Source organism: Aeromonas sp. s3 (assembly GCF_040907805.1).
Lineage (GTDB): Bacteria > Pseudomonadota > Gammaproteobacteria > Enterobacterales > Aeromonadaceae > Aeromonas > Aeromonas dhakensis.
The window spans coordinates 1-112,766 of record NZ_JBFOCQ010000006.1 but is presented as its reverse complement, the minus strand read 5'-3'; the positions used below and the strand labels follow the sequence as shown (position 1 = coordinate 112,766).

Genomic DNA, 112,766 nt, shown 5'->3' with positions numbered 1-112,766 from the left:
GCGACAGCCGAGCAGCACCCGGCCGCCCGGGTTGTAACGAAACGCGTTGGTGAGGAAGTTTTGCAGCACCCGCCGCAACAGGCGCACGTCGCTGTAGACCGCGAGGCTGCTCTCCACCACCGAGAACTGGATCTCCCCTGCCTGGGCCAGCACCCCGAACTCCGCCTTGAGGTTGTCGAACACGTCGCGCAGGGCGAAATCCAGTTTCTTGGCCTTGAACTTGCCCGCCTCGAGGCGCGAGATGTCGAGCAGATCGGTGATGAGATCCTCGGTCGCCCCCAACGCATCGTCGATATGGCGGGCGATGCGGGCCGGCTCGTCCGCCGGCGGCAGCATCTCCAGCAGGGAGGAGGTGAACAGCTTGGCGGCGTTGAGGGGCTGGGTCAGATCGTGGCTCACCGCCGCCAGGAAGCGGCTCTTGGAGTGGTTGGCCCGCTCCACCTGCTGGTTCACCAGCAGCAATTGGCGGTTGAGCTCGGAGAGTTCGTGGGTGCGCTCGGCTACCCGCGCCTCCAGGTGTTCGTTGGCCTCGCGCAGCACCCGCTCGGCGTCGCGAAACGGGGTTATGTCGGTGAAGGTCATCACGAAGCCGCCCGCCGGCATGGGGTTGCCCTGCATCTCGATCACCCGGCCATCGGGGCGCTCGCGGGCCGAGATGTGCTGGCTGCCGCGCTGCATGAAGGCGACCCGCCGCGCCACCTGGGCCTCCACATCGCCGGGGCCGCACAGCCCCTGCTGGGCGTTGTAGCGAATGATCTCCTCGATGGGGCGGCCCACCTGGATGAGGCCGGGGGGATAGTGGAACTGCTCGATGTAACGCCGGTTCCAGGCCACCAGTTTCAGCTCCCTGTCCACCACCGAGATCCCCTGCCCCATGTGTTCGATGGCCCCCTGCAGCAGGCCGCGGTTGAAGCGAAACACGTCGGAGGCCTCGTCTACTATGGTGGCGATCTCTTCCAATTGCATGTTGCGCCCCTGCAGGGCCGAGGCCAGCACCAGCCGCGCGGACGAGGTGCCGAACACCCCGGCCAGCAGCCGCTCGGTGTGGGCGATGAGCTCGGCGGAGGCCTGCATCTGGGGCGCCAGGGTGCCGCCCCGCTCGCCTGCGAAGCGGCCGAAGGCGCGCTTGACCCGGCTCGAGCCGACGAAGCGGGCCGCCAGCATCTCCAGCTCCTTGACCGAAACCCGCGCCTGATAGAGCGCCGTGGTGTCGCGGCTCGGCTTGCCGACGAAGTTGGCCGCCTGCAGCCGCTCGCTCACCGCCGGACGGGAGAGCAGGGAGCCCGCCACATAGCCGACCAGGTTGAGCAACAGGCTCAGAAAGATGCACCAGGCCCCCAGGCTCAGATCGCGCACCGCGGGCCAGTCGGGCGGCGCCAGCAGGGTCGCCAGCGGCGAGCCGGCCAGCAGGCCGCTCTCCGCCAGCAGGGTGGCGAACCAGAGGCTCACCCCGAGGGCGAGGCCGAGATAGACCCCCTTGCGGTTGCCGTGCCGCCAGTAGAGGCCGAGCAGCAGGGCCGGCGCGAACTGGGCCACGGCACCGAACGACAGGTAGCCGATGCGTGACAGGCTGGTGAGATCCCCAAGCCAGAGGTAGAGCCCCCAGGCCGCCAGCAGGATCAGCAGGATGGCGCCGCGGCGCACCTGCAGCAGCAGGCGGACCAGCCGCTCGTCCCGCCCCTGCTGCCAGAAGCGGCGCAGCAGCACCGGCAGCACCAGATCGTTGCTGACCATGATGGCCAGCGCTATGGTGCAGACGATCACCATGCCGGTGGCCGCCGAGGTGCCGCCGAGAAACGCCAGCAGCGCCATGCCGTCGAACCCGAGCGACATGGGGAGGCTGATCACATAGGTATCCGAGGCCATGCCGGCCCCCACCCACTGCTTGCCAGCCAGCGCCAGCGGCCAGATGAAGAGCCCCATCATGAACAGGTAGAGCGGGAACAACCAGCGCGCCCAGTGCAGATCCTGGCCCTGATTGTTCTCCACCACGGTCACGTGAAACTGGCGCGGCAGGCAGATGACGGCGCACATGGCCACCAGGGTGTAGATGGCGAGCTCCAGCAGGCTGCCCGGCGTTACCGCCACCACCGCATCGAGAAAATCGCTGGCCACCAGGGTGCGGGCCTGGCTCGGCTTGCTGAGGATGAGCCAGAGCGCGAAGCTCCCCACCGCCATGAAGGCGAGCAGCTTGACCACGGATTCGAAGGCGATGGCCACCACCATGCCGCGGTGGTGCTCGGTGGCATCCAGGTGGCGGGTGCCAAACAAGATGCTGAACAGAGCCAGCAGCAGGGCCACCCCGAGGGCCAGCCCGGCGGTATTGCCGGTGGGGCCGGCAGGCACCGGGTTGGCCATCAGCAGATCCAGCCCGGTGACGATGGCTTTCAGTTGCAACACCAGGTACGGCAGTATGCCCATGATGGCGATCAGCGCGATCACCATGGCCAGGCGCTGGGATTTGCCGTAACGGGCGGCGATGAAGTCGGCGATGGAGGTGATGTGTTCGCGCTTGGCCACCAGGATGAGGCGGGCCAGCAGTCGCCAGCCGAACAGGAACACCAGCATGGGCCCCAGGTAGATGGGCACCGGCGACCAGGGCGACTCGCTGGCCTGGCCCACGGTGCCGAAGAAGGTCCAGGAGGTGCAGTAGACCGCCAGCGACAGGCTGTAGAGCAGGGGCTGGCCCTGCAGGCGACGCCGTTTGTTCTTGTCCGCCACGTAGGCGATCAGAAACAGCAGCCCCAGGTAGGAGAGCGACAATCCGATCAGCAACCATCCCTGGTGCATCTGTAACCTCTTGTCCGTGTTGAAGATTCAAGCGCAGCAGCAGCCAGTCTAGAGAGCTGCCCGGAAAATGTCATCTCCTTATTGCGACGAGAATTTATCGTTTTTCAATAAAAAACGGTTGAATAAATATCGAAAAACGATAAACATCTGTCTGTGTTTATTGAGAAACGATAACTCGGCGCTACGCGTGGCCCACCCTTTCACTCAAAGAGGTAAGCGATGAAACACAACAAGCTCGAACGCATGAGCAGCCTGATCGAATGGATCCTGCTGGCTACCCTGCTGGCCACCCCCGTCCTGACGGTCATGGGGGTCTGGTCACACCTGATCGGCGGCAGCGACTACCTGCAGCAGGAGCTGCAAGAAGCGCTGAATGTGGAAGAGAGTTCGGTGCTCGGCAAGGTGCCCCTGACCACGGAATCGCTCCCGCAGGCCAGCACCCAGCCCACCGTTGCCGACTATCCCCTCACTTTGGGGACCCGCCTGCTGGGCACCCTGGTGATGCTGCTGCCGGATCTGGTGTTCATGCTGATGCTGTGGCAGCTGCTCCAGCTGTTTCGCGGCTATCGGCAGGCCATGCTGTTCACCTTCAGCCAGATCCGTCGCTACCAATGGATCGGCCTGCTGCTCTGCGTCAGCTTCGTCACCAAGATAGGCACGACGCCGCTGCTGGACATAGTGCTCACCCTGCCGGGACCCGAGCTGCACGGCAAGATCAACATCAGCTCGTCGGACTTTCAGCTGCTGCTGGCCGGTCTGATCGTCTCGGCACTGGCCCTGGTGATGCGCGAGGCCAAACTGCTGGCCGATGAACAACAACTGACGGTGTGAGGATCCCATGCCCATCATCATCCGACTCGATGCCCTGCTGGCCGAACGCAAGATGACCGCCCGCGAGCTGGCCCTGCGGGTCAACATCACAGAGGCCAACCTCTCCATCCTGAAAAACGGCCATGCCAAGGCGGTTCGCTTCTCCACCCTGGAGGCGATCTGCCGCGAACTGGGCTGCCAGCCCGGGGATCTGCTGGCCTTCGAGGAGGAGCGTTGATCCCCTATGAGTCGCCATCTCACCCTGTGTGCCCTGTGGTTGCTGCCGCTGTGGGCCTGCGCCGCCGATGACACCAGCGGCCCCCGCTACCACATTGAGCAGGGCAGCCGTGCCAATGAGTTGCAGGTACGCCTCACGATGCAGGGCAATCCCCCTTTTACCCTGCTCCCCCCTCGTCAGTTGCCGGGCAGCACCGCGCCGGTTTCACCCAAGCTGGTCTGTCTTGCAGACAGCCAGCCGGTGGCCCTCAACCAGCCCTTCTCCTGCCAAGAGGTCGGCTGGCAGGTAACCCTCACTCCGGCGCCAGCCCTGGGGGCCGATGCCTCGGCCCAGGCATCGCTGCTGTTTGCCCCCAATCGGTGGCTATTGACCGAATGGGGCAATCTGGTGCGCCAGCGAGGGAGTCACCGAGGGGAAGTCTGTCTGCCGGATGGCAGTTGCCAGCCGCTGCCGGACCTCAACCAGCCGCCGCTGATCCTGCCATTTGGTCTGGCCACACTGCCCGTCACCGAACGGGATCCCAGGCTGCTGCTCAGCCATGACGAGACGGCCAATCAGCTCGATATGCCTGCCCTGCAGCAACAATTGAACGAGATCATCGACTATCTCGCCTTCCAGCTCGATGTCACCCCGCCCACTCACCCGTGGCGGCTGGTGTGGCTGGGGCGGGATGTGGCGACCCGCTCCCTCGGCGGCGCCGCCGGGGATCAGGTGTTTGTCGCCAACTACCCCACCAGGGATGGCAAACCGACGCCACAGGCGCCACTGCGTCTGCTGCGCACCTCCGCCCACGAGGCGGTGCACATCCTCAGCACCGCGCCACAGCCCACCTGGGTCAACGAGAGCCTTGCCGAGTACCTTGCCATCAAGGCGCTGCGCCGCTTTCGGCTGCATCAGGTCACGGCGGTCAACGAGCTGGCCGAACGGGGCAAGCAGTTGCCCCATGGCGAGAGCGGCCTCTATCGGGCGGCCCGCGAGGTGATGGCAGGGGATCGATCCTATTACCCGCTCTTTTACGTCAAGGGGAGCGCCTTCTGGGAAACCCTGGACAGGGAGCTGCAGCACAATGACGCCACCCTGGCCCGGCTGCTGCCCCAGCTGGGCTGGCTGCCGGATGGTCGCTTTGATACCGCATCCAATGAGCTGCTTGCTGGCACCATAGGCTCGGATACCTGGCGCCGCCTGAGCCGCCACTATCTTGGCGAAGCGCGGTAACGCCGCACGCCGCAACGAAAAAGGGAGAGCCATGGCTCTCCCTTTTGCTGCGTGATGATTCAGACGGGTCGGTATCAGACCGGGACATGCCCCTGCCCAGACGGCGCAGCTGGGCGCAGGCGCAGCACGAACACCGGCAGTACCACCAGCACCATCAGGAAGAAGATGCTGCCTCCCAGCGGTTCGTAGAGCAGACCGCACAGGGTCATCAGGGCGGCCACCGTCATGCCGAGCCCCAGCGCCGCATAGAGCGCCTGGGTCGGGATCAGCTGCTCGGCCGGCAGCTGGCGGGTCATGAAGCGCACGGCGCCGAGGTGGCTGACGCAGAAGGTAACCGCATGCAGCAGCTGGCCCGCCACCAGCACCAGGATCTCGGTGGAGGCTCCAAGCAGGATCCAGCGCACCACGCAGCCCAGCGCCCCCACCAGAAACAGAGTCTGGGCGCCGAAGCGGTTGAGGAAGCGCTTGTCGGCGGCGAACATGCCGATCTCCGCCACCACCCCCAGCGCCCACAGATAGCCGATGGTGGTGCCGCTGTAGCCCGCCGCCTTCCAGTGAATGGCGCTGAAGCCGTAGTAGGCGGCGTGACTGCCCTGCAGCAGGGCCGAGATCAGCAGGAAGCGGCGCACCTGGGGAGACTTGAGGGTATCGAGCAGGGAGGCCTTAGCCCGCTCGCCCTGAATGTCCCGCGGCGCCGGGTGCAGCGGCAGCCAGCTGAGCAGCAGCATCAGCAGCAGCCCGGCCACCATGGTGTGCAGCACCCACTCGCTGCCAAAATTCCCCACCAGGGCCCCCACCAGGGTCGAGGCGACGATGAAGGCAAAGGAGCCGCACAGGCGCACCTTGCCGTAGTCGAGGTGCGCCTGCACCACCATGCGGGTGGCCAGCGCCTCCCCCACCGGCATCAGGGTCGGGTAGATGAAGTTCGCCACCAGGGTCAGTCCCACCAGCCACCAGAGGTTGTGGCTGAGATAAAAGCCGAGGAAGGCCAGCAGACTGAGCAGGCAGAGCAGGCGGGTGACCGGCAGCAGGTGCCCCGCCCCCTTGATCTGCCCCATCACCATCAGGTTGCCGGCAAAGCGGATCGCCATGCCGGCACCGAGCAGCAGGCCTATCATCTCGGCGCTCACCCCGATCCCCTCCAGCCAGAGCGACCAGAACGGCAGATAGGCACCATAGACAAAGTAGAAAGCACCAAAAAACAGGGCTAACCAGAAGAAGGCGGGCATAGGTCCTCGGCAAGGGGGAAGATGGGGCACAAATGATAACCGATTTGCCGGTGGGGATCCTGCGATCCCGGGTGGGAAGCCACGCAGATAATAATGAAAAACATCAATAAAATTGAACTATTGGCGCAAGACCGGTGTCTATCGAGTAACACCTCCTCCTGGTTAGTGTTGCAATCCTTCCACCCGCCACCGGCGGGTTTCTTTTTGGCCGTTCGCTTGCGCCATGAAAAAGGGGCCCGCAGGCCCCTTGTCGTGATGGGTATTCATCAGAACACGTACTTGACCCGTGCACTCAGGTTGCGGCCCGGCTCGGTCTTGTTGCTGGTGCTGGCACTGGCGCTCTGCCCCGTGATGCTCTCGTAGTTGACGTACTCCTTGTCAAACAGGTTGAAGACGCCCACGTTGAACTGCAGGTCCTGCACCGGCTTGAACTGGGCGTAGATGTCCACCACGCCCCAGCCCGCGCTCTTGATGTTGTCGTTGCCCTTGGCATCCTTGCCCACCTTGCTCATGTCGTCGGCAAAGCGCAGGGCGGTGTTGATGTTCCAGTTGGGCTGCTCCAGTCGTACCCCCAGGGTCCCCTTGAGCGGGCTCAGGCTGTTGATGTAGTTGCCGTCGCCATCCTTGCCCTCGATGTAGGAAAGGTTGCCCCAGACGTTGACCAGATCGTTCAGCCAGTAGTCCGCCTTGGCCTCGGCCCCCTTGGTGGTGGCCTTGTCCAGGTTCTGGTACTGGTAGACGGCGGTGCGCCCTTCGGTGCTCACCTGGCCCAGCTCGATGAAGTCGTCGTACTTGTTGTAGAAGGTGGCCACTTCATAGCTGAAGCCGCCGGCGCTGCCGCGCACCCCCAGATCGATGCCGTCGCTGCTCTCGGGTTTGAGGTTGGTGTTGGGCTCGATGCGATAGCCGTACGCCTGATGGTTCAGGGTGGAGAAGGCGTTGTCATACATGGGGGTCTTGTAGCCGTGGCTGTACTGGGCGAACAGGTTGGCCGCCTCGTGCGCCTTGAATACCAGCCCCAGCTTGGGCGAGAACTCCCCTTCGGAGAAACGTTTGAGGTTCTCGCCCGTGTAGGCGGGATCCTGATCCGGGTTCATCCGGTAGTAGTCATAGCGGGCCCCCGGCGTCAGCACCCAGCGCTCGCCAAACTTCAGCTCGTCAAACGCCCACAGGGCGCCGTGCTCTGTGGTGGTGGAGGGGAAGCTCAGCTCGCTGTAGCCTTCAAAATCCCCCGGCACGGTCGGCGCCTTGAAGCGGGTCCGTTCGTTGTCGGTGTGCTCATACTCCAGGCCCCAGGCCAGCCGCTGACTATCCAGCGCCTTGCTGAACTTCACCTGGGCGCCCAGGCTCTTCTGCTCGAAACCGTTGTGATCCAGCGAGTTCTTGGTCACATAGGGGTTGGTCGGCCGCACCGGGTATTTGGATGAGGCGTACTGATCCATGGTCTGCTTGGTGCGGGCGTAGTAGATCTTGCTGTCGATGCGATCGACCCAGGGCGCCTGCAGGGCGATGCCGTGATCCAGCACCAGCGACAGGTTGTCGGTATCCTTGTCGGTGATCGGCTGGTTGAAGACAGAGCCGGCCTTGGTGAGGTCGACCGCGTCGGGGTCCTGACCCTCGGTAAAGTAGTCGACGGTCAGCTTGAGGAACTGGCTATCGCTCAGGTTCCACTGGCTCTTGAACAGCAGCGCCTGACTGACGATGTCGAACTCGTTCTTGTCGCTGTCGTAGTTCTGGGTCACCCCGCCGTCACGCCAGGTGTAGCGCAGCAGGTTTTCCAGCTCGCCGGTACGCAGGGCACCGGTAAAGCCCGCCATCTTCTGGTGGCTGCTGGAGGCATAACCGGAGGTGGCGTCCAGATAGCTGTCGCGCCCCTTGAGGAAATCCGCCGCATCCTTGGTGGTGATGGCGATGACGCCGCCCAGCGCATCGGAGCCGTAGGCGGCCGAGGCCGGCCCCTTGACCACCTCGACCTGCTTGATCATGTCGGTGTCGAAATAGCTCTGGCCCACGCCGCCGTTCTTGTAGGCGTCGTTCTCGCGCACGCCGTCGCGCACTATCTTGACCCGGTTCTCGCCCATGCCGCGAATGATGAAGGTCTGGGCATCGCCGGCACCGCCGAGGGCGGTGACGCCCGGCTCGTAACGGAACAGGTCGGCGACGTTGCTCACCACCTGCTCTTCAATCTGTTCGGCGGTAATGACCGAGATGGGACCGGAGACATCTTCCAGTTTCTGCTCCATCCGGGAGCCACTGACCACCATGACGTCATCTGCTTTCTTGTCCACCGCGAAAACCGGGGAAGCGAGGCCGGCCGCCACGGCAAGGGCGACCAGCGATAGGGTGTTGTTATGGGCCACTGCAAATCCTTATTGAGAACTGTTATCAAACAGCAGGCATCTTACTCACCTCTCAACAAAGATCAATAATAAACGGAATCATTCTCATTTTCTTTTGTCATAATTAGGTTCTACACTACGCCCCTCTGTTTTCCCGCCCGCCATGCTGCCATTGTATGGTGCAGGTACCTCATCGCTGCGAGACACCCATGACCCGACTTCTGCCCCTGCTCACCCTGCCCCTGCTGCTGGCCGCCTGTGCCACGACGGCCCCCGTCAACGATGCCGGCACCCTCTATCACTATCAGCTCAAGGCCACCCAGGGGGATGCGCTGACCCTGGAGCAGGCCCTGACCCGGGTGGCGGATGCCGACATAGTGCTGGTGGGCGAGCTGCACACCCACCCGGCGGTGCACCTGCTGCAGGCCAGAATGCTGGCGGGTCTGGCCGACACGGCGCAGGCAGACGGCCGCCCCCTGGTGCTCTCCATGGAGCAGTTCAGCCGCGCCGATCAGCCGGTGCTGGATGCCTACCTCGCCGGTCGCATCGGCGAGGCCGCCCTCATTCGCGACGGCAACGCCTGGCCCAACTACCCGAGCGACTATCGCCCGCTGGTGGAGTTCGCCAAGGCGCACCACCTGCCGATCATCGCCGCCAATGCCCCCAAACCGCTGGTGAGCTGTGTCGGCCAGGAGGGGCCAGCCTGGCTGGATCAGCTGCCCGCCAGCCGTCGCAGCCAGCTGGCCCGCACCCTCACCCTCGGCGATGACCCCTATCGCCAGAAATTCATGGCCTCGCTCCATCATGGGGATGCCGACGGCAACGCCCGCCGCTTTGCCGCCCAGACCAGCTGGGACGACACCATGGCCGAGAGCATGGTGGATTACCTACGCAGCCACCCGGGCCGGCGCATCATGCACATCGCCGGCAACTTCCACGTGGAGGGGGGACTGGGGCTGGCTAGCCGCATCGCCAGCCGCAACCCGGCCCTCAAGGTGGCGCTGGTCGTGCCTGAGCTGACGGCGCCGCAAGCGGGCAAGGAGCAAGCAGCGGCAGCCGGCCGGGTGGCCGACGTGCGGGTCGGCATCGCCCCCCTGCCGGAACGCTGGCTAAATGCCGATGAAATGAAGCAAGATATGGGCGCACTGCATCAATCCCGCAGTCGTGACTGCAGCCAGTGGCTGCAACCCTGACAAACAATTGCCCAAGGATTTCATATGGATGTGTTACTGGTCATCGACATGCAACAGGGGCTGTTCACTCAGCCTCGCCATCAGGACGCCCAGGTCATCGCCAATATCAATCGATTGGCCGAGCGCGTGCGGGCAGAACAGGGTCGTGTCATCTATGTGCAGCACGATGCCCCTGGTTCCGAAGTGGATCCCGCCAGTCCTGGCTGGCAGCTGCACGCCGATCTCGCCCCAGAGGGGCATGACAGCCGGGTGCGCAAGACCGCCTGCGACAGCTTTCTCGACACCGAGCTCGGTTTTCTGCTGGCGGAGCAGCCGGTAGACAGGCTGCTCGTCTGTGGCTGTGCCACCGATTTTTGCGTCGACACCACATTGCGCAGCGCCGCCGCCCGCGGTTTCGAGGTGGTGGCGGTGACCGACGCCCACACCACGGCGGACCGGCCCCACCTGAGCGCGGAGCAGATCATCGAGCACCATCACTGGATGTGGCGTCACCTCAGCCTGCCAAAAGGCAGAAGCGTGACCCTGCTCACGACGGATGAGCTGCTCGGCGCCACCCAACCCGAGCCGGCATGTTAATCTGCCCGCTTTGAAGCGATCACCCGATTGGAGTCTTGTGTGCGTCTACTCTCTGCCGTTGCCTTCACGCTGCTGTTACCGGCAATCACCGCCTGCTCCGGCTTGCCGGGGCGCCAGCCGGATGGCCCGGCCCCCCTGTTCAGGACCCACATCAACGAGGAGGGGAGCAAGCGCTTCACCTTCGAGGCCGCCCCGCTCGATACCCTGCCCACCCGCCTGCAGAACGATGACGGCAGCAGGCTGAGCAGGAACAAGAGCCTGCTGGAGCGGCGCGAAGCGCTGCAGGATGCCCAGCTCACCCAGGCGCTGGCCGAGCGCAAATATTGCCGCGAAGGCTACATAGTGCTCAGCCAGACTTCCTGGAAGATCCGGGGGGAATGCAACGAGACCGCCACCCGGGCCGACCGCGACGCCTTTCCCAACAAGGCCTCCTGGCAGGATTGAGGGAAAACCGTCCATAAAAAAACGGGCAGCCCCAGGGCTGCCCGTTTTGTCATCCTGGCGATCCGTGCGGATCAGACCGGCGCGTCGGCCGAGCTGGTCAGCTCGGCGCCATTGTCGATGCGCTTGTGCCCTTCCACCAGGTGGACGAAGTCCACCAGTTCGTCACCGGAGACCCGGAACGCCTGGCCGAAGCCCTTGACGAACAGCCCCTGCTCGGGCTTGAGACGAAACAGCACGAAATCCTTGAGGTTGGAGAGCCCTTTGACTATCTCGCCAAAGCGCCCTTCCAGCGCCGCCACGGCCTTCTCCCAACGCACGTCGTCGCGGGCCACCACTTCGGCCAGCGCATCGAAGGTGAGGCGTTTGCGGGCAAACAGCTCGCGGGCCCCGTTCTCGTCCTCGATCAGCATCAGCGACACCTTGGGCACCTGTTGCAGGTTGCGGGCGTGGCGGGCGATCTCGGAGATGAGCACATAGTAGCCATCTTCCTGCAGCACGAAGGGGGCATAGCTGGCATTGGGGTTGCCTTCACTGTCCACCGTCGCCAGCTGCAGGGTGCGGCAACCGTCGCGAAACTCGCGGATCTCCGGTTGCAGGCGGTTCTGCAGACGCTCCTGACGTTCACTCATGCTTTGACTTCCTCTTGATACTGGTGGCGCAGGGCCATGAAGCGTTCCACCTGGGCCGGCAGCAGCTGACGCTGCTCGTCACGCCCCAGATAGACCTTGAAAATGCAGCGACCGCTGTGGCCGAAGAACTGGAAGGAGTGTCCCTCCTTGCCCATGAACAGCTTGCTGACCAGGGCAATACCGACCACGTTGTCGAGCTTGAGGTGGCCGTGCATCTCGCCGTCACGCCCCATCAGGTTGTAGTAGCCACGGGCGCTCTTGCCGCGGGGGAAGGGGGCCTTCACCTCGAAGATGGAGCCGTCGGATTCGACGATGGTGGTCACCTGGCCCCAGTCGGCCAGATCCGCCAGCAGGGCTTCTGCCTGCTCGGCGGGCACCAGGGTAACCAGCTCGGCCGGCAGGTGGCGCACCACCTCCCATTCGCTGACGGCCAGCTCGGCGGCGATGGTGGACGGGTGAGCGCCGGGATCTTGTGCCAGCAGCCCATGAATGCGTTGTGCAATGCTCATCGGTTCTCCCTTGGGATGCCTGCGGCATCCCTGTTCTGTCATGGCGGATACTGTAATGAAGGCCCCAAACCAATGCAATTGATAATCGCTTTCATTCTCAGTGCATTTTTTTCGACGGCTTGATATTCTCGGCGGCAATCCCACTTCATTCACCCTTCGGAGGTTAGCATGGGCCGTCGTTTTGCCCTCGCACTCAGCCTGCTCGGCTGCTCAGCCCTGTCCCTGCCCACTCTGGCGCAGGAACGTATCGTCAGCATAGGCCCGGCCACCACTGAACTCATTCTGGCTCTCGGGGGCGAGCAGAGCCTCATCGCCACCGACATCAGCAGCCCGGAGCCGAAGAACCTGCCGCGGGTTGGCTATCACCGCGCCCTCGCCGCCGAAGGGATCCTGAGCCTGGCGCCGACCCGGCTGGTCGGCAGCGACGAGATGGGACCGCCGCCCGCCCTGGAGCAGCTGCGCCGGGCCGGGGTCGCGGTGGACGTACTGCCCACCGCCCCCACCCTCGCCAACCTCAATCAACGCATCGATACCCTGGCCGCCCTGCTCAAGGACCCGGCCGCCGGCACCCGCCTGAAGGCCGAGATCCAGGCCCAGAGCGAGCAGCTGGCCGCTCAGGCCAAGCAGAACAAGCCGCTCAAGGTGGTCTTCCTGCTGCTGCACAAGGGCCAGCCCACCAGCATCGCCGGCGGCAACACCACCGCCAGCGCCCTGCTCACCCTGGCCGGTGGCGTCAACCCGGTGGCCCAGCTGCAAGACTACAAGCCCGTCTCCACCGAATCCCTGATCGAGCTGCAGCCCGATCTGGTGCTGGTGAGCGGCCGCGACTGGCAGCAGTATCAGGATCCTGAAACCGTGCTGAGCCAGGTGCCCGCCCTTTCCGCCACCCCGGCCGGCAAGAACAGGGCCATCCACGCCATCGACGGCCACGCCCTGCAAGGGGGGCTCAGCCTCACCTCGCTGCAGCAGGCCAGCCAGATCGCCAAGTGGATCAAGCTGGGTTCATGATGCGTCTGCCACTGCCCTGGCTGCTGTGCCTCACCGGCGGCGCACTGGCGCTGCTGCTGGTCGGATCCTTGGCCACCGGCCCCATGGCCCTCTCTTTTGGCGAGAGCCTGCGTGCCCTGTTCGCCGGCCAAGGGAGCGGAATTGAGGCCCACAAGCTGCTGATCGTGCAGGAGATCCGCCTGCCGCGCACCCTGCTTTGCATCGCAGTGGGGGGGATTCTCGGCCTCTGCGGCGCCGTGATGCAGGGGCTGTTTCGCAACCCCCTGGCCGACCCCGGCATCATCGGGGTCTCCGGCGGGGCGGCGCTCGGCGCGGCGCTGGCCATCGTGCTGCTGGCCCCCCTCGGCCAGCAGTGGCAGAGCCTGCTCGGCATCGGCCTGCTGCCCCTGCTCGCCTTTCTCGGCGGCGCGCTGACCACCACCCTCGTCTATCTGCTCGGCACCCGGGAGGGGGGCACCTCGGTCACCGTCATGCTGCTGGCCGGGGTGGCCGTCACTGCGCTGTCCGGCGCCGTGATCGGCCTGCTCACCTATCTCGCCGACGATCAGATGCTGCGCAACCTGAGCCTGTGGCAGATGGGGTCGCTGGCGGCGGGCAAGCCGGTGGACGTGGCGCTGGCGCTGCTGACCCTGGTTGCCCTGCTCATTCTGTTCATGCGCGATGCCAACCCCCTCAACGCCCTGCTGCTGGGTGAAGGGGAGGCCCGCCACCTCGGCATCCAGGTACAGTCCCTCAAGCGGCGGCTGATCCTGTTCACCGCCGCCGGGGTCGGCGTGGCGGTGGCAGTGGCCGGCATGATAGGTTTCGTCGGTCTGGTGGTGCCGCACCTGGTGCGGCTGCTGGCTGGCCCCAACCATGTCCGGCTGCTGCCGCTCTCCGCCCTGCTCGGGGCCGCCCTGCTGCTGGGCGCCGACATACTGGCCCGCACCCTGCTGGCACCGGCCGAGATGCCGGTCGGCATTATCACCGCCCTGCTGGGCGCCCCCTTCTTCATCTGGCTGCTGGTCAAGGGCCGCCGCACCCTTTAACCGGAGGACTCATCTTGTCAGCTTCATCGACCCTGCTGCACTGTCGCCAGCTCAGCCTCAGCCGGGGCGGCCGCCCCATCCTGGACAGGCTCGACCTCAGCCTGCAGGCGGGCAGCCTCACCGCCCTGCTCGGCCCCAACGGCGCCGGCAAGAGCTCGCTGCTCAAGTGCCTCACCGGCGAGCTGGAACATGAGGGGGAGATAGATCTGTTTGGCCGGGAGCGGCGGGAGTGGGCCGGCAACGAGCTGGCCCACCGTGTCGGCGTGTTGCCGCAGAGCTCGTCCCTGAATTTCCCCTTCCTGTGCGAAGAGGTGGTGGCCATGGGCCGACTGCCCCACAGCGAGCCGGCCAGCCGGCGCGACGAGATAGTGCGGGCCGCCATGACCCATGCCGGGGTGGATCATCTGGCCGGCCGCCTCTATCCCGGCCTCTCCGGCGGGGAACGCCAGCGGGTGCAGTTCGCCCGGGTGCTGGCCCAGATCTGGCAGGCCCCGGAGGAGCCGCAACAAGCGCGGCTGCTGCTGCTCGACGAGCCCACCTCGGCGCTCGATCTCAAGTACCAACACCAGCTGCTCACCATGGCCCGCGCCCTCGCCGCCCGCCATACCGCCGTGCTGGTGGTGTTGCACGACCTCAATCTGGCGGCCCGTTACGCCGACCGGCTGGTGATGCTGGAGCAGGGCAGAGTGATGGCCGACGGCACCCCGCGCGAGGTGCTGACGCCTGATCTCATCGACCGGCTCTACGACTACCCGGCCCGGGTGATCACAGACCCGCAGGGGATGTATACCGTCGTCCTGTAGGGCGATTTCTCGCTCATACTGCAAGGGTGTCAATCACGGATGCTTGCCCCATGCCTGCTCGTCTGCTGTTGCTCTGGCTCCTCTCCCCTCTCTGCGTTGCCGCCCCCCTGCGTCTGGTCGTCCAGGAGTTTGCTCCCTACAGCTTCATGGGCAGTGACAACCAGCCGACCGGCGCCATGGTGGACATGGTGAAAGAGGCGTGCAGCTACTGGCCTGAGGGGTGCCAGATCACGCTGCGCCCCAATCTGCGGGCCAGAAAAGAGCTGGATCTGGGGGAAGTGGACGGCATGTTTCCGCTCGCCTGGAGCGATGCCAGGGCAAAGACGCTGAGCTACTCGGTACCGCTGTGCAAGGCGAGCTGGGGCATCTTTGCCCACGTCGATGAAATTGACGCGCCGCTGACTCTGGCTCGCCTTGGTCACGCACGGATCGGGGTGACCAGAGGCTCCTTCAGCGAGACCTTGCTGCGCCAGCTGGACGACACCCTGCACCAGCAGGGGATCCCCCCGATGCAGCTGGAACTCAACGTCAACGATGATTATGCGAATCTGCTCAAGATAGAGCGGCAGGGGCGCTACAACCTCTACTTCTCCAACCTGGATGTGGCCCTCTATCGACTCAACCTCAGTGGCGCCTCGAAGATCAGGCTATGGCAGAAGAGTCACGAGGCGAACTACTACATCGCCTTCAACCGCCAACGCATGAGCGAGGCGCAGCTGGCAGCCTTCAACCAGATCCTGATCCGGCTGGAAGCCCAGGGCAATCTGCTGCGGCACAGGGTGCACTGGGGCCTCTCCTCACCGCTGCCCGATCATCGGCTGCACACCCTTTTTCCACCCGGTTCACAGAGGCCTCACGCCAACTGATAGCGACCCGGCTTGTGGTTGAGTGTCAACACCAGGTTACAGATGATGGCCGCCACCACGGAGAGGGCCAGGATCCAGGGCTGCACCACGAAGAAGGAGGCGATGACGATGGTGCAATCCAGCCCCATTTGCAGCTTGCCGGCGCGGATGCCGAAGCGATCCTGGATAAACAGCGCCAGGATGTTGAAGCCGCCCAGGCTCGATTTGTGGCGAAACATGATGAGCAGCCCCATGCCGATCAGGGTGCCACCGATGAGCGCCGCGTAGACCGGCTCAATCTTGCCTATCTGCAGCACGGCATTGAGGTGATCCGTCATGAAGGAGACGGTCGCCACCGAGACGAAGGTGTTGAGGGTGAAGCGCGGCCCCATCCTGAGCCAGGCCAGGGCATAGAAGGGCAGATTCATGCCGAAGAACAGCAGGCCGAAGCTCAGCCCGGTCACCTGCTGCAGCAGCAGTGCCAGCCCGGCGGTACCGCCGGTGAGCAGGCCCACCTGATGAAACAGAAAGATGCCGAGAGAGACGAAGCCGGCGGCGGTCAGCAGGGCGATGATGTCTTCATAGAGGGGGTGCGCAGTACGAGCGGACTGCGCCGAGACGGGGGTGTTGTCCATAACCGGTATCCAATAGCGAAGTAAAAGAGTGTCTGTTGCCCGCAAGGCGGGCGCGAGCCCTGTCCACAGGGCTTCGTTATGGGATTCAGTCTATTTTTTGCGACCATGATCACAATAGTCACCGCCCACGCCCCGTTTTGGTGCCTGTCATTCTCCATTGACAGCCGCTGCACCAAGATGCAGCATGCCGCGCCTGAGCCGCCCCCACCTTGACGAAAAGGGCGGTTTGCCATGGCACAGACGCGCCGGCTCTGCTACAACGCGCGCAGCCCCAACTCCAGCACCACCATCAGGAACCCCATGATCTGCACAGGACCCCAGCCATGAAGTATCTGGTCACCGGCGCCGCCGGTTTTATCGGTTTTCACGTCGCCAGACGGCTGTGCGAGGCGGGTCATCAGGTGGTGGGGCTGGACAACCTCAACGACTACTACGAGGTGAGCCTCAAAGAGGCTCGTCTGGCGATGCTGACCCCCTTCCCCCACTTTCGCTTCGTAGAGGGCGAGCTGGCGGACCGGGCCGGCATGGCCGTCCTGTTTGCCGAGGGGCAGTTCGAGCGGGTGATCCACCTGGGCGCCCAGGCGGGGGTGCGCCACTCGCTGGAAAACCCCTTTGCCTACAGCGAGAGCAACCTCACCGGCATGCTGACGGTGCTGGAGGGGTGCCGCCAGCACGACATCCAGCATCTGATCTACGCCTCCTCCAGCTCGGTTTACGGCATGGGCGAACAGCTGCCGTTCAGTGCCGATCAGCAGGTGGACCACCCGGTCTCCCTCTATGCCGCCACCAAGAAGAGCGGCGAGCTGATGGCCCACGCCTACTCGGCGCTCTACGGCCTGCCCACCACAGGGCTGCGCTTCTTCACCGTCTACGGCCCCTGGGGCCGGCCCGACATGGCCATCGCCAGGTTCACCCGCGCCATCCTGGCGGGCGAGCCCATCGACGTCTACAACCAGGGCGATCTCAGCCGCGACTTCACCTTCATCGACGACATCGTCGAGGGGATCCTCGCCGTCGCCGAGCTGCCACCCCGCCCCAACCCTCACTGGCACGCCGGCGAGCAGAGCCCGGCCGAGAGCGCCGCCCCCTACCGCATCCTCAACATCGGTCATGGCCAGCCGGTGCGGCTACTCGACTTCATCGAGGCGCTGGAACAGGCACTGGACAAGCCCGCCATCAAGCGGATGCTGCCGATGCAGGCGGGCGACATGCACGCCACCTGGGCCGACAGCGAGCCCCTTCACACCCTCACCGGCCTGCGCCCCGCCACCTCCATCGAGGAAGGGGTCGCCGCGTTCGTGCGCTGGTATCTCGACTACTACCAGCCCGCCCGCTGAGATGGAGTAGCCATCCCGACCAGACACTGGGTGCGCCCTGCCACGGCCGGCTGAAAATTGTTTGATGAGTTAATGGAATGGCGCCGCACCACCTCCCCCCTTAGGATGGGGATGTGAGGCGGATGGCGGTTTGCCGGGCACCGGCTGGGGTATACTGGCCGCACTTGGTGCCACACGGGCACGCATCCGCCCCCTCACCATGATGAGAAGGAGTCACCTCATGATCCGTATTCTGCTGTTGCTGGGCGCCGCCCTGTCTGCCTACGGACTGCAACAGAGCCATACCCTGATGCCGCTGCTGAGCCTGCTCGGCCTGCTCTCACTCTGGGTGGCGAGCGAAATTCGCCTGATGTATCGCCAGCTGCCCGCCGCCGAGCCGGACGAGCAGCCCTATCACCTCGACGTCTGAGGGGGCCAGGGACAACTGATTTAGCCACCTCTTTATCGCCACCGGCCACCTGGATGCACGGCCAGCCCCTGCTAGGACTGCATCGGTCATTGGTTCCATATCGTTTTGATCTCTGGATACCCGGATCAATAACAACAGGATCCACTGGATTAATGGCAGAACGGGCCATGTTCCCCTATATCTTCTGTACCCCAACAGGAGAGAATCCATGTCGAGCCTCAGCGAAAACAGGCTGTTTTTGCTGCTTTTTTTATCGCTGTTGCTGGCCGGCACCGGGCAGGCAGCGGCGCAAAGCAGGGATTTCAGACAGGCGCCCAAGGCGCTCAGCGCACTGAAGCAAGGCCAGCAGGCACAGAGTCAGGGCAACCTGACCCAGGCCATCCACTTCTACTGCGCCGCCGCCACCACGGGTAACCCGGAAGGGTATTTTCGCATCGGCCGCCTGCTCGCCACCGGCCCGGGCTCGGTTCGCAACCCCCGCATGGCCAACGCCTACCTGGCCATGGCGATCCGCCTTGGCAACCAGCAGGCCGCCCGCTACTACAACAGCCGGGTCGGCAATGCCGTGATGGGGGATCAGTGCGGCAGCGGCGTCGGTGGATCCGGCGGTTACTTCGCCGCCATCCCCACCACCCCCTTCAATCTGGAGGCCTATCTGGCCCGCCAGTCGCCCGCCAAGCAGAAGCTGGCCACCATGCTGCGCCACGCTGCCAAGCGCCACCGCATCGACGAGCGGCTGGTGCTGGCCATCGCCATCGCCGAATCCAACCTCGACAGCCGCGCCGTCTCCCCCAAGAATGCCCAGGGGCTGATGCAGCTCATTCCCGAGACCCAGCAGCGCTTCGGGGTGACCCGCCCCTTCGATCCGGAGCAGAACATCAAGGGCGGCGTGGCCTATCTCAAGTGGCTGCACACCCATTTCGATGGCAACTGGACCCTGATGTCGGCAGCCTACAACGCCGGCGAAAAATCGGTGGAGCAGTATGGCGGCATCCCCCCCTATCAGGAGACCCAGCAATATGTGCGGCGGGTACTCTACTTCGCCGGCCACAAGCAGCCCTGAACCCGGCTCCCTGCTGGCCCGCTATTGATAAAAATCACACCCGAATTTGCGCAACCGTTTGCCTTTCGATAGGATCCGGCGCTTTCTCGCACGTTTTACAGGTAATCCATGAATTTCATCAAACGCTGCTCGCGCCTGCTCACCCTGCTTGCCCTCTGCTCCTCCGCCGTCGTGGCGGCCAATCCGGCCCCCATCCTGATCCAGGGGGCAATGGACGTCGAAGTCGAGACCCTGGTGGCCGCCCTCAAGGAGAAGCAGGAGCTGACCGTGGGCACCTGGACCTACTGGCAGGGCACCCTCTCGGGTTATCCGGTGGTCGTCTCCCGCACCGAGGTGGGACTGGCCAATGCCGCCGCGGCCACCACCCTCGCCATGGAGCGCTTCCGGCCGCGCCTCGTCATCAACCAGGGCACGGCGGGCGGCCACGATCCGGCGCTGCACCGGGGTGACATCGTCATCGGCACCAGGAGCTTCAACATGGGAGCCTATCGCAGTGAGCTGACCCCCGCCGAGCAGGGCGTCGATCCGAGCAGATGGCACAACTTCGAGGTCACCATGCGCCTGCGCGACAACGGAAAGCTGGTGGAGCACGCCTCCTTTGCCGGCGATCCCGAGCTGGTTGGTCGCGCCCTCGGCATGGCTGACCGTTATCGGCACGGTCGGGTGGTCCCCGGCATCATAGGCACCGCCGACGAGTGGAACCGCCAGGTCGCCCGCATCAACTGGCTGCATCAGACCTACAACACGGCAGCAGAAGAGATGGAGACCTCCTCCTCCGCCCTGGTAGCCGAGGCCTACAAGGTCCCCTTCGTCGGCATCCGGGTGCTCTCCAACAGCGATCTGCACGGCGAGGAGTTCGATCCGCAGACCGCCATCCACTGCCAGCAGTTCGTCATCGATTACGCAAAAGCGCTCATCAACGGCTTCAACAAAGCCTGACATGCCAGAGAGGCCGCCACTATGGCGGCCTCTCTGCTTGGTAATCCCTATCAGGCAGGACTTGCCCCACGGTTTCTCCCGCAGCCGATATCAACTCCCCGGACATGCCCTGCGCCCATAGTGGCGGTAGTAGCCCACCAGATTGCTGACCAGAAACAGCCCCTCCATCAGCGCCGCCACAGGCGACCCCACCAGCAGGTTGTTGACCAGCCAGCAGAGGGTGCCCAGCAGCATCCAGCGCCGCAGCAGGCGATCATCCGGGCAAAACGCAGCCCGGGTCTGCAGCAGACTGGCCAGCAACCCCAGCAGGACGAGCGGCCCCTGATAGGTGGCGAGCACCGCGAGGCAGGACAACCCCATAAAGAGCCACATCAAGAGGCGGCGTGTGGCCAGCATGCTGACCACGAAGCGCAGACTCGCCAGCCAGAGCAGCAGGGCGGCCGACCACTGTCCCAGCAGCGCAAAATGGGCGCCATTGAGGGCGCAGGAGAGCGCCAGGCAGGCCAGAATGGCCCGGCGCGCCCGCAGCTGAAACGACAGCAGATCCAGCAGCAGCGCCAGGCTCACCACCAGTTGTGACCACAAAAACAGCGACATCATCCCCACTCCAGGCTTGTTCGAGGGGCCCAGCATGGCGGGGATGGGCGAGGCGCGGCATTAACCCGTGTTAATGCGCCGGCGGATCCGCGACAGGGTGACCGGGCTGATGCCGATATAGTTGGCGAGCTGCACCTGGGTGAGCCGCGCCGACCAGTGGGGGAAGGTGCGGCAGAGCTCCCGGTAGCGCTCTTCGGGGGAGTGGAGCAGCAAGAAGGCCTCCTTGCGCTCCTTGTAACACAGCTGTTGGCGCAGCAGGGCCATGCAAACCGGTTGCCAGGCGGGCTCGTCCAGCAGGGCGAGCGGCACCCGCACCAGTTGCAGCGCCGTGACGGCCTCCAGCTGGTAGCGGGCAGGCGACCCGGTGAGCCAGCTGTCGTAGAGCAGGCAGAGCTCCCCTTCGAAGTAGAACTCCTTGCAGCGCTCCTGCCCGCCCCGGGCGTAGTGGCAGGCACGGGTGATGCCCCGCTCGATATAGAAGGCCGACTCCTGCATCGCCCCCTGGGCCAGCAGCGGCTGACCCGGCTGCAAGGTCAAACGGGGCAGGCGGCCGGCAAGCGGCTCGCCGATGGCGGGTGCCAACCCCATGGCGGCGAGGGTGGCCGCCAGAGGCGGGGCAGAGGGCTGGCTGGTCATGCAAACTCCGGGGCAAACTGGGCCTTCATCATGCCAAGTTTGGCGGCCCGTTGCAGCAGGCTGTGATGGCCCCGGCAAAGGGGATCGCCGGCCGGGTACCACCTTTGCCCCCCCTCGCCCATTGGTTTACAATCGACGGGTTTTTTGGAACCCGGTTGGCGACCCGCCGACCTGGCCCCACCACGACATCAGTCTGTTAGTGCCAAGACATTAACCTGCTGAAAAGGAAGAGAATTAGCCAATGGCTCAATTTATTTACACCATGAACAGGGTCGGCAAGGTAGTGCCGCCCAAGCGTCATATTCTCAAGAACATCTCCCTCTCCTTCTTCCCGGGCGCCAAGATCGGTGTGTTGGGTCTGAACGGCGCCGGTAAATCGACCCTGCTGCGCATCATGGCAGGGCTAGATACCGAGATCGAAGGGGAAGCCCGTCCGCAGCCCGGCATCAAGATCGGCTACCTGCCGCAGGAGCCCAAGCTGGATCCGGAGCAGACCGTACGCGAAGCGGTCGAAGAGGCGGTCGGCGAGGTGAAGCGCGCCATGGCCCGGCTGGACGAGGTCTATGCGGCCTACGCCGACCCGGATGCGGATTTCGACAAGCTGGCCCGCGAACAGGGCGAGCTGGAAGCCATCATCCAGGCCCAGGGTGGCCACAACATGGAAAACCAGCTGGAGCGCGCGGCCGATGCCCTGCGCCTGCCGGCCTGGGATGCCAAGATCAAGCACCTCTCCGGTGGTGAGCGCCGCCGTGTGGCGCTGTGCCGCCTGCTGCTGGAAAAGCCGGACATGCTGCTCTTGGACGAACCGACCAACCACCTGGACGCCGAGTCCGTGGCCTGGCTGGAGCGCTTCCTGCACGACTACGAGGGCACCGTCGTTGCCATCACTCACGACCGTTACTTCCTCGACAACGTGGCCGGCTGGATCCTGGAGCTGGACCGCGGCGAGGGTATCCCGTGGGAGGGCAACTACTCCTCCTGGCTGGAGCAAAAAGATGCCCGTCTGGCGCAGGAAGCCAGCACGGAAGCGGCGCGTCGCAAGTCCATCGAGAAAGAGCTGGAGTGGGTTCGCCAGAACCCGAAAGGCCGTCAGGCCAAATCCAAAGCCCGTATGGCCCGCTTCGAAGAGCTCAACACCAACGACTACCAGAAGCGCAACGAGACCAACGAGCTGTTCATTCCGCCCGGACCGCGCCTCGGCGACAAGGTGGTGGAAGTAGCCAACCTGCGCAAATCCTACGGTGACCGGGTGCTGATCGACGATCTGTCGTTTGCCATTCCGAAGGGGGCCATCGTCGGCATCATAGGCCCGAACGGTGCCGGTAAATCGACCCTGTTCCGCATGATGTCGGGTCAGGAGCAGCCGGATTCAGGCGCCATCACCCTGGGCGAAACCGTGGTGCTGGCCTCTGTCGATCAGTTCCGCGACAGCATGGACGACAAGAAGACGGTGTTCGAGGAAGTCGCCGACGGCCAGGACATCCTGCGCATCGGCAACTACGAGTTCCCGAGCCGCGCCTACATCGGCCGCTTCAACTTCAAGGGTGCCGATCAGCAGAAGCGGGTCGGCGAGCTCTCCGGTGGTGAACGCGGCCGTCTGCACCTGGCCAAGCTGCTGCAGACCGGCGGCAACGTGCTGCTGCTGGATGAACCGACCAACGATCTGGACATCGAAACCCTGCGCGCCCTCGAGAACGCCCTGCTGGAGTTCCCGGGCTGCGCCATGGTCATCTCCCACGACCGCTGGTTCCTCGACCGCATCGCCACCCACATCCTGGACTACCAGGACGAGGGCAAGATCGAATTCTTCGAAGGCAACTTCACCGAATACGAAGAGTGGAAGAAGAAGACCTACGGCGCCGAGGCGGTCCAGCCGCACAGAGCCAAGTACAAGCGCATCGCCAAGTAAACCGGCAAATGCGACAAGGGGAGCCCAGGCTCCCCTTTCTTGTGCCCGATGGCTTACAATCCAAGACGGATACCTTTTATGCATGGATGTAGCAAGATGACGACCCAGCCCACCACAGAGAAGAAACTGACCATCCAGATCCGGGTTGAACCGGGCTGCCTCGGGCCGGACGGCAAGGCGCACATCGAGACCTTCTGTGCCGCCGCCGCCAGGATCTTCGCCGCCGTGGAGCCGGAGCTGGTGAACTGGACCCTGCTGCCCCGCTATGACAAGCAATTGCCGGAGCAGGAGTTCTTCATCGACGGCCGCAAACTGAGCGAGGAGCAGGCCAGCCTCTTCCTGCGCCGCCTGGGGCGGGAACTGGGAGAGGTGCAGGACAAGCTCGACTCCGTGCTGGCCCAGCTGGTGGAGCGTTACTTCAAGACCCTCTGACCCGATCCCAGCCCCTCAAAAGGTTCTCCAGCGAGAACCTTTTTTATTTTCGGCGGGGAAAACGTTTGAATTTTTGCTCTATTCATTGATCCGCCTCGCAGATCCGGGGTTTGTAAACGGCGCCGCCTGTGTAAAAATGTGCGCGCTGTCACGGTATCAGGACGAGTCTGGTTGTTTAACCACCAGAAAGCGGGCGTCACTCCCCCATGGAGGATGCCCCTCTCCTGCTGCTTATTTCACGTCACCTATTGGAATCCAACATGAATCAACCACACCAGGCCCCCGCACAGGCCGCCGGGCAAGGATTGCTTGAGCGTCTGTTTGCCCTGAAGGGCCATGGCACCAACGCCCGCACCGAAGTGATCGCCGGCATCACCACCTTCCTGACCATGGTCTACATCGTCTTCGTCAACCCGCAGATCCTCTCTGCGGCGGGCATGGACACCCAGGCCGTGTTCGTTACCACCTGCCTTATCGCCGGCATCGGCAGCATCCTGATGGGCCTGTTGGCCAACCTGCCCATCGCGCTGGCACCGGCCATGGGCCTCAATGCCTTCTTCGCCTTCGTGGTGGTGGCCGGCATGGGCTACTCCTGGCAAGTGGGCATGGGCACCATCTTCTGGGGCGCCATGGGCCTGCTGATCCTCACCCTGTTGCGGGTGCGCTACTGGCTCATCGCCAATATTCCGCTCACCCTGCGGGTCGGCATCACCGCCGGCATTGGCCTGCTGATCGCCCTGCTCGGCCTGCACAACGCCGGCATCGTGGTGGCCAGCCCCGCGACCATGGTGACCGTGGGCAACCTCACCTCCCTGCCCTGCCTGCTGGGGCTGCTCGGCTTCTTCCTGATCTGCATCTTCTCCGCCCGCGGCGTCCACTCCGCCGTGCTGATCGCCATCGTGGTGACCACCACCCTGGGCTGGCTGTTTGGCGACGTCACCTTCAAGGGCTTCGTCTCCATGCCTCCCAGCATAGAGCCGGTGTTCGGCCAGCTGGATCTGATGGGGTCGCTCGACATCAGCCTGGCCGGGATCATCTTCTCCTTCATGCTGGTCAACCTGTTCGACTCCTCCGGCACCCTGATCGGCGTCACCAACCGCGCCAAGCTGGCCGATGACAAGGGGCACTTCCCGCGCATGAAGCAGGCCCTGCTGGTGGATAGCGCCAGCTCCGTCGGCGGCGCCTTCATGGGCACCTCCTCGGTCACCGCCTTCATCGAGAGCAGCTCAGGCGTTGCCGTCGGCGGCCGTACCGGTCTGACCGCCATCGTGGTCGGCCTGCTGTTCCTGCTGGCCATCTTCTTCTCCCCGGTCGCAGCCATGGTGCCGGCGTATGCGGCGGCAGGGGCCCTCATCTACGTGGGCGTGCTGATGTGCTCCGAGCTGACCCGGGTGAAGTGGGAAGACCTGACCGAAGCGGTACCAGCCTTCATGACCGCCGTCATGATGCCGTTCAGCTTCTCCATCACCGAGGGGATCGCCGTGGGCTTCATCTCCTACTGCGTGATGAAGGCGGGTACCGGCCGCTGGCGCGAGATCAACCCCTGCGTGCTGGTGGTGGCCCTGCTGTTCGTACTCAAGTTTGTCTGGGTCGACAGCCACTAAGCCGCGACGCACAAATACTGCGCAAACAAAAATGCCCGTCAGCGACGGGCATTTTTTTATGGCTGATGAAGGGGCGCTCAGCGAATGCCGCGCGCCTCGCGGATCCACTCCCAAGCCTGCTGGATCTCCTGGGTCTTCTCCTTGGCCATCTCCATCATCTCGGGCGGCAAGCCCTTGGCGGCCAGCTTGTCCGGGTGATGTTTGCTCATCTCCTTACGGTAGGCGCGCTTGATCTCCTGATCGCTGTCGCTCTCGCTCACCCCCAACAGCTGATAGGCATCCTTGAGCCTGTCACGGGAGGGGGCCTCCTGCCGATACTGCTGACCACCCTGCCCGCCATTCTGATACTGACCGCCGTGGGCCCGGTTGAAGAAGTTCATCTGCGCCTCGGCCATCGCCAGGATGCGGGCCAGCTCGATACGGCTGAAGCCCAGCTCGTCGGCGATGGTGTGCAGGATGGCACGCTCGCTGGCCTCGACCTTGCCATCGGCGAAGGCGGCCTGCAGCTGTACCTCGAGGAAGAAGCGCAGGATATCGCGCTGGCCCTGGCTGGCCTGGCGAAACTCGGCCAGGGTCTCCCGCAGCGGGAAGTCCGCCTCCTTGCCCTGGCGGAACGACTCCTGAGCGCGAGCCCGCTGCTCCCCTGCCAGCCGCATCCGGTCCATCAGGTTGGAGGCGACCCGGATCTCCTGCTCGGTCACCTGGCCGCTCGCCTTGGCGATGTGGCCCATGACGGCGAAGGTGGCGTGGAAGAAGACCGCCTGTTGTTGCTGGGTGGGGGCGCGGCGAAAATTCAAGCCCATGCCCCGATCGAAGCGGTGGCCGATCCAGAGGCCAAGCAGGGCACCAAAGATGTTGCCGAGCAGAAAACCGAAGAAGGCGCCAAGCACCTTACCCCAAATACGCATGGTTCAAGACCTCGTGAAATTAATGAGTGCGTCCTTGCAACTGATCGTCCAGCTCGTGCAGCCGCTGGGCCGTCCCTATGTCGCGCCACTCGCCGGCCAGCAGGCTGCCGCCCACCCTGCCTTGCGCCATCCACCCCCGCAGCAGGGGCGCCAGCTTGCGTGCCCCCGCCGCCAATCCGGTAAAGGCGGCGGGATGATAGAGCCCGACGCCACTGAAGGTCAGCGCCGGTGTATCAACCACCTTGCCCGCCTGCAGCGCAAAATCCCCCGCCGGATGCTGCGGCGGGTTGGGCACCAGCCAGAGGTGAGCCAGCTGGTCGCCAAGGGGCTGGCTCACCAGGGTGCGATAGTCCAGGTCGAGCCAGGTATCGCCGTTGATCACCAGAAAAGGATCGCTGCCCAGCAGCGGCAGCGCCTGTACGATGCCGCCGGCGGTCTCCAGCGCGCTCTCCTCGGCCGACCAGTGGATGGAGACCCCGAACGCACGGCCATCGCCGAGCGCCTCCACCAGCTTGTGACCAAGCCAGGCGTGATTGATGACCAGGTCGGTCACACCGGCCGCCTTGAGTTTTTCGATATGGTGCACGATGAGCGGCCTGCCCCCCACCGCCAGCAGTGGCTTGGGCAGGCTGTCGGTGAGCGGGCGCATCCGCTCGCCGCGACCGGCGGCCAGGATCATCGCCTTCATGACGCCACTCCGCTGCGGGCCAGCCCGGGCAGCACCACCTGCTCCAGCCACTGGCCGAAGCGGGCCAGCACCGGATAGGCGACGCCATGGCTGCGGCAGACATCCACCACGTAGCCCAGGGTGCGGGGAATGTCCTTGAGGTAGCCGGACTTGCCGTCACGGTGGTAGAGCCGGGTGAAGATGCCCGCCGCCTTGAGGTGGCGCTGCATGCCGGTGAGGTCAGCGGCGCGACGAAACGCGGCGTAATCAAGCCCGCCGAGCAGCTTGGCCTGCTGCAAAGTGTCGAAGCCGAGTCGCATGCCCTGCTCGATCACCGCGTCCGGCCAGCGCACGTAGCAGTCTTTCAGCAGGGAGACCAGGTCATAGCTGAGCGGGCCGATGACCATGTCCTGGAAGTCGATGACCGCCAGCTCGCTGTCGGCCGGGGTCTCACCGCCGCACACCATCAGGTTGCGGCTGTGAAAATCACGGTGCATCACCCCCTGCGGCTGGGTCAGGTTGTTCTCGGTGAGGCAGGCGAAGGTCTCATCGAGCAGCTGCTGCTCTTCATCGCTCAGGGTCAGTTGCAGATGGTGACCCAGCAGCCACTCGGGGAAGATGCTGTTCTCCCGCGCCATAAAGGCGGAATCAAAAGGCTCCAGGTCCAGCTCAACGGCGCCGAGACGGGGCAGCAGCGCGATGGCCTTGCCGTACCAGGCCTGCACATTGTCTGCGTTCAGGCAGCCGATAAGCTGGGTATCCCCCAGATCGGTCACCGCCAGCAGCCCCTGCTCGTAGTCCACCGCCCGCACCTCGGGGGCCAGCAGGCCGCCGGCGTGCAGGGCCGAAGCATTGCGGACAAACTCATGATTCTTTTCGGTTTTAGGGTTGGCATCCACCCAGATCAGGCCACCGCCACGGTGGTAGCGGCGAAAACTGGCGTCACCGGAAATGAGAGTCAACTGAAGGCTGGCATCACCGGAAATCCGGCGCGCCCAGTGCAGCAAGAGGGAATCGCGATCGTGCATAAGTCGGGGACCAAATTGGAAAGCAGCACTTGGCTGTTAGCCCTGGCCGCAATAATGCTTTATCATTGCCGGCTAACATAAAGCAATGACATGCAATGTCAACTCGATGAATCCTGTCGTAAAATGCATGTCTTGAATCAGCCGTAGCTACCACGGATTGCGCGAGTCTTTCACATGACAAAACGGACACTGGGATACTCCTATCCCATCGCCCTGACCATCAGCCTTGTTCCTGCCCTGACCCCTGCCATCGTGCAGGCAGCGCCGCTGACGCCGCCTCCCGCCACCGGGATCCTGGACGGGCTCTGCTATGACTATGTCCCCAAAATTGAAAAACTGGCGCCCGGCACCGACGCCAATGCCCAGCCCGTGGAGGTGGATGCCGATCGCCTCGAAGCCAAGCAGGGCGGCACCGCCGTCTATCAGGGCGACGTCAAGGTGCGCCAGGGCGTGCGCAAGTTCGATTCCGACTACGCCGAGCTCGATCAGAAGAGCCGGGACGTCATCGCCATCGGCAACATCTATTACAACGACGGCCAGATCACGGTCACCAGCGACAAGACCCTGAAATCCAACCTGGATACCAAAAATTCCGAGCTGGAAGAGGGCAAGTATCAGGTGCATGGCTCGCCGGTGCGCGGCTCCGCCGACCGGGTCACCATGACCAACAACAACCAGAACATCACCCTGGAAGGGGCCCAGTACACCACCTGCCCACCGGGCCAGGAAGTGTGGACCCTGAAGGCGGGCAGCATCGACATCGATCAGACCGAGGTGTTCGGGGAGGCCTGGAACGCCAGCCTCTGGCTCTACGACTATCCGGTGTTCTACTTCCCGTACATCAACTTCCCCATCAAGGATGAGCGCAAGACGGGCCTGCTCTACCCGGGTTACACCCAGAGCTCCAAGAACGGCATGGACATCACCCAGCCGTTCTACTGGAACATAGCCCCCAACTACGATGCCACCATCACCTCCCGCTTCATGGACAGACGAGGCCTGATGGAGCAGGTGCAGTTCCGCTACATGCCGGATCCGGCCCACGTGGGCAGCCTCTACTTCGAGAACCTGGCCAACGACAAGCAGTACGACGAGACCCCGAGCCTCAACCAGGCCATGTCCGACGGTCACCGTTACCTGCTCAACGCCAACCACACCTCGCTGTTTGCCGACAACGCCATGCGGGTGTCGCTCGACTACACCAAGGTGCGGGATCGGGATTACAACTACTTCAACGACTTCTCCCCCAAGGTGGGTACCCAGGTCGAGAACCAGTTGCAGCAGTCCCTGATGGCCGGTTACTTCCAGCCCAACTGGAACATCAACACCGAGGTGCGCACCTACCAGATCCTGCTGGCCAGCGCCCAGCAGCCCCACGAGCTGATGCCGCGCATCGACCACAACTACTACCAGCAGGGCAGCTGGTACGATCTGGCCTGGAACACCGAGATCACCAAGTTCGGCTACAACAATGCCCAGGCCATCGCCCAGAACCAGGGCGGCGCCTACACCGGCACCCGGGTCTACACGGCCCCGACCCTGACCATGCCGCTGATCAACGAGGCAGGCTACTACCTCGACAGCCAGTACAAGCTGATGTACACCCGTTACGATCAGGAAGTGCCGGACAACATGAGCCAGACCTTCGTCAGCCGCTTCACCCCTGCAGGGGCCAACGGGGTTACGCTGGACGAAGGGATCATCACCCGCACCCTGCCGTCGTTCCGCCTCAAGGGCGGCATGACCTTCGAGCGCAACCAGAACTGGTTCGGCGGCGATGCCAACCAGACCCTGGAGCCGGAGTTCCAGTACCTCTATGTGCCCTACAAGGATCAGGACAACATAGGCATCTATGACTCCACCACCATGCGCCAGGACTACTACAGCCTGTTCAGCGACCGCCGCTATGCCGGCCTGGATCGCATCAGCGACTCCAACAGGATCTCCATCGGCCTCACCAGCCGGGTATATGATGAGGTCGGCGATGAACGAATTCGGCTGGCCGTTGCCCAAGCTTTCGATTTCGTTGCGCCCAGGGTCAAGCTCTATCCCAGCGAGACCCTGACCACCAACACCCGCTCCCCGCTCTCCTTCGAGGGGGATGCCAAGATCAACGAGCAGTGGTTTGCCCATGCCGGCGCGCAATATGATATGGACCAGAGCCGGCTCAGCTCCTCCAACAGCGCCCTCGAATATCGCCACGAGAAGCTGATCAGCCAGTTGAACCACCGTTTCGTGCGCGACGCCAACTACGATCTCGAAAACCGGGGACAGGTCACCGACCTCAACCAGATCGGCCTGCTGTTGACCACGCCGCTCAACGATCAGTGGCACCTGTACGGGGGTTACTACCAGGAGCTCAACCAGAGCGTGAAGTCTGATCGCAAGGTGGGCCTGAAGTACGACTCCTGCTGCTGGAGCATCAACTTCAACCTGGAGTGGGTCAACACTCCGGACAACGTGACCCTGCGTCCGACCTCGGAGCGCAGCCTGGGCATTCAGTTTGAAATGAAAGGATTGGGTAGCGTGGGTACCGGCTCCAAGGGCACCTCCCTTGACACCGAAGCACTGCCTTACATTCGTCCGTTTAACCTGCGAGACCAATAAGCGGTCTGGCAAACGCCTTGAGAGATGGATATGAAGAAGACGTTGATTTCCCTGCTGACTGCAGGCCTGTTCGGAGCCATGAGCCAGGGTGCCTTCGCCGCCCCCGAGCTGATGGACAAGGTGCTTGCCGTGGTCAACAAGGACGTGGTGCTGGCCAGCCAGCAGGAGGCCCTGGTCCAGAAGGTCAAGATCTCCGCCCAGGAAAACGGCCAGTCCCTGCCCGATGACGCTACCTTGCGCAAACAGGCGCTGGACCGCCTGATCCAGGAGAGCCTGCAGTTGCAGCTGGCCGAGCGCCAGGGCCTCAAGATCAGCGATACCCAGCTGGAGCAGGCCATCCAGAGCATCGCCGCCGACAACAAGATGACCCTGGATCAGCTGCGTGCCCAGCTGGATCGCGAGGGGCTGACCTATGCCCAGTATCGGGAAGAGGTGCGCCGCGAGATCCTGATGAACGAGGTGCGCCGCAACCAGGTGCGCCGCCGCATCAACATCTCCGAGCAGGAGGTGAAGCAGGTGGTGGATATCCTGGCCAAGCAGGGTCAGCAGCAACAGCAGTACCATGTCGGCCACATCCAGGTTGCCCTGCCGGACAACCCAAGCGCCGAGCAGCTCAACGCCGCCAAGAGCAAGATTGAACGCATCCTGGCCGCCCTCAAGCAGGGCGCCGACTTCCGCAAGATGGCCATTGCCGAGAGCAGCGGACCCAAGGCGCTGGAAGGGGGTGACTGGGGCTGGATGAGCCCGCAAGAGATGCCGACCCTGATGGCCGAAGCGGTGCAGGGTGCCAAGAAGGGCGACATCGTCGGCCCGCTGCGCTCCGGTGCCGGTCTGCACATCATCAAGGTGTTCGACAGCAAGGGCCAGCAGCAGGTGGTGCAGACCGAAGTGCGCGCCCGCCACATCCTGATCAAGCCCTCCATCATCCTGAGCGAAGAGAAAGCCAAGGGGATGCTGGACGGCATCCTGCACGACATCAAGAGCGGCAAGGCGAGCTTCGCCAGCCTGGCAGAGAAGTACTCCGAGGATCCGGGCTCCGCGGTGCAGGGTGGCGAACTGGGCTGGTCCGATCCCAACGTCTACGTGCCCGAGTTCCGCGACATGGTCAACCGCCTGCAACCGGGCCAGATCAGCGAACCCTTCCGCACTACCCACGGCTGGCACATCGTCCAGCTGGAAGAGCGCCGCAGCCAGGATGCCACCACCAAGGCCCAGGAGCAGCGCGCCTATCAGCTGATCTACAACCGCCGCTTCACCGAAGAGTCCCAGGCCTGGCTGGACGAGCTGCGTGACGAAGCCTACATCCAGATCGAAGGCGCCGGCAGCTAATGACCTGTCGTCGCCTCGCCATTACCCCGGGTGAACCGGCCGGGATCGGCCCGGATCTGGTGCTGCAGATTGCCCAGCAGGATTGGCCGCACCAGCTGGTGGTGATCGCCGATCCGGCGCTGCTGCGCGAACGGGCCGCCCTGCTTGGGCTGCCCGTCGAGCTGCTGCCCTATGATGCCGGTCAGCCGGCACAACCGCAGCGGGCGGGCACCCTGACCGTCTGCCCGGTTCCCCTCGGCGCCGCCGTGATACCGGGCAAGCTGGACGAGGGCAATGGCGCCTACGTGCTGGCCACCCTGCAACGCGCCTGCGACGGCAACATGAGCGGCGAGTTTGCCGCCGTGGTGACCGGGCCGGTGCACAAGGGGATCATCAACCAGGCTGGCGTCTCGTTCAGCGGTCACACCGAGTTCTTCGCCCAGCAATCCAACACCGCCGACGTGGTGATGCTGCTGGCGACCGAAGGGCTGCGGGTCGCGCTGGCGACCACCCACATTCCGCTGGCCTATGTGGCGATGGCCATCACCGAGGATCGCCTCGGCAAGGTGATCCGCATCCTGGATGCGGATCTCAAAGCCAAGTTTGGCATCGCCAAGCCCCGCATTTACGTCTGCGGCCTCAACCCCCACGCCGGGGAAGGCGGCCACCTCGGCCGTGAAGAAATTGATGTGATCGAACCCGCCCTGGCCGGCCTGCGCCAGGAGGGGATCGATCTGGTCGGCCCGCTGCCGGCCGATACCCTGTTCCAGGAGAAATACCTCAAGGATGCGGATGCGGTACTCGCCATGTACCACGACCAGGGGCTGCCCGTGCTCAAATACAAGGGCTTCGGCAGTTCGGTCAATATCACCCTTGGACTCCCTTTCATCCGCACTTCGGTGGATCACGGCACCGCACTGGATCTGGCAGGCAAGGGCCTGGCCGACTCCGGCAGCCTGATCACCGCGATCAACCACGCCATCAAGATGGTAGAGAAAAAAAGATATGAGCAGTAAGGTGCACATGGGCCACACGGCCCGTAAGCGTTTCGGTCAGAACTTCTTGCACGATCGCTACGTGATCGACCAGATCGTGGCCGCCATCAATCCACAGCCGGGTCAGAACCTGGTGGAGATAGGCCCGGGTCTGGCCGCGCTGACCGAGCCGGTCGCCGCCCAGATGGACAAGATGACCGTGGTCGAGCTGGACCGGGATCTGGCGGCGCGCCTGCGCGAGCACCCGACCCTGAAGGACAAGCTCACCGTCATCGAAGCCGATGCCATGCGTTTCGACTTCAGCACCCTAATGGGGGAAGGCAAGGGGCCGCTGCGCATCTTCGGCAACCTGCCCTACAACATCTCCACCCCGCTTATCTTCCACCTGTGCGAGTTCGCCGATCGGGTAGAAGACATGCACTTCATGCTGCAAAAGGAAGTGGTGCTGCGTCTGGCCGCCGGCCCGGGCAGCAAGGCCTACGGCCGGCTGAGCGTGATGACCCAGTACTACTGCCAGGTAGTGCCTGTGCTGGAAGTGGGCCCTGGTGCCTTCAAGCCGGCGCCCAAGGTGGATTCTGCCGTGGTCCGTCTGATCCCGCACAAGAACCCGACTATTGTCGCGAAAGACATTCGTTGCCTGAACCGGGTCTGCACCGAGGGCTTCGGCCAGCGTCGCAAGACCATTCGCAACAGCTTCTCCAACTTCATCACGGACGCCCAGCTGACCGAACTTGGCATCGATGGCAACCTGCGCCCGGAGAACCTCTCCCTCGAGCAGTTCGTCATGATCGCCAACTGGCTGGCGGATCAGCCAAAGGCCTGATCCCGTGGCAACCCCGCACATCCTGGTCCGCCCATACCCCTCGTATGTGGCGGACAGCAAAGACCCTTACCAGTTCCACTATCTCATCGAGATCGAGAACCTGGGGCCCGGCCCGGCGCAACTGCTGCGCCGGCGCTGGCTCATCACAGATGCCAATGGCAAGATGCTGGAAGTTGAAGGCCCCGGCGTGGTCGGCGAGCAGCCGGTCATCGCCCCCGGCGAGACCTTCCGCTATCAGAGCGGCGTGCCGCTGGCCACCCCGCTCGGCGTGATGGAAGGGAGTTATACCCTGCAAGACGAGTCGGGGCAGCAATTCGAGGTGCCTATCGCACCCTTTACGCTGGCCGTCCCCCACATTATCAACTGAGGTTTCATGGCGAACTGTTTTGTTGGCGATATCCAGGGCTGTTACGACGACTTGCGCCGTCTGCTGGATCTGGCCGAGTTCGATCCCGCTAACGACGTACTCTGGCTGTGCGGCGATCTGGTCGCCCGCGGCCCGGACTCCCTCAACACCCTGCGCTTCGTCAAAGGGCTGGGCAACCGTGCCGTCACCGTGCTCGGCAACCACGACCTGCACCTGCTGGCAGTCGCCGATGGGGTCGCCCCGCTCAAGAAGAAAGACAGACTGCAGGAGCTGATGGACGCCCCGGATCGGGACGAGCTGCTGGAGTGGCTGCGCCACCGCCCGCTGCTGGCGGAGCACCCCGACCTGCCCATCATGATGGTGCATGCCGGCATCTCCCCGGCGTGGGACGCCCGCACCGCCCGCAACTGTGCCCGCGAGGTGGAAAGCCTGCTGCGCGGTGATCAGTACCAGTGGCTGCTGCACAACATGTATGGCGATCAGCCCGATGGCTGGCAGGACGATCTGGTCGGGATCGAACGTTATCGCTACATCATCAACACCTTCACCCGGATGCGCTTCTGCTATTTCGACGGCCGGCTCGACTTCAAATGCAAGAAGGGCCCCACCGAGTCGACCCCGGGCCTGCGCCCCTGGTTCGAGCAGCGCGAACACCATGTGGACGACCCCATTCTGGTGTTCGGCCACTGGGCGGCCCTGATGGGCAACACCGGCAAGCAGGATATCAAGGCGCTCGACACCGGTTGCGTCTGGGGCAACAGCCTCACCCTGTGGCGTTATGAAGATGATGCCCTGATCGCGACCCCCTGCCCTACCTACGCCAAGTAATGGTGAGGCGAGCGTCTGGACAATAAGAGCCTCACCCTGTGGTGCCATGAAGATGATGCGCTGACCGCCACTCACAGTCCCGCCAACGCCGGGTAGGCTGCAAAACAAAACGGGCCCGGCATTGCCGGGCCCGTTTTTTATGGTGCACAGCTCACCCTAGAGCTTGCGTCCCAGTCGTTTCTCGATCTGCTGTCGCTCCCACTCGGGGCCGAACAGCTTGAAGGGCTGGAACAGGTTGATGGCATGGGAGATCAGCCCCAGCCCCCAGCCCAGTGCCGGCCACCAGGCCCAGATATAACCAGGGTTGCTCAGGTAGTTGATGACAAACAGCCCGCATATTACCAGCAGGTAGCTGGCGATGTGGTAATAGAAGCCCTTGAGCCCCTCCACATAGCGCATGGCGGCCCGCTCCTCTACCGATACCCGGATCTGATCCCGTTCCATCGTGTCACTCCCTCTCATTTCATGCTCCTGTTGGCTTGTACCGTCAAGTTGCGCCACCTCGAGCTCAAAGACGGCGGCCAGGGCCTTGAGGGATTCCAGTCCGGGCTGCTGACCCTGCTCGATCCGCTGAATGGTGCGAACGCTCAGGCCGGTAAAGGCGGCCAACTGCTCCTGTGACCAGCCCCGCTGCAATCTCAACTTCCTGACGATCATCTCGAACTCCTTGTGGTTGATTGACGGGGCCAGCATAGGGGCCGGAGGGTGGCATGCGACACGACAGCAGCCTGACACCAACCTGACTTTCCTTTTAATTCAGTGCATTAGATAAAATAGAGAGAGCAGAAATCCCATCAGTCCTCCCCACAACGCCCCCTCTCGATGACCTGACAGCAGGGCGACAGAGGCGCTTCTAGCAAGATAGCGCCCTGCTCTTCGGGGAGTCGAGCTTATAGCGCCTGCATCAGCTCGGCGGCAATTTCAAAGGAGCGCAGCCGCGCCTGATGATCGACGATGGGACCGTTGAACATCAGCTCGTCGGCCCGGGTTTCCGCCAGCAGCGCCTTGAGGCCGTGGCGTACCTGATCCGGGTTGCCCACCAGCGAGCGGGCCAGGGTCTGCTCCATCGCCACCAGCTCGCGCTCGGACCACTCCTCGCTCAGTTCGACGACGGGCGCCGGCAACTTGCCCGCGTTGCCGCGATGCAGGCGCAGGAACTGCTGCTGCAGGGTAGTGAACTGGAAGCGCGCCTCCCGCTCGCTGTCGGCGGCGATCATGTTGATGCAGACCACCGCATGGGGCTTGGGCCAGCGGGCGGAGGGGCGATACTGGGAGCGGTAAATTTCCAGCGCCTGCAGCAGCATGGCGGGGGCGAAGTGGGAGGCAAAGCCGAACGGCAGCCCCATGGCCGCCGCCAACTGGGCGCTGTAGAGGCTGGACCCCAGCAGCCAGATGGGCAGATGCAGCCCCTGGCCCGGCACCGCCTGCACCGCCCCCACCTCGTCGCCAAAGTAGTCCATCAGCTCGCGCACATCCGCCGGGAAGTCATCCACCTCGCCGCTGCGCTGGCGTCTGAGCGCCCGCATGGTGCGCTGATCGGTGCCCGGCGCGCGGCCAAGGCCGAGATCGATGCGATCCGGATAGAGTGACGCCAAGGTGCCGAACTGCTCGGCAATGACCAGCGGCGAGTGGTTCGGCAGCATGATGCCGCCGGCGCCGATGCGCAGGGTATTGGTGCCGCCGGCCAGGTGACCGATCAGCACAGAGGTGGCGGCGCTGGCGATGCCCGGCATGTTGTGGTGCTCGGCCAGCCAGTAGCGGTTGTAACCCCAGCGCTCGGCATGACGGGCCAGATCCAGCGAGCGGCGAAACGATTCGGCCGGCTGGGAGCCTTCGGCCACGGGCACCAGATCGAGCACGGAATAGGGGATGGCAGACATGGGTCACTCCATTGATTCACAGACCAGTAACAAGGGGGGGCAATGTAGCACGGGATACCTGAATGAATCACCTGATCGGCCGGCAAAATTGACGGTCACGGGTTCCGGGAGCACCAGCAGGGGGAGTTTCTCTCTGTCACATCCCGATCTCTCTGAATGGGTTATTGTGTTTATTGTCATCCTGCAGGCACACTGCAGGTTGATCGTCTCTGCAATCGCCCGTGTGACAAGGATGTGTCCATGACAACTGCCAGGCCAGGTCGTAAACCCTTCTATGTGCATATCGCCACCCTCTTCATCCTGCTGTTCACCCTGCTCGGCAGCGCCCTCATCGCCTTGCAGTTCCAGCAAGGGGCCCGCCAGGGGCTGGAGCACGAGCGACAGAACTTTCTGCAGTATCGCCAGCAGCTGGCCCTCGCCCTGCAACTGAACGAGCGGCCGGCCCGCATGTCGCTCAGCCTGCTGCGCAGCGGCCAGCTGGCGGCCATGACCAACCTGACCGACCGTCTGGCCTACCTGCCGCAACTGGTGGAGGTGCTGGCCAACAGCCCCAGCTATGGGGCCGTCTATGCCGGCTACGAGGATGGCGACTTCTTTCTGGTGCGCAAACTGACCGAACGGGCCAAGACCCAGCTAGGGGGCGTGCCGGCCGCCAGCAGCCTGCTGGTGCAGAGCCTCAGCCAGGGCAAGGGGGAGTTTCTCTATTTCGATCAGCGGCTGAGCCTGCTCGAGCGGCGCCCCATGCCGAACTACCGCTACGATCCCCGCAGCCGCGACTGGTACAAGCAGGCCCGCTGGCGAGCGGGGATCGCCACCACCAACCCCTACCTCTTCTTCACCACCAAGGAGCCAGGCATGACGCTGGCGGTGGAGAGCGACGACAGACGCGCCGTGATCGGGCTCGACACCAGCGTCGAGGGGTTGTCAGCCCTGATCGGCAAGCTGCAGCTGCCTGCCCAGAGCCAGGTGATCCTGTTCGATGAGTACGCCACCCTGCTGGCCGCCGATCCCAGGCACCTGCCCAGCTTCGAGCAGCTGAGCCAGCTGCCCATGCTGGCCAGCCTGCCCCACCCGGCCCTGGCGGACCTGCAACAACGGATCATCAGCCAGCCCACCTTGCTGAGCGACCCGGCCGAGCTCAACCTGACTGCCGCCGATGGCAGCGACTGGCTGGTCAACCTCTCCCCCCTCGGGAGCGACTCCCCCTTCCATATCGCCCTGCTGGTGTCGGCCGACCTGCTCTATCAGCAGGCCAGAGACGAGGCCCTGGTCAATCTGGGCTGGGCGCTGGCGGGCCTGCTGCTGCTGCTGCCGGTGATCTGGCTGGTCTCGCGGCGTACCGCCACCCCGCTGCTGGCGCTCACCAAGGAGGCGGAGCGGATCCAGCACTTCGATTTTGGCGAGAGCCGGGTCCCCGAGTCTTCCATCCGCGAGATCGACGATCTGGCCCATACCATGTCAGGCATGCGGCTGACTCTCGGCAACTTCATGAACATGGGACGGGCGCTGGCGGCCGAACACCGCTTCGACTCCCTGCTCAGCCGCATCCTGCACGAAACCATCGCCGCGGTGCAGGCCGAAGGGGGTTGTCTCTACCTGGCTCAGGAGCAGGGTATGGTGGCGGTACAGGCGCTATGGCGCAAAGCGCCGCTGCCGGCCGGGCAGATCCGCTGGCAGCAGGCCCTGTTTGGCGAGCTGGCCAGGGGCGAGCGGATCAGCCTCGCCATCGACCAGCAGGGCTGGCAGCAACATCTGGCCGACTGGGGCCCCTTCCCCGGCCCCTGCCAGCTGGTGGCCGAACCCCTGCGCAACCATCGCCAGGAGCTGATCGGCTGCCTGCTGCTGATCCTGCCAGACTGCTCGGCCCGTGAGCTGGCCTCGCGCATCAGTCTGATCGAGGCACTGGCGGGCACCTCGGCCTCGGCCATCGAGAATCAGCGCTTGCTGGAGGAGCAGAAGCAGTTGCTGGAGTCCTTCATCGAGCTGATGGCCGGCGCGATCGACGCCAAGAGCCCCTACACAGGTGGCCACTGCCAGCGGGTGCCGGAGCTGACCCGAATGCTGACCGAAGCCGCCTGTGCCCAGCAGCAGGGACCGTTCGCCGAGTTCCGGCTCAACGAGGAGGAGTGGGAGGCCATCCATATCGCCAGCTGGCTGCACGACTGCGGCAAGGTGACCACCCCCGAGTTCGTGGTGGACAAGGCCACCAAGCTGGAGACCCTGTACGATCGGATCCACGAGATCCGTACCCGCTTCGAGGTGCTCAAGCGCGACGGCTACATAGAGGCGCTGGCGGCCCGCCTGCCGGCGTCGGAGCGGGAAGCGGCCAGGGCTGCGGTGGCGCCGCTCTGGAGCACCCTGGACGAGGAGTTCGCCTTCATTGCCGAGTGCAACCTGGGCGGTGAATGGATGGCACCGGAGAAGCTGACCAGGCTGGATGCCATCGCCAGCCGCACCTGGCTGCGCACCCTGGACGATCGGCTCGGCATCAGCCGGGAGGAGCTCAAGCTGCGCCAGGGGGAGCCGGCCGCACCGCTGCCCTGCGTCGAGCCCCTGCTGGCGGACAAGGCCGCCCACCTCATCCCCCGCCCCGTCCACGATCAGCTGGACGAGCGCAACCCCTGGGGCTTCAAGGTGCGGGTGCCCACTCACCTCTACAACCGCGGCGAGCGCTACAACCTCGCCATCGGCCGCGGCACCCTCACCGAGGAGGAGCGCTACAAGATCAACGAGCACATCATCCAGACCATTCGCATGCTCGAACGCCTCCCCTTCCCCCGCCATCTACGCAGCGTGCCCGAGATTGCCGGCGGCCATCACGAGCGGATGGACGGCAAGGGCTACCCGCGCCAGCTGCTGGGCAGCCAGATGAGCATCCCCGCCCGCATCATGGCCATCGCCGACATCTTCGAGGCGCTGACCGCCAGCGATCGCCCCTACAAATCGGGCAAGACGGTCTCCCAGTCGCTGGCCATCATGCAGAGCATGGTGCGAGAGCAGCACATCGATCCCACCCTGTTTGCCCTGTTCGTCAGCAGCGGCATCTGGCGCGATTACGCCGGGAGATTCCTCGCCCCCGAACAGCTGGATCAGGTGGATGAAAACGCCCTGCTGGCCGGGCTGGCCTAGGGCCGGGTCATATTTTCTTACATTTGCGGGCTGGCCTGAACGCCCCCGGCTGGTTATAACGGTGCCCCTATAGCGAAGGGGGAGCAATAGACTCCCCCTCACTCTTTGTCACACCACACTGTTCAGGTTATCTATGTCAAAACATCTCATCATGCTGGGCGCGCTGACGCTCTCCGGCTGCTCCCTGTTGTCTCCCCCCGCCCCCACCGTCACCCCGGTGCACCTGGCCGATGCCAGCCAGCGCGGCTTCTACATCGAGTGCAGCAACATGACGGCCTGCTTCCAGCAGGCCAACCAGACCTGCCCGCAGGGCTACCAGGAGACGGATCGCCGTCAGCAGACCCTCTACAGCACCCAGTACACGGCAGGCAGCTATGACGACGAGAAGAAGGTCTACAAGGCTGGCAAACCCTATCGCATGGCCAACACGGTGCACTCTCTGACCATCCAGTGTCCGGTCGATATGGGCATCACGCCGCGCTGATCCGCGCTTTGCGGCCGGCACGAGGCAGCTGGCCCCGGCCGGCCGCTAGCCACCCTTTTCTTGTTTCATCGAGCACCACTCTCTTATGTCACCCCGAATGTTCCTGCTGGGCAGCCTCTTGCTGTCCGGCTGCGCCCTGCTGCCGGCGCCCGCCACCGTCACCGAACTCGCCTCCGCCAATCCCGCACTGCAACGCTTCCAGATCGAGTGCGCCGCACTGGAGGAGTGCCAGCAGCAGGCGACGCTGAGCTGCCCGCTCGGCTATCAGGAGACCGATCGCCGCCAGCGCACCTTCACTTCCCATCAGATGAGCATGGGGGCCGCCGATCCGATGACGGGGTTTCGCCCAAGCTTCCCCCAAAGCAGCACCTTCACCACCCATACCCTGCTGGTGCAGTGCCCCCGCAAGCCGGCACAGCCCCACCCGCTGGGACGCTGACAAAAAAGGGCCCGCAGGCCCTTTTTTCCGATGTCGCCACGCTCAGCTCAGCGCATCGCCTCGGCGTGCTGGCGGGCCAGCTCGTCGCTCATCAGTTCCCGCATCCTGAATTTTTGCAGCTTGCCGGTTACCGTCATGGGGTACTCCTCCACGAAACGGATGTATCTTGGCACTTTGAAGTAGGCGATGCGGGCCGACAAGAACTGCTTCAGCTCCTCCTCGCTGGCCTCCTGGCGGGGCCTGAGCTTGACCCAGGCACACACCTCCTCGCCATAGCGCTCGCTGTCGACCCCGAACACGGCTGCATCCTGCACCGCCGGATGATCGTAGAGCCGCTCCTCGATCTCGCGCGGGTAGATGTTCTCGCCACCGCGAATGATCAGCTCCTTGCTGCGTCCGACGATCCGCACATAGCCCTCTTCATCCATGATGCCGATGTCCCCCGAGTGCAGCCACCCTTCCTCATCTATGGTATCCGCCGTCTTGACCGGATCCTGCCAGTACCCCTGCATCACCCCGTTGCTGCGACAGCAGATCTCGCCCCGCTCGCCGATGGCCACTATCTCTCCGCTGGGGTCGACCAGCTTGATCTCGGTGTGACCGATGGCGCGGCCGACCGTGGTGACCCGCTTGTCCAGCGGCGCATCGATGGCGGTCATGTGATTGATGGGACTGCACTCGGTCTGGCCGTAGGCGATGGTCACCTCGGTCATGTGCATCAGGGTCTGCACCTTGCGCATCAAGGGCTCGGGGCAGATGGCACCGGCCATGATACCGGTGCGCAGAGAGGAGAGATCGAACTGGTCAAACTCCGCCAGCTCCAGCTCGGCGATGAACATGGTCGGCACCCCGTGCAGGGCGGTGCAGCGCTCCTCGCTCACCATCCGCAGGGTGGCCGCCGGATCGAAAGCTTCGGCCGGAAACAGGGCGCAGGCCCCCACGCTGATGCAGACCAGATTGCCGAGCACCATGCCGAAACAGTGGTAGAGCGGCACCGGGATGCAGAGCCGATCCTGCTCGCTGAACGCCATGCCTTGCGCCACCTGGCGGCCGTTGTTGAGGATGTTGCTGTGACTGAGGGTAGCCCCCTTGGGGTTGCCCGTGGTGCCCGAAGTGAACTGGATATTGATGGCGTCATCGGGTTTGAGGGTGGCGGCCACTCGGGCCAGCCAGGCCGGATCTTGCCGGTCGCCCAGTGCCAGCACCTCGGGGAAGTTGAGCATGCCGGCGCTTTGCTCCTCCCCGAGCCGGATCACCATCTCCAGGCTCGGCAGCCGGGATGATGTCAGGCGGCCTGGCGGACAGCTCGCCAGCTCGGGGGCCAGCTCCCCCAGCATGGCGAGGTAGTCGCAGCCCTTGAACGCGCTGGCGCAGATGAGGGCCCGACAGCCCACGTTGTTGATGGCAAAGGCGAGCTCGTAGCTGCGGTAGGCGGGGTTGATGCAGACCATGATGGCCCCGATGCGGGCCGTAGCGAATTGCACCAGACACCACTCGATGTTGTTGGGCGACCAGATGCCGACCCGATCCCCTGGCCGGATCCCGAACGCCAGCAGGCCCAGCGCCAGCCGGTCTATCTGGGTCAGGTATTCCCGGTAGTTCCAGCGGATCTGCTGGTGGCGCACCACCACGGCGGGCCGCTCGGGGAAACGTTCCGCCACCTCTTGCAGGTAGGCGCCTATGGTCTGGTGAAGCAGCGGCTGATCGCAAGGACCGGCCCGGTAGCTGAGCAGTGAGGTCATGGGGTGACTCCTGGCCACATAGGTTGGAATTGCCTACTGCTCGGCTGGCGTGTTTTTCAGCTTGTTACATTAATGTAAAATTAGGCCTTGTAAAAGACTCACTTTGGTCTAATAACGGCCATAAAAAAACGGCCAACCGAAGTTGACCGTTTACAGACGCGGGGCAGATCAGAACAGCAGGTGCGCCACCCCGGCGATGACCGGCAGGGTGATCAGGGTGCGCAGCAGGAAGATCACGAACAGCTCCCACAGCTTGACCGGGATCTTGCTGCCCAGCAGCAGGGCGCCCACTTCCGACATGTAGATGAGCTGGGTGACCGACATGGCGGCGATCACGAAGCGGGTCATCTCGCTCTCGATGGTGGAGGCCAGCACCGCCGGGATGAACATGTCGGCGAAGCCCACCATGATGGTCTTGGAAGCGGCTTCAGCCTCCGGCAGTTGCAGCAGCTCCAGCAAGGGAACGAAGGGGGCCCCCAGCCAGTTGAAGATGGGGGTGTGCTCGGCCAGCATCAGGGCACAGGTGCCCACCGCCATCACCACCGGCAGCACGCCAAACACCATGTCCAGGGCATTCTTCACCCCTTCCCGCGCCACGGCGCCGAGATCCGTCATGCTGTCGGCCTTGGTCAGGGCCCGCTCATAGCCATAGCTCAGCACGCTGTGCTGATGGGGGATCGCCTCCTGCTTGCGGCACAGGGGAGTACCGTCGCTGTAGACATCCTTCTTCCAGGAGAGCGGCGGCAGGCGCGGCACCACGATGGCGGCCACCACCCCGGCCAGGCAGACGGTCAGGTAGAAGGGCACGAACATGTGCTCCAGCTTCACCTGGGAGATCACCACCAGGCAGAAGGTGATGGATACGGCAGAGAAGGTGGTGCCGATGACGGCGGCTTCCCGCTGGGTGTAGAACTTGCCTTCGTACTGTTTGCTGGTGAGCAGGATGCCGACGCTACCATCCCCGAGCCAGGAGGCGAAGCAGTCCACCGCAGAGCGGCCCGGCAGGCGGAACACGGGGCGCATGATGCGGGTCATCATGGTGCCGACGAACTCCAGCAGACCGAAATCGAGCAGCAGCGGCAGCAGCAGGCCGGCGAAGATGAAGACAGAGAACAGCACCGGCAGCAGATCGTGCAGCACCAGGCCACCGGTTGCCCCGGAACGCAGCACCTCGGGACCGGCCTCGAAGAAGGTCAGCAGCACGAAGATGCCGCCAAGCACCCGTACGCAGGCCCAGAAGGGTGAGACGTTGAACAGGCTGTTGAGGAAGGGGCGCTTCACCAGGATCGCCGGCTTGAACAACCAGGCGATCAGAGTCATCAGCATGGTGGTGGTGATGATGGCGCTGACCATGGCCACCAGATAGTCGGCAAACACCCTCTGTACCAGCTTCGCCAGTACGGCTACCGGGATGGTGACGTTGCCGTCATAGAGAACGGGAGTCATGAACAGCAGGATCCCGATGAGTGACGGGACCAGGAACATCAGCACGTTGCGACGGGTATTGAGCGCAGGTGCTTGCAGAGTCTTTTCCAGCATGGTTTACAGCCTTAATGTTACTTTTCCTTAGCCAGGCGAACCTGCATACCCATGCCCTCACCCGACAAAACGGGCGCAAGAATACTCCAAAAAAATGCACAAACAAGCTTTTAATGGATCATTTCAAGCATAAATATTTTTACAGGCAAACCTTCCATAAGAATGTACCCAAACAGATGCGCATATCAATTCATTACAAATGGTTAGCACATTGTTTCGTTAAGGTTACATTCAGGAGCGCAGTATAATCAGTTGCGGTTGGCAGGCAATAAGTGACATAAGAAATATATCTATATGGTGATCCAGTCGATCCCCATAAAAAAACCGGAGCCTGGCAAGGCTCCGGTTTTTCAGCGGCGGGTGGCTGCACTGCGCTCACCCGCAGGATGAGGGTCAGTCACGCACGTAGATGACTTCCACGCCATCATCGTCTTCGTCGTCCCAGTCATCGTCGTCCAGCGACTCGTCAAACGCCTTGGAGGCAGCCAGCGCATCCGCTTCGGCCTTGGCCAGCTGGTTCTTGTGGTAGTCATCCCACTTGAACTCCACCTTCTCGATGGCTTCCTTGGCATCTTCTGCCAGCTGACGGGGCATGGTATCCAGCAGATCCAGGATGTCGTAGCAGACCTTCTTGGTCCCTTCCTTGCTGATGGCGGTGATGGCGTAAACCGGCCCTTCGTGGTTCAGGGCGGCCTTCACGCGCTCCATCACTTCACCTGCCTCTTCTTCCAGGATCAGGTCCATCTTGTTGAACACCAGCCAGCGTGGTTTGCTCGCCAGCTCCGGGCTGTACTTCTCCAGCTCGCGGACGATGGTAACGGCATTCTCGGCAGGATCGGAGCCATCCACCGGGCAGATATCCACCAGATGGACCAGCACGCGGCAGCGCTCGAGGTGCTTGAGGAAGCGGATACCGAGGCCGGCTCCTTCGGCTGCACCCTCGATCAGGCCCGGAATGTCGGCAATGACGAAGGAGCGGGAGTTCTCGCCACGCACCACGCCCAGGTTCGGCACCAGCGTGGTGAAGGGGTAGTCGGCCACTTTCGGACGGGCCGCAGAGACGGCGCGGATGAAGGTGGACTTGCCGGCGTTGGGCAGGCCCAGCATGCCGACGTCGGCCAGCAACAGCAGTTCCAGCTTCAGGGTACGTACTTCACCCGGGGTGCCGTTGCTCTTCTGGCGCGGCGCACGGTTGACCGAACTCTTGAAGCGGGTGTTGCCAAGACCGTGGAAACCGCCCTTGGCGACCAGCAGCTTCTGCTCGTGGTGGGTCAGATCCCCCAGCAGTTCGCCGGTATCTTCATCGGTCGCACGAGTACCGACCGGCACGCGCAGGATCTTGTCCTTGCCGCGACGACCGGTACAGTTGGCGCTCTGGCCATTCTCGCCACGCTCGGCGGCGTGGAAACGCTCGAAACGGTAGTCGATCAGGGTGTTCAGGTTTTCATCGGCAACCAGATACACGTCGCCACCGTCACCGCCGTCACCGCCGTCCGGGCCGCCGTTCGGAATGTACTTCTCCCGGCGAAAGCTCACACAACCGTTACCACCGTCACCGGCATCGACTCGAATCTGGACTTCATCAACAAACTTCATAGGTAACCGTCACCTTAATTCGAAAAACCGATACGCCATTATAGTGGTACAGACCCCTGCGGGCGATACGCATCTTGCCAGTCGCCCCTTCAGAGCCAGGGTCGGCTGCGTGCCGTTTTTTCGTCAACTACATCAGAAAAACAAAAGCCCCGCCTGTTGGCGGGGCTTCGGATCCTTGCGGTCCGTAATTACTCAGCAACGATGCTTACGTACTTACGGTTCAGCGGACCTTTGACTTCGAACTGCACCTTGCCGTTCGCGGTAGCGAACAGGGTGTGGTCCTTGCCCAGACCAACGTTCTCACCAGCGTGGAACTTGGTGCCGCGCTGACGAACGATGATGCTGCCAGCCAGAACTGTTTCGCCGCCGAAACGCTTCACGCCCAGGCGTTTAGCTTCTGAATCGCGGCCGTTGCGGGATGAACCGCCAGCTTTTTTGTGTGCCATCTATCGTACTCCTCTAATTAAGCGCTGATGCCAGTGATTTTGACTTCAGTGAACCACTGACGGTGGCCCGCTTGCTTACGGTGGTGCTTACGACGACGGAACTTGACGATAGTCACTTTCTCGCCACGGCCGTGAGCCACAACTTCAGCTACAACCTTGCCACCTTCAACGAAAGGAGCACCTACTTTAAAAGTGTCGCCTGCAGCAACCATCAGCACTTCGTTGAAGTCGATGGTAGCGCCAGTCTCAACGTTCAGCTTTTCCAGACGAACGATTTGACCTTCGGCCACACGGTGTTGTTTTCCGCCGCTTTGGAATACCGCGTACATTTGATTAACTCCGTAAAGGCGTGTCTTTTGCTCAAGGCCAGACACGCGCAAAAACCTATAACAATGGGCGGGCATTCTACGCAAATCGATTTGCTCAGGCAAGGCCAATTTAGCAAAAAGTTTATTTTGTGCGCATATCTGCCGCCGTGAATAAACGCTTAACTGTAACCCATTGTGAAATCGTGTAGAATCCCCGCCATTGCTAAAATCGCAGTCATCACTGCCGTCACGTTACGAGACTTATGGACCAACAGACTATCCGTGCGCTCTGTGCCGCCGACATGACGGCGGTCAATGAACTGATCCTGGCGCGACTCCAGTCCGATGTCAGCCTGATCAACCAGCTGGGTTTCTATATTGTCAGTGCAGGCGGGAAACGGATGCGCCCCATGCTGACCGTCATGGCCGCCCGCGCACTGGGATATGAGGGTGAGGATCACCTGAAACTGGCTGCCATCATCGAATTCATTCACACTTCCACCCTGCTGCACGACGACGTGGTCGACGAATCCGACCTGCGCCGCGGCCGGGAGACCGCCAACGCCATGTTTGGCAACGCCGCCAGCGTGCTGGTGGGTGACTACCTCTACAGCCGCTCCTTCCAGATGATGAGCGAGCTCTCCAACCTGCGGGTGATGGAGATCCTTTCCGAGGCCACCAACACCATCGCCGAAGGGGAAGTGCTGCAGCTGATGAACTGCAACGACCCGGATACCACCGAAGAGAGCTACATGACGGTCATCTATTGCAAGACCGCCAAGCTGTTCGAAGCCGCCACCCGTCTCGCCGCCGTGCTGACCCATCAGCACGCGCCGGTCGAACAGGCGATGACCGACTACGGCAAGTATCTGGGCACCGCCTTCCAGATCATCGACGACGTGATGGACTACTGCTCCCAGAGCGACGAGATGGGCAAGAACGTGGGCGACGATCTGGCCGAAGGCAAGCCGACCCTGCCGTTGTTGCGTGCCATGGAAGTGGGTAGCCCGGAAGAGCGCCAGCTGGTGCGCGACGCCATCGAGCACCGCAACGGCATGGAGCACCTCGACCGGATCCTGGCCATCCTCGACCGTACCGGCGCGCTGGAGTACTCCCGCATGCGGGCCCGGGAAGAGGCCGACAAGGCCATCGCGGCCCTCGCCATCCTGCCGGACTCCCGGCACAAGCAGGCACTGGAAACCCTGGCCCACATGGCAGTGCAGCGCAGCGCCTGATGCCAGCCCGTGGACAAAAAAGAGGCCAGAGGGCCTCTTTTTTATTGTCTGCACTCACTGTGCCACTGTCGTTTCAACGCAGTAGTTAGCGGGCCAGCGCCCACAAGATAACGGCCCCGGCCACCACCAGACAGCCGCCGATGCGGCGCAACTGCTCGGCCGGCTGATCGCTCAGCAGCCGCAACATCTGCTGCCAGGCGCGCGGCATCAAGAGCGGCCCCAACCCTTCGAACAGCAGCAGCAATCCCAGCCCCATCAGGATGGATGTCAGCATACAACCTCCTTTCTCGCCTGAATGCGCCTCAACCACAGCGCTTCACACACAGCCACCCGCTGCCAGCCAATGACCGGCAAACAAAAGGGCCTGAATCATCAGGCCCTTGGGTCAAATCACGACGTGCTTACTGCTTGCTGCCGTGCGGCGACTTGAGGTAGCGGAAGAACTCGCTGTCCGGCTTGAGGACCATCAGGTCATTGCCACCGGCGAAGCTCTTGCGATAAGCCTCCATGCTGCGCACGAAGCTGAAAAACTCGGGGTCTTTCTTGTAGCTGTCGGCATAGATCTTGGCGGCCTCGGCATCCCCTTCACCACGCAGCTGACGAGCATTACTCTCGGCATCGGCGATCATGACGGTCACCTTGCGGTCGATGTCGGCACGCAGGATCTCGGCCTGTTCGCGGCCCTGGGAGCGATGCTCACGGGCTACCGCGGTCCGCTCGGCACGCATCCGCTGATAGATGGAGCTGGAGACTTCCACCGGCAGGTTGATCTGCTTGATACGCACATCCACCACCTTGATGCCGAGCTCGGAGGAGCGCGCCATCTTCATCAGAGCATCTTCCATCACGGTACTGCGCTCGCCAGAGACGATGTCCTTGATGGTGCGGTTACCGATCTCGGAACGCAGACCGTTGTTGATCTTGCGCTTGAGCAGGTCTTCGGCCTGGATCTTGTTCCCACCGCCGGTCGCCAGGTAGTACTTGGAGAAGTCCTCGATCTTCCACTTCACGTAGGAGTCGATGATGAGGTCCTTCTTCTCGGAGGTGACGAAACGATCCGCCTGCCCTTCCAGGGTCTGGATACGGGCATCCATCTTGCGAACCTGGTCGATGAGCGGCACCTTGAAGTGCAGGCCCGGCTCGTACAGACGCGGCTCGCCGGATTCAACCCGCTTCACCTTGCCGAACTGCACCACGATTCCCTTCTGGCCTTCATCGACGATGAAGACCGAAGAGAAGCAGACCATGGCGGCCACAGCGATGACACCAATAGCTAGCTTTTTCATCTATCAGTTTCTCCCTGAGCTGAAACGGTCGCCGCTGCGCAGCGGGGTCGGCGTGGAGTTGGCCCCTTCGTTGGACGGCGGGGTCTGTTCTACCACCGGCGCACCTGCCGGACGAGCCGGTTGCACCGCATTGGCCTTGCCGGAGAGCTTGTCGAGCGGCAGGTAGATCATGCTGTTGTTGCCAGCCGGCATGTCGACCACCACCTTGTTGGCCTGCTGATAGAGCTCTTCCATGGTTTCCAGGTAGATACGATCACGGGTCAACTCGGGCGCAGCCTGATACTGGGGCAGCAGTTCGTTGAAGCGAGCGACTTCACCCTTGGCCTTCAGCACGATCTGGGACTTGTAGGCTTCTGCTTCCTGCTCCAGGCGCTTGACCTGACCGCGGGCCTTCGGCTCCACTTCACGGGCATAGGCTTCGGCTTCACGAATGAAACGCTGTTCATCTTCCTGGGCGGAGATGGCGTCATCGAACGCATCCTTCACCTCTTCCGGCGGACGCGCCGGCAGGAAGTTGACGTCGACGATCTGCAGACCCATGTGATAGGGCTCGATGATGCTGTCGATCACCTGCCAGGTCTCCTGACGCACCTTCTCACGACCCGTGGTCAGCACGTCGTCCATCCGGGTGTGACCCACCACGTAGCGCAGGGCGCTGTCGGTCGCCTGGCTCAGACTCTCGTCGGCGTTGGTGACGCTGAACAGGTACTGCTCTGGATCGACCACACGATACTGCACGTCCATCTCGACCCGTACCACGTTCTCGTCCTGGGTCAGCATGAAGCCGGAGGCCGGCAGGGAACGGACCGACTCCACGTCCACCGGGATCACCCGGTCAATGAAGGTCGGTTTCCAGCGCAGGCCCGGATCCACGTTGTGGGAGTACTCGCCAAAGCGCAGCACCACGCCACGCTCGGCTTCGCGAATGGTATAGAAGCCGCTGACGACCCACACCACTACCGCCACCACCAGCGCGATGGAGAGGCCGAACTTGCCGACGTCACCACCACCCGATTTACCGCCACCCAGCAGACCACCAAAACGGCGGCTTACCTTGCGCAGCATCTCGTCCAGATCAGGGGGTCCCTGATTCTTGCCGTTGTTCCCCCAGGGGTCACGGTCTTTGCCGTTATTACCAGGCTCATTCCAAGCCATCAGCGTCTCCATTAATACATGCGGATGGATATCATCTCTATCGGGCCATCAACCGTTGATGAAGCCAGCAAACATTCATCTCATCGACGAATCAATGCCTGATAAAGCGTTGTAAACTCTCACCTTCTTGTTTCACGAGGCGGTTCCAGTCAGCCAGTTGCAGGCGGACTTCCAACACAAAATCCCCCTCCTCGCTGAAACCTTCCTGCTCGATGCCCTTGAGGCGATAGAGCGCACTGCGCAATCTGGCGGCCGAAGGGGGCAACTGCAGAGTGTGGTGCACCATGGAGCCGGCCAGCAGCTCGGTCAGGGCAACAAACAGATCGTCACACCCCTCGCCGGTCTGGGCAGACAGCCAGACCCGCACCGGGCGCCCCTCTTCGTCCCGCTCCAGCCCGACCGGGTGTTCACCCAGCTTGTCGATCTTGTTGCAGATCATCAGCTGGGGCCGGTCATCGGCTTCGATCTCGGCCAGCACCTGCTGCACCGATTCGATATTCTCCTGCATCTGCTCGTCGGCACAGTCCACCACGTGCAGCAGCAGATCCGCTTCGCGGGTCTCCTGCAGCGTCGCCTTGAAGGCCGCGACCAGATCATGGGGCAAGTGTCGAATAAATCCAACTGTATCCGCCAGAATCACATCACCCACATCCCGGATCACCAATTTGCGCAGGGTCGGATCCAGGGTTGCGAACAATTGGTCGGCAGCATACACGCTGGCAGCTGTAAGTTGGTTGAACAAAGTGGACTTTCCGGCGTTGGTGTAACCCACCAGAGAAACGGTCGGCACCTCGTTGCGGTTGCGGGCACGACGTCCCTGTTCCCGCTGCTTGGCCACCTTGTCGAGCCGGCGTAAAATCGCCTTGATGCGTTCACGCAACAGGCGGCGGTCGGTTTCCAGCTGGGTTTCACCCGGGCCGCGCAGGCCGATCCCCCCCTTCTGACGTTCAAGGTGGGTCCAGCCTCGCACTAGGCGAGTAGAGAGATGGCGCAACTGGGCCAGTTCGACCTGCAACTTGCCTTCGTGAGTACGGGCACGCTGAGCGAAGATATCGAGGATCAGGCCGGTCCTGTCCACTACCCGGCACTGGAACAGACGCTCCAGGTTGCGCTCCTGGGCAGGGGTCAGGGCATGGTTGAAGATGACGACGTCGGCGTCCAGCATCTGGACCTGGGACGCGATCTCTTCAGCCTTGCCGCTGCCGACAAAAAATTTGGCGCTGGGCGCACTGCGGCTGGTGGTGATCACCCCCAGCGCATTGACCCCGGCCGAGCTCACCAGCATCTTGAGCTCTTCCAGATCCTCCCGCTCACCCTCATCACTGAAGTTGACATGTACCAGAACGGCCTGTTCGCCGGCTTCATAACGGTCAAACAAGCGCTTGCTCCTTGACAGGAATCATGATGAATCTGGGTTGACGAGTCGCCTCGTCCCGGGATATCACGCCTCGGCTTCACCCTGCTCTTCGCCAGCCGTGCCCTGGGCGTGCTGGTGATGGTTGACGGCACGGGCCGGCACCACGGTGGAAATGGCGTGCTTGTAAACCATCTGGCTCACGGTGTTCTTCAGCAAAATGACAAACTGGTCAAACGATTCGATCTGACCCTGCAGCTTGATGCCGTTCACCAAATAGATAGAAACAGGAATCCGCTCACGGCGCAGCGCATTCAAAAACGGGTCTTGGAGAGATTGCCCCTTAGCCATCTTCTTTTCCTTATAGTTTGTTGTTTTTAAACACCGGATATCAATATAACAACCTGATTATACAGGAGTGTCAAGCCACTCCGGCACGGGCGACGACCCTTGCCAGATTGCCAGACTCACCAGATTCCAACCAGGTCACATCAGACCAACCGCGCAACCAGGTCATTTGACGCTTGGCCAACTGGCGGGTGGCAACAATTCCGCGATAGCGCATCTCATCATACTCCACTTCCCCCGCCAGGTAGTCCCACATTTGGCGGTATCCCACGCAGCGGATGGAGGGAAGATCCGGGGTGAGATCACCCCGTTGGTAGAGGCCCCTGACCTCCTGTTCAAAGCCGCCCTGCAGCATCTTGTCAAAGCGCAGCTCGATGCGCTGGTGCAGCACGGCGCGATCGCTCGGTGCGATGGCAAACTGCAGCACCCGGTAGGGCAGCCCTTCCCCCTGCACCTGGGTCAGCTCGGTGAGGGTCTTGCCGCTGATGCGGTAGACCTCGAGCGCCCGGCTGAGCCGTTGCGGGTCATTGGGATGGATGCGGGCCCCGGCCACCGGGTCGATGCGCACCAGTTCATCGTGCAGCGCCTGCCAGCCAAGGCGGGCGGCCTCCTCCTCGATGCCGGCCCGAATGACGGGGTCGGCAGAGGGCAACGGAGAGAGTCCCTCCAGCAGCGCCTTGAAATAGAGCATGGTGCCGCCCACCAGCAGCGGAATGCGGCCGCGCTCGGCGATCTCTTTCATCTCCCGCAGCGCATCACGGCAAAAATCGGCCGCCGAATAGCTCATGGCGGGATCCAGTATGTCGATCAGCCGGTGCGGCGCCTGCGCCAGTTCGGCCGGCGTAGGCTTGGCGGTGCCGATATCCATGCCGCGATAGATGAGCGCGGAATCCACGCTGATGATGTCGCAGGGCAGCGCCTGGCACAGTTCGATGGCGAGATCCGTCTTGCCGGAGGCCGTCGGCCCCATCAGAAAAATTGCAGTCGGCAAGTCAGCCACGTGAAAAACTCCCCTTGCATGGTCGCCACCCCTTGGCGGCGCACCTGCAAAAAACTGGTTTATGGATTCAAGAGGGCATTTCCCTCAATGGCCATCGGCGAACTCGGCCAGCACGCTCGCCAGCGACAGCTGGCGCACCATGCGAACGTCTGCCAGTTGGTCACTGAAATCGGCAACAAGTTCCGTCAGCAAGCGGTTGGCCGTGGCAAAATCATATACTTTTTCGCGACTTATCCCCTGCTCCACCAGCCATTGGCATAGTACTTCAGCCTGCTGGCCAGCATCACTGTCAGATCCGCTCTCGATCAGTTGCAGCAATTCGGGTAATAAGCGCACCAGATCGGTCTGGCGCAGCAGCGCCGGCACCCGAGTCAGGATCATGGTGTCGCGCCCACCGCTTTTCAACTCCAGCCCCATCCGTTTGAGCAAACGCTCCTGCGTCTCCACCAGCGCGACCAGGTTTTTCGGCAACTTGAAGGAGACCGGCAACAGCAGCGGCTGGGCCGCCAGCCCCTGACCCCAGGTTTCCAGCAGCCAGTGGCGCAGCAGCAGGCGCTCGGCCCGTACCAGCGACAGCAGGGCCAGCCGGTTGTCTCGCTCCAGCAGCAGATAGGCCTGCTCCACCAGGGTCAAGGCCCGCCACGCCCCCGCCTTGGCGGCCACGGCGGCGGCAACAGGCGCGGTTTCAGCCTCTGCCAGCGGCGTGCCCTGCACCGTCGGCAGGGTGGTGAGCAGGGCTCCCATGCCGCGCATCGCCTCCCGGCTGGGGGGCTCGGGCGGCTGGTAGTTGCCCGCTCTCCCTGCACCACTTCCTTCCCGCACTTCCCGGGCCGGGGCCCGGTAGTTGTGCTCGGCGCCATACCACTCGGCTCTGGGCGCCTGGCCCGGATACTCGATGGGGGCACTGACCGGCAGCTCGACCAGGGTCTCTGCCAGAGGCTGGTCGCTCTCGTCGCTTGCCGCCCCTGGCTGGCGCAGGGCGGTAAAGAGCGCCTGGAAGATGAAGTCGTGAATGAGGCGCGCCTGATGAAAACGCACCTCGTGCTTGGCCGGATGGACGTTGACGTCCACCTGACGCGGATCCAGCTCGATGTAGAGCACGTAGGCCGCGAAGCGGTCGGCCGGCAGCAGCTCGTCATAGGCCTGGCGAATGGCGTGATTGATGAGCTTGTCGCGCATCATGCGGCCGTTGACATAGGTGTATTGCAGATCGTTCTGCGGTCTGGCGCCGGCGGGCGTGGCCAGCCAGCCCCACAGCCGCACGTCGCTGTGCTCGCTCTCCACCGCCAGCGCGTGATGCATGAAGGGAGAGCCGCACACCGCGGCGAGCCGGCGCTCCTGCTCCGCCACCGTGTTGGCGGCCTTGTACTGGCGCACCACCTTGCCGTTGTGGCGCAGGATCAGGGTGACGTCGAAGCGGGAGAGCGCGATGCGGCGCACCAGCTCGTCGATGTGGGCAAACTCGGTCTTTTCGCTGCGCATGAACTTGCGCCGGGCCGGGGTGTTGAAGAAGAGGTCCACCACCTCCACCGTGGTGCCCACCGGGTGGGCCGCCGGCTTGACGGTGACGCTCATCTCGCGCCCTTCGGCCTGGGCCTGCCAGGCTTCGGACTGCTCCGCCGTGCGGGAGGTAAAGGTGAGACGGGAGACAGAACTGATGGAGGCGAGCGCCTCGCCGCGAAACCCCAGGCTGTTGATCCCTTCCAGATCGTCGAGAGTCGCCACCTTGGAGGTGGCGTGGCGCGACAGCGCCAGCACCAGCTCATCCTTGGCGACGCCACCGCCATTGTCGCGAATGCGAATGAGCTTGGCACCGCCCTTGTCGATGTCGATCTCGACCCGGTCGGCGCCGGCATCCAGGCTGTTTTCCACCAGCTCCTTGACCACGGAGGAGGGCCGCTCCACCACCTCACCGGCAGCAATCTGGTTGGCCAGAATCGGCGGCAATATACGAATTGGCATCGCTTACTCCTGCTGGTTGAACGGGATGGCTGTGGCAACCGCCCCGGCTGGGCGCCACGCCGCCGCATCACAGCCCGCGCTCGTCTGGCTGGCCAGAACAGGGGACAAAGAACGGATCGGCATCGCTGGCTCCTGCTGGTTGAAGGTGCGGGTAATCGGCGGGGCTCGACGACGGCTCACCGGGTCAGCCTCTGCCACCGGCAGGGACGGACCCGGCGCCTCATCCAGCGCTACTTTTGCGGGATATAGAGCACCTGCCCTATCTGGATGTCCCGCGACTTGAGCTTGTTGATCTCCACCAGTCGCGCCTGGCTGACCCCATATTTCTCGGCAAGCCGGGAGAGGCTCTGCCCGCGGGTGACCACATGACGGAGCATGCTGGCCTTGTCATTGCTCTGCACGCTGGTCACCGGGACGCTCGGCTCCTTGGCTGCCACCACGTAGGGCTTGATCACCCCGGCGCCGGACGAGGATCCACCGACGCTGCTGACCGGCGCCCCGCCGTCGCTGCTGCGGTTCGGTTCGGTGGCCGGCATCCGGTTGGTCACCACCTGCTGCACCGGCTGCGCCGCCGGTTTGCTGACGGCGACCGGCTTGCTGGCAGGGGCGGGTCGGCTGACCGCGGCCTGCTTGTTGCTGGCCTGCCCCTTGCCGGTGAGCATGGCGCCCTTGGTCGGGTGAGCCCGGTAGTAGTTGCGGATCCCCTCGAAGATGGCACGGGCCAGTTGATCCTGATAGCTGGAGGTCGCCAGCAGCTTCTCTTCGGCGTGGTTGGAGATAAAGCCCGTCTCCACCAGCACGGAGGGAATGTCCGGCGCCTTCAGCACCGCCAGGCTGGCGTGTTCCGGTGCCTTCTTGTGCAATCGGGCCACCCGGCCCAGCGAGCGCAGGATCTGGCGGCTGACGTCATAGCCTTCGGCCCGCGACTTGTCCATCGAGAGGTCGAGGAAGGTCTGTGCCAGGTAGGGGTTGGGATCGGATTCGGCCAACACCTTGCCAACGCCCCCCAGCAGCTCGCCCTGTTTCTCCTGCTTCTCCAGCCAGCTACCCATCTCGCGGTTGGCACGGTTGGTCGACAGCACCCAGACGGAGGCGCCGCGCGGGGTCGAGTTGTGGAAGCTGTCGGCGTGCACCGACACCAGCAGGTCGGCCTTGGCCTTGCGGGCAATCTCGGAGCGCTTGTTCAGATCGACGAAGTAGTCGCCGCGCCGGGTCAGCACGGCGCGCATGCCGGGTTCGCGGTCGATGAGGGCGGCCAGTTTCTGGGAAACCGCCAGGGTCACCCGCTTCTCGTAGGTACGGCGCGGGCCGATGGAGCCCGGGTCTTCCCCGCCGTGGCCCGGGTCGATGGCGATCACCACCCCCTTGCCCTTGCCGCCCACCGGTGCCGTCTGAGCGGTGGCGGAGGCCTTCTCTTCATAAGGCAGGTCGATCACCAGCCGGTGGCCGTAGGGCCCGGCCGGCGCCAGCGGAAAGACCACCGGCTTGATGGCAGAGCTGAGATCCAGCACCAGCCGCAGCCCGCCTTTTTCCAGCGGCGAGCTCTCGCGGATCTTGCGCACCAGCTCGCTCTTGTTCTCGATGCGGGCCAGGTTGGTGACGTTGCTCGCCCCTTTCAGGTCGATCACCAGCCGGTCCGGGCCGGTCAGGGTGAAGTAGTTGTAATTGGGGGCGCTGCTCATGTCGAGCACCACCCGGGTGTTGTCCGGCGACGGCCACACCCGCACGCTCTTGAGCTGATTCGCCCAGGAGGGTAAGGCCAGCAGGGAGAGGGCAATAACAAGGATCAAGCGCACGTAGATGACAACCGTTCCAGAATGGCTTCGCCAATAGCAGTGCGGGCGTCAATCTGCACCTCGCGCTGCTCGTTTGCATAACTCAGGGTGATCTCGAGATCCGGCGCAGGCAGCCAGCCATCGCCCTTTTCCGGCCACTCCACCAGACAGAGGGTGTTGGCGCCGAAGTAGTCACGGATCCCCATGAACTCCAGCTCTTCCGGGTCGGCCAGCCGATAGAGATCGAAGTGGTAAAGCTGCCAGTCGGCCAGCTCGTAGGGCTCCACCAGGGTGTAGGTCGGGCTCTTGACCTTGCCCTCATGACCCAGCCCCTGCACCCAGCCCCGAGTCAGTGTGGTCTTGCCGGCCCCGAGGGCCCCGTGCAGGAAGACAGTGGTCGCCTGCTGGCAGGCGTGGGCCAGACGGCCACCCAGTGCCACGGTTGCTGCCTCGTCCGGCAGTGTCATCATCAACTGTTTTGCCATGTTCTTCTTTAGCTTGTTATGGTGTCGGGATTAACCAGTCGACGGATAAAGGGCAGCAGGTCTGATGCCAGCATGCCCCGCTCTCCGTCTGCAGCAGCCAGATCGGCCGCTTCCCCGTGGATCACGGCGCCCAGTCGGGCTGCCTCGGCGGCAGACCAGCCCTGGGCCAAAAGGGCGGCGATTATACCAGATAACAGGTCGCCCATGCCGCCACTGGCCATGCCGGGATTGCCCTCGTTACAGAGCTCCATCCCCTTGCCGTCGTGGATCAGCGTCCCCGCCCCCTTGAGCAGCACCACACCGCCGAAGCGCTGCTGCAGACGCTGCACCGCGGCAAAGCGATCCGCGGCGATCTCGGCAATGGTGCAGCCCAGCAGGCGGGCCGCCTCGCCCGGATGGGGCGTGAGCACCCAATTATCCTGATGACGGGGACATTGCGCCAGCCAATTCAATCCATCGGCATCCAATACCAGTGGCACCTGCTCGTTAACAAATGACTCAAAATGGCGCCGACCCCACTCATCCTGACCCAGACCCGGTCCCACTACCCGCACCGAGGCCCAGCTTTCCTCCCCCCCGACCTGACTGCCCATCAATTCGGCCTGGTAGAGGCTGGCGGGCAGGTGATCAGGATGCTGGCACACCCGCACCAGACCGGCACCGGCCCGCAGGCAGGCGCGCGCGGCCAGCACGATGGCCCCCTGCATCCCCGCATTGCCTCCCACCAGCAACACCTTGCCGTGGGAGCCCTTGTGGGACGAGCGCTGGCGCGGCGTCAGCCTGGCGCGAAGAGAAGGATAATCGACACGCTCGGCGGCCGCCTGCCACCCGGGCGGCGCGGTGACGCCGAGGGTGTCGCAGTCGAGCCGACCGACGCAATCCACCCCGTCGGCGGTGAGCATGCCCTGCTTGATGCCGATGAAGGTGAGGGTACGGCTGGCGCGCACCACGGCTCCCATGGCGCAGCCGGTATCGGCATTGAGGCCGGAGGGGAGATCCACCGCCAGCACGGGCACCTGCAAGCCATTGATTGTTGCGACGATCCTTGTCATGAGCGGTGACAGCCGGATATGGACACCGGTGCCAAGCAGTGCATCTATCACCAGATCCGGGGTCGGCAGCCGGTCGAGCTCCCGCTCCTCGGGCGACACCACTGTGCCCCCCATCGCCAGCCACTCGTCGGCGGCCCGCCTGGCATCCCCCGTCAGCTCGGCGGGATCCCGCACGGCAATCACCTGGGGCTCAAGACCCAGCTGTCTCGCCAGGCGGGCCAGCACGTAGCCGTCGCCACCGTTGTTGCCGGGGCCGGTAAAGATCCACCAGCACCGGCTGTGCGGCCAGTGGTGGGTGGCGTAGGTGCGCAGCGCAGCGCCGGCGCGCTCCATCAGGGCATAGAGGCTCAGTCCCTCGCGCTCGGCCCACTCCCGCTCCAGAGCACGGATCTGTTCAGTCCGCCACAGCGATTGTGGTAAGCTCTGCCCCTCTTTCCCGCTGATAGCATCCCCGATGACCTGTTCCATGACGGCTCCTGACTCTCATCCATTGATCCGGTCCGGCGGGCACCGGGCTCATGATGCAGTATGACGGCGGCAAACGCCCCCATCGGTTAACCTTGGCAGCAAGCCCCCAGAGATGCGATACAGCATGACAGTACACTCCCATCCCGGTGCACGCTCAGGTCGCCCGCCAGCAGGACCGGCAGCGCCATGACTACGGCCGAACTTCATCAACTGGCCCAAGATATCAAGCTCTGGGCGAGCGAGCTAGGATTCGACCAGGCCGGCATCACAGACACGGATCTCACCCTCGAAGAGCCCAGGCTACAAGCCTGGCTGGACGCTGGCTATCACGGCAGCATGGACTACATGGCGCGCCACGGCATGATGCGGGCTCGCCCCCACGAGCTGCTGCCGGGCACCTTGCGGGTGCTGTCGGTGCGGATGAACTATCTGCCGTTCGAGGCGGGCTTTGCCGCCAGCCTGCGCGACCCTACCCTCGGCTACATCAGCCGCTATGCCCTCGGTCGCGACTACCACAAGCTGCTGCGCAACCGGCTCAAGCAGCTGGGGGAGCGCATCGAGCAGCGCTGCGAGGCGCTGGGCTGGCGCCCCTTCGTCGACTCGGCCCCTATTCTGGAGCGACCGCTGGCGGCCAAGGCCGGCCTCGGCTGGGTGGGCAAGCACTCGCTGCTGCTCAACGAGTCGGCGGGCTCCTTCTTCTTTCTGGGGGAGCTGCTGCTCAGCCTGCCGCTGCCGCTGGATGCGCCGGTGGAGAAAGAGCAATGCGGCAAGTGCGTGGCCTGCATCAACATCTGCCCCACCGGCGCCATTGTCGCCCCCTACGTGGTGGATGGCCGCCGCTGCATCTCCTATCTCACCATCGAAAACGACGGCCCCATCCCCGTAGAGTTCCGGCCGCTGATGGGCAACCGCATCTATGGCTGTGACGACTGCCAGCTCATCTGCCCCTGGAACCGCTACGCCAATGCCAGCCCTGAGCCCGACTTCAGCCCGCGCCCCAATCTGCACCGCCCGCCCCTCTTGACCTTGTGGGGCTGGAGCGAGAGCGAGTTTCTCAAGCACACGGAAGGCAGCCCCATTCGCCGCATCGGCTATCAGCGCTGGCGCCGCAACCTGGCGGTGGCCCTTGGCAACGGCCCGGCCAGTCAGGAGGTAATGATGGCCCTGCAGCAGGCGCTGACGGAAGCCGAGCCCATGGTGGCCGAACATATCGAGTGGGCGCTGGCGACCCTGGCCCGGCGCCAGCAGGATGACAACAAAAAGACCCGCTTGCTGATCCGCTGCATCGAAAAAGGTCTGCCGGATCACGCATAGACGATCTGCCCCTTGCCGGATCCAGGTCATTTTTTCATGCTCTGCCGACGGTCGATGGTCGGCATAACAAAAGGAACAAGCTGATGCAGATGTTGGGAGTGGATATCGGTGGTTCGGGGATCAAGGGATGCCTGGTCGACACCGCAACGGGCGAGCTGATTGGCGAACGCCACCGGCTGGTGACGCCGCAGCCGGCCACCCCGGCCGCCGTGGCGCATACCCTCAAGGCGCTGGTGGAACACTTCGACTGGAAGGGCCCGGTGGGCTGCGGCTTTCCCGCCACCATCCACAACGGCATCGCCAAGAGTGCGGCCAACATCGACAAGAGCTGGATTGAGACCGACGTCGCCCACCTGTTCGGCGACGTGACCGGCCAGCCCTGCCACGTGCTGAACGACGCCGATGCGGCCGGTCTGGCGGAGATGCGCTACGGCAACGGCCGGGATCGCCAGGGGGTGATCATCCTCATCACGGTCGGCACCGGCATCGGCACCGCCGTGTTCGTCAACGGCCAGCTGCTGCCCAACACCGAGCTGGGTCACCTGATGCTGGAAGGGATGGTGGCCGAGCACTACTGCTCGGACGCGGTGCGCAAGCGCGAGGATCTCTCCTGGGGCCGCTGGGGCAAGCGCTTCAACAAGTACCTGTCTCGCCTCGAGTTTCTGTTCTCCCCCGACCTCTTCATCCTGGGCGGCGGCAGCGCCGCCAAGCTCGACAAGTTCATCGACAAGATTGAGACCCGTGCCCCGCTGGTAGCGGCCGCCAACCTCAATCAGGCCGGCATCATAGGCGCCGCCCTGCACGCCGCCGAGCTGACCGCCGCCCGCCAGTCGGCATGAGCCCGTCGTGAACAACAAACAGCAGAGGCCCGGCATTGCCGGGCCTCTGCTGTTTTCCCCACACATTTTTCACTACGCGCCGCACATCTCACCCGACAGCTGCCATCCCCTAGAGGTCGTCGAGTCGATGGGCGCCGTGCACCAGCCGGGTCAAGCGGGTCTGCTCCTGCGTGGCCAGGCCACCGAGCAACCGCACCGTCTCCTCGGTCGGACACTCCCGGGCCAGATGGCTGAGCTCGCCGATGAGTTTCTCCTCCTGCCGGCACACCAGCTGCACTATGTCCTGGGTCTGGGCCATGGCGGGCAGGCTCAGGCGCCGGATCCCGGGCAGCAGATCCTCGCTGAAGCCCCGCTCCAGCCAGGTCTCCTTCACCCCTTCGCCAAGTTCGCTCAGGTAGTCATCCAGCTGGGTACCCGCCGCCTCCTCCCGCTGCTGCAGATAGGCCAGCAGCAGCCGGCTGCGCTCGCCATCCACCTGAGTCATGAGGCGCCCGTAACAGAGTCCAAGCTGGTGATGCACCTGCTCCAGATAGAGCAGCAAGTCTTTGATTTGTTGAAATCGCATCAGGTTGCCCTCCTGTATGTCGTGCCCATTCAGTATAAAAAACAGGCAATTGCAAGCCAAGCCAAAGCACGGCCCTTGTTGTGCTGCATCAAGAAGCCGGCCAAGAAAGCAGCGATCGATACAAAATGGAATGATTTGTGCCAACCCGGGGGGAGTAAAAGGATGAGCAGCTGAATCCGTCTCACGACTAATAAAGGAAGTGATAATGGTGTATTTGCCATTTGATATTCGGCAATCCTACTACACTGCCAAATACAATATTGATGTGAACCGGATCACCGTCGGCCTTAGTCAACCAGTGGCAATCCTTAGCACTTTTTTAGACGTCTAGATGTATAAACACGCGTTGACACGGCCATCCAGACATCTTAGCATCATCCTCCATGATGACAGAGCAACCCAGTGAAACCTCTGCCCAATTCACCCGCCTGTAGCGCCCTGTGCTTTAAGGCTGTTAGCACGGAAGAATCCATGATTAAGTTGATCGGTCTCAACAAAGTCTACGGTAAAGGCAGTAATGCCGTGCACGCCCTGCGTGATGTCAGCCTGCATGTGCCGCAAGGCAAAATTTTCGGGGTGATCGGTGCCTCCGGTGCCGGCAAGAGCACCCTCATCCGTTGTGTCAACCTGCTGGAGCGCCCGACGGATGGCCAGGTCATCGTCGACGGCCAGGATCTGGTCGCCCTGAGCGAGCGGGATCTGACCCAGGCCCGCCGCCAGATCGGGATGATCTTCCAGCACTTCAACCTGCTGGCCTCCCGCACCGTCTCCGCCAACATCGCCTTTCCGCTGGAGCTGGCGGGCTGGAGCAAGGACAAGATCCAGAATCGGGTCACCGAACTGCTGGCGCTGGTCGGGCTGGAAGCCCGCGCCCACGCCTATCCGTCCGAGCTATCCGGCGGTCAGAAGCAGCGGGTCGCCATCGCCCGGGCGCTGGCGCCGGCCCCCAAGGTGCTGCTGTGCGACGAGGCCACCTCGGCCCTCGACCCGCAGACCACCCGCTCGATCCTGACTCTGCTCAAGGAGATCAACGTCAAGCTGGGGCTCACCATACTGCTCATCACCCACGAGATGGATGTGGTGAAGGGGATCTGTGACGAAGTGGCCATCATCAGCGACGGCCGATTGATCGAGCAGGGCGAAGTGGCCTGGTTCTTCAGCAATGCCAAGACCCAGCTGGCGCGGGATTTCATCCACTCCACCATCCACCTGGAAGTGCCCCAGGAGTATCAGGATCGGATGAGTGCCGAGCGAGTGCCCGCCAGCTATCCGCTGGTAAAGCTCGGCTTTACCGGCAGCACGGTCGACACGCCGCTCATCTCGGAGGCGAGCCGCCGCTTCAACATCGACATCAGCATTCTGAGCGCCGACATCGAGTACGCCGGCGGCGTCAAGTTCGGCTTCCTGCTGGCGGAACTGTTCGGGGATGAGGCCCAGTGCGAGGCCACCCAGCAGTTCTTCATCGACAACCATATTCAGCTGGAGGTAATGGGTTATGTCCGAAGCAATGATTAATCTGCTGTTCACGGCCCTGGGCGACACCCTCATCATGGTGTTTGCCTCCGCCCTGTTTGGCTGCCTGCTCGGTCTGCCGCTCGGCGTGGCACTGCACGTGACCAAGGCTGGTCAGATCCTGGCCAACCCGCTGCTCAATCGCACCCTGGGCATGGTGGTCAACGTGGGTCGCTCGGTACCCTTCATCATCCTGCTGGTGGCCATCATCCCGCTGACCCGGCTGATCGTCGGCACCAGCATCGGCACCATCGCCGCCATCGTGCCGCTGACCGTCGGTTGCATCCCCTTCATCGCCCGCCTGGTGGAAGGGGCCCTGATGGAGGTGCCGGACGGCCTGCTGGAAGCGGCCAAGGCCATGGGCGCCAAGCCCCTGCAAATCATCACCAAGGTGCTGCTGCCCGAGGCCCTGCCCGGCATCCTCAACAGCGTCACCATCACCCTCGTCACGCTGGTGAACTACTCCGCCATGGCTGGTGCCATCGGGGGCGGTGGACTGGGCGATGTGGGTATTCGCTACGGCTATCAGCGCTTTGACCCGACCGTCATGCTGGTCACCGTCGTGATCCTGGTGGTGCTGGTTCAACTCATCCAGAGCGCGGGTGAGCGCCTGGTCAACAAATGTGATCATCGTTAATCGTCGATTTCTGACAGGAGGTTTTATGAAATTTGGCATCAAATCCGTTGCGGCTGCCCTGCTGGCTACCCTGGTACTGGCCGGTTGCGGTCAAAAGGAAGAGAACAAGACCCTGAAAGTAGGCGCCATCGCCGGCCCCGAGACCGAACTGGTTGAAGTGGCCGCCAAAGTGGCCAAGGAGAAATACGGCCTGACCGTCGAGGTGGTCAACTTCTCCGACTACGTCACCCCGAACGTGGCCCTGAACGATGGCAGCGTTGACGTCAACGCCTTCCAGCACAAGCCCTATCTGGATGCCCAGATCCGTGATCGCGGCTTCAAGCTGGTGCCGGTCGGCAACACCTTCGTCTACCCGATCGCCGGTTACTCCAAGAAGATCAAGGCCCTCTCCGAGCTGAAAGATGGTGCCCAGATCGCGGTGCCGAACGATCCGACCAACCTGGGCCGCTCCCTGATCCTGCTGGAGAAGCAGGGTCTGCTGAAGCTCAAAGAGGGTGCCGGTCTGGAAGCGACCGTGTTGGACATCGCCAGCAACCCGCGCAACTTCAAGATCGTCGAGCTGGAAGCTGCCCAGCTGCCGCGCTCGCTGGAAGACGTGGACTTGGCCATCATCAACAACACCTTCGCCGGTCAGATCGGCCTGACCCCGACCGAGAACGGCCTGTTTGTTGAGGACAAGGAGTCCCCCTACGTCAACCTGATCGTCGCCCGCGACAACAACAAGGACGACGAGAAGGTCAAACAGTTCGTACAGGCCTTCCAGACCGACGACGTCTACAAGAAAGGGCTGGAGCTGTTCAAAGGCGGCCTGGTGAAAGGTTGGTAATCACTCACTCGGCAAAAAAGGCCACGCAATGCGTGGCCTTTTTTATTGCTGCCGCTATCATATCGGCGAGCACGGCAACACGAACATATTCATCACATGAAAAAATGGTATCTGGCCTACTGCAAGCCAAAAGAAGAGGCCCGCGCCCGCGCCCATCTCGAAGCCCAGGGGATCGAGTCCTACTATCCCATGGTGGAAATTGAAAAACTGCGGCGGGGCAAGCGAGTCCCGGTGCGGGAGCCCATGTTCCCCAACTACCTGTTCATCTACGTGGATCTGGAAGAGGTCACCCCGGTCACCCTGAAGTCCACCCGCGGCATCAGCCGCATCATCCACTTCGGACGGGAGTGGACCGCCATCAACAGCCAGCTGGTCTATCAGCTGATGAGCCGGGACGACAGCGACGAGGCGCGCGCCAGTTACGCCAACCTGCCGACCCAGGGCGACAAGGTATTGATAGAATCCGGTCCGCTGGCCGGCTTCGAGGCCATCTATCTGGAGCCGGATGGCGACAAACGCGCGATCCTGCTGGTGAGCCTGCTCAATCAGGAGACCAGCAGCAGCTTCGACAACCAGTCCTTCCGCCGGCTGGAGTGACCCGCCAGCTCAGAGCAACCATCTCTTGCCAGCAAGGCTGAAAAGAAACGGGGCAGGCCAAGCGGCCTGCCCCGTTTTCATGGGCCTTGTCCGCCTCAGGCATCCAGCTCGAAGCGGCTGATCACCGCCGTCAAGCGCCCGGTATCCTGCGCCAGCCTGGCCACTATCTCCTCCCCCTGCTGGCTGCGCTGGCTCGACTGCCGGCTGAGCCCGGCGATCTCCTCCACCGTGCCCGCCACCTCCTGGGCCACCCGCGACTGCTGCTCGGTCGCGGTGGAGATGGCTCCCAGCTGACCCGACAAGTCCTGGACCAGCTGCAGCATGGCGTCCAGGGTAGCGGTCACCGAATCGACGGCGCCGCGCCCCTCCTCCACCAGCCTGGTACCGCTGCCGACCGTTTTGACGGTCTGGCGGGTCTGCTGCTGGATGCTGGCGATGGTCTGGCTGATCTCCTCGGTGGACTGGCTGGTGCGGCTCGCCAGCAGCCGCACCTCATCGGCCACCACCGCAAAACCGCGCCCCTGCTCGCCGGCCCGCGCCGCCTCGATGGCGGCGTTGAGCGCCAGCAGATTGGTCTGCTCGGCAATGGTGGCGATCACCTCGGTGACGCGTCCCACCTGCTCGCTCTGGCTGCTGAGCTGGCCCATCGCCTCGTTCGCCTGGGCAATCATGGCGGCAATCTGCTGCATGGTGGCCGTCATGCGGGTCAGCTCGTGGCCGCCCTGGCGGGTCTGCTGCTCGGCCTGCTGGGCGGCCCGCGCCGCTTCGGCGATATTGCCCGCCACATCCCGGGTGCTGACCGACATCTGCTCGATGGCCGCCGCCACCGTATCGACCCGCTGATTCTGGCTCGCCAGATCGGTGACGATGGCGCGGGTGGTGCTGCTCACCTCACCGCAGGCCCCGTCTACCTGCCCCACCGCCCCCTGGATCTCCCCCACCAGCTGGCGCAGCTGGCCGGACATCTGGTTGATGGAGCCCGTCAGCCCGCCCAGCTCATCCTGGCTCTGCACCGGCAGGGGACGGGCCGGCAACCGACCATTGGCCACCTGATCGGCTCGCAGCACCAGGCTGGCAATGTCACGGGTCAGGCGCCGGCTGAACAGCAACGCCACCAGGGTGCCCAGCACGATCACGGTCAGGGTTGCCAGCAGCAGGGTGCGATTGATGGCCTGGCCGGCGCTGGTCATCTTCTGGCCCATGCTCTGCACCTCGGCGCGGGTCTCGGTCACCTGGCCGGCCAGCTGGGTCGCCAGCTGGCCGAGTGCGGGCTCAATCTCGGTCGCCATCAGGTAATTGGCCTGATCCCAGTCCGGGGCCTGACGCTTCTCGATCACCTGGCCCACCAGCTCGGCAAAGGGGGCCGACATCTCCTCGAACAGCGACCAGATCCCCTTCTGCGCCTCGGTAAAGTTGGCCTCTTGCTGCTTCAGCTCGGCCACCCGCTGCTGATGGAACTGGTAATAGTCCTGGTATTTGGTGCGATAGTCCGGATCCCCCGAGATGAGGAAGTCACGCAGGGCTGAGAGCGCATTGGAGAGGCCGTTGTAGGCATCCCCCACCTGCTTGAGCAGCAGGCGGCGATCGCCGGGCAGCTGATCCTGCGGGGTCGCCACCTCTTCGTTGGCAAAGGACTGCAGCTGATCGAGGGCAGACTCTGCCAACGGCCCCGCCTCCTGCAACATCAAGGTATGGGCGGGCAGATTCTCGTCGGTCTGGGCAATGTCCCACACCTTCTGTTGGCTGGTCTTGAAGGCCTTGAGCGAGCGGGCAAGCTCGGCGGTGAACTGCTGATGCTCGATCACCTGCCAGGCCCCCTCCCACTCCTGTTTGAGGCGGTCGGCCTGCGCCGGATCCTTGCCCAGGATGAGATAGGCCCGCAGGGAGGAGATGGTCGCTACCAGCGCCTTCTGGCTGGCCTCATCCCGTTGCAGGGCGGGCAGGGCCTGCTCCATCAGAGCGCTGCCGGCCTGTCCGATGCGGGCGAGCTGGTGGTAGACCAGGCTGGAAGAGAGGATCACCAGCAGATTGATAAAACAGAAGCTGAGCAGCAACTTGCTTGAAATTTTCATGAACATCCTTGTTTCTTTGCGGGCATCCTGCCCGATATTCACTCCCCGAGCAGCGCCGGTAGCCGTTCACGCCAGGAGTCGTGCCATCCCAACAACTCCTCGCGCGGCATGGGCCGGGCAGAGAAGAAGCCCTGGCACACGTCGCACCCCAGCCGCGCCAGCAGCCGCCAGGTGAGTTCATCCTCCACCCCTTCGGCGACGGACTTGAGCCCCAGTTTGCGGGCCAGCTCGATGCTTGACTCTATTATGGCCAAGCGAGAGGGGTCCTCAAAGCAGTGATCCACGAAAGAGCGATCCAGCTTGAGTTCGGTGAAGGGCAGCAGGGCCAGCTGCTGCATGGAGGAGTAGCCGGTACCGAAGTCATCGATGGAGAGGCCGAAACCGTGCATGCGCAGGCGCGTCAGCACCTCCAGCGACTTGCCCAGATCCTGCACGAACGCGCTCTCGGTCACCTCCAGGGTGATGAGCTCGGGATTGATGCTCCAGCGCTGGCACTGGTTGATCAGGGTGTTGCACAGATCCCCCTCGATCAGCGAGGTGGTGGAGAGGTTCATCGAGAGGTTGAGGGATAGCCCGGTCTGCTCCCACAGGTGGCCATCCCGCAGCGACTTGCTGATGATCACCTCGGTCAGCCGATCGATGAGGCCGTTGTGCTCCGCCAGCGGAATGAAGCGAGCCGGCGAGATGAGGCCGTACTCCGGATGCTGCCAGCGGGCCAGCGCCTCCATGCCAACCCACTGGCCGGAGCCGAAGCTCACCTTGGGCTGATACCAGGGCAGCAGCTGGTCCTGCTCCAGCGCCAGGCTCAGCTCATCCAGGGTCAGGCGGTGGCCATCTTCCTCTTGGGCTCGCTCCTGCTGCGGGCGCCAGGCCCCGATCAGCTGGCTGATCTGCTGCTGGCTGGAGGGCTTCTCGATGCGCCCCAGCACCTGCAAGCCATAGGCGGCGCTCATGCGCAGCACGGCCTCGACCACGTCATCCTCCAGCGCACTGGAGAGGATGATGCCGCCGCGAAAGCCGCCGAGGGAGAGGCGGCGCAACAGCGCCATGCCATCCATGCCCGGCATGCGCAGATCGCAAAACAGGATGTCGACCTGATGCCGCTGGCACATGGCCAGCGCCTCCACCCCGTCCTGCGCCTCCAGCAGGGAAGCGTAACCGAGCCCGCGGATCTGGTGCATCAACGCCTTGCGCTGGAAGGCGTGATCTTCCACCACCATGATCACCAACTCATGCTGTGTCTTGTTCATCGAGCCATAATCCAATTTCACCTGTAATAGCCTTCATCAGCGCCAGCACCGTCTGGCTCAGTTCGCTGAGCTCGTCCAGCTGCTTGAGGCGGGCCGCCGCTTCGAGCCGGGCCGCCTCCTCCGCCAATGCCTGCTGCCCCACCATGCGGGCAGCCCCCTTGATCCGATGCGCCGTCTCCACCAGGGCATAGGTATCCTGCCTGGCCAGTGCCTGCATCATGTCATCTCCGTCCTGGCGATTGGAATCCAGGTATTCCCGCGCCATGCTGCGCGCCACCGCCTCATCGCCAAACAGCGAGAGCCAGCGCTCCCCCTGCTCGCTGGCAGGGGCAGGGGCCTGGCTGGGTTCCTGCGCCTGGCTGCTCACCGGCAGCCAGCGCATCAGCACCTGCCGCAGCGTATCCAGGGTATAGGGTTTGAACAACATGTCGTTCATGCCCGCCTCCTGCATCTGCAGGCCAGCCTCTTCGGAGGTGTCGGCCGTCACCCCGATGACAGGGGCCGATACCCCCTGCTCCCGCAGCGCCCGGGTCAGGCTGTAACCATCCATCGCCGGCATGTGGCAGTCGGTCAGCAGCAGGGTGAATCCCTGCCCCTGCCAGGTGCGCAAGGCCTTGTCGCCGTCATCCACCACCTCGGCATCCACGCCGAGAATGGCCAGCTGGCGGGCCAGCAGGGCGCGGTTGATGGGGTGATCGTCGGCCACCAGCACCCGCCCCTGCAGCTTGGGCGCATTGGCTTCCACCGGGCTGATCGCCGCCTCCCCCAGCAACTGATGACAGGTCTCCAGCAGCAGGTCGGGATAGAGCGGTGATTGTCCCAGCCGCCACCAGGCACTCGACCCCATACGACCGCGCAGGGCCTCCTGCGGGGAGAGCACTATGCCCTTGAGGGTCGATCGCTGCAAATGGCCCAGCCAGTCGCTGCCGAGCGACTGCTCGAGCCAGCTCTCCTCCGCCAGCAACAGGCCGTTGAGGGGCTGCTGCCACTGCTGTGGATCCAGACGATGCAGCCTGGCCCCCAGCCGCTGCATGGCGCTCTGCAAGGCAACATCTTCGCCAAACAGCCACCACTCCTGGCCGGCCAGCGGCGGGGCATCCCACTGACATTCGCTCAGCGGGAACTCGAAGGTGAGCCGGGTGCCGTGCCCCGGTTTGCTCTCGAGCGTCAGCGTGCCCCCCATCTTCTGGGCCAGCTGGTGGCAGATGGCCAGCCCCAGCCCGGTGCCGCCGAAGCGTCGGGTTATGTCGGACTCCACCTGCTCGAACGGGGTGAACAGGCGATCCTGCTTCTCTTCGGCAATACCGATGCCGGTGTCGCTGACCGTGATGGCCAGTCGCTCGGCCTGCAGGCCCACCTGGATGCGGATCTCGCCCCGCTCGGTGAACTTGACCGCATTGTTGAGCAGGTTGGAGAGCACCTGACCCACCCGCACCGCATCGATGCGGGCCTGATCCGGCACCTCGGCGCCCCAGTCCAGCGTCACTCTGAGCCCCTTGCCATGGGCCAGGGTGGCATGGCCGCGGATCACGTCACAGATGACGGAGGCAAGCCGGCACTCCTGATAATGGAGCTGCAGCTGACCCGCCTCTATCTTGGAGAAGTCGAGCACATCGTTGACCAGATAGAGCAGGTTGTTGGTGGAGGTGACCACGTTGCGCAGCAGGTAACGCTGATCCTCGTTCAGCTCGCTCATCTGCAGCAGCTCCAGCATGCCATGCATGCCGGAGATGGGGGTTCTGAGCTCGTGGCTCATGGTGGCGAGGAAGCGGCTGCGCACCTGCATCGCCTGCTCGGCATAGGCCCGCGCCTCCCTCAGCTCATGCTCCTGGCGCTTGAGGGCCGTGATGTCCTGGATCACCCCGTTGAGGATCAGGTGCCCCTCCTCCTGCGGCACAAAGCTGCCGCGCACCTGCAGGTAGCGCGCCCCCTCAGGCCGCTCCACCTTGACCTCGAGATCGAGAGGGGCCAGGGTCTGAGCATGGTTGGCCACCTTGCTGACGAAGTCCTGCAGCGCCTCCTCGGTAAAGCCGAACACCTCCCCCCCCGACTCGGCCGACAGCATCTCCTGCCGGCTGGCCCCCAGGATCTCGCTCGCCCCCTGCGAGGCATAGAGGAAGCGCCCCTTGCCGGGTCCGATCCAGAGGTACTGATAGACGATGCCTGGCATGCTGTCGGTGATCTGGGTGAGGCGGGTCTCCGCCTTGCGGGCCCGCGCCTCGGCCTCCTTGATGCGGGTCACGTCGGTCAGCACGGTCAAGACACCGAGCATGTCTCCATCCGGGGAGGTGTAGGGGCGCTTGGTATAGATGACATGGAACATGGCACCATCCTGGCGGCGGCTGTTGCCCGCCCCCTCAAGCTGTGCGCCGCTCTGCCACACCTCCTGCTCCTCTTTCAGTACCCGCACCCGCTCTCTGGCCGGCATGCGGTCCAGATCGTCGCCCCCCTCCTTCATCGGGTCGCCGATGAAGGCATCCCGATAGGCCTGGTTGCACAGGGTGATGCGCTGCTCGCGATCCCGCAGCACCACCATGTTGGGCAGGGAGTTGAGCAGGGTCTGCACAAACGTCAGCTGCTCGTTCAATTTGTGCTCGGCCAGCTGGCGCTGCACTATCTGGCGACGCAGGGTCCGGTTCCAGCCCATGAACAGCAGCACGCAGAGCAGGAAGGCCCCCAGCCCTAAGGCGGACCAGAGCGCCACCGTGGTCGGATTGATGCCGGTCTGGATGGTCAGAGTCAGCCACTTGTGCTCCAGCTTGGTCATCTCTTCCGGCCGGATGGAGAGCAGCACCTTGGTCAGGATCTGCTGCAACATGGGATCCTGTTGATGCACCGCCATGGCGACCGGCACCCTCAGCTCGTTGCCGGAAAACACCACCTGGTAGCGGTTGTTGAACCCTTTCTGCAGTGCCTGCTCCAGGGTGGTCATGCTCATCAGCACATAGTCGACCTGGTGCCCGTCCAGCAGGGGCAGCAGCTTGGTATCGCTGCTCGTCGCCACAGGGTTGGCACCCACCTCCTTGAGCACCAGCTCCTCCACCGAGCCGCCGACGATCCCCACCCGGCGTCCCTTGAGCTCGTTGAGACTGGCCAGCTCTTCACTCCCCTGCCTGGCGGCAATCACCCGGTGGATGAAGGCGTAGTCGGGGGTAAACAGGGCGTACTGGCGCCGTTCGGCGGTCGGGGTGATGGCCGGAATGAAATCCAGCTTGCGCGCCTGCAGCAGGCTCTGGGTCTCGGCCCAGCTGCTGGTGGGTACCAGGCTGAAGTGCAGGCCGGATCGCAGGCTCACCAGCTTGAGCAGGTCGGCGATGAAGCCCTTGAGCTGGCCATTGCCATCGATCTCGCTCACCGCCGGCCAGTCCGGCGCCACCCCGAAGCGCAGGGTCGGGTGGCGGGCCAGCCAGTCCAGTTCGCTCTGGTTGAACACTATCTGGCGAGGGCCGTTGGCCAGCTCATAGTCGACGATACCGCCGGTCTCCAGAATGCGGCGGCGCTCATCCAGCGACATGTCGTTGAGGGCCAGCTCCAGCAGATCGCGCAGCCCCTGATTGTCCAGCCTCACCGCCATGGCCAGCGAGGTATCCGTCACCCACTCCGGGGTGATCACCTTGAGCCCGGTCTGCGGCTGCAGGCGCTGCAGTCGCATCAGCGAGGGCAGATCGGAGAGATAGGCATCCGCCAGCCCCTTCTTGACCATGAAGACGGCTTCGTCGCTGCTGTCCGCCTCGATCAGCTGGGTCATTCCGAGCTGGGTCAGCTCCTCGCAGGAGCTGAAGCCGTGCTCGCACACCCAGCGCAACTGGCGTGCCGCAGCCAGGGTCGGCTCCCCCTCTTCCCGCGTCAGCAGGACGGCGCGCGGCAGGGTCATCAGGTCCGAGGTAAAGCGCATCTTCTCCTGACGCGACTGGCTGGGCGTCACGCCGATCAGCATGTCCACCTCCCCATCGAGCAGCGCCTGCTGGGCATCGGCATAGTAGGGATAGGTCTTGTAGCGCACGGTCAGCCCCAGCCGGCCGGCAATCTGGTTGGCAAAGTCGTCGAGCGGACCGTTGAAGCCGCCCCGGCCATTGGTATAGATGTAGGGGGGCCAGGCCATCGAAGGCATGCCCACCACCAGGTCATTGCGCGAGGCGAGCCACAGCCGCTCCGTCAGTCCCAGCTGATCCTTGTCCAGAGAGGTTTCTGCCGCAGCCACATGGCTCCAGCAAGCAAACCAGCACAACAGAATGGCGCGATAACAGAGGCGCAGCATGGGTGACTCCTGAACAGATCGGAGAGCGATCATAGGGATTTTGGCAAAATGTGTGAATAAAAATTCATAACAGAACTCGTGCGGATACGAAAAACGGCAGGCTCACGCCTGCCGTTTTCTAGCAAGAAGGGGGCCAGGCCCCACCTTATCAGGTTATTCGGTTCCCAAGCCGGAAGCCGGTTTGATACTCCTGCTCACGGATGTGGGCGATCTGCACATTTTGCCCTTCCAGACCTATGTCTTTGAGCAGGGCGGGCGACAGGTGCAGATAACGGGTGCGGCGTTCCAGCCGGGTGATCCGTTTCTGGACCAAGGTTTCGACGGTGCGCAGCAGGGTCAGTTCGATAGACATAATATTCTCCAGTTGAACGTGCGGTTCCCCCGGAGAGAAGAGATCACCCTGCGGGACAACCGCGGGTGATGAAAAAGCAGGTGTTACCTGTTTCCTCCACGCGGCAGAAAAAGAGCACGAGTCTTCGCGCTGCTGATGCAGCGGTCGAACGCAACGTTTAACATTGAATGTTGCATATCCGTCTCCTTACCGTGTGAAAGTTGAACAAGTTGCCACAGTCTAAAAAAAGACCGAATTTTATACAAGAACCTCACCCCCCACATGGGGAGGTGAGTCATCTATCAATACTCATCCGGAACAGAGAGCCTGACGCCGTCCCGCTCAGATCCCGGACAGCAGACGAAACTCCTCCAGCGCATAGGTATCCGTCATGCCGCTCACGTAATCCAGCAGCAGCCGCACCCGGTAATACCACTCCTGCTCCGCCTCTTCGGCAAAACGGGGATCCCGGCTGGCCACCGCCAGTCGATAGGCCTTGAGATGGCGGGCCGACAGGCGATGGTAAAGCCGGCGGGCAAAGAACAGCTCGCTGCCCCCCTGCCCCGCCAGCAGGCGTTCGAACTGGGCGACCGGCAGGGCCAGCAGGCAGGCGTAGGTGGAGAGCACGCCGCGCAAGGCGGCATAACCCTCCAGCTCCAGCGCCTCCACCTCGGGGCGCATGAACACCAGCTCGCGCGCTACCCGCTTGAGGATGTCGAGCACCCGCGCCGCTGGCGCCTGGCCGTGCAGTAGGGCCTGAGGATAGGCGCCGCTCAGGATCTGGGCATGCTCGCTCACATAGGTGCTGGCGGCCAGCGCCACCAGATCCCGGGTCAGCTGTTGGCGGAAATGGGGAAAGAAGCCGCGATCCGAGTCGACGGCCGCACTCAGCAACGCCGCCATGTAGTCACCGCCATCCGCCTCCCGCAGTGCCTGCAGCAGCTCGCCGAGGCCGAGGATGCGCCGATCCACCGCATCTTCCAGATCCGCGATGCAGTAAGAGATGTCGTCCGCCGCCTCCATGATGTAGACCAGCGGGTGACGACAGCCGGCGGCCAGCCCCAGGCTTTGGCCGAGGGCGCTGTAGAGGGGTTGTTCGCTGAAGAAGATGCCGCGCTTGCTGCTCCAGCCATGATGCTGGCCATAGTAGGGGGTTGCCTGCCGGCCCGCCGGCGGTTGCTGTGGATATTTGCACAGTGCCGCCAGCTGCCCCAGGGTCAGATTCAACTCGTGCAGGCTGTGTACCAGCCGCAGGCTCTGGGCATTGCCGTCAAACACCAGCAGATCCTGGCGAAGCTCGGCCCACTGCGGGCTGGGCGCCTTGCCCAGCGCAGCGGCAAACAGGCCGTCCAGCTCCTGCGCCAGCCACTGGCTCATCACCTGCTCGCCAAAGTGGCCGAACGGCGGGTTGCCGACGTCGTGCAACAGGCAGGACATCTCCACCAGATTGACGAAGGCCCCCTCGCACACAGCGCCTGCCGGCAGGGCCGCCAGAACGCGGCGGCTGATCTGGCGACCGGTCTCCTGTACTTCCAGCGAGTGGGTCAGCCGGCTGCGCACCGAAGCCTTCACGTCGAGCGGGAAGACCTGGGTCTTCTGCTGCAGTCGGCGCACCGGTGCCGCCTGCACGATGCGGGCGCGATCCTGCTCGGTCGCCTCCAGCAATTCTTCGTCACCCCAGGGGTGGATCCGCTCGGGGGTAATCAAACGGCTATACATGTTGCAGCTCCTTGCCAGCGCAGCGCGTTTATGAGAGCAACCAGCGCCGCAAGCGGGCGATATCGCCTGGGTACTCCCGGCGCAGCGTCTCAATCCAGTCTTCCACGTTCTCCCACCAGGCCGGATGATCCGGGCTCTGGATCAGCTGGGCCGTCTGCTGCAGCCGGCGCAGGCCGATGGAGCCCGCCGCCCCCTTGATCTTGTGCGCCTCCTCCACCACGCCGGCCTGATCCCGGGCAATCATGTTGGAGTCGAGCACCGCCATGTAGTCGGGCATCATCTTCTCGAACAGATCGACGCTGGAGAGCAGCACCGGCTTGCCCACGGTATCGGCATAATCGGTGAGGAAGGGCAGGTCCAGCAGCGCATCCTGGCTAACGGTGTCGGCCTGCTCGTCCGCCTCGTCCCCGGCCAGATCGGCAAACAGGTGACCAATCACCTCCCGCACCGCCTTCGAGCCGAGCGGCTTGTTGATCACATCCTGCATACCGTGATCCCGGTAGTACTGGCGATCACCGGTGGCGTTGGCGGTGAGTGCCACCATGGGCGGCAAACTTTCGCCGTAGCGCTCGAGCAGTTGTTCCGCCACATCGAACCCCGTCATGTCCGGCAGCTGGATATCGAGCAGGATCAAGTCAAAATCATCCGGGTTGGCCATGGCCAGCGCCTGGGCGCCATCGCGCGCCACCTTGACCTGATGGCCAAGCTTGCTCAGCAGGGCGCAGGCCACGGTCACGTTGAGCTCGACGTCCTCCACCAGCAGGATGTCGAGGGACGGCATCTCGGGCTCGATGGCGGCAACCTCTCCTTCGATACACTCCACCTCCAGCTCGGCGGTGAAGCAGGAACCCTCGCCCGGATCGCTGTCCACGTAGAGCTGACCACCCATCGCCTGCACCAGTTGGCGGGAGACCGCGAGGCCGATGCCGGTGCCGGTGGCGTGCTTCTTGCCCTGTACCTGATAGTACATGGCGAAGATCTTCTCCTGCTGGGCTCGCGGAATGCCGATGCCGGTATCCTCCACCTCGAAGTGCAGCGCCAGCTTGCCCGGCGCGTCGGCGGCATGGGCGAGGCAGCGAACCGTCACCCCGCCTTCGTCGGTGAACTTCACCGCATTGCCCACCAGGTTCCACAGCACCTGGCGCAGCCGGGTGCCATCTGCCATCACGAACTGCGGCACCTCGCCATCCCGATCGAAGTGCAGATAGAGCCCCTTCTGCTCCGCCTGGATGCGCGACAGCGTCTCCAGCTCGTCGAGGAAGGCGGGCAGATCGATGCGGGTCGGCGCAATCTCCAGCCGGCGCCGATCCAGTTTGTCCAGATCGATGATGTCGTTGAAGATGTTGCCGAGCGTCACCGCGCTCAGGTGAATGGTCTTGAGCTGCTGATGCCGTTTGGGATCGAGCGGCGTATCCATCAGCATCCGGCTCAGGCCGACGATGCCGTTGAGCGGGGTACGCAGCTCGTGACTGATGGTGGAGATGAAGGTGGTCTTGTCGCGACTCGCCTTCTCCAGCTTGTCCTGGTATTGCTTGCGCTCGGTGATGTCGCGGCCAAAGCCAAGCAGACCGAGTCGCTTGCCGAAGCGGTCGAAGAAGGGCACCTTGCGCAGCTCGAAGTAGGCCTTGCGGCCATCGGGGTACTCCAGCCACTGCTCATAGGTGAGCGGCTCGTTGCTGGCGAAGACCTGCTTGTCGGTCTCCACCACCTTGCTGGCGATGTCGTGCTTGTAGACGTCGAACGGAGTCAGCCCGATGAGCTCCGCCTCCACCTTGCCGGTCAGCTCCTCCATGGCGCGGTTGCAGCCGGAGAACTGCTCGTCTTCGTTGCGGTAGTAGACCAGATCGGGGGAGCAGTCGATGAAGGAGCGCAGCAGGGCGGTGCGTTCGCCCAGGTGCAGCTGGGCCTTCTCGCGCTGGAACACCTCGTTCTCCAGATCCTCGATGGCCTGCTGACGCAGGGTCTCGGCCCGGTTGGTCTCGGCGATCTGGGCGTTGAGGCGGCTGATGTTCTCCTGCAGCTGGCTGTTGAGCTCGAGATCCCGCTCGCGCATGTCCTGCAGCTTGCGCACCATGCGGGTCAGCCGCTGGCGGGAATCCTCCAGCTGATCCACTACGATGGAGAGAAAATAGACGGCCCAGGGGGTGACCAGCAGGCCGAAGAAGACCGAGCGCACCAGGTCGACGATATCCACGGTGCCGCGCAGAAACAGAGTGACCCCCATCTGGATGGAGACAGCCAGCACTATGATGCCGGTGGCCAGGAACATGCTGAATCGCACCAGCCCCAGCTTGGTCATCAGGTCGACGTAATATTGCGCCCAAGATTTTATTTGTTTCATCTTATTGTTTTCTCCCCGATATTCGCCGAACAGAATACCAGCACGACGCGCCGAACTCTTCTGCCGTCGCACGATAAATTATCGATTAACCTCCTCCACCCGCTGGGGTAGCATGCCGGAGTCAATTCGGTCAGCCCGGATTAAGCCTGGCTGGCTATAATGCCAGGCCGTTCAATTCAACCAACTGATAATTCAGGAGTCTCATCGATGCGCAATCTCACCCTGCTGAGTCTTGGCCTGCTGGCAGCCAATGCCGCCCACGCCGACCTGGGCGAGATCCCCAAGCAGTCAGGCTGGTCCGGCTTTCTGCTGGGCGGGGTCAACGTCGTCAGCTACAAGTCCAACTTCTACGCGGGCGATGACAACCACAGCCGTATCAATGATCTCGGCTCACCCGACAGCGAGAGCGGCCTGACCCCGCTGCTCAACGCCGACATCCGCTATACCTTCGCCGATACCCGCACCCAAATATTCCTCGGCAACCTGATCCAGGATGCGGTGCGTTTCGACTTCACCCAGCAGCTCGGCCTGCGCCAGGAGATGGGCGACAAGGGTATCGTTGCCACCTCGCTAGTGTTCAACGTCATGCCGGTGGAGCTGTGGAGCGATCCCTTCGCCACCGGCGTGGATCGCAGCTCGACCGACCTGAAGTCAAAAGGGGCCCGTTTCGCCTGGGACAAGATCTGGGGCAGCAACTTCTACGGCAACCTGACCACCCGGGAGGTGGACATGGACGAGGAGCGCAGCGGCCAGCAGTATGATCAGAGCCACGGCACCCACTACGCCGGCATGCTGGATCGCAACGGCAAGGTGCACGACATGGAGCTCTCCTACCAGTTCCATTTCGGCGGCAACCAGCTGCTGGAGCCGGCCATCCTCTACAAGGAGGCTCGCCTGGACGGCAGCGCCGAGAGCTTCAAGAACACCGGCCTGAAGCTGACCTACGCCAAGCGCGGCCCCCAGTGGTCCTTCGTCAGCAACCTCTACACCGGCAAGCGCAAGTACGACGAGGCGAACCCCATCTTCGGCCAGCATGCCGACGCGGACGAATTCGCCGTCAACGGCACCTTCTTCTGGCACAACCTGTTCGGCGTCAAGGCCCTGGCCGCCACCTTCACCGCGGCCTACTCCAACGCCGACTCGGACATCGACTTCTACGACAGCCAGTCCACCCGTTTCAGCACGGGTCTGCTCTACAACTTCTAACGGCGAGCAGCACCAACAAACGAGGCCACCCCATGGGTGGCCTCGTGCATTAGCGGACGGCGGGAAAATCAGATCCCGAGAGAGTCCAGCAGATCGTCATGATCGTTGGCCACCGGGGCGGCGGCCGGAGCCGGCTGGGCAGCCTCGCGCTTGGTCTGGGCGATCAGGGCATCCGGATCCAGCTCTTCCTGATCCATGCCATCGTTGTGGATGCGGATGAACTCGGTCTTGTCCATCGCCAGCTCCAGATAGAAGATGTTGTTGCGGGCGGTGAAGAAGGTGACCCGGCGCGACTCCGGGCTGTCGAGGTTGGTATCGACGCTCAGCATCACCTGCTTGTTGAGGGCCAGCATCTTGGGCTGGTTCTGGGTGATGTGGGTCTGCAGATCCCGGCCCACCTTGACGGTGAAGCTGCCGACGATCTGGTTCATCAGCTCGCCCATGACGTTGCTCACCTCGTCCGAGGTGTGGGAGATGGCGAGATCTTCCTTGGAGAGCCCCATGCTGAGCATGTAGCTCTCGTACAGCTCCATGGCGGCGGAGGCGGAGAAGTTGATCACCACCAGGCCGGAGAAGCCGCCGTCAAACAGCACGAAGCAGCCGATATCCGGCTTGAGGCAGGTCTTGCTGATCCGCTGCACCATGCCGGAGAAACGCACCTGACTCTGGGTTGCCGCACTCAATACATCCGTCACCGAATGGCACAGGCTCAACAGCACGTCCTCTGTGGTCAATACGGTATCATCGTCGGCTCTTGTCACTATCATGGGACCTTCCTGAACATCGAAAATGGGCTTATCTATACCATAACTCTAACAGATAGCGCGGCCCGGGCGTCGAAATAGCGAGCCGCCTCTCACTTGATTCAACTGTCAGTTTCAAGGGGAGTGAATCCGGCCAGATTGGCCAGCTTGCGTCGCCAGCCGGCGGCTTCCCGCTGCAGGGTCGATTCATCATAGGGCAAGGAGGGATGAGCCCCCCAGATGGGGCCAGGCCAGGCCTTGTCGGTACTGAAACGGGCCACGTGGTGCAGATGCAGCTGAGGCACCAGGTTGCCGAGCGCCGCCACGTTGATCTTGTCCGGGTGCAGCGCCTGCTCCATCAGGGTCGCCACCGCGCAGGACTCCTGCATCAGCTGCTGTTGCTGGGCCGGCGCCAGGTGGTGGATTTCCCGCAGATTGGCCACTCTCGGCACCAGGATGAGCCAGGGATACTGGCTGTCTTTGGCCAGCAGGACGCGGCAGAGAGGCAGATCGCCGAGCAGGCGGGTATCCGCCTGCAGGCGACTGTGCAATTCAAACATGAAGACCTCGTTGCAATAAGATGGGCGCTAGACACGATGAGAGCCCCCACGTTACTGCAACGGACGGCAAACTTAAAGCCGCGGCACGGCCCAGCTGACAAAGCGCTTGCGCAGGGCCGGATCCGCCTTGAGGAAGAGTTGCTGCAACTGCCCCTCCAGCTCGCTGGCCGCTACCGGCGCAACTTCGCGGGCAACCACGGCCGCAGGAAGTGCAGAAACAGAAGCCGCCGTCAGCGCCGCCTTGCCACCGCGCTGGTTGTATTCGGCCAGCTTGGCGCGCCAGTCCATGCCGATCAGCATGCCGCTGGTCACCAGCGCATCCTGCTCGCTCGCCATCACCTTGCCATCGGCCTGCAACCCCATCACGGGAGACTTGGCATACTGCGCCATGCCCCGCTCATCCTTCGGCAAGTCGACGACCAGCTGTAATTGTTGCTGGCTGGCCTGATAGCGCAGCACCTGAGGTGCAGAGCGCAGCTGGCGGTCATTCTCGCTGCTGCTGCGACTCGGGATCACCCCTTCATAACGCACCAGCAGCTGCTGCTCGCCATCCGGCAGGGTGGCGTGCTGTTCGTCGTGCAGGGTGCCGGCGCTCACCGCCAGGATCTGAAAATCCGCCGGCACCGTCACCTCAACCGCAGCGTGCGCCGAGCCTGTGCCCAACATCATGTTCATGCCCAGTGCGGCGCACAGCAGCGACACACCATTTCGATATCGACAACCCTTCATCTTCATTCATCTTCCTGATCGCGTTGATGGGCGCAGGCTAGCAGCCGAAGATGACAGAAAAATAACGGCAGTTCAGAGCAGGTAGTGGGGCCGCTCGGCAAACCACTGGGCCAGCACCTGCTTGAACAGCCGGATCTTGCGCGGCACCCGCCGCTGCTGGGCATGAAGGATATGAAGCGGGTGCAGGCTGCTGTGCCAGCCGTCGAGCACTGTCACCAGCTCCCCTGCCGCCAGCAGGGCTTCCACTGCAACCAGCGGACACTTGGCATAGCCCAGCCCCGCCCGGGCCAGCTGCAACGCAGTGCTGTAGTGATTGGCCCGCACCTTGCCTTGCACCAGGATGTGCGCCTCCTCCCCCTCCCGGCTGAAGTGCCACTGCTCCCAGGCCGGGTTGCTCCCCATGAGCAGACAGGTACGTCCGCTGAACTCATAAGGGGTGGCCGGCTTGCCCTCCCTTGCCACCAGTGTGGGGCTCGCCACCACCACGTCCCTGAGCCGGCCCAGCGGCATGGCTACCAGGTTGTCGGGCACCTCGCTCATGGCGCGCAGGGCGATGTCATGCTCACCCTGGCTCATGTCGACCATCTGATTGGTGAAGTTGAGCTCGACCGCAACCCCGGGGCAGAGCTCGGCAAAGCGAGCCAGCAGCTCGCTCACCATGCGATCGCCGGCGCTGATCGGGCAGGTGAAGCGCAGCCGGCCGCCATCCTCCTCGGTCAGGGCCTGGATATCCTGCTCCGCCTGGCGGGCCAGCGCGAAGATCTCCCCCGCCTGCAGGTAGAGGGTGGAGCCCGCCTCGGTCAGGCTGAGCCGGCGGGTGGTGCGTTGCAGCAACTGGGCATTGAGAGAGGACTCCAGCGCACTGACATGACGGCTCAGCATCCCTTTGCTCACCCCCAGCGCATCGGCGGCGGCGGAGAAACTGCCCCTTTGTACCACTTCGTAAAAACTGGCCAGATGGGCGATGTCCATCATTAGCTCCAATTTGGAAACAATGGGTTTATTTTACGCGCTTTTTCCCCTTTTTTAGCGCGCTAAAATCAACACATCCCAACCAGGAGTGACTGAGATGAAGATTGTGATTGTGGGTGCCTCCGGCACCATAGGTTCTGCCGTCAGCGACTTGCTTGCCAAGGATCACCAGGTGATCCGGGTCGGCCACAGCCAGGGGGATGCCAGGGTCGACATGCGCGATCCCGCCTCCATCAGGGGGCTGTTTGCCAAGCTGGGGCAGTTCGATGCGCTGGTGGTGGCCAGCGGCAGCGCCGCGTTCAACGCCCTGACCGAGATGACTGATGAAGAGTGGCAGCTGGGGATCCAGAGCAAGCTGATGGGCCAGATCAACCTGACCCGCGCCGCCATCCCCCACCTCAACGACAGGGGCTCCATCACCCTGATCAGCGGCATCCTGAGCGAGGAGCCCATCAACTGGGGGACGAGCGCGACCACCATCAACGGCGCCATCGATCACTTCGTCAAGGCGGCGGCTTGCGAGCTGCCGCGGGGCTTGCGCATCAACGTGGTGAGCCCGACCGTGCTGGCGGAGTCGATGGACAAATACGCCGCCTTCTTCCCGGGCTTCGTCCCCGTGCCCGCCTCCAGGGTGGCCCAGGCATACCAGAAGTCGGTACTGGGGGTGCAGACCGGCCAGGTGTTCAGGGTCAACGGCTGATCGCCGCCCTTTTGCCGCCCAGCCGGCACGGCAAGAAAAACGGGCCCCGTGATGGGGCCCGTTCAGTTGCTGTTTGCGCACTGGTTGGTGTGGCAAACGTTTGTTTTTGCGACAGTAAAAAAGGCGGCACGCCTCAGTCGATCAGCCCATACTGCTCGCGCAGCACCTCGATGATCTCCTGCTTCGGATTGGCACTGCGAACCAGCGGCTGACCGATGATCTTCTCGGCAATCCCCACGTAGGTGTTGGAGATGTCCATCATCACCTCGGTCGGCAACTTGTTGTCGCGGGCCAGGGCGAAGCGCTCCGGCATGCGGTGCTTGTTGAGCAGGATGTCCGGATCCGGGAAGTGATTGAGCAGCCACTGGCGGAAGCCCTCTTTCGACTTCTCGACGATCTGGCCGTCGCGCAGGGCGGCGCCGTCCCAGATGCGGGAGCTGTCAGGGGTGCCCACTTCATCCATGTAGATCAGCTTTTCGTTGCCGGCGGCATCCTGGACGTAGCCAAACTCGAACTTGGTGTCGACGAAGACCTGATCCAGCTCGGCCAGCGCGTCACTGATGACGTTGAAGCCCTCTTTGAGCAGCACTTCGTAGCGGTCGATATCGGCCGGCTTGCTGAAGTTGAAGCCCTGGTAGTGGCGCTCGATGTCGGCACGGGAGACGTTGACGTCATCGGCTTCCGGCACGCCGTCCAGCCCTTTCAGCACGCCCTTGGTGGAGGGGGTGATGAGGATCTCCGGCAGCTTCTGATCCTTTTTCAGTCCTTCCGGCAGGGTGATGCCGCAGAACTCGCGCTCGCCATCCTTGTAGGCACGCCACATGGAGCCTGTGATGTACTGGCGGGCAATCGCCTCGATCATCACAGGGCGGGCTTTTTGCACGATCCAGACGAAGGGATGGGGGATGTCCAGGATATGGCTGTCGGCCAGCCCCTTCTCCTTGAACAGCTTGAACCAGTGGCTGGAGATGGCGTTGAGCGCAGCCCCTTTGCCCGGCACACCGTTGAGCCCGTCCACGCCCTGCCAGATGCAGTCGAAGGCCGAGATCCGGTCGCTGATCACCATGATGGCAAGCGGCGCATCCGCCGGCACGTCGTAACCCTTCTCGCGGATGAGGCGGGCACTGTCTGCGGCGGTCAGCCAGTAGACGCTGCGCACTTTACCGGAATGGACGGGTTTATCGGTACGGATCGGCAAATCATCGTTCACCGCCAATACTTGGTCTGCAAGACTCATGGCTAATAACACTTCCTGTTTGTGGGGGGTTAACATAACAAAACAGGGGCACAAGGCCCCTGTTTCTATTCTGTTTTTGCAGCTTGATCAGCCAGGCCCTTGGCGAACGCCTCGGACAGGCTGATGTACATCTGGGAGATGACACCGGACGACACGGGTTTCTTGTCCTTGTCGAACAGGGTGATGGAGGTCTTGCCCCCCGCCATCTCGCCAAGCTGGAAGCGATACTTGTCTTCGTCCAGCTTGAACGGCTCGCTGCCCTTGGCCTTCCAGAACTCGCTGCCCGGCTCGTCGTACTCCACGTCGATCCAGCCCAGCGACTGCTGGGTATCCTTGATGGTGAAGCCGTAGGCCGGCAGCACCTGATTGAGACGACGCCACACCTGGTCAAACGAGCCATCGACGATCCAGGCGCTCAGCTCGTTGTTGTCCAGACCCAGCTCCAGCCCCATGCCATCGTTGGCCTTGTGCTGCTCGCGGGACTTGAGCTGCTTGTCGTAGTAGAGCGAGAACTGGTTGAGGGCCCGGGTCGCGTAGCGCTGGGCATCCGCCGGGGTCAGCTCCTTGCTGGTCTCGCCATCGATGGTCTCTTCATGATCCAGTACCCGGACCGACATGTTGACGGCGTGGCGCTGGGGATCGTTGCGCAGGGTGAACTGGTAGCGCTGGCGAATGACGAAGTCGTCGTCCTCTTCGCTCCAGCCGTCGAGCGCCTTGGTATTGTCAAACCAGCCGGTCTGCAGTACGCCGGCCTGCTGGTCCAGCTTCTCGGTGGTGACCTTGTACTGGGCGAGGAAGTTCATCAGGAAGGCCCAGGTATCGCGCTCCACGCTCTGGGAGGTGCTGAGAGCGTAGAAGGCCATGGTGGGTTCACCGGCATTGGTTACCACCTGGCTGCCCGGTACCACGGTCAGCAGCTGGGCGGGCGGACGCACATCCACCTTGGCCCCCAGGGCGCCGTCACGGCTGCTCTCTGGCAGGGGCGGAATGTCGAAACTGCTGTTAAAGGCGGGGGTACTCAACCCGGCCGGCACCAGGAAAGCACGGCCTTCAAGGCGGGCATCCTCGTACTCGAAACCACGGTTGGCCATCTTGCGTTCCTGGGGTGAGCTACAGGCTGCCAGCACGGCAACGGTCGCCACGCTCAGCACCAGGCGCACTGCATTTCCCTTTCCATTTGCTTTAAACACTCGCCATCAACTCCGCAGTCGTCAGTGCTCGCGCCATCGCCCGCTCGCCCTCGGCAGTGAGGTCGGTGAGCGGCAGACGCAAGGTGGCCGTCGCAATCAATCCCAGCTGGGCGCAGGCCCATTTCACCGGGATGGGGCTCGGTTCGCAGAACAGAGTCTGATGCAACGGCATCAATCGATTGTTGATGTCATGCGCCCGCCCGGCATCGCCGGCCAGCGCAGCACGACACATGTCGGCCATCTGGGCCGCTGCAATATTGGTGGTGACCGAAATGACACCGTCACCGCCTTGCAGCATAAAATCACATCCACTGGCATCATCGCCACTATAAAGTGCGAATTGCGCACCACACAGTTCACGCAGCAGCGGCGTACGGCTCAGATCCCCGGTCGCCTCTTTCAGGCCTATGATGCCGGGCACCCTGGCCAGTCTGGCTACCGTTTCCGGTTTGAGATCGCAACCGGTACGACCGGGCACATTATAAAGAATTTGGGGCAGACCACTAGCCTCGGCGATCGCACAATAGTGACGATAGAGACCTTCCTGGGTGGGTTTGTTGTAATAAGGTGTGACCGAGAGACCCGCTACCACGCCGGTTTCGGCGAAGCGCTTGGCCAGGGCGACGGCATGGGCGGTATTGTTGGAGCCGCAGCCGGCGATGACCGGGATGCGTCCGGCGGCCAGTGCCACGGTTTTCTCCACGACGGCAATGTGCTCCTGCTCGCTCAGGGTCACCGACTCCCCCGTGGTCCCCACCGCGACGATGGCGCTGGTTCCGGCGCTGACATGATACTCGACCAGATTGGCAAGACTGGCCCAATCGACTTCACCTGAAGCCAGCATGGGGGTAACGAGGGCAACAATACTACCGCGCAACATGGATATTTCTCCCGATTTTCAGGGGCGTTATGGTAAAGCTGCCCCCTTGGAAAAACAAGGGAGGCCACGGCCAAGCCGTGTTACCATCCGGCACAAACAGCCGTGCGCAAGCGCCGGAAACTGGCGCCGGAACCGGGCCGCCACTACCCGGCAGGACGCTTGCCACAACGAGATTCTCAGCAGGGTCGCCACGCGGCCGCGCGGGCCAGATCCCTTCGGTCGACGTGCCCGCCGCCCGCATTCGCCACCCGCTAATGGACGAGAGAAGATTTATGACTCATTACCTGGTCGTAACGGCCATCGGCACGGACAGGCCTGGCATCGTCAATGAGGTCACCCGCCACGTCAGTGGTTGTGGCTGCAACATTGTCGACAGCCGTCTTGGCATCTTCGGCAATGAATTCACCTTCATCATGCTGCTGTCCGGTGACTGGAACAGCCTGATGCAGCTCGAGATAAGCCTGCCCCTGCGCAGTCAGGAGTGGGACCTCATCACCATGATGAAACGCACCGAGCGCCACCAGTCGCTGCAATACGACATCAGCGCCAACGCCGAGATCCTGATCCGGGACCAGCCGGGCATCGTAAGCCAGTGCACCCAGTTCTTCAGCGATCACGGCTGGGACATCCAGGCCATGCAGACCATCACCCTGGAGCAGCAGCCGTTCAACCTGCTCAAGGCCAGCTTTCAGCTCAATCTGGCCAAGCAGGGAGAGGCGGCCGGCTCGCAGGCGGCCTTCGCCGGATTCTGTCGTGAACTGGGCGCAGAATCGTTCGAATTCATCGTCAACAACAAACACGCCTGACGGCTCATCAAGGAGATCCCATGCAACCTTTATCCGCTGGCAGCCTGGCCCCCGACTTTTCCCTCTCCGACCAGGACGGCAACCAGGTGCGCCTGGCCGACCTGCGCGGCAAGAAAGTGCTCGTCTATTTCTACCCCAAGGCGATGACCCCGGGCTGCACCACCCAGGCCTGCGGCCTGCGCGACGTCAACGCCGAGCTGGCCGCCCTCAATGTGGTGGTACTCGGCATCAGCCCGGATAGCGCCAAGCGGCTGAAAAAATTTGAGGAGCGCGACAGCCTGAACTTCCGCCTGCTGGCCGATGAAGATCATGCGGTGGCCGATGCGTTTGGCGTCTGGGGCCCGAAGAAGTTCATGGGCAAGGAGTATGACGGTATCCATCGGCTCAGCTTCCTCATCGACGAAGAGGGCAAGATCAGCCATCGTTTCGACAAGTTCAAGACCAGCGATCACCATCAGGTGGTGCTCGACCTGATCAAGGGCTGAACCCCAGGCGGGAGTGTCGATATGAAAAAGGGCCTGCAAGCGCAGGCCCTTTTTTATTCGCATCTCGCAGCCCTTCCGCATTGCAGACGGGGGGGCACGCGATCTCCCCCATTCGGTCACCTGCCCGGATGAGGGGCGGCAGCCTTGTTGTTTTCCATGGCGGGGCTGTGTGCATCCATAACGGGATGCCTTGGTGACGGGTCTTTCGGCACAAGCCAAATGACGCCCTTATTGTTGCGCCAACGGGCCAGAAAGCAAGGTGCCGGCCGTTACATTTAATTAACCAACCCGCGTCTGCGTTGATTTAGCGCCCCGCAATCTCGCCAACCTCCCCTGCCAGATCAAAAAATTCATCCTATATATGGGTTAACGTGACCCCAGTTTCATTTTCCAGTGAGAAAAGCCCATGAACATGAGCCACACCGAACGTCTGATCCTGAGCAACCAGTACGAGATCCTGGCCAAACTCAATCCGGAGAAGGCGGCGTTTTACCAACGGGCCAGCACCATCATCGAGCGCGGCTACTGCCTGCAGATCCTCGAACTGGAGAAGAGCTTCGGCCATCTGGATCTCGCCACCTGCCAGGAGGTGATCGACACCCTGGAGTTGCACCATGCGCTGGCCATCTCCTGGGGCAACCTGGACGCAGCCGATCAGGGAGAGATCAATGCCAGCCGACTGGAGTTCAACGGCTACAGCCGTAGCCAGGAGCGGGAGCTGGCCGATTACGTCTGCTTCCTGCTGGAGGTGGACAAGCGCTTCCCCGAACTCAAGTGCCCGTGCGACGAGCTCTCCAGCGACATCGCCATGCGTGACAAGTACCAGCGCATGCTGGCGGTCTGGCGCCAGTGCCCGCGCCAGTACAAGCTCTCCATCCAGGAGATCCGCAAGGTATTGGCGGCCTGATCCGGCAGCCATTAAAAAGGCGCCGCGAGGCGCCTTTGTCCGGTTGGCAGGCCGTGGGGCCTCACTCGTAGAGGAAGGATTTGTCCAGCTGCTTGAAGGCGGCGTTGAGGGTATCGGCCAGCTCTTCGTATCTCGGCTGGGCCACCAGCTGGCGCTGACCGCCCTGTTCGTTCATCTTGCCGTTGATCTCGCGATACCAGCTGGCAAGGGAGGGCGGCAGCCGGGTATCGGCACGCTGACCAAGCCAGTAATAGCCCTGCAGCGGCAGGCTGAGCAGAAACAGCACCGAGGTCATGACGGAAGGCCAGTAGTGCTGCTCGCCAAACTGGAACTGCAGCATGACGCTGAGCACTGCCAGCGCAGGAATCACCTTGAGGGCGAACTCGGTGGCCTTGATCACCCGATTCTCCGGGAACATGGAATTAAGCTCGGGACGGCGGGGCCAAAGGGTCATATAATGACGGCCTTGCTGTAACTTAGTTCCAAAAATGTTCATGCTCATGCTACCTCCGAGCTCTTTTTGAACGTATTAACGGCAAAACCACGACAATATTTGATGCACAATAACAAAGGTTGAGGATGACTTTGTTATTTTTCAACAATCGGGTTATCCTTTGTACGCCCAATTTTTGCGCCAACGGCCTGCCGTTGAGCCGTCAGGGACGTCTGGATTTCGGGTCTTGTATCACTATACAAGGGGCAAGCAACAGATTGCCAACCCTCATAAGGATAAGTTGAAAGTTTTTGGACACAGCGCGTCCAACGCATCCTCCTACACAACCCAATCTGCGATAGGATTTATTCATGAGTAAGCTGGTTCTTGTTCTTAACTGTGGCAGCTCTTCCCTGAAGTTTGCTGTCATTGACGCAACCACCGGTGATGACCTGCTGTCCGGCCTGGCCGAGTGCTTCAACCTCGACGACGCCCGCATCAAGTGGAAACTGAACGGCGAGAAAGGCAGTGCCGATCTGGGCGCCGGTGCCGCTCACCAGGAAGCGCTGGACTACATCGTCAACAAGATCCTGCCGCTCAACCCGGAACTGTCCAAGAACCTGATCGCCATCGGCCACCGTGTCGTACACGGCGGCGAGCGCTTCACCTCCTCCGTGCGCATCTGCGACGACGTGATCGCCGGCATCGAAGCCGCCGTACCGTACGCCCCGCTGCACAACCCGGCTCACCTGATCGGTATTCGTGAAGCCCGTCGTGTGTTCCCGGCGCTGGCCGAGAAGAATGTGGCCGTGTTCGACACCGCTTTCCACCAGACCATGCCGGAAGAAGCCTTCCTGTACGCCCTGCCGTACAAACTCTACAAAGAGAACGGCATCCGTCGCTACGGCGCCCACGGCACCAGCCACTACTACATCAGCCTGGAAGCAGCCAAGCAGCTGAACAAGCCGGTGGAAGAGCTGAACATCATCAACTGCCACCTGGGCAACGGCGGCTCCGTCTGCGCCATCAAGAACGGCCAGTCCGTCGACACCTCCATGGGTCTGACCCCGCTGGAAGGCCTGGTGATGGGTACCCGTTCCGGCGACATCGATCCGGCCATCATCTTCTTCCTGCACGACAAGCTGGGCATGAGCGTTGATCAGATCAACACCATGCTGACCAAAGAGTCCGGCCTGCAGGGTCTGACCGAAGTAACTTCCGACTGCCGTTTCGTTGAAGACAACTACGACAGCAAAGAAGAAGCCAAGCGTGCCATGGACGTTTACTGCTATCGCCTGGCCAAGTACATCGGCGCCTACGCCGCCGCCATGGACGGTCGTCTGGACGCCGTGGTCTTCACCGGTGGTATCGGTGAAAACTCCGCCCCGATCCGTGAAATCACCCTGAACAAACTGGGTCTGCTGGGCTTCGACGTCGATCACGACGCCAACCTGAAGGCTCGCTTCGGCAAGGGTGGCGAGATCACCAAGGCTGGCTCCACCAAGGCCCTGGTTATCCCGACCAACGAAGAGTGGGTCATCGCCCACGACGCGCTGGAACTGGTCGGCGCATAATTTCGCTGTAGAGCAAGGCCGCCCAAGGGCGGCCTTTTCCTGATCCCAAAAATGAACAAGGGGTATAAAGTGGCACGCACTATTATGCTTATCCCGGTCGGCACTGGTGTCGGCGTAACTTCCGTGAGCCTTGGCGTCGTTCGCGCCATGGAACGTCACGGTGTCAATGTCAGCTTCTTCAAACCGGTCGCTCAGCCGCGTCCGGGTGAAACCGGTACCGAGCGTTCCACCGCCGTGATCCGCGCTGCTGCCAACATCAACCCGCCCGAGCCGTTCGCCCTCTCCTACGCCGAGAACATGATCACCTCCAGCAACACCGACATCCTGCTGGAAGAGATCGTGGCCCGCTTTGAAGAGCACGTGAAGGCCAGCGGTGCCGAAGTGCTGGTCATCGAAGGCATGGTGCCGACCGACAAGCAGCCGTTTGCCAACAAGCTGAACTACGACGTCGCCAAGGCGCTGGACGCCGACATGGTGTTCGTGACCCACCCGGGCAACGACTCCAGCCAGAAGCTGAAAGAGCGCATCGAGCTGGCTTGCTCCAACTTCGGTGGCGTCAGCAACCCCCGCATCGTGGGCTGCGTCATCAACAAGGTAGGCGCCCCGGTTGACGAGCACGGCGTGACCCGCCCCGACCTGACCGAGATGTTCGAAGCCCATCACCACGGCGCCGACACCGCTCACAACCTGGAAGTACTGCAGGTATTCGGCAAGAGCCCGCTGCGCATCCTCGGCTGCATCCCTTGGAACACCCAGCTGATCGCCCCGCGCGCCAAGGATCTCGCCAAGCACCTGGCCGCCAAGATCCTGCACAAGGGTGAGCTGGACAGCCGCCGTCTGCAGACCGTGACTTTCTGCGCCCGCTCCATCCACAACATGATCGAGCACTTCCGTCCAGGCAGCCTGCTGGTGACCTCCGGCGACCGTTCCGACGTCATCGTCTCCGCCTGCCTCTCCGCCATGAACGGCGTCAAGCTGGGCGCCCTGCTGCTGACCGGCAACTATCACCCGGAACCCCAGGTGATGGCGCTGTGCCAACAGGCCATGGCTACCGGCCTGCCGATCATGATCACCGGCACCAACACCTGGCAGACCGCCGTCAGCCTGCAGAACTTCAACGTCGACATCCCGGAAGATGACCGCGAGCGTATCGAGCTGGTGCAGGACTATGTGGCCGGCCACATCGACAAGCACTGGATCGAGTCTCTCTCCGCCAAGTCCACCCGCTCCCGTCGCCTGAGCCCGCCGGCCTTCCGTTACCAGCTGACCGAGCTGGCCCGTCAGGCCAACAAGCGCGTCGTGCTGCCGGAAGGGGAAGAGCCGCGCACCATCAAGGCTGCCGCCATCTGTGCCGAGCGTGGCATCGCCCGTCCGGTGCTGCTGGGCAACCCGGAAGAGATCCGTCGCGTTGCCGAACAGCAGGGCGTGGTACTGACCGACCGCGTCGAGATCATCGATCCGGTTGCCGTGCGCGAGCGCTATGTGGCCCGTCTGGTCGAGCTGCGCAAGAACAAGGGCATGACCGAAGTGGTTGCCCGCGAACAGCTGGAAGACAACGTGGTACTGGGTACCATGATGCTGGAGCGCAACGAAGTCGACGGTCTGGTATCCGGCGCGGTGCACACCACTGCCAACACCATCCGTCCGCCGATGCAGATCATCAAGACCGCCCCGGGCTCTTCCCTGATCTCCTCCATCTTCTTCATGCTGCTGCCGGATCAGGTACTGGTCTACGGTGACTGCGCGATCAACCCGGACCCCACTGCCGAGCAGCTGGCCGAGATCGCCATCCAGTCCGCCGACTCCGCTGCTGCCTTCGGCATCGAGCCGCGTGTGGCCATGATCTCCTACTCCACCGGCACCTCCGGCGCCGGCGCAGACGTAGAGAAAGTGCGTGAAGCGACCGAACTGGCCAAGGCCAAGCGCCCCGACCTCATCATCGATGGTCCGCTGCAGTACGATGCCGCCATCATGGAGAACGTGGCCAAGTCCAAGGCACCGAACTCTCCGGTTGCCGGCAAGGCCACCGTGTTCGTGTTCCCGGATCTGAACACCGGCAACACCACCTACAAGGCGGTACAGCGCTCCGCTGATCTGGTCTCCATCGGCCCCATGCTGCAAGGCATGCGCAAGCCGGTCAACGACCTGTCCCGCGGCGCCCTGGTTGACGACATCGTCTACACCATCGCCCTGACCGGTATCCAGGCAGCCCAGGCCGAGTAATCGTCCGCGGCTCTGCTTGCTGAAAAACCCGCCGCAAGGCGGGTTTTTTTATGGCTGACTTGGGGAAATGTTGATCCGCAAGATCAAATCGGGATCCTGGCAGGATCCCCTGCTCGGTGACGGGTACCTGCCCGGCAAGGGCGGCGGGATAAGCAAACACTCACACCCGCCAGAGTCGATTGCACAATTGCGCCCCAGCGCAGATCAGATCCAAATATCCTTTTAAGATCAGCACACTAACGCCAGACACACCGCTAATCTACAGAGTTTTCCACAGCTTTTGTGGATAGTTTACCGATCATTTGAAAGAAAATGACAGACTCGTGCCAGCCCTCCATTCAACCAAGCGCCCACAAGAAAGGGGCTCCGAGGAGCCCCTTTAATCTGCCTGCAGCCAAGCGATAGCTCAGGGACGCAGCGCCTTGTCGGCGCGGGAGATGCCACACACCCCGGAGCGCACCACTTCGACAATCTCGTTGGTCTGGGCGGCGGTCTTGATGAAGGCATCCAGCTTCTCGCTGGTCCCCACCAGCTGCACCGTGTAGAGCTCGGGGGTGACGTCGACGATCTGGCCGCGGAAGATATCCGCCAGCCGTTTCAGCTCGTCGCGGCCACCACCGGCGGCGCGCGCCTTGACCAGGGCGATTTCCCGCTCGATGTGCTCCCCTTCGCTGAGATCACACACCTTGAGCACGTCCACCAGCTTGTGCAGCTGTTTCTGGATCTGCTCCAGCACCCGCTCGTCACCCATGGTGACGATGGTCATGCGCGACAGGGTGGGATCCTCGGTGGGGGCCACCGTCAGGGTCTCGATGTTGTAGCCGCGCTGGGAGAAGAGGCCCACCACCCGGCTCAGGGCGCCGGATTCGTTCTCCAGCAGAACGGAAATTATATGTCTCATCAGGTTCTCTCCGTCTTGCTCAGCCACATCTCGTCCATGGCACCGAACTTTATCTGCATTGGATAGACGTGCTCATCCGGGTCGACCGAGATGTCCATGAACACCAGCCGATCCTTCAGGGCGAAGGCCTTCTCCATGGCGCTCTCCAGCTCCGCCGGATCGCTCACCGCGATGCCGACATGGCCATAGGCTTCCGCCAGCTTGACGAAGTCAGGCAGGGATTCCATGTAGGAGTGGCTGTGACGGCCGCCGTAGAACATCTTCTGCCACTGCTTGACCATGCCAAGGGCGCGGTTGTTGATGGAGATGATCTTGATGGGCACCCCGTACTGCATGCAGGTGGAGAGTTCCTGAATGTTCATCTGCACCGAGCCGTCGCCAGTGACGCAGCAGACCACCGCATCCGGGTTGGCAAACTGGGCTCCCATGGCGGCCGGAATGCCGAACCCCATGGTGCCGAGACCGCCGGAGTTGATCCACTGGCGCGGCTTGGCAAACGGGTAGTAGAGAGCGGCAAACATCTGGTGCTGACCCACATCGGAGGCGACGAACGCCTCCCCCTTGGTCACCTTGTAGAGGGTCTCGATCACCTGTTGCGGCTTGATCAGGGTGGGATGGGTCTCATAGGCCAGGCAGTTGCGCGAACGCCACTGGCCGATCTGACTCCACCAGTCCGCCAGCGCCTGCTTGTCGTTGTCGAAGCCGCACTCGCGGATCACTTCCAGCATCTGCTCCAGCACGGTTTCCACCGAGCCGACGATGGGCACATGGGCCTGCACCGTCTTGGAGATGGAGGTGGGATCGATGTCGATGTGGACTATGGTGGCGTTGGGACAGAACTTGGCCACGTTGTTGGTGACGCGGTCATCGAAGCGGGCCCCCACGGCGAAGATGAGATCCGCGTTGTGCATGCTCTTGTTCGCTTCGAAGGTACCGTGCATGCCGAGCATGCCGATGAACTGCGGATGGGTGCCAGAGAAGGCCCCCAGCCCCATCAGGGTGGTGGTCACCGGCAGGTTCAGCAGCTCCGCCAGCTTGGTCACCAGGTGATCCGCATTGGCGTTGATGGCACCGCCGCCGACATACATCACCGGGCGGCTCGCCTCCACCAGCAGCTTGGCGGCACGCTTGATCTGGCCCTTGTGACCCGACTTGGTCGGGTTGTAGGAGCGCAAGGAGACCGTATCCGGGTACTCGTAGGGGAATTTTTCTTTCGGGTTCTGCACGTCTTTGGGCAGATCCACCACCACCGGCCCCGGGCGGCCGCTGGCGGCAATGTAGTAGGCCTTCTTGATGGCGGCCGGAATGTCGCTGGCCTTCTTGCACAGGAAGCTGTGCTTCACCACCGGGCGGGAGATGCCGATCATGTCGGTCTCCTGGAACGCATCCTCCCCGATCATGCTGGTCGGCACCTGGCCGGACAGGATCACTAGGGGAATGGAGTCCATGTAGGCGGTCGCGATCCCCGTGATGCAGTTGGTGGCGCCGGGACCCGAGGTCACCAGCACTGTGCCCACCTTGCCGGTGGAGCGGGCGTAACCGTCCGCCATGTGCACCGCGGCCTGCTCGTGCCGCACCAGGACATGCTCCATCTTGCCGTTTTCAAAGAGAGCGTCATAGATGTCGAGCACTGAGCCACCAGGGTAGCCGAAAACGTGCTCAACTCCCTGATCTTCCAGCGCTCTAACCACCATCTGGGCGCCTGATAACATCTCCATGATAAAGCCCTCCAGGCTTTGCTCCGTTAAGCGAAAGCTATCGGCAGTCCGCTGCTTCCCGGCACCGCCGGCCCGTGCGTTGTTGTTGTCTGAATACGGACCCGGCGAGTTCGGCGCTGTCGATAGTAGAAAAATAGGTTTTTTCCATCATTCACCCGCAAAGCGGGTGAAAAACCAACTTAACCCGCTTGTGAACGGTTGTCCACGGCTTTGTCTGACCACAACAGTCATAAATTTCAAACAACTATTAACATTCAGTGACTTGCTGGAAAGGGTGGGAACAATGCGGGGAAGATGGGTGGCAAGCCAGCGGATCATGCTGCAACAGCCGCCAAAAGCGGAAAAAAAATGGCCCACCGCCAGGGTGGGCCTTGGTGGCAGGCTGCGGATCAGTGATCCTGTTCCGGCTCCGCCAGCCAGATCTGCTGATCCGGATCCGTCTCTTCGCAGACCGAGATGCTGACCCCCATGTCCAGCAGCTCGTGCAGGGTGAGATTGTCCGCCAGGTTCATGGTGTCGCCGTTTTCATTGGTAAAGCGCATGGTGTCCGTCCTCTCCTTGGTGGGATCCCTCTCAGTCTAGTCAAAGGCGCTCACTTGCGATAACCAGCAACTGCTGAGGGCACTCCCCTCCTCCAGCTCGCTCAGCCGATCGCACACCTCCTCCGGAAACAGGGTTCGGGCCCACAGCCGGCGGGAGAGATCCGCCACGCTCTCCTGGGCGCCGGCGGCGAGCCAGCCGGCCAGCTCCCCCGCCACATCGGGGTAGCAGATCTGGCCCGGGGCCGTCGCATCCAGCCAGGCCCGCACCGCGTTGGCATCGAGCGCATCCATCAGCCGCGCCAGCCCCATCAGTTCGAGGGTCTTGCTATTGGTCAGCTGCTCGAACTGGCCTCCCAGCGGCTTGACCAGCAGCTTTTTGCCAAGGGAGAGCGCCTCCGAGGCGAGCTCGAAACCACCGTTGGTGATGACCCCGCGACAGCCGGCCAGCACCTGCTTGAACGCCTCACGGGCCTGCGGCTCGAAGCGAATGTTGCGCCACTGGCTGGCATTGCGAATGGCCGGATGAAAGCAGACGAAGTGTTGCTGGTTGAAGCGCGACAACAGGGCCGCGATCGCCTCGGTCTGCTCGAACGGCAGATAGACCAGGATCTGCTGGTTGTCGGGCCCATGACTGATGGGATCTATGATGGGCGGCAACAGGGGCTGGCCGAAGTGAAACCAGTGCAGCCCGAGCGACTGGCGCACCGGCGCGAAGTGGCGCATCAGCTGGCGGTTGAAGCCGCTCTCCCCCCAGCGTGGAATGGGCCAGTCGAAACTCGCCTGATGGCTGATGGTGAGGCTCGGCTTGTCCCAGCGGCGAGCGGCATGGGCGCTGATAGGCTCGAAATCGCTGATGACGAGGTCGTAGTCGCGACAATCGAGCGCTCGCATGTCGCGCCAGAAGCGCAGGGGCGAGAGCCCCTTGAGGGTGCGCCAGTTCGAGATGGCCCCCTCATGGCTGACGAAGGTGATACCGGGAAAGGTGCGGTAGTCGCCGAATTCGGCCATCTCGAAGTAGCCGTCCGCAGGACGGCCGCTGAACAGATAGTCCACCTCCAGACCACTGGCCCGCAAGGCCCGCGCCAGGGTACGGCTGCGGCTGATGTGGCCGTTGCCGGTCCCCTGCACACCGAACAGTATCTTCATCCCTGCCCCCACATGAGCGCCAGCAGGGCGCAGCCACCGCCGAGCAGGGCGCCGGCTACCAGGTCACTCAGATAGTGGACCCCCAGCAGCAGACGGGATGCCCCCACCAGCGCGGCCCAGACGAACAGCAACGGCGCCCAGAACGGGAAGCTGGCCGCCAGCACGGTAGCCATCAGGAAGGCGGCGGCGGTGTGACCCGAGGGCAGGCTGTAGCGGTCGGAGGGGGTGATGAAGACCGGCAGCCCCACCGGGCGCTGGCGTTTGAGGGCATTCTTGAGCAGCAGGTAAAGCGGCAACTCGAGGGCGAAGGCGAGCAGTGCCAGCTTCACCAGTTCGCGCTCGGCTTCCCCCTGCCACCAGAGCAGGGCCGCCAGCACGGCGTAGAGCGGGCCGTCACCGGTACGGGAGATGAGCCGGCTGATCCTGGCCTGTGGCCGGTTGTAGGCGTGGAGCAGGCAGATGCGGCACACCTGCAGGTCCCATTGCTGGATCTTGTTCATAACCCCTCCTTCCCTAGCGTCTCAAAGCAGACTAGGGCGGCGGGGTGACACTTGGTTGACGTTCAAATAACAGATTTATGAAAAAAGGGCCGAATGGCCCTTTTTGCTACCAGCGTGGCAAATGATCAGTTCAGGGTGCCGCGCAGGCCGTTTTCCATCAGGCGGCAGTTGTGATCCGCCAGGCGAGCCATGAAGTGCTCGTCCACGGTCAGGCCGAACACCTGCTCGTAGAGATCCTTCATCACGAAGGGCTGCCACATCATGCTGAGGAAGGAGATCTTCAGCATCTCGGGATCCAGGTTGTCACCCAGCTCGCCGTTGTTCTTCATGGACTCCAGCAAGGCATCGAACTGGGGCAGCTGGCGTTCCAGCAGGCGGTTCAGCACAAAATCCCGACCCGGACTCTTCTCGGTCGATAATGCACTGGAGATGGCGGAGGTCAGCTCGCTGTTGGGCGCCATCACCTGGTAGTAGGTATTGAGCAGATCGTTGAGGCTGCGGTTGCCGGTCTCGTCGTGCCAGGCTTGGTCCAGCGGCTCGGCCACATCCCCCAGCACCGCCTTGTAGAGGCCCTCTTTGCTGCCGAAGTAGTAGTGGATCATGGCCAGATTGGAGCCAGCCAGCTCGGCGATCTCGCGGGTCGTCACCTTGCTGTAGGGGGTGTTCAGAAAACGCTCGCGAGCGGCACAGAGCAACTTGTCACGAATGTCAGAACGTCCGACCGGACGACCAGGTCTACGTTTTTCCATTTAATACCTCGGATAATTCAGCAGAAACTGACAAGTCGATCTGATTGTACAGATGATCGAGTACAGCAGGAATGACCAGATAATCGGGCAAGGGCCGAATATGGGACAAGTAAATTTGCACTCCTTTACAATCCGATTAAATAAACCAGCGAAATGAACCGGGTGCGTACGGTTGACACAGCATAAAAATCTCGATATTGGTAAAAGCGTTATCGACTGCAAGGATTGATTCATCATGCGTATTGCCGCTCCGCTACTACTAATCTCCCTAATCGCGACCTCTCGCGCGGGATCCTTGTAGCCGGGCTCAGGCATAGCCGGAATTTACAAAAACCCGTGCACCCTGCACGGGTTTTTTTATGCCAACGCAGGATGCACGTCACCGAACTTAGGAAGGGGGAAGTCACATGTCAGATCGGGTCATCATATTCGACACCACCCTGCGCGATGGTGAGCAGGCCCTGGCGGCCAGCTTGACGGTCAAGGAGAAGCTGCAGATCGCCCAGGCGCTGGAGCGGCTCGGTGTCGACGTCATGGAGGTGGGGTTCCCGGTCTCCTCCCCCGGCGACTTTCAATCGGTGCAGACCATTGCACGTCACATCAAGCAGAGCCGGGTCTGTGCCCTCGCCCGCGCCTTGCCCAAGGACATAGACGCCGCCGGCGAAGCCCTGCGGGTCGCCGACGCCTTTCGCATCCACACCTTCATCTCTACCTCCTCCATCCACGTCGAGAGCAAGCTCAAGAAGAGCTTTGAGGACGTGCTGGAGATGGGGGTCAGCGCCATCAAGCATGCCCGCCGCTACACCGACGACGTGGAGTTCTCCTGCGAGGATGCAGGCCGCACCCCGATAGACAACCTGTGCCGCATGGTGGAGGCCGCCATCAAGGCCGGCGCCCGTACCATCAATATTCCCGATACCGTGGGCTACACGGTGCCGACCGAGTTCTCCGGCATCATCCAGACCCTGTTCAACCGGGTACCCAACATCGATCAGGCCATCATCTCGGTGCACTGCCACGACGATCTGGGGCTCTCGGTGGCCAATTCCATCGGCGCCGTGCAGATGGGGGCCCGCCAGATCGAGTGCACCATCAACGGCATCGGCGAGCGGGCCGGCAACTGCTCGCTGGAAGAGGTGGCGATGATCCTCAAAACCCGCGCCGACCTGCTCGGGGTGCACACCAATATCCGTCACAGCGAGATCCACCGCACCAGCGCCTTGGTCAGCCAGCTCTGCAACATGCCGGTGCAGCCCAACAAGGCCATTGTCGGGGCCAACGCCTTCTCCCACAGCTCCGGCATCCACCAGGATGGCGTACTCAAGGCGAAAAACACCTACGAAATCATCACCCCAGAGAGCATCGGCCTCACCCAGAACAACCTCAACATGACTTCCCGCTCCGGCCGCCACGTCATCAAGCACCGGATGGAGTCCATGGGCTACGCCGAGAGCAGTTACGACCTCGACGATCTCTACGGCAAGTTCCTCACTCTGGCCGACAAGAAGGGGCAGGTGTTCGATTACGATCTGGAGGCCCTCGCCTTCTTCAGCCAGATCCACGAAGAGCCGGAGCACTTCAAGCTGGAGTACCTCGGCGTGCAGAGCGGCAGCTCGGTGATGGCCACCGCCTCGGTGAAATTGAAGGTGGGCCAGGAGATCGTCAGCGAAGCCGCCACCGGCAACGGCCCGGTGGATGCGGTCTACCAGTGCATCAACCGCATCACCGGCTACGAGATCAGCATCGACAAGTACGAACTCAAGGGCAAGGGGGAAGGCAAGAACGCCCTCGGCCAGGTCGACATAGTCGCACAGTACAAGGGCCGCAAATTCCATGGCATGGGCCTGGCCACCGACATCATAGAGTCTTCCGCCCAGGCGTTGATCCACGTGATCAACAGCATCTGGCGCGCCGATCAGGTGGCCGAACAGATGGAACGCAACGTCGCAAAAACAGACAAGATCAATACGGAGAGCGTGTGAGTATGAGCAGTTATCGGATCGCAGTATTGCCGGGTGACGGCATTGGCCCGGAAGTGATGGCCGAGGCCGTCAAGGTGCTGGAAAAGGTGCAGGCCAGGTTCGGCTTCACCCTCGACTACGAGCGCCATGACGTGGGCGGCATCGCCATCGACAACCACGGCACCCCGCTGCCCCAGAGCACCATTGCAGGCTGTGAAGCGGCCGACGCCGTGCTGTTCGGCTCGGTAGGCGGCCCCAAGTGGGAGCATCTGCCCCCCAACGATCAGCCGGAGCGCGGCGCCCTGCTGCCCCTGCGCGCCCACTTCAAGCTGTTCTGCAACTTGCGTCCGGCCCGTATCTACACCGGCCTCGAGCAGTTCTCGCCGCTGCGTGCCGACATCTCGGATCGCGGTTTTGACATCGCCTGCGTGCGCGAGCTGACCGGCGGCATCTACTTCGGTCAGCCCAAGGGGCGTGAAGGGGAGGGCCCCACCGAGAAAGCATTCGACACCGAGGTGTACCACCGCTTCGAGATCGAGCGCATCGCCAAGATAGCGTTCGAGTCGGCCCGGGTTCGCAAGGCCAAGGTCACCTCCATCGACAAGGCCAACGTGCTCGCCTCCTCCATCCTGTGGCGCGAGGTGGTTACGCAAGTCGCCAAGTCCTATCCGGACGTGGTGCTGAATCACATGTACATCGACAACGCCACCATGCAGCTCATCAAGGATCCGTCCCAGTTCGACGTGCTGCTCTGCTCCAACCTGTTCGGCGACATCCTCTCCGACGAGTGCGCCATGATCACCGGCTCCATGGGGCTGCTCCCCTCCGCCAGCCTCAACGAATCGGGCTTCGGTCTGTTCGAGCCGGCCGGTGGCTCGGCCCCGGACATCGCCGGCAAGGGGATCGCGAACCCCATCGCCCAGATCCTCTCCGCCGCCCTGATGCTGCGCTACAGCCTGGGCCAGGAAGCCGCCGCCCAGGCCATCGAGCAGGCCGTGGCCCAGACCCTGGCCGAAGGCTACTTCACCGCCGACCTGCATCAGGCGAGCGCCAAGCACCCGGTGCAGAGCACGGCCGAGATGGGCAGCCAGATCGCCGCGCGCATCTGACCCCACGGCATAGATAACAAGGAAACCGAGCAATGGCCAAGACCCTCTATCAGAAAGTATTCGACGCCCACGTGGTGCGGGAAGTGGAAGGGGAAACCCCCCTCATCTACATCGACCGTCACCTGGTGCATGAAGTGACCAGCCCGCAGGCATTCGACGGCCTGCGCGCCATGAACCGCCAGCTGCGTCGCCCGGATCTGACCTGGGCCACCATGGATCACAATGTCTCCACCACCACCAAGGACATCGCCGCCTCCGGCGAGATGGCCCGCATCCAGATGGAGACGCTGGCCGCCAACTGCAAGGAGTTCGGGGTTCGCCTCTACGATCTGAACCACAAGTACCAGGGGATCGTCCACGTGATGGGTCCCGAGCTCGGCATCACCCTGCCCGGCACCACCATCGTCTGCGGTGACTCCCACACCGCCACCCACGGCGCCTTCGGCTCGCTCGCGTTCGGTATCGGCACCTCCGAGGTGGAGCATGTGATGGCCACCCAGACCCTGAAACAGGGTCGCGCCAAGACCATGCGCATTTCGGTCAACGGCAAACTGGCCGAAGGTATCAGCGCGAAAGACGTGGTGCTGGCCATCATTGGCAAGGTCGGCCATGCCGGCGGTACCGGCTATGTGGTGGAGTTCGCTGGCGAGGCCATCGAAGGGCTCACCATGGAAGGGCGCATGACGGTGTGCAACATGGCCATCGAGCTCGGTGCCAAGGCGGGCATGATCGCCCCCGACCAGACCACCATCGACTATATCCGTGGCAAGGAGTTCGCCCCCAAGGGCGAGGCGCTGGAGCAGGCCATCGCTTACTGGCAGAGCCTCAAGAGCGATGCCGATGCCAGATTCGATGCCGAAGTGGTGCTGGACGCCGCCGACATCGCCCCTCAGGTGACCTGGGGCACCAACCCGGGTCAGGTGATCGCCGTCAATGAACCCATTCCGGCGCCGGAATCCTTCAGCGATCTGATGGAGCAGCAATCCGCCCGCAAGGCCCTCGCCTACATGGATCTGCAACCGGGTCAGAAGCTCTCCGAGGTCGCCATCGACAAGGTGTTTATCGGTTCCTGCACCAACAGCCGCATCGAGGATCTGCGCGCTGCCGCCGCCATCGCCCGCGGTCGCAAGGTCGCCGCTGGCGTGCAGGCGCTGGTGGTGCCGGGCTCCGAGCAGGTGAAGGCCCAGGCCGAAGCCGAGGGGCTCGACAAGATCTTCATCGAGGCAGGCTTTGAGTGGCGCCTGCCCGGCTGCTCCATGTGCCTGGCCATGAACAACGACCGGCTGCAACCGGGAGAGCGCTGCGCCTCCACCAGCAACCGCAACTTCGAAGGGCGTCAGGGCCGTGCCGGCCGCACCCACCTGGTGAGCCCGGCCATGGCCGCCGCCGCCGCCGTCATCGGCCGCTTCGCCGACATTCGCGCGCTGTAAGAGGGGTTGAGGATGAAAGCATTCAAACAACACGGACGGCCCTTCGCCGTCACCGACATCATCTTCGCCGACATTCGTGCACTGTAAGAGGGAACGTACATGACAGGTTTCAAACAGCATAAAGGGATCGTCGTTCCCCTCGACAGCGCCAACGTCGACACCGACGCCATCATTCCCAAGCAGTTTCTGCAGAAGGTCAATCGCATCGGTTTTGGCAAGCACCTGTTCCACGACTGGCGCTTCCTGGACGATGCCGGTCTGCAGCCCAACCCCGAGTTCGTGCTCAACCAATCGCAGTTCGCCGGCGCCAGCATCCTGCTGGCCCGCGAGAACTTCGGTTGTGGCTCGAGCCGCGAGCATGCCCCCTGGGCGCTGGCGGATTACGGCTTCAAGACCATCATTGCCCCGAGCTTCGCCGACATTTTCTACGGCAACGCCATCAACAACGGCATGGTGCCGGTGCGCCTGAAGGAGGAAGAGGTCGACGCCCTGTTCCAGCTGGTCGCCGCCCAGCCGGGCATCGAGATCGAAGTGGACCTGGAAGCCAATCAGGTGCGGGCAGGTAGCCTCACGTTCGACTTCGAGATCGATGAGTTCCGTCGCTACTGCCTGCTCAACGGGCTGGATGCCATCGGCCTGACCCTGCAGCACGAGGCCGCCATCAGCGCCTTCGAGGCGAAACAGCCGAGCTGGATTTAAGCAGCCAGTTGCAAAAAACTAGTAGAATCAACAGGGAGCCTTGGCTCCCTGTTTTATTGTCAGGCCTAGGTGCACGCCATGGCCCGCCACTTCTGCATACCCGACGAGACAGCTTGATGAAGATGACGCTTGCCCTCCCCCTGCTCTGCGGCCTCTGGCTGGCGCTGCCGGTCTGCGCCGGGCAGACCTATTTCAACAGCAGTGGCGGTCAGCTCAACGTCGGCTGGCAGGACAAGGAGGGCAAGGTGCAGCAACTCACCTATCGGCTGGAGGCAGGCAAGCTGCCGCCGCTCATCGCCTATCGGTCGGCCCGCATGCAGGAGGACGTGCTGCAGAGCCTGCTGCAGCAGGGAGTGGCCGAGTTCCCCGCCGTGCAGTTCTCCCTCTCCCGCCCCGAGATGGAGCTCAGGCTCAAGGGCCGTCAGCCCGAACAGGTCGCCAAGGCTATGAGCTGGCTCACCCAGCAGCGCGACAAGCAGGAGGCAGAGTGGCTCAAGCTGCACTATTTTCAGCCGTTCACCGCCCCCGACGGTGCCGCCGCCATCAAGCAGGATCACGTGCGGATCGCGCTGGAGAGCCGCAGCGAACTGGCGCCGCTGGCCGAACAGCTCAAGCAGCAGGGCAGTACCGAGACCGAGGCGCGCCAGAAGACCACGGCCCAGATGCTCGACTTCATTCAGGCCATCCCCTATCAACTGCTCGACAGCCAGTCGGGCCGCCAGGGCAAGGGCTTTCTCAGTCCGCGCCAGGTACTGGAGCAAAATCAGGGCGACTGCGACAGCAAGGTGACCCTGATGACCGCCATGCTGGCCCAGCTCTTTCCCGAATTGAAACAGGCCATGGTGTTCGTACCGGGTCACGCCCTGCTCGGAGTGGTGCTGCCGGCCAAGCCGGGCGAGGCCACCTTGAGCTGGGAAGGGGAAACCTACCTGCTGATGGAACCCACCGGCCCGGCCCAGCTGGCGATGGGCCAGCTGGCCCCGACCAGCAAGACCTTCATCGACAGCAAGCAGCTCAGCGTGCAGCCGGTTCGCGCCGACAAATAGGTGGTAGAACGTCTAAACACCAAAATGAAAGCGACCAGCGCAAGCTGGCCGAGAGAAGCAGGGAGATGGGTAGATCAGGCGAGAGACTGGAACTCGATGGCCAGCAAGAGCCCGTCCTCCTCCTCCAGTACCCTGATGATGCGGGCCTGCGCCTCGAAGGGGGGCAACAGGTTGTTGTTGGTGGCCAGGCTCACCCGGATGGGTTGGGTCGTATCGAGCTGGTGCTCCGGCACCGAGATGCCCATGCCGTTGGCGCTGAGATCCCGACAGACCCCCTCCAGCACCTGCTGCTGCTGGAAGATGGTGACGGGAGCATTGATTATCATGCGCTGGAAGGCGCGTCTTTCCTTGGTGCTGGTGATCACGCAAACATCCTCTGTTGAGCTGATCCGTCTCGCTGGCCCGCAGGAACAATTGTGCTGGCCTCCCCCCAAGAACGTTAATACAATGCGGTGCGTTTCTCAAACGGGGTGCGGTCTACCGCTGAGATTATACCCGTGAACCTGATCCAGATAATGCTGGCGGAGGAATTTGAGGCATGGCGCTCGTTTTTGCGCCCTCATCCGCTGGCACCTCATTGCTAAAGGGAGTGCCACCCATGAAAACCCTGCTGCTGGTCGCCACCGGCCTGCTCTCCGTTCAGGCCTTCGCGGCGGATACCCTCACCGTCTACACCTACAGCTCCTTCACTGCCGAGTGGGGACCCGGTCCCAAGATCAAACAGGCCTTCGAGAAGGAGTGCGGTTGTACCCTCAATCTGGTGCCGCTCGAAGATGGCGTGGCCATCCTCAATCGGTTGCGACTGGAGGGCAAACACAGCAAGGCCGACCTGGTGCTGGGGCTGGACGATGCCCTCGTCAGTGAAGCCAAGCAGAGCGGCCTGTTCGCCGCTCACGCCACCAAGCTGGATGGCCTCAAGGTGCCCGGCGGCTGGCAGGATGACACCTTCGTCCCCTACGACTACGGCTACTTCGCCTTCGTCTACGACAAGGAGAAGCTCAAGCAGCCCCCCAAGAGCCTGAAAGAGCTGGTAGCGCGGCCCGACCTCAAGATCATCTATCAGGATCCCCGCACCTCCACCCCGGGCCAGGGGCTGATGCTGTGGATGAAGTCGGTCTATGGTGACCAGGCCCCCGCCGCCTGGGAGCAACTGGCCAAAAAGACGGTCACCGTCACCAAGGGGTGGTCAGAGGCCTACGGCATGTTCCTCGATGGCGAGGCGGACATGGTGCTCTCCTACACCAGCTCACCCGCCTATCACCTGATTGCCGAGCACAAGTCCCAGTATCAGGCCGCGGCGTTTGAAGAGGGGCACTACCGTCAGGTGGAAGTGGCCGCCAAGCTCAAAAATGCCAAGCAGGGCAAGCTGGCGGATCAGTTCCTGCAGTTCATGATAAGCCCCGCCTTCCAGAACGAGATGGCGACTGGCAACTGGATGTATCCGGTGATCGACACACCGCTGCCCAAGGGCTTCGAGCAGATGATCACCGTAGCTAAGCCGCTCGCCTTCAGCTCTGACGAGGTGGCCGCCAATCGCAAGGGCTGGATCCGCGAGTGGCTGCAAGCCGTTACCCAGTGAGTCGTCTCTTCGTGAAACCTGGGACGCGTCTGCTCTGGTGGCTGCCGGGCAGTGCCGCCACCGTCCTGATCCTGCTGTTGTCGCTGGGGCCGCTGGCGGCCCTGTTGTGGCAGGCAGGGGGGCTAGCCCCTCGCACCCTGCTGGCCGATCCCTACCTGCGCCACGTGCTGGGCTTCAGCCTCTGGCAGGCGCTGCTCTCCACCCTGCTGAGCCTGGGACTGGCCATTCCGGTGGCCCGCGCCCTGGCGCGGCGCCGCTTTCCGGGGCGCACCCTGCTCATCAAGCTGTTCGGCCTCTCGCTGGTACTGCCGGTCATCATCGCCGTCTTCGGCATTGTCGCGGTGCATGGCAAGCAGGGCTGGTTGCCGCAACTGCTGCACGGGTTCGGGCTCGCTCCCGGCAACTACCTCTACGGCCTGTTCGGCATCCTGCTGGCCCACGTCTTCTTCAACATGCCGCTGGCCGCGCGTCTCTTGCTGCAGAGCCTGGAGAGCATCCCAGAATCCTCCTGGCGCCTCGCCGACCAGCTCGGCATGCGCTCTTCCCATATCTTCCGACTGCTGGAGTGGCCGCTGATCCGGGCCCAGTTGCCAGGGCTGGCCAGCCTCATCTTCATGCTCTGCTTCACCAGCTTCGCCACCGTGCTGGCGCTGGGGGGTGGCCCCAAGTCCACCACCCTGGAGGTGGCCGTCTATCAGGCGCTGCGCTTTGACTTCGATCTCGCCACCGCCGGCGGACTGGCGCTGGTCCAGCTCATCCTGACCGCCGCCCTGCTGATGCTGCAGCACAAGCTGCAGAGCAGCCCGGCCAGCCGGATCACCTCTCATCGCCCCTGTCTGCGACCGGACCGTCATCAGCCGGGCAGCGGCCTGGTGGATGCCCTCGCCCTTGCCACCGGGCTGGCGGTATTCCTGCCCCCCTTGCTGGCCATAGTGGTGGCCGGCCTCAATCCCGGCCTGCCGGATGCCCTGACCTCAGGCAAGCTGTGGCTGGCCAGCGGCCAGTCGCTGCTGATTGCGCTGGCGGCGGGCAGCCTGGCCACCCTGCTCGGCAGCGCCCTGCTGCTCACCAGCCGCCATCTGCGGGTTCGGGAGCACAAGCGGCGGGCCGCCGCCCTGTGGGAGACCAGTGGCTCGGTGATCCTGATGATCCCGGCGGTGGTGCTCTCCACCGGCCTCTTCATCCTGTGCATGCCATTTGCCGATGTCTTTGCCCTCGGCCCCTGGCTGGTGGTGCTGGTCAACGCCCTGATGGCGCTGCCCTATGTGCTGCGTACCCTCTCCGCCCCCATGCAGCTGGTAGTACGCCAGTACGACCGGCTGGCCGACAGCCTGGGGGTACACGGCCTGCATCGCCTGCGACTGGTTGAGTGGCCCCTGCTGCGCCGTCCGCTGGGCCAGGCGGCGGCGCTGGCCATGATCTTGTCGCTCGGGGATCTCGGCGCCATCGCCATGTTCGGCAGCCAGGAGCTCACCACCCTGCCCTGGCTGCTCTATCAGCAGCTCGGCAGCTACCGGCTGACCGAGGCGGCCGCCACCGCCCTGCTGCTGCTCACCCTCTGCTTCTCCCTGTTCTGGCTGGTAGAGCGGGGGCTTGGAGGAAAGCATGCCGACCATTGAGAGACAAAAGACCCGGTGCTACCGTCTCGGCGGCTGTGCTGGCCGCTCAAACGCCCCCTTGAGAGGAAAACATGCTGAACATTGATACGCTGGTGACCAGCTACCCGGACTGGCGCGTCAGCTTCAGCGCCACCCTGCCCAAGGGGGAGATCACCGCGCTGATAGGCCCGAGCGGGGCAGGCAAGTCGACCCTGCTCGGCATGATCGCCGGTTTCGTGCCGATAGAATCAGGCACCCTCAGCTTCGATGGTGAAGATCTGCTGCCGCTGGGCCCAGCCGCACGGCCCGTGACTACCCTGTTTCAGGATCACAACCTGTTCCTGCACCTGTCGGTATTCGACAATATCGCCATCGGCTTGCACCCCGGCCTGCGCCTGAACGCCGCTCAGCGGGCTCAGGTGAAGGATGCCGCGAACCGGGTCGGCCTCGGCGAGATGCTCACGCGCCTGCCGGAACAGCTCTCCGGTGGCCAGCAGCAACGGGTCGGGCTGGCCCGCGCCCTGGTACGGGGCAAGCCGCTGCTGCTGCTGGATGAGCCCTTCTCGGCGCTCGATCCGGCCCTGCGCCGGGAGATGCTGGCAGAGGTGGCCCGGCTCGCCTGCGAGCAGGGCATTACCGTGCTGATGGTCTCTCACAACCCGGAAGATGCCCAGCTCATCGCCGATCAGGTATTGTTCATCGACGAGGGGCGCATCGCCCTGCAAGGTAAACCCGACATCCTGCACAACAGCGACCACCCCGGGCTGCTGCGCTACCTTGGCCGTGCGCTAGCGCCATAATGAATGGCTAACAAGCTGATGGTCTCCCACTATCAGGCCGGAGGATGTCCTGCTGATTCCGCCGACCAGGTATTGTTCATCGACGAGGGGCGCATCGCCCTGCAAGGCAAACCCGACATACTGCAAAACAGCGACCCCCCCGGGCTACTGCGCTACCTTGGCCGCACAAAGGAGTTGTGACCGGCAACGGGATCAAAAAAGGGGAAGCCAGTCGGCTTCCCCTTTTCATATGAGGATGGATAGTCAGATCAGAGGTTTTCCTCGGCGAAGGAGGCGAGCTTGCTGCGCACCACCCCGTTCAGGAAAATGTTGGCACTGCCATCGAAGTCCTTGAAACGCTCGACTATGTAGGTCAGACCCGAGGTCACCGGGCTCAGGTAGTTGGAGTCGATCTGGGCCAGGTTGCCGGAGCAGACGATCTTGGTGCCCTCGCCGCAGCGGGTGATGATGGTCTTGATCTGGGATGCAGTCAGGTTCTGGCACTCATCCAGCAGCACGAAGGTGTTCTGGATGCTGCGCCCGCGCATGAAGTTGACCGATTTGAACTGGATGTTGGCCTTCTCCATGATGTAGCTGAGGGACCCGCTCATGTTCTCGTCCTGCTTGTGCAGCACCTCCAGGGTGTCGGTGACCGCAGCCAGCCAGGGCATCATCTTCTCTTCTTCGGTGCCGGGCAGGAAGCCGATGCTCTCGGCAATTTCCGGAGTATTACGGGTTACGATCACCTTCTCGTAGATCCCCTTCTCGATCACCAGCTCCAGGGCGGCGGCCATGGCCAGCAGTGTCTTGCCGCAGCCCGCCGGGCCGGTCAGGATCACCAGATCGATGTGCGGGTCGAGCAGCGCATCGAGCGCCATGCCCTGATAGACGTTCTTCGGATGCACCCCCCACGCCTTGCGGGACATCAGTCGCTCGCGCCCCAGATCCTTGATGCGGATCTTCTGGTTGTCGTGGCTGAGTACCCGGGCGGCGAAGAAGTTCTCTTCATCGATCAGGTACTGGTTGACGTGAACCCCCTCCAGCAGCTTGGCATCGATGACGTGGACGGTATCGCGGCCATGGGTCTCGCTGTCACACTCGCCGACCCGCTCCCAGAAGCTGCCTGGTACCGTCTGGAAGCCCTTGGCGAGCAGCCTGATGTCGTCGATCAGCTGGTCGCTGCGGTAATCCTCGACGTGGGCAAGCCCGGCACCCTTGGCCTTGAGCCGCATGTTGATATCTTTGGTGACCAGCACCACCTGCCGTTTCAACTCGTGTTTTTGCAGGTAGAGGGCCGCGTTGATGATGCGGTTGTCGGCCTCCTTGTCGGTGAACACCTCGGCATCCTGGGGCAGATGGTGGTCACTGAAGATGGAGATGTGGCCGCTCGCCTCGCCGGCCAGCGCCACCCCCTGCACTATCTGCTCGGGTGTCGCGTCGCGGAACACGTCCTCCAGCGCCCGGATGGCGATGCGCGCATCACGGCTGACATCCTTGTGGCGATCCTTGATGTTGTCTAGCTCTTCCAGCACCGTCATGGGGATGAGCACGTCGTGCTCTTTGAAGGAGTAGATGGCGAGGGGTTCGTGAAGCAGAACGTTGGTATCCAGGATAAACAGCTTTCGGTCCGTATTGTCCATAAGCATCCTCCTTGGCACTGAAGGTGCCACGTGTGTGAATCTCAGATGTCATTGAAACCACACGGCCGTGACAGTTTTATTACCTCCAACGCTACGCCCGATTTTACCATCACGCAACAAATCACTTGGGCACCCCGCGTGTTTGCGCAGAAAAACAGCAGCTGGCCTTTACTGGCCCTCAAGGGTTCAACTGCACTTGGAGTCGCCGCAGTTAAGGCAGGTCATGCAGCCATCTTTCTGCACCAGCGCCTTGCTGTGGCACTTGTAGCAGAGCGCCGCACCGGGGGGAAAACCACTCCCAGCCTGCTGCTCGTCGGCTTCTTGCGCGGCTTGGATCTCCGCCTGCTTGCCGGCCAGAAACGCCTGCTGGTGCTCATCCAGCCCGGCCCCCTTGAGCATGCCGATCTCGGTGAGGTGGGTCTCGATCACGTTGCCAATTTCGGCGATAAGGGACGGTACGTACTTGCCCTTGTTCCAGTAGCCGCCCTTGGGATCGAACACGGAGCGCAACTCCTCCACCAGAAAGGTGACATCACCCCCCTTGCGAAACACCGCCGAGATGATGCGGGTCAGCGCCACTATCCACTGGTAATGTTCCAGGCTCTTGGAGTTGATGAAGATCTCGAATGGCCGGCGGGTCTCGTGCACCGTCCCCTCATTGAGCACTATGTCGTTGATGGTGATGAACAGCGAATGCTCGGAGACATGCTCGGGGGTCTTCAGCTTGTAGGTGGTGCCCATCAGCCGCTCCGGCCGCAGCACGGTCTCGTGCATCTGTACCACGGCATCCTGCTGGGCCGGCTCTGCTTGCGGCTCGTCCCGGGTTTTCACCTGGTAGGCGACGATCTTCCCGTCGATCTTCTTGACCATGAACTCGTCCTCAAAATTTGCCGTAATAGCCTTCTTTCAAGGCGTCGTAGAGGTTGGCGGCGGTATGCAGCTCGCCATCGTATTCGATCTCCTCATTCCCTTTCGCCGTGATGACGGAGCCATCCTCCAGGGTGAACTCGTACAGGGTCTTCTCCAGATCCAGCTCCTTCACCAGCACGCCCTGGAAGGCTACCGGATTGAATCGGAAGGTGGTGCAGCCCTTGAGCCCCGAATCCGAGGCGTAGAGGTAGATGTTCTTGAACTGTTCGAACGGAAAGTCGGTCGGCACGTTGGCAGTCTTGGAGATGGATGAATCAATCCAGCGCTGAGCTGCCGCCTGAATGTCCACATGCTGCGCCGGCGTGATGACATCGGCGGTGATGAAGTAGTCCGGCAGCCGGGTCACCTCATCTTCGGCATAGGGCATGGCCGCCGGATTCACCAGCTCGCGGTAGGCGAGCAACTCGTAGGAGTAGACATCCACGCTCTCCTTGCTCTTTTTGCCCGGTTTGATGACGTTGCGGCTGTAGTGGTGGGCAAAGCTAGGTTCGATACCGTTGCTGGCGTTGTTAGCGAGCGAGAGTGAGATGGTTCCGGTCGGCGCTATGCTGCTGTGGTGGGTGAAACGCCCCCCCACTTCGGCCAGCTCGGCAACCAGGGCGGGATCCACCTCGGCCACCTGCTGCATGTAGCGGCTGTAGCGCGCGTGCAGCACCTTGCCCTTTACCTTGTCGCCCGGCTTGATGCCGTCTGCCGCCATCTCGGGGCGCAGTCGCAGCAGCTTGCCGGTCACCTCGAACTCCTGCTCCATGATGGGGGCCGGGCCCTTCTCCTTCGCCAAGGCCAGGGACTCGCGCCAGCCGGTCATGGCCAGCTCCTGGGATACCTGTTCGGTAAAAGCGACTGCGGCAGCAGAGCCATATTTTATCCGCAGCATGGTGAGGGCCGAGCCGAGGCCGAGAAAGCCCATGCCATGACGGCGTTTGCTGATGATCTCCTCGCGCTGCTTGGCCAGCGGCAGCTGGTTGATCTCCACCACGTTGTCGAGCATGCGGGTGAAAATGGCCACCACTTTGCGAAATGCGGGCCAGTCAAAGGCGGCCTGTTCGGTGAAAGGATCGCGCACGAAGCGGGTCAGGTTGACGGATCCCAGCAGGCAGGCCCCATAGGGAGGCAGCGGTTGCTCGCCACAGGGGTTGGTGGCCCGGACCTCCTCGCAGAACCAGTTGTTGTTCATCTCGTTGACCTTGTCGATCAGGATGAAACCGGGCTCCGCGTAGTCGTAGGTGGAAGTCATGATGACGTTCCACAACCTGCGGGCCGGCAGCGTCTTGTAGACCTTGCAGGCGACCTGTCCCAAGGCGTTGACGACAACCCCCTCCTTGTTGGGCCAGTCGGCCCAGACCACCTGGGCGGGATCATCCAGCGCAATACCATCCTGCCCCACCTCCCTGGCGGTGTAGGGGAAGATAAGCTGCCAGGGGGCATCCTCTTTCACCGCCTTGACGAACTCTTCGGTGATGAGCAGGGAGAGGTTGAACTGGCGCAGGCGGCCATCCTCCCGCTTGGCCTGGATAAACTCGACCACATCGGGATGACGAATATCCATGGTGCCCATCTGGGCGCCACGACGCCCTCCCGCCGACGAGATGGTGAAACACATCTTGTCGTAAATATCCATGAAGGAGAGCGGGCCAGAAGTATGGGCCCCGGCGCCGGAGACAAAGGCCCCGCGCGGGCGCAGGGTCGAGAAGTCATAGCCGATGCCGCAACCGGCCTTCAGGGTCAGCCCCGCCTCGTGCACCTTGCCGAGGATATCGTCCATCGAATCCTCGATGGTGCCGGACACGGTGCAGTTGATGGTGGAGGTAGCAGGCTTGTGCTCGAATGCGCCGGCATTGGAAATGATGCGGCCAGCAGGAATGGCACCATGGCGCAGAGCCCACAGGAAGGGCTCATACCAAGCATCAGAGTCATGCTCCTGCGCGGCGAGAGCGCGGGCAACCCGCTGGTAAGTGTCATCGATGGCACCATCGATGGGAGTGCCGTCCTTGCTCTTGAACCGGTACTTGCTGTCCCAGATCTCGAGGGAAGTCTCCTGCAGAGGGATCTGACGAAAGCCGCTTTCGCTCTCTCGCACCGGATGTGATTTAGCCATGTTCAATCAACCTCCTGGATATGCCGCGACCTCATGACAGTAACAGCCATTACTACATATAGCCAACAGAGAAGGTAAAATCACAATATATAGTAATTATTTGCGCTTTCTGGTCATGTCTGCCACAAGCAAATGCCCCGGCCAGCAGGATACTGATCCGGGGCATTACATCGCGTCATTGCTCGGGAAGCTCGCTTCCCGTCGCAGATCAGGGCTTCTTGACGTATACGGTCGGGGTGTCACCAGCCATATTCAGATAGAACTCATAGACACCATCCACATCCGGTGAGAACTTCATGTCCTCATACTTGGAGCAGGGATTGACCGGTACGGCTTCGCCACCCAGCACGGCAACGCCATCGCTTGGGCTCTTGTAGCCGAAGTTGGTGCCGCAGCTCCAGCCGGAGTCGGCAAACTTGAACTTGTAAGGAGCCCATTCTTTCTTGAGCGTTCCCTTGGCCATATAGAGCTTGTCGGCCACCTTGACCACCTTGCTCGCATCGGTTGCCATCCAGTCGTTCATCTCCCCGCGCAGGTAGATGGACTTGCCACCGAAATCGCTGTTGTCCGCCGCCGCTTGATCCGCGCCGCCATTGGATGCGCAACCGCCTAATACCAGGGTTCCCGCCGCCAGCATCATCGTTACTGTTCTTTTGAACATGTGTCCATTCCTCAGATTATTGTGATTCCTTGGCCCATCGAACGTGGGCTGACGAATTAAAGCAGAGCGAGCATCGCAAGAAAGGTAGAGGCATCACATTCCGTGCTTTTTCTGCTCAACAATTGAATTGATGGACAAATATCAGCCCCGTAATGGGCAAACTGCACAAGAAGCAATGTGAGTAAGGTGGTTGCAGATCGAACAGCTGAACTGCACTTAGGGGAGAAATGGCTGAATTTCAGGCAATAAAAAAAGCCCGCTCAGATGAGCGGGCTTCTTCAATTGGGTGCCTGGCAGTGTCCTACTCTCGCATGGCGAATGCCACACTACCATCGGCGCTACA

At 62.8% G+C, this 112,766-nt stretch carries 103 protein-coding genes and 1 riboswitch (1 of these 104 running past the window's edge); of the genes, 49 read left to right on the top strand and 54 right to left on the bottom strand.

Features of this window, described 5'->3' with window-relative positions:
• On the bottom strand, positions 1–2,790 hold the 5' portion of the coding sequence (locus AB5Y98_RS01200) for a NahK/ErcS family hybrid sensor histidine kinase/response regulator (protein WP_368231141.1). It extends 711 nt beyond the left edge of the window; 2,790 of the gene's 3,501 nt are visible here — the first part of the coding sequence; its start codon is at positions 2,788–2,790; its stop codon lies off the left edge, out of view.
• A gap of 219 nt (positions 2,791–3,009) precedes the next feature.
• Here AB5Y98_RS01200 and AB5Y98_RS01195 point away from each other — a divergent pair, with 219 nt between their 5' ends.
• The 3 genes from AB5Y98_RS01195 to AB5Y98_RS01185 are packed head-to-tail and all read left to right on the top strand — an operon-like array spanning position 3,010 to position 5,053.
• Entirely contained in the window at positions 3,010–3,621 is a 612-nt protein-coding gene (locus tag AB5Y98_RS01195) for a DUF2975 domain-containing protein (RefSeq protein WP_017782088.1), read from the top strand.
• Positions 3,622–3,628: 7 nt separating this feature from the next.
• A complete protein-coding gene (locus AB5Y98_RS01190; protein WP_005304071.1) occupies positions 3,629–3,838 on the top strand; it encodes a helix-turn-helix transcriptional regulator in 210 nt (69 codons plus the stop codon).
• 6 nt (positions 3,839–3,844) lie between these two features.
• On the top strand, positions 3,845–5,053 hold the full coding sequence (locus AB5Y98_RS01185) for a hypothetical protein (RefSeq protein WP_368231139.1): 1,209 nt from the start codon (positions 3,845–3,847) through the stop codon (positions 5,051–5,053).
• A 74-nt stretch (positions 5,054–5,127) separates the two neighbouring features.
• Here AB5Y98_RS01185 and AB5Y98_RS01180 read toward each other — a convergent pair whose 3' ends face one another.
• Together AB5Y98_RS01180 and AB5Y98_RS01175 are read right to left on the bottom strand one after the other, a co-directional pair.
• Positions 5,128–6,282, bottom strand: a complete 1,155-nt coding sequence (locus tag AB5Y98_RS01180) for a 3-phenylpropionate MFS transporter (protein ID WP_279452365.1) — start codon at positions 6,280–6,282, stop codon at positions 5,128–5,130.
• A gap of 266 nt (positions 6,283–6,548) precedes the next feature.
• The gene (locus tag AB5Y98_RS01175) at positions 6,549–8,642 is read right to left on the bottom strand and encodes a TonB-dependent hemoglobin/transferrin/lactoferrin family receptor (RefSeq protein WP_368231137.1); all 2,094 of its coding nucleotides are present in this window, start codon (positions 8,640–8,642) and stop codon (positions 6,549–6,551) included.
• Positions 8,643–8,830: 188 nt separating this feature from the next.
• On the opposite strand from AB5Y98_RS01175, the gene AB5Y98_RS01170 reads away from it, so the two are divergent.
• From AB5Y98_RS01170 to AB5Y98_RS01160, 3 genes are read left to right on the top strand one after another with little or no spacing between them, the layout of a single operon-like run.
• Positions 8,831–9,814 (top strand): ChaN family lipoprotein, encoded by a 984-nt coding sequence (locus AB5Y98_RS01170; protein ID WP_279484774.1) that lies wholly within the window; start codon positions 8,831–8,833, stop codon positions 9,812–9,814.
• Between the two features lie 24 nt (positions 9,815–9,838).
• On the top strand, positions 9,839–10,390 hold the full coding sequence (locus AB5Y98_RS01165) for a cysteine hydrolase family protein (RefSeq protein ID WP_017784347.1): 552 nt from the start codon (positions 9,839–9,841) through the stop codon (positions 10,388–10,390).
• Between the two features lie 39 nt (positions 10,391–10,429).
• Positions 10,430–10,834 (top strand): hypothetical protein, encoded by a 405-nt coding sequence (locus AB5Y98_RS01160; RefSeq protein WP_195878049.1) that lies wholly within the window; start codon positions 10,430–10,432, stop codon positions 10,832–10,834.
• A 71-nt stretch (positions 10,835–10,905) separates the two neighbouring features.
• On the opposite strand, the gene hutZ is transcribed toward AB5Y98_RS01160, so the two are convergent.
• Both hutZ and hutX read right to left on the bottom strand, forming a co-directional pair.
• Entirely contained in the window at positions 10,906–11,463 is a 558-nt protein-coding gene (gene hutZ, locus AB5Y98_RS01155; RefSeq protein ID WP_252601828.1) for a heme utilization protein HutZ, read from the bottom strand.
• Positions 11,460–11,972 (bottom strand): heme utilization cystosolic carrier protein HutX, encoded by a 513-nt coding sequence (gene hutX, locus AB5Y98_RS01150; RefSeq protein ID WP_005304096.1) that lies wholly within the window; start codon positions 11,970–11,972, stop codon positions 11,460–11,462. The genes hutZ and hutX overlap by 4 nt, the downstream gene beginning before the upstream one ends.
• A 168-nt stretch (positions 11,973–12,140) precedes the next feature.
• On the opposite strand from hutX, the gene AB5Y98_RS01145 reads away from it, so the two are divergent.
• Genes AB5Y98_RS01145 through AB5Y98_RS01130 form a run of 4 tightly spaced genes read left to right on the top strand, consistent with a single transcriptional unit; the run spans position 12,141 to position 15,677 of the window.
• On the top strand, positions 12,141–12,980 hold the full coding sequence (locus AB5Y98_RS01145) for a hemin ABC transporter substrate-binding protein (RefSeq protein ID WP_279484775.1): 840 nt from the start codon (positions 12,141–12,143) through the stop codon (positions 12,978–12,980).
• Complete coding sequence (locus tag AB5Y98_RS01140) at positions 12,977–14,008, top strand: iron ABC transporter permease (protein WP_017787703.1); 1,032 nt, start codon at positions 12,977–12,979, stop codon at positions 14,006–14,008. Before AB5Y98_RS01145 ends, AB5Y98_RS01140 begins: the two co-directional genes overlap by 4 nt.
• 14 nt (positions 14,009–14,022) lie before the next feature.
• Positions 14,023–14,811 (top strand): heme ABC transporter ATP-binding protein, encoded by a 789-nt coding sequence (locus tag AB5Y98_RS01135; protein ID WP_005304104.1) that lies wholly within the window; start codon positions 14,023–14,025, stop codon positions 14,809–14,811.
• A gap of 50 nt (positions 14,812–14,861) precedes the next feature.
• The gene (locus AB5Y98_RS01130) at positions 14,862–15,677 is read left to right on the top strand and encodes an ABC transporter substrate-binding protein (RefSeq protein WP_010634925.1); all 816 of its coding nucleotides are present in this window, start codon (positions 14,862–14,864) and stop codon (positions 15,675–15,677) included.
• Here AB5Y98_RS01130 and AB5Y98_RS01125 read toward each other — a convergent pair.
• Positions 15,665–16,291 carry a YitT family protein gene (locus AB5Y98_RS01125; RefSeq protein ID WP_005304112.1) on the bottom strand — a complete coding sequence of 209 codons (627 nt, stop codon included), beginning with the start codon at positions 16,289–16,291 and terminating at the stop codon, positions 15,665–15,667. The two genes, AB5Y98_RS01130 and AB5Y98_RS01125, sit on opposite strands and share 13 nt — an antisense overlap.
• A gap of 323 nt (positions 16,292–16,614) precedes the next feature.
• On the opposite strand from AB5Y98_RS01125, the gene AB5Y98_RS01120 reads away from it, so the two are divergent.
• The 4 genes from AB5Y98_RS01120 (at position 16,615) to AB5Y98_RS01105 (ending at position 20,039) form a co-directional block, all read left to right on the top strand.
• Entirely contained in the window at positions 16,615–17,628 is a 1,014-nt protein-coding gene (locus AB5Y98_RS01120; RefSeq protein WP_368146569.1) for an NAD-dependent epimerase, read from the top strand.
• A gap of 220 nt (positions 17,629–17,848) precedes the next feature.
• Positions 17,849–18,037, top strand: coding sequence for a hypothetical protein (locus AB5Y98_RS01115; protein ID WP_005304119.1), 189 nt, complete (start codon positions 17,849–17,851; stop codon positions 18,035–18,037).
• A gap of 208 nt (positions 18,038–18,245) precedes the next feature.
• Complete coding sequence (locus AB5Y98_RS01110; protein WP_368231135.1) at positions 18,246–19,100, top strand: transglycosylase SLT domain-containing protein; 855 nt, start codon at positions 18,246–18,248, stop codon at positions 19,098–19,100.
• A gap of 108 nt (positions 19,101–19,208) precedes the next feature.
• A complete protein-coding gene (locus AB5Y98_RS01105; RefSeq protein ID WP_368231133.1) occupies positions 19,209–20,039 on the top strand; it encodes a 5'-methylthioadenosine nucleosidase in 831 nt (276 codons plus the stop codon).
• A 90-nt stretch (positions 20,040–20,129) separates the two neighbouring features.
• Here AB5Y98_RS01105 and AB5Y98_RS01100 read toward each other — a convergent pair whose 3' ends face one another.
• Positions 20,130–20,639 (bottom strand): YgjV family protein, encoded by a 510-nt coding sequence (locus AB5Y98_RS01100; RefSeq protein WP_368161871.1) that lies wholly within the window; start codon positions 20,637–20,639, stop codon positions 20,130–20,132.
• 57 nt (positions 20,640–20,696) lie between these two features.
• Positions 20,697–21,272 carry a Crp/Fnr family transcriptional regulator gene (locus AB5Y98_RS01095; RefSeq protein ID WP_368231131.1) on the bottom strand — a complete coding sequence of 192 codons (576 nt, stop codon included), beginning with the start codon at positions 21,270–21,272 and terminating at the stop codon, positions 20,697–20,699.
• A gap of 241 nt (positions 21,273–21,513) precedes the next feature.
• Between AB5Y98_RS01095 and ettA the strand changes: the two genes are divergently transcribed.
• From ettA to AB5Y98_RS01080, 3 genes are all read left to right on the top strand, one after another.
• Positions 21,514–23,181 (top strand): energy-dependent translational throttle protein EttA, encoded by a 1,668-nt coding sequence (ettA, locus tag AB5Y98_RS01090; RefSeq protein ID WP_005304135.1) that lies wholly within the window; start codon positions 21,514–21,516, stop codon positions 23,179–23,181.
• Positions 23,182–23,277: 96 nt separating this feature from the next.
• A complete protein-coding gene (locus AB5Y98_RS01085; protein ID WP_005304138.1) occupies positions 23,278–23,613 on the top strand; it encodes a hypothetical protein in 336 nt (111 codons plus the stop codon).
• Positions 23,614–23,873: 260 nt separating this feature from the next.
• Complete coding sequence (locus AB5Y98_RS01080; RefSeq protein WP_005304142.1) at positions 23,874–25,217, top strand: NCS2 family permease; 1,344 nt, start codon at positions 23,874–23,876, stop codon at positions 25,215–25,217.
• 77 nt (positions 25,218–25,294) lie between these two features.
• On the opposite strand, the gene djlA is transcribed toward AB5Y98_RS01080, so the two are convergent.
• From djlA to AB5Y98_RS01065, 3 genes are read right to left on the bottom strand one after another with little or no spacing between them, the layout of a single operon-like run.
• A complete protein-coding gene (djlA, locus tag AB5Y98_RS01075) occupies positions 25,295–26,125 on the bottom strand; it encodes a co-chaperone DjlA (RefSeq protein ID WP_017779140.1) in 831 nt (276 codons plus the stop codon).
• Positions 26,126–26,144: 19 nt separating this feature from the next.
• The gene (gene murU / locus AB5Y98_RS01070; RefSeq protein WP_368231129.1) at positions 26,145–26,813 is read right to left on the bottom strand and encodes an N-acetylmuramate alpha-1-phosphate uridylyltransferase MurU; all 669 of its coding nucleotides are present in this window, start codon (positions 26,811–26,813) and stop codon (positions 26,145–26,147) included.
• Positions 26,810–27,820, bottom strand: a complete 1,011-nt coding sequence (locus tag AB5Y98_RS01065; RefSeq protein WP_368231127.1) for an aminoglycoside phosphotransferase family protein — start codon at positions 27,818–27,820, stop codon at positions 26,810–26,812. The genes murU and AB5Y98_RS01065 overlap by 4 nt, the downstream gene beginning before the upstream one ends.
• Before the next feature lie 174 nt (positions 27,821–27,994).
• On the opposite strand from AB5Y98_RS01065, the gene lptD reads away from it, so the two are divergent.
• From lptD to AB5Y98_RS01035, 6 genes are read left to right on the top strand one after another with little or no spacing between them, the layout of a single operon-like run.
• Positions 27,995–30,427 (top strand): LPS assembly protein LptD, encoded by a 2,433-nt coding sequence (gene lptD, locus AB5Y98_RS01060; RefSeq protein ID WP_368231125.1) that lies wholly within the window; start codon positions 27,995–27,997, stop codon positions 30,425–30,427.
• Positions 30,428–30,457: 30 nt separating this feature from the next.
• Positions 30,458–31,756: a peptidylprolyl isomerase SurA gene (surA, locus tag AB5Y98_RS01055; protein ID WP_005304159.1), complete on the top strand. Its 1,299-nt coding sequence runs from the start codon at positions 30,458–30,460 to the stop codon at positions 31,754–31,756.
• Entirely contained in the window at positions 31,756–32,751 is a 996-nt protein-coding gene (gene pdxA / locus AB5Y98_RS01050; protein WP_005304160.1) for a 4-hydroxythreonine-4-phosphate dehydrogenase PdxA, read from the top strand. Before surA ends, pdxA begins: the two co-directional genes overlap by 1 nt.
• Entirely contained in the window at positions 32,741–33,553 is an 813-nt protein-coding gene (gene rsmA / locus AB5Y98_RS01045) for a 16S rRNA (adenine(1518)-N(6)/adenine(1519)-N(6))-dimethyltransferase RsmA (RefSeq protein WP_005304162.1), read from the top strand. The genes pdxA and rsmA overlap by 11 nt, the downstream gene beginning before the upstream one ends.
• Before the next feature lie 4 nt (positions 33,554–33,557).
• Positions 33,558–33,920: a Co2+/Mg2+ efflux protein ApaG gene (apaG, locus tag AB5Y98_RS01040; RefSeq protein WP_005304166.1), complete on the top strand. Its 363-nt coding sequence runs from the start codon at positions 33,558–33,560 to the stop codon at positions 33,918–33,920.
• A gap of 6 nt (positions 33,921–33,926) precedes the next feature.
• The gene (locus AB5Y98_RS01035) at positions 33,927–34,748 is read left to right on the top strand and encodes a symmetrical bis(5'-nucleosyl)-tetraphosphatase (protein ID WP_005304169.1); all 822 of its coding nucleotides are present in this window, start codon (positions 33,927–33,929) and stop codon (positions 34,746–34,748) included.
• Positions 34,749–34,904: 156 nt separating this feature from the next.
• Here AB5Y98_RS01035 and AB5Y98_RS01030 read toward each other — a convergent pair whose 3' ends face one another.
• Positions 34,905–35,405 carry a 2TM domain-containing protein gene (locus AB5Y98_RS01030; RefSeq protein WP_017763864.1) on the bottom strand — a complete coding sequence of 167 codons (501 nt, stop codon included), beginning with the start codon at positions 35,403–35,405 and terminating at the stop codon, positions 34,905–34,907.
• A 233-nt stretch (positions 35,406–35,638) separates the two neighbouring features.
• A complete protein-coding gene (locus AB5Y98_RS01025; RefSeq protein ID WP_017763863.1) occupies positions 35,639–36,628 on the bottom strand; it encodes a luciferase-like monooxygenase in 990 nt (329 codons plus the stop codon).
• Between the two features lie 156 nt (positions 36,629–36,784).
• Between AB5Y98_RS01025 and AB5Y98_RS01020 the strand changes: the two genes are divergently transcribed.
• The 3 genes from AB5Y98_RS01020 to AB5Y98_RS01010 all read left to right on the top strand — a co-directional run bounded on the left by AB5Y98_RS01020 (position 36,785) and on the right by AB5Y98_RS01010 (position 40,680).
• A complete protein-coding gene (locus tag AB5Y98_RS01020) occupies positions 36,785–39,757 on the top strand; it encodes an HD domain-containing phosphohydrolase (protein WP_368231122.1) in 2,973 nt (990 codons plus the stop codon).
• Between the two features lie 133 nt (positions 39,758–39,890).
• Positions 39,891–40,241, top strand: coding sequence for a hypothetical protein (locus AB5Y98_RS01015; RefSeq protein ID WP_017787686.1), 351 nt, complete (start codon positions 39,891–39,893; stop codon positions 40,239–40,241).
• Between the two features lie 85 nt (positions 40,242–40,326).
• Positions 40,327–40,680, top strand: a complete 354-nt coding sequence (locus tag AB5Y98_RS01010) for a hypothetical protein (protein ID WP_324039842.1) — start codon at positions 40,327–40,329, stop codon at positions 40,678–40,680.
• 47 nt (positions 40,681–40,727) lie between these two features.
• On the opposite strand, the gene AB5Y98_RS01005 is transcribed toward AB5Y98_RS01010, so the two are convergent.
• From AB5Y98_RS01005 to rplU, 5 genes are all read right to left on the bottom strand, one after another.
• Entirely contained in the window at positions 40,728–42,422 is a 1,695-nt protein-coding gene (locus tag AB5Y98_RS01005; RefSeq protein WP_368231120.1) for an AMP-binding protein, read from the bottom strand.
• Positions 42,423–42,590: 168 nt separating this feature from the next.
• On the bottom strand, positions 42,591–43,961 hold the full coding sequence (locus AB5Y98_RS01000) for a YjiH family protein (protein WP_005304191.1): 1,371 nt from the start codon (positions 43,959–43,961) through the stop codon (positions 42,591–42,593).
• A gap of 393 nt (positions 43,962–44,354) precedes the next feature.
• Entirely contained in the window at positions 44,355–45,557 is a 1,203-nt protein-coding gene (gene cgtA, locus AB5Y98_RS00995) for an Obg family GTPase CgtA (RefSeq protein ID WP_017763857.1), read from the bottom strand.
• A gap of 188 nt (positions 45,558–45,745) precedes the next feature.
• Entirely contained in the window at positions 45,746–46,003 is a 258-nt protein-coding gene (gene rpmA / locus AB5Y98_RS00990) for a 50S ribosomal protein L27 (protein ID WP_005304202.1), read from the bottom strand.
• A gap of 17 nt (positions 46,004–46,020) precedes the next feature.
• On the bottom strand, positions 46,021–46,332 hold the full coding sequence (gene rplU, locus AB5Y98_RS00985) for a 50S ribosomal protein L21 (RefSeq protein ID WP_005304210.1): 312 nt from the start codon (positions 46,330–46,332) through the stop codon (positions 46,021–46,023).
• Between the two features lie 242 nt (positions 46,333–46,574).
• On the opposite strand from rplU, the gene ispB reads away from it, so the two are divergent.
• Entirely contained in the window at positions 46,575–47,546 is a 972-nt protein-coding gene (gene ispB / locus AB5Y98_RS00980) for an octaprenyl diphosphate synthase (RefSeq protein WP_368231118.1), read from the top strand.
• An 85-nt stretch (positions 47,547–47,631) separates the two neighbouring features.
• Here ispB and AB5Y98_RS00975 read toward each other — a convergent pair whose 3' ends face one another.
• The 10 genes from AB5Y98_RS00975 to AB5Y98_RS00930 all read right to left on the bottom strand — a co-directional run bounded on the left by AB5Y98_RS00975 (position 47,632) and on the right by AB5Y98_RS00930 (position 58,431).
• Positions 47,632–47,820 (bottom strand): DUF2065 family protein, encoded by a 189-nt coding sequence (locus AB5Y98_RS00975; protein ID WP_005304217.1) that lies wholly within the window; start codon positions 47,818–47,820, stop codon positions 47,632–47,634.
• Positions 47,821–47,947: 127 nt separating this feature from the next.
• Positions 47,948–48,832, bottom strand: coding sequence for a protease modulator HflC (gene hflC / locus AB5Y98_RS00970; protein WP_005304220.1), 885 nt, complete (start codon positions 48,830–48,832; stop codon positions 47,948–47,950).
• Between the two features lie 3 nt (positions 48,833–48,835).
• Positions 48,836–49,987, bottom strand: coding sequence for an FtsH protease activity modulator HflK (gene hflK / locus AB5Y98_RS00965; RefSeq protein ID WP_005304223.1), 1,152 nt, complete (start codon positions 49,985–49,987; stop codon positions 48,836–48,838).
• A 91-nt stretch (positions 49,988–50,078) separates the two neighbouring features.
• Positions 50,079–51,365 (bottom strand): ribosome rescue GTPase HflX, encoded by a 1,287-nt coding sequence (hflX, locus tag AB5Y98_RS00960; RefSeq protein WP_005304225.1) that lies wholly within the window; start codon positions 51,363–51,365, stop codon positions 50,079–50,081.
• 63 nt (positions 51,366–51,428) lie between these two features.
• Positions 51,429–51,692, bottom strand: coding sequence for an RNA chaperone Hfq (gene hfq, locus AB5Y98_RS00955; RefSeq protein WP_017779129.1), 264 nt, complete (start codon positions 51,690–51,692; stop codon positions 51,429–51,431).
• Positions 51,693–51,762: 70 nt separating this feature from the next.
• Entirely contained in the window at positions 51,763–52,680 is a 918-nt protein-coding gene (gene miaA, locus AB5Y98_RS00950) for a tRNA (adenosine(37)-N6)-dimethylallyltransferase MiaA (RefSeq protein WP_025202167.1), read from the bottom strand.
• Positions 52,681–52,773: 93 nt separating this feature from the next.
• Entirely contained in the window at positions 52,774–54,651 is a 1,878-nt protein-coding gene (mutL, locus tag AB5Y98_RS00945; RefSeq protein ID WP_279484789.1) for a DNA mismatch repair endonuclease MutL, read from the bottom strand.
• 230 nt (positions 54,652–54,881) lie between these two features.
• Positions 54,882–56,447 carry an N-acetylmuramoyl-L-alanine amidase gene (locus AB5Y98_RS00940; RefSeq protein ID WP_368231115.1) on the bottom strand — a complete coding sequence of 522 codons (1,566 nt, stop codon included), beginning with the start codon at positions 56,445–56,447 and terminating at the stop codon, positions 54,882–54,884.
• The gene (tsaE, locus tag AB5Y98_RS00935; RefSeq protein WP_005304245.1) at positions 56,438–56,911 is read right to left on the bottom strand and encodes a tRNA (adenosine(37)-N6)-threonylcarbamoyltransferase complex ATPase subunit type 1 TsaE; all 474 of its coding nucleotides are present in this window, start codon (positions 56,909–56,911) and stop codon (positions 56,438–56,440) included. Before tsaE ends, AB5Y98_RS00940 begins: the two co-directional genes overlap by 10 nt.
• An 8-nt stretch (positions 56,912–56,919) precedes the next feature.
• Positions 56,920–58,431 carry an NAD(P)H-hydrate dehydratase gene (locus AB5Y98_RS00930; protein WP_368231113.1) on the bottom strand — a complete coding sequence of 504 codons (1,512 nt, stop codon included), beginning with the start codon at positions 58,429–58,431 and terminating at the stop codon, positions 56,920–56,922.
• Positions 58,432–58,617: 186 nt separating this feature from the next.
• Here AB5Y98_RS00930 and queG point away from each other — a divergent pair, with 186 nt between their 5' ends.
• Together queG and ppgK are read left to right on the top strand one after the other, a co-directional pair.
• Positions 58,618–59,745 (top strand): tRNA epoxyqueuosine(34) reductase QueG, encoded by a 1,128-nt coding sequence (gene queG / locus AB5Y98_RS00925; protein ID WP_368231111.1) that lies wholly within the window; start codon positions 58,618–58,620, stop codon positions 59,743–59,745.
• Positions 59,746–59,828: 83 nt separating this feature from the next.
• Entirely contained in the window at positions 59,829–60,584 is a 756-nt protein-coding gene (ppgK, locus tag AB5Y98_RS00920; protein ID WP_139725171.1) for a polyphosphate--glucose phosphotransferase, read from the top strand.
• A 109-nt stretch (positions 60,585–60,693) separates the two neighbouring features.
• Here the strand turns inward: ppgK and AB5Y98_RS00915 are convergent, their stop codons facing one another.
• Positions 60,694–61,149, bottom strand: a complete 456-nt coding sequence (locus tag AB5Y98_RS00915; protein ID WP_017782117.1) for a hypothetical protein — start codon at positions 61,147–61,149, stop codon at positions 60,694–60,696.
• 471 nt (positions 61,150–61,620) lie between these two features.
• Here AB5Y98_RS00915 and metN point away from each other — a divergent pair, with 471 nt between their 5' ends.
• The 4 genes from metN to rfaH all read left to right on the top strand — a co-directional run bounded on the left by metN (position 61,621) and on the right by rfaH (position 64,721).
• Positions 61,621–62,664 (top strand): methionine ABC transporter ATP-binding protein MetN, encoded by a 1,044-nt coding sequence (metN, locus tag AB5Y98_RS00910; RefSeq protein WP_368231109.1) that lies wholly within the window; start codon positions 61,621–61,623, stop codon positions 62,662–62,664.
• Positions 62,645–63,298 carry a methionine ABC transporter permease gene (locus AB5Y98_RS00905; RefSeq protein ID WP_011704854.1) on the top strand — a complete coding sequence of 218 codons (654 nt, stop codon included), beginning with the start codon at positions 62,645–62,647 and terminating at the stop codon, positions 63,296–63,298. Before metN ends, AB5Y98_RS00905 begins: the two co-directional genes overlap by 20 nt.
• Before the next feature lie 25 nt (positions 63,299–63,323).
• The gene (gene metQ, locus AB5Y98_RS00900; protein WP_005304269.1) at positions 63,324–64,124 is read left to right on the top strand and encodes a methionine ABC transporter substrate-binding lipoprotein MetQ; all 801 of its coding nucleotides are present in this window, start codon (positions 63,324–63,326) and stop codon (positions 64,122–64,124) included.
• A gap of 96 nt (positions 64,125–64,220) precedes the next feature.
• Positions 64,221–64,721, top strand: a complete 501-nt coding sequence (rfaH, locus tag AB5Y98_RS00895) for a transcription/translation regulatory transformer protein RfaH (RefSeq protein WP_005304273.1) — start codon at positions 64,221–64,223, stop codon at positions 64,719–64,721.
• A 95-nt stretch (positions 64,722–64,816) separates the two neighbouring features.
• On the opposite strand, the gene AB5Y98_RS00890 is transcribed toward rfaH, so the two are convergent.
• From AB5Y98_RS00890 to arcB, 6 genes are all read right to left on the bottom strand, one after another.
• Positions 64,817–66,793 carry a methyl-accepting chemotaxis protein gene (locus AB5Y98_RS00890; protein ID WP_368231107.1) on the bottom strand — a complete coding sequence of 659 codons (1,977 nt, stop codon included), beginning with the start codon at positions 66,791–66,793 and terminating at the stop codon, positions 64,817–64,819.
• 38 nt (positions 66,794–66,831) lie between these two features.
• Positions 66,832–68,043, bottom strand: coding sequence for an EAL domain-containing protein (locus AB5Y98_RS00885; protein WP_024942274.1), 1,212 nt, complete (start codon positions 68,041–68,043; stop codon positions 66,832–66,834).
• The gene (locus AB5Y98_RS00880) at positions 68,024–72,301 is read right to left on the bottom strand and encodes a transporter substrate-binding domain-containing protein (protein WP_368231104.1); all 4,278 of its coding nucleotides are present in this window, start codon (positions 72,299–72,301) and stop codon (positions 68,024–68,026) included. The genes AB5Y98_RS00885 and AB5Y98_RS00880 overlap by 20 nt, the downstream gene beginning before the upstream one ends.
• A 148-nt stretch (positions 72,302–72,449) precedes the next feature.
• Positions 72,450–72,653, bottom strand: a complete 204-nt coding sequence (locus AB5Y98_RS00875; protein ID WP_005304283.1) for a hypothetical protein — start codon at positions 72,651–72,653, stop codon at positions 72,450–72,452.
• Positions 72,654–72,974: 321 nt separating this feature from the next.
• Entirely contained in the window at positions 72,975–74,351 is a 1,377-nt protein-coding gene (dgt, locus tag AB5Y98_RS00870) for a dGTPase (RefSeq protein ID WP_368231102.1), read from the bottom strand.
• Between the two features lie 28 nt (positions 74,352–74,379).
• Positions 74,380–76,692 carry an aerobic respiration two-component sensor histidine kinase ArcB gene (arcB, locus tag AB5Y98_RS00865; RefSeq protein WP_368231100.1) on the bottom strand — a complete coding sequence of 771 codons (2,313 nt, stop codon included), beginning with the start codon at positions 76,690–76,692 and terminating at the stop codon, positions 74,380–74,382.
• A gap of 207 nt (positions 76,693–76,899) precedes the next feature.
• Here arcB and AB5Y98_RS00860 point away from each other — a divergent pair, with 207 nt between their 5' ends.
• A complete protein-coding gene (locus AB5Y98_RS00860) occupies positions 76,900–77,898 on the top strand; it encodes a DUF2860 family protein (RefSeq protein WP_368231098.1) in 999 nt (332 codons plus the stop codon).
• A gap of 68 nt (positions 77,899–77,966) precedes the next feature.
• On the opposite strand, the gene AB5Y98_RS00855 is transcribed toward AB5Y98_RS00860, so the two are convergent.
• The 4 genes from AB5Y98_RS00855 to AB5Y98_RS00840 all read right to left on the bottom strand — a co-directional run bounded on the left by AB5Y98_RS00855 (position 77,967) and on the right by AB5Y98_RS00840 (position 80,902).
• Complete coding sequence (locus AB5Y98_RS00855) at positions 77,967–78,665, bottom strand: DUF3334 family protein (RefSeq protein ID WP_010634960.1); 699 nt, start codon at positions 78,663–78,665, stop codon at positions 77,967–77,969.
• 98 nt (positions 78,666–78,763) lie between these two features.
• Positions 78,764–79,201, bottom strand: coding sequence for an HIT domain-containing protein (locus AB5Y98_RS00850; protein ID WP_268010258.1), 438 nt, complete (start codon positions 79,199–79,201; stop codon positions 78,764–78,766).
• 72 nt (positions 79,202–79,273) lie between these two features.
• Positions 79,274–79,930 (bottom strand): DUF2057 domain-containing protein, encoded by a 657-nt coding sequence (locus AB5Y98_RS00845; protein ID WP_368231397.1) that lies wholly within the window; start codon positions 79,928–79,930, stop codon positions 79,274–79,276.
• A 72-nt stretch (positions 79,931–80,002) separates the two neighbouring features.
• Positions 80,003–80,902 carry a LysR family transcriptional regulator gene (locus tag AB5Y98_RS00840; protein ID WP_368231096.1) on the bottom strand — a complete coding sequence of 300 codons (900 nt, stop codon included), beginning with the start codon at positions 80,900–80,902 and terminating at the stop codon, positions 80,003–80,005.
• Positions 80,903–80,999: 97 nt separating this feature from the next.
• Here AB5Y98_RS00840 and AB5Y98_RS00835 point away from each other — a divergent pair, with 97 nt between their 5' ends.
• A complete protein-coding gene (locus AB5Y98_RS00835) occupies positions 81,000–81,602 on the top strand; it encodes a short chain dehydrogenase (protein ID WP_368231094.1) in 603 nt (200 codons plus the stop codon).
• 133 nt (positions 81,603–81,735) lie between these two features.
• On the opposite strand, the gene AB5Y98_RS00830 is transcribed toward AB5Y98_RS00835, so the two are convergent.
• The 3 genes from AB5Y98_RS00830 to dapA form a co-directional block, all read right to left on the bottom strand.
• Entirely contained in the window at positions 81,736–82,839 is a 1,104-nt protein-coding gene (locus tag AB5Y98_RS00830) for a phosphoribosylaminoimidazolesuccinocarboxamide synthase (RefSeq protein WP_010634965.1), read from the bottom strand.
• A gap of 65 nt (positions 82,840–82,904) precedes the next feature.
• A complete protein-coding gene (gene bamC / locus AB5Y98_RS00825) occupies positions 82,905–84,029 on the bottom strand; it encodes an outer membrane protein assembly factor BamC (RefSeq protein WP_017779109.1) in 1,125 nt (374 codons plus the stop codon).
• Positions 84,022–84,909, bottom strand: a complete 888-nt coding sequence (gene dapA, locus AB5Y98_RS00820; protein ID WP_005304320.1) for a 4-hydroxy-tetrahydrodipicolinate synthase — start codon at positions 84,907–84,909, stop codon at positions 84,022–84,024. Before dapA ends, bamC begins: the two co-directional genes overlap by 8 nt.
• A 272-nt stretch (positions 84,910–85,181) precedes the next feature.
• Here dapA and AB5Y98_RS00815 point away from each other — a divergent pair, with 272 nt between their 5' ends.
• The 3 genes from AB5Y98_RS00815 (at position 85,182) to AB5Y98_RS00805 (ending at position 87,107) form a co-directional block, all read left to right on the top strand.
• Positions 85,182–85,715 (top strand): glycine cleavage system protein R, encoded by a 534-nt coding sequence (locus tag AB5Y98_RS00815; RefSeq protein ID WP_005304323.1) that lies wholly within the window; start codon positions 85,182–85,184, stop codon positions 85,713–85,715.
• A gap of 20 nt (positions 85,716–85,735) precedes the next feature.
• On the top strand, positions 85,736–86,200 hold the full coding sequence (bcp, locus tag AB5Y98_RS00810) for a thioredoxin-dependent thiol peroxidase (RefSeq protein ID WP_095593367.1): 465 nt from the start codon (positions 85,736–85,738) through the stop codon (positions 86,198–86,200).
• Positions 86,201–86,606: 406 nt separating this feature from the next.
• The gene (locus AB5Y98_RS00805) at positions 86,607–87,107 is read left to right on the top strand and encodes a YfbU family protein (protein WP_005304330.1); all 501 of its coding nucleotides are present in this window, start codon (positions 86,607–86,609) and stop codon (positions 87,105–87,107) included.
• A gap of 61 nt (positions 87,108–87,168) precedes the next feature.
• On the opposite strand, the gene yfbV is transcribed toward AB5Y98_RS00805, so the two are convergent.
• Positions 87,169–87,609, bottom strand: coding sequence for a terminus macrodomain insulation protein YfbV (gene yfbV, locus AB5Y98_RS00800; RefSeq protein ID WP_017779105.1), 441 nt, complete (start codon positions 87,607–87,609; stop codon positions 87,169–87,171).
• 302 nt (positions 87,610–87,911) lie between these two features.
• Between yfbV and AB5Y98_RS00795 the strand changes: the two genes are divergently transcribed.
• Together AB5Y98_RS00795 and pta are read left to right on the top strand one after the other, a co-directional pair.
• Positions 87,912–89,114, top strand: coding sequence for an acetate kinase (locus AB5Y98_RS00795; RefSeq protein WP_005304335.1), 1,203 nt, complete (start codon positions 87,912–87,914; stop codon positions 89,112–89,114).
• A gap of 51 nt (positions 89,115–89,165) precedes the next feature.
• Positions 89,166–91,337, top strand: coding sequence for a phosphate acetyltransferase (gene pta, locus AB5Y98_RS00790; RefSeq protein WP_017763828.1), 2,172 nt, complete (start codon positions 89,166–89,168; stop codon positions 91,335–91,337).
• Positions 91,338–91,743: 406 nt separating this feature from the next.
• On the opposite strand, the gene ilvN is transcribed toward pta, so the two are convergent.
• The 6 genes from ilvN to AB5Y98_RS00760 form a co-directional block, all read right to left on the bottom strand.
• Entirely contained in the window at positions 91,744–92,238 is a 495-nt protein-coding gene (ilvN, locus tag AB5Y98_RS00785) for an acetolactate synthase small subunit (protein WP_005304342.1), read from the bottom strand.
• Positions 92,238–93,956 (bottom strand): acetolactate synthase 3 large subunit, encoded by a 1,719-nt coding sequence (locus AB5Y98_RS00780; RefSeq protein ID WP_368231092.1) that lies wholly within the window; start codon positions 93,954–93,956, stop codon positions 92,238–92,240. Before AB5Y98_RS00780 ends, ilvN begins: the two co-directional genes overlap by 1 nt.
• A 389-nt stretch (positions 93,957–94,345) precedes the next feature.
• Positions 94,346–94,498, bottom strand: coding sequence for a hypothetical protein (locus AB5Y98_RS00775; RefSeq protein ID WP_005304348.1), 153 nt, complete (start codon positions 94,496–94,498; stop codon positions 94,346–94,348).
• Between the two features lie 36 nt (positions 94,499–94,534).
• Positions 94,535–95,644, bottom strand: coding sequence for an MJ1255/VC2487 family glycosyltransferase (locus AB5Y98_RS00770; RefSeq protein ID WP_368231090.1), 1,110 nt, complete (start codon positions 95,642–95,644; stop codon positions 94,535–94,537).
• Positions 95,641–96,144, bottom strand: a complete 504-nt coding sequence (locus tag AB5Y98_RS00765) for a phosphatase PAP2 family protein (protein WP_043171982.1) — start codon at positions 96,142–96,144, stop codon at positions 95,641–95,643. The genes AB5Y98_RS00770 and AB5Y98_RS00765 overlap by 4 nt, the downstream gene beginning before the upstream one ends.
• 125 nt (positions 96,145–96,269) lie before the next feature.
• On the bottom strand, positions 96,270–96,893 hold the full coding sequence (locus AB5Y98_RS00760) for a TetR/AcrR family transcriptional regulator (protein WP_005304358.1): 624 nt from the start codon (positions 96,891–96,893) through the stop codon (positions 96,270–96,272).
• Between the two features lie 407 nt (positions 96,894–97,300).
• On the opposite strand from AB5Y98_RS00760, the gene leuA reads away from it, so the two are divergent.
• From leuA to AB5Y98_RS00735, 5 genes are all read left to right on the top strand, one after another.
• Positions 97,301–98,875, top strand: a complete 1,575-nt coding sequence (gene leuA / locus AB5Y98_RS00755; protein WP_005304362.1) for a 2-isopropylmalate synthase — start codon at positions 97,301–97,303, stop codon at positions 98,873–98,875.
• 2 nt (positions 98,876–98,877) lie between these two features.
• Entirely contained in the window at positions 98,878–99,963 is a 1,086-nt protein-coding gene (leuB, locus tag AB5Y98_RS00750) for a 3-isopropylmalate dehydrogenase (protein ID WP_368231088.1), read from the top strand.
• A gap of 32 nt (positions 99,964–99,995) precedes the next feature.
• The gene (gene leuC / locus AB5Y98_RS00745; RefSeq protein WP_368231086.1) at positions 99,996–101,393 is read left to right on the top strand and encodes a 3-isopropylmalate dehydratase large subunit; all 1,398 of its coding nucleotides are present in this window, start codon (positions 99,996–99,998) and stop codon (positions 101,391–101,393) included.
• Between the two features lie 99 nt (positions 101,394–101,492).
• A complete protein-coding gene (gene leuD, locus AB5Y98_RS00740; protein ID WP_368231084.1) occupies positions 101,493–102,092 on the top strand; it encodes a 3-isopropylmalate dehydratase small subunit in 600 nt (199 codons plus the stop codon).
• A gap of 116 nt (positions 102,093–102,208) precedes the next feature.
• Positions 102,209–103,138, top strand: a complete 930-nt coding sequence (locus AB5Y98_RS00735; RefSeq protein WP_368231082.1) for a transglutaminase domain-containing protein — start codon at positions 102,209–102,211, stop codon at positions 103,136–103,138.
• A gap of 74 nt (positions 103,139–103,212) precedes the next feature.
• On the opposite strand, the gene AB5Y98_RS00730 is transcribed toward AB5Y98_RS00735, so the two are convergent.
• Positions 103,213–103,503, bottom strand: coding sequence for a PilZ domain-containing protein (locus AB5Y98_RS00730; RefSeq protein ID WP_005304376.1), 291 nt, complete (start codon positions 103,501–103,503; stop codon positions 103,213–103,215).
• A gap of 91 nt (positions 103,504–103,594) precedes the next feature.
• A riboswitch (TPP riboswitch) is annotated at positions 103,595–103,685 on the top strand.
• A 51-nt stretch (positions 103,686–103,736) separates the two neighbouring features.
• On the opposite strand from AB5Y98_RS00730, the gene thiB reads away from it, so the two are divergent.
• The 4 genes from thiB to AB5Y98_RS00710 all read left to right on the top strand — a co-directional run bounded on the left by thiB (position 103,737) and on the right by AB5Y98_RS00710 (position 107,295).
• On the top strand, positions 103,737–104,717 hold the full coding sequence (thiB, locus tag AB5Y98_RS00725) for a thiamine ABC transporter substrate binding subunit (RefSeq protein ID WP_368231080.1): 981 nt from the start codon (positions 103,737–103,739) through the stop codon (positions 104,715–104,717).
• Positions 104,714–106,336: a thiamine/thiamine pyrophosphate ABC transporter permease gene (thiP, locus tag AB5Y98_RS00720; protein WP_368231396.1), complete on the top strand. Its 1,623-nt coding sequence runs from the start codon at positions 104,714–104,716 to the stop codon at positions 106,334–106,336. The genes thiB and thiP overlap by 4 nt, the downstream gene beginning before the upstream one ends.
• Before the next feature lie 71 nt (positions 106,337–106,407).
• Entirely contained in the window at positions 106,408–107,115 is a 708-nt protein-coding gene (gene thiQ, locus AB5Y98_RS00715) for a thiamine ABC transporter ATP-binding protein (RefSeq protein ID WP_368231078.1), read from the top strand.
• A 3-nt stretch (positions 107,116–107,118) separates the two neighbouring features.
• Complete coding sequence (locus AB5Y98_RS00710; RefSeq protein ID WP_368231076.1) at positions 107,119–107,295, top strand: hypothetical protein; 177 nt, start codon at positions 107,119–107,121, stop codon at positions 107,293–107,295.
• Between the two features lie 68 nt (positions 107,296–107,363).
• On the opposite strand, the gene AB5Y98_RS00705 is transcribed toward AB5Y98_RS00710, so the two are convergent.
• The 4 genes from AB5Y98_RS00705 to AB5Y98_RS00690 form a co-directional block, all read right to left on the bottom strand.
• A complete protein-coding gene (locus tag AB5Y98_RS00705) occupies positions 107,364–108,734 on the bottom strand; it encodes a PhoH family protein (RefSeq protein WP_017763817.1) in 1,371 nt (456 codons plus the stop codon).
• Positions 108,735–108,920: 186 nt separating this feature from the next.
• Positions 108,921–109,604, bottom strand: a complete 684-nt coding sequence (locus AB5Y98_RS00700; RefSeq protein WP_095593376.1) for an NrdJb — start codon at positions 109,602–109,604, stop codon at positions 108,921–108,923.
• A 10-nt stretch (positions 109,605–109,614) separates the two neighbouring features.
• A complete protein-coding gene (locus AB5Y98_RS00695) occupies positions 109,615–111,762 on the bottom strand; it encodes an adenosylcobalamin-dependent ribonucleoside-diphosphate reductase (RefSeq protein ID WP_368231074.1) in 2,148 nt (715 codons plus the stop codon).
• Positions 111,763–111,970: 208 nt separating this feature from the next.
• The gene (locus AB5Y98_RS00690) at positions 111,971–112,423 is read right to left on the bottom strand and encodes a pullulanase (protein ID WP_042050247.1); all 453 of its coding nucleotides are present in this window, start codon (positions 112,421–112,423) and stop codon (positions 111,971–111,973) included.
• Positions 112,424–112,766: the final 343 nt, after the last annotated feature.

What these genes read in the sequence shown, in the direction of transcription:
- AB5Y98_RS01195 (WP_017782088.1), top strand. Translation starts at nt 3,010, where the DNA reads ATGAAACACAACAAGCTCGAACGCATGAGCAGCCTGATCGAATGGATC.
- AB5Y98_RS01190 (WP_005304071.1), top strand. Translation starts at nt 3,629, where the DNA reads ATGCCCATCATCATCCGACTCGATGCCCTGCTGGCCGAACGCAAGATG.
- AB5Y98_RS01185 (WP_368231139.1), top strand. Translation starts at nt 3,845, where the DNA reads ATGAGTCGCCATCTCACCCTGTGTGCCCTGTGGTTGCTGCCGCTGTGG.
- AB5Y98_RS01180 (WP_279452365.1), bottom strand. Translation starts at nt 6,282, where the DNA reads ATGCCCGCCTTCTTCTGGTTAGCCCTGTTTTTTGGTGCTTTCTACTTT.
- AB5Y98_RS01170 (WP_279484774.1), top strand. Translation starts at nt 8,831, where the DNA reads ATGACCCGACTTCTGCCCCTGCTCACCCTGCCCCTGCTGCTGGCCGCC.
- AB5Y98_RS01165 (WP_017784347.1), top strand. Translation starts at nt 9,839, where the DNA reads ATGGATGTGTTACTGGTCATCGACATGCAACAGGGGCTGTTCACTCAG.
- hutZ (WP_252601828.1), bottom strand. Translation starts at nt 11,463, where the DNA reads ATGAGTGAACGTCAGGAGCGTCTGCAGAACCGCCTGCAACCGGAGATC.
- hutX (WP_005304096.1), bottom strand. Translation starts at nt 11,972, where the DNA reads ATGAGCATTGCACAACGCATTCATGGGCTGCTGGCACAAGATCCCGGC.
- AB5Y98_RS01145 (WP_279484775.1), top strand. Translation starts at nt 12,141, where the DNA reads ATGGGCCGTCGTTTTGCCCTCGCACTCAGCCTGCTCGGCTGCTCAGCC.
- AB5Y98_RS01140 (WP_017787703.1), top strand. Translation starts at nt 12,977, where the DNA reads ATGATGCGTCTGCCACTGCCCTGGCTGCTGTGCCTCACCGGCGGCGCA.
- AB5Y98_RS01130 (WP_010634925.1), top strand. Translation starts at nt 14,862, where the DNA reads ATGCCTGCTCGTCTGCTGTTGCTCTGGCTCCTCTCCCCTCTCTGCGTT.
- AB5Y98_RS01125 (WP_005304112.1), bottom strand. Translation starts at nt 16,291, where the DNA reads ATGGACAACACCCCCGTCTCGGCGCAGTCCGCTCGTACTGCGCACCCC.
- AB5Y98_RS01120 (WP_368146569.1), top strand. Translation starts at nt 16,615, where the DNA reads ATGAAGTATCTGGTCACCGGCGCCGCCGGTTTTATCGGTTTTCACGTC.
- AB5Y98_RS01115 (WP_005304119.1), top strand. Translation starts at nt 17,849, where the DNA reads ATGATCCGTATTCTGCTGTTGCTGGGCGCCGCCCTGTCTGCCTACGGA.
- AB5Y98_RS01110 (WP_368231135.1), top strand. Translation starts at nt 18,246, where the DNA reads ATGTCGAGCCTCAGCGAAAACAGGCTGTTTTTGCTGCTTTTTTTATCG.
- AB5Y98_RS01105 (WP_368231133.1), top strand. Translation starts at nt 19,209, where the DNA reads ATGAATTTCATCAAACGCTGCTCGCGCCTGCTCACCCTGCTTGCCCTC.
- AB5Y98_RS01100 (WP_368161871.1), bottom strand. Translation starts at nt 20,639, where the DNA reads ATGATGTCGCTGTTTTTGTGGTCACAACTGGTGGTGAGCCTGGCGCTG.
- AB5Y98_RS01095 (WP_368231131.1), bottom strand. Translation starts at nt 21,272, where the DNA reads ATGACCAGCCAGCCCTCTGCCCCGCCTCTGGCGGCCACCCTCGCCGCC.
- ettA (WP_005304135.1), top strand. Translation starts at nt 21,514, where the DNA reads ATGGCTCAATTTATTTACACCATGAACAGGGTCGGCAAGGTAGTGCCG.
- AB5Y98_RS01085 (WP_005304138.1), top strand. Translation starts at nt 23,278, where the DNA reads ATGACGACCCAGCCCACCACAGAGAAGAAACTGACCATCCAGATCCGG.
- AB5Y98_RS01080 (WP_005304142.1), top strand. Translation starts at nt 23,874, where the DNA reads ATGAATCAACCACACCAGGCCCCCGCACAGGCCGCCGGGCAAGGATTG.
- djlA (WP_017779140.1), bottom strand. Translation starts at nt 26,125, where the DNA reads ATGCGTATTTGGGGTAAGGTGCTTGGCGCCTTCTTCGGTTTTCTGCTC.
- murU (WP_368231129.1), bottom strand. Translation starts at nt 26,813, where the DNA reads ATGAAGGCGATGATCCTGGCCGCCGGTCGCGGCGAGCGGATGCGCCCG.
- AB5Y98_RS01065 (WP_368231127.1), bottom strand. Translation starts at nt 27,820, where the DNA reads ATGCACGATCGCGATTCCCTCTTGCTGCACTGGGCGCGCCGGATTTCC.
- lptD (WP_368231125.1), top strand. Translation starts at nt 27,995, where the DNA reads ATGACAAAACGGACACTGGGATACTCCTATCCCATCGCCCTGACCATC.
- surA (WP_005304159.1), top strand. Translation starts at nt 30,458, where the DNA reads ATGAAGAAGACGTTGATTTCCCTGCTGACTGCAGGCCTGTTCGGAGCC.
- pdxA (WP_005304160.1), top strand. Translation starts at nt 31,756, where the DNA reads ATGACCTGTCGTCGCCTCGCCATTACCCCGGGTGAACCGGCCGGGATC.
- rsmA (WP_005304162.1), top strand. Translation starts at nt 32,741, where the DNA reads ATGAGCAGTAAGGTGCACATGGGCCACACGGCCCGTAAGCGTTTCGGT.
- AB5Y98_RS01035 (WP_005304169.1), top strand. Translation starts at nt 33,927, where the DNA reads ATGGCGAACTGTTTTGTTGGCGATATCCAGGGCTGTTACGACGACTTG.
- AB5Y98_RS01030 (WP_017763864.1), bottom strand. Translation starts at nt 35,405, where the DNA reads ATGATCGTCAGGAAGTTGAGATTGCAGCGGGGCTGGTCACAGGAGCAG.
- AB5Y98_RS01025 (WP_017763863.1), bottom strand. Translation starts at nt 36,628, where the DNA reads ATGTCTGCCATCCCCTATTCCGTGCTCGATCTGGTGCCCGTGGCCGAA.
- AB5Y98_RS01020 (WP_368231122.1), top strand. Translation starts at nt 36,785, where the DNA reads ATGGGTTATTGTGTTTATTGTCATCCTGCAGGCACACTGCAGGTTGAT.
- AB5Y98_RS01015 (WP_017787686.1), top strand. Translation starts at nt 39,891, where the DNA reads ATGTCAAAACATCTCATCATGCTGGGCGCGCTGACGCTCTCCGGCTGC.
- AB5Y98_RS01010 (WP_324039842.1), top strand. Translation starts at nt 40,327, where the DNA reads ATGTCACCCCGAATGTTCCTGCTGGGCAGCCTCTTGCTGTCCGGCTGC.
- AB5Y98_RS01005 (WP_368231120.1), bottom strand. Translation starts at nt 42,422, where the DNA reads ATGACCTCACTGCTCAGCTACCGGGCCGGTCCTTGCGATCAGCCGCTG.
- AB5Y98_RS01000 (WP_005304191.1), bottom strand. Translation starts at nt 43,961, where the DNA reads ATGCTGGAAAAGACTCTGCAAGCACCTGCGCTCAATACCCGTCGCAAC.
- cgtA (WP_017763857.1), bottom strand. Translation starts at nt 45,557, where the DNA reads ATGAAGTTTGTTGATGAAGTCCAGATTCGAGTCGATGCCGGTGACGGT.
- rpmA (WP_005304202.1), bottom strand. Translation starts at nt 46,003, where the DNA reads ATGGCACACAAAAAAGCTGGCGGTTCATCCCGCAACGGCCGCGATTCA.
- rplU (WP_005304210.1), bottom strand. Translation starts at nt 46,332, where the DNA reads ATGTACGCGGTATTCCAAAGCGGCGGAAAACAACACCGTGTGGCCGAA.
- ispB (WP_368231118.1), top strand. Translation starts at nt 46,575, where the DNA reads ATGGACCAACAGACTATCCGTGCGCTCTGTGCCGCCGACATGACGGCG.
- AB5Y98_RS00975 (WP_005304217.1), bottom strand. Translation starts at nt 47,820, where the DNA reads ATGCTGACATCCATCCTGATGGGGCTGGGATTGCTGCTGCTGTTCGAA.
- hflC (WP_005304220.1), bottom strand. Translation starts at nt 48,832, where the DNA reads ATGAAAAAGCTAGCTATTGGTGTCATCGCTGTGGCCGCCATGGTCTGC.
- hflK (WP_005304223.1), bottom strand. Translation starts at nt 49,987, where the DNA reads ATGGCTTGGAATGAGCCTGGTAATAACGGCAAAGACCGTGACCCCTGG.
- hfq (WP_017779129.1), bottom strand. Translation starts at nt 51,692, where the DNA reads ATGGCTAAGGGGCAATCTCTCCAAGACCCGTTTTTGAATGCGCTGCGC.
- mutL (WP_279484789.1), bottom strand. Translation starts at nt 54,651, where the DNA reads ATGCCAATTCGTATATTGCCGCCGATTCTGGCCAACCAGATTGCTGCC.
- tsaE (WP_005304245.1), bottom strand. Translation starts at nt 56,911, where the DNA reads ATGGCAAAACAGTTGATGATGACACTGCCGGACGAGGCAGCAACCGTG.
- AB5Y98_RS00930 (WP_368231113.1), bottom strand. Translation starts at nt 58,431, where the DNA reads ATGGAACAGGTCATCGGGGATGCTATCAGCGGGAAAGAGGGGCAGAGC.
- queG (WP_368231111.1), top strand. Translation starts at nt 58,618, where the DNA reads ATGACTACGGCCGAACTTCATCAACTGGCCCAAGATATCAAGCTCTGG.
- ppgK (WP_139725171.1), top strand. Translation starts at nt 59,829, where the DNA reads ATGCAGATGTTGGGAGTGGATATCGGTGGTTCGGGGATCAAGGGATGC.
- AB5Y98_RS00915 (WP_017782117.1), bottom strand. Translation starts at nt 61,149, where the DNA reads ATGCGATTTCAACAAATCAAAGACTTGCTGCTCTATCTGGAGCAGGTG.
- metN (WP_368231109.1), top strand. Translation starts at nt 61,621, where the DNA reads ATGATTAAGTTGATCGGTCTCAACAAAGTCTACGGTAAAGGCAGTAAT.
- AB5Y98_RS00905 (WP_011704854.1), top strand. Translation starts at nt 62,645, where the DNA reads ATGTCCGAAGCAATGATTAATCTGCTGTTCACGGCCCTGGGCGACACC.
- metQ (WP_005304269.1), top strand. Translation starts at nt 63,324, where the DNA reads ATGAAATTTGGCATCAAATCCGTTGCGGCTGCCCTGCTGGCTACCCTG.
- rfaH (WP_005304273.1), top strand. Translation starts at nt 64,221, where the DNA reads ATGAAAAAATGGTATCTGGCCTACTGCAAGCCAAAAGAAGAGGCCCGC.
- AB5Y98_RS00890 (WP_368231107.1), bottom strand. Translation starts at nt 66,793, where the DNA reads ATGAAAATTTCAAGCAAGTTGCTGCTCAGCTTCTGTTTTATCAATCTG.
- AB5Y98_RS00885 (WP_024942274.1), bottom strand. Translation starts at nt 68,043, where the DNA reads ATGAACAAGACACAGCATGAGTTGGTGATCATGGTGGTGGAAGATCAC.
- AB5Y98_RS00880 (WP_368231104.1), bottom strand. Translation starts at nt 72,301, where the DNA reads ATGCTGCGCCTCTGTTATCGCGCCATTCTGTTGTGCTGGTTTGCTTGC.
- AB5Y98_RS00875 (WP_005304283.1), bottom strand. Translation starts at nt 72,653, where the DNA reads ATGTCTATCGAACTGACCCTGCTGCGCACCGTCGAAACCTTGGTCCAG.
- dgt (WP_368231102.1), bottom strand. Translation starts at nt 74,351, where the DNA reads ATGTATAGCCGTTTGATTACCCCCGAGCGGATCCACCCCTGGGGTGAC.
- arcB (WP_368231100.1), bottom strand. Translation starts at nt 76,692, where the DNA reads ATGAAACAAATAAAATCTTGGGCGCAATATTACGTCGACCTGATGACC.
- AB5Y98_RS00860 (WP_368231098.1), top strand. Translation starts at nt 76,900, where the DNA reads ATGCGCAATCTCACCCTGCTGAGTCTTGGCCTGCTGGCAGCCAATGCC.
- AB5Y98_RS00855 (WP_010634960.1), bottom strand. Translation starts at nt 78,665, where the DNA reads ATGATAGTGACAAGAGCCGACGATGATACCGTATTGACCACAGAGGAC.
- AB5Y98_RS00850 (WP_268010258.1), bottom strand. Translation starts at nt 79,201, where the DNA reads ATGTTTGAATTGCACAGTCGCCTGCAGGCGGATACCCGCCTGCTCGGC.
- AB5Y98_RS00845 (WP_368231397.1), bottom strand. Translation starts at nt 79,930, where the DNA reads ATGAAGGGTTGTCGATATCGAAATGGTGTGTCGCTGCTGTGCGCCGCA.
- AB5Y98_RS00840 (WP_368231096.1), bottom strand. Translation starts at nt 80,902, where the DNA reads ATGGACATCGCCCATCTGGCCAGTTTTTACGAAGTGGTACAAAGGGGC.
- AB5Y98_RS00835 (WP_368231094.1), top strand. Translation starts at nt 81,000, where the DNA reads ATGAAGATTGTGATTGTGGGTGCCTCCGGCACCATAGGTTCTGCCGTC.
- AB5Y98_RS00830 (WP_010634965.1), bottom strand. Translation starts at nt 82,839, where the DNA reads ATGAGTCTTGCAGACCAAGTATTGGCGGTGAACGATGATTTGCCGATC.
- dapA (WP_005304320.1), bottom strand. Translation starts at nt 84,909, where the DNA reads ATGTTGCGCGGTAGTATTGTTGCCCTCGTTACCCCCATGCTGGCTTCA.
- AB5Y98_RS00815 (WP_005304323.1), top strand. Translation starts at nt 85,182, where the DNA reads ATGACTCATTACCTGGTCGTAACGGCCATCGGCACGGACAGGCCTGGC.
- bcp (WP_095593367.1), top strand. Translation starts at nt 85,736, where the DNA reads ATGCAACCTTTATCCGCTGGCAGCCTGGCCCCCGACTTTTCCCTCTCC.
- AB5Y98_RS00805 (WP_005304330.1), top strand. Translation starts at nt 86,607, where the DNA reads ATGAACATGAGCCACACCGAACGTCTGATCCTGAGCAACCAGTACGAG.
- yfbV (WP_017779105.1), bottom strand. Translation starts at nt 87,609, where the DNA reads ATGAGCATGAACATTTTTGGAACTAAGTTACAGCAAGGCCGTCATTAT.
- AB5Y98_RS00795 (WP_005304335.1), top strand. Translation starts at nt 87,912, where the DNA reads ATGAGTAAGCTGGTTCTTGTTCTTAACTGTGGCAGCTCTTCCCTGAAG.
- pta (WP_017763828.1), top strand. Translation starts at nt 89,166, where the DNA reads ATGAACAAGGGGTATAAAGTGGCACGCACTATTATGCTTATCCCGGTC.
- ilvN (WP_005304342.1), bottom strand. Translation starts at nt 92,238, where the DNA reads ATGAGACATATAATTTCCGTTCTGCTGGAGAACGAATCCGGCGCCCTG.
- AB5Y98_RS00780 (WP_368231092.1), bottom strand. Translation starts at nt 93,956, where the DNA reads ATGGAGATGTTATCAGGCGCCCAGATGGTGGTTAGAGCGCTGGAAGAT.
- AB5Y98_RS00775 (WP_005304348.1), bottom strand. Translation starts at nt 94,498, where the DNA reads ATGCGCTTTACCAATGAAAACGGCGACACCATGAACCTGGCGGACAAT.
- AB5Y98_RS00770 (WP_368231090.1), bottom strand. Translation starts at nt 95,644, where the DNA reads ATGAAGATACTGTTCGGTGTGCAGGGGACCGGCAACGGCCACATCAGC.
- AB5Y98_RS00765 (WP_043171982.1), bottom strand. Translation starts at nt 96,144, where the DNA reads ATGAACAAGATCCAGCAATGGGACCTGCAGGTGTGCCGCATCTGCCTG.
- AB5Y98_RS00760 (WP_005304358.1), bottom strand. Translation starts at nt 96,893, where the DNA reads ATGGAAAAACGTAGACCTGGTCGTCCGGTCGGACGTTCTGACATTCGT.
- leuA (WP_005304362.1), top strand. Translation starts at nt 97,301, where the DNA reads ATGTCAGATCGGGTCATCATATTCGACACCACCCTGCGCGATGGTGAG.
- leuB (WP_368231088.1), top strand. Translation starts at nt 98,878, where the DNA reads ATGAGCAGTTATCGGATCGCAGTATTGCCGGGTGACGGCATTGGCCCG.
- leuC (WP_368231086.1), top strand. Translation starts at nt 99,996, where the DNA reads ATGGCCAAGACCCTCTATCAGAAAGTATTCGACGCCCACGTGGTGCGG.
- leuD (WP_368231084.1), top strand. Translation starts at nt 101,493, where the DNA reads ATGACAGGTTTCAAACAGCATAAAGGGATCGTCGTTCCCCTCGACAGC.
- AB5Y98_RS00735 (WP_368231082.1), top strand. Translation starts at nt 102,209, where the DNA reads ATGAAGATGACGCTTGCCCTCCCCCTGCTCTGCGGCCTCTGGCTGGCG.
- thiB (WP_368231080.1), top strand. Translation starts at nt 103,737, where the DNA reads ATGAAAACCCTGCTGCTGGTCGCCACCGGCCTGCTCTCCGTTCAGGCC.
- thiQ (WP_368231078.1), top strand. Translation starts at nt 106,408, where the DNA reads ATGCTGAACATTGATACGCTGGTGACCAGCTACCCGGACTGGCGCGTC.
- AB5Y98_RS00710 (WP_368231076.1), top strand. Translation starts at nt 107,119, where the DNA reads ATGGCTAACAAGCTGATGGTCTCCCACTATCAGGCCGGAGGATGTCCT.
- AB5Y98_RS00705 (WP_017763817.1), bottom strand. Translation starts at nt 108,734, where the DNA reads ATGGACAATACGGACCGAAAGCTGTTTATCCTGGATACCAACGTTCTG.
- AB5Y98_RS00700 (WP_095593376.1), bottom strand. Translation starts at nt 109,604, where the DNA reads ATGGTCAAGAAGATCGACGGGAAGATCGTCGCCTACCAGGTGAAAACC.
- AB5Y98_RS00695 (WP_368231074.1), bottom strand. Translation starts at nt 111,762, where the DNA reads ATGGCTAAATCACATCCGGTGCGAGAGAGCGAAAGCGGCTTTCGTCAG.
- AB5Y98_RS00690 (WP_042050247.1), bottom strand. Translation starts at nt 112,423, where the DNA reads ATGTTCAAAAGAACAGTAACGATGATGCTGGCGGCGGGAACCCTGGTA.